This window comes from Limosilactobacillus caecicola (assembly GCF_943192935.1).
Classification (GTDB): Bacteria; Bacillota; Bacilli; order Lactobacillales; family Lactobacillaceae; genus Limosilactobacillus; species Limosilactobacillus caecicola.
Genome location: NZ_CALPCI010000001.1, coordinates 1 through 115,343, shown reverse-complemented (window position 1 = coordinate 115,343; position 115,343 = coordinate 1). Strand labels below are relative to the sequence as shown.

Here is a 115,343-nt window from a genome sequence, read left to right as displayed (position 1 = left end):
ATTCGATTGGCTACCCAGCGGTCCTCAAGCCGATTCAACGAGGCGTTGGTGAAGATGCCTTGATGATTAATAAGGAATCGGATATTGCCCGAGCTGCTGACTTTATTCAAGCCGGTACCTACCTTCTCGAATCCTGGATTGACCACACCGCTGAATATGCGATTACCATGGCCATTGATGGCGATGGTAACCACCTCTACCCGCTGAGTGAATTACAGTACGTTGGTAATCATCAATTACAAGCGGTTAAGTCGCCCGTGACGGTGCCTGATGATATGAATAAAGAAATGAAGCGGATTGCCAATTCGATTGGTGACCAATTGGGCTACCAAGGAATCATTTCGGTTAACTTTTACGTGACGAGTACCGGTAATTTGTATGTGAAGGACCTGGAACCAGGTGTTTCCACTAGCGGGAATATTTTTACGGAAAGTACCAACGTTAGCCAATCTGAGCAACAAATTCGGATCTCCGCTGGCCGGCCAGCCCACTTTATTCATGAGACCCAGCCAGCCATTTTCTTAATTGGTCGCCAGCCACAATTATCGGCATTAGAACGCCAAGTCTTGATTCGGGATAACTGGAAGTTTAGCTTCTTTGAACCCGCCCAAGATTCAGCAGACGACGTCCTCGCCTACGTTTGGGCAACTGGTGATGGTGAAACGGTCGATGAAATTCAAAGTCAGGTTGACGAAACGGGTGTCTGGGAAGATGATGCACCCGTGGAAGACAATGAATCATCATCAATTTAAATTCAATTTATCAAACAAGTCTCAAATCAAAATGAGCCACCAACGAGCAGTGCTTGCTGGGTACTTGGACGGTTTGGGGCTTTTTCGGTTCAATGAGCATTTAGCGCCAAAGTCAAACAGAAGTTTGGTATAATGGTGTCTGACTGATTTTTAGAGAGGATGGAATGCTGTGACAATGCAATCTGCACTGGATGGAATGAATGATAAGCAACGCGAGGCGGTCTTGGCCACGGAGGGACCGGTTCTGGTGATGGCTGGCGCTGGTTCCGGGAAAACGCGGGTCTTGACTCACCGGGTCGCTTACCTGATCGAAGAAAAAAATGTCTTACCATGGCACATTTTGGCGATCACTTTTACCAATAAAGCTGCTCGTGAAATGAAAGAACGGATTGGAAAATTGTTGGGTGAAAGTGCCAATGATATTTGGGTCTCCACTTTCCATGCTCTGTGTGTTCGAATTCTTCGGCGGGATATTGATAAGCTCGGGTTCAATACAGCCTTCACCATTGCCGATCCGGGAGAGCAGCGAACTTTGATGAAGCGAATTTGCGAAGAATTAAACATTGATACTAAAAAGTTTGATCCGCGACAAATTTTGAGCGCCATTTCGAATGCTAAAAATGCGATGATCATCCCACAAGAATACGAAAAACGTTACCAGGATCCATTCCGCAAAATGGTTGGCCGGGCATACCGCTTGTACCAACGCGAACTGGAAAGTAATCAGACTTTAGACTTCGATGATTTGATTATGAAAACCATCCAACTCTTCAAGGCTGATCCGGAAACTCTCCAATATTACCAAAACAAGTTCCAATACATCCACGTGGACGAATACCAGGATACTAACGATGCTCAGTATGAATTAGTTCACTTGCTAGCAGAGGGGTATCACAACCTCTGCGTCGTTGGTGATGCTGATCAGAGTATTTATGGCTGGCGTGGAGCCAACATGAATAATATTTTGAACTTTGAAAAGGATTATCCTGACGCCACCACAATTATGTTGGAACAAAATTACCGTTCAACGCAGACAATTTTGAACGCCGCCAACGAAGTCATTGCTAACAATCTGAAGCGGAAAGACAAGAACCTCTGGACGGAAAATGGCCAGGGAGAGAAAATCTCTTATTACCGGGCGCAAAGCGAACATGATGAAGCTTACTACTTAGTTAAGCAGATTCAAGCTCAAATGCGGGAACATGGTTACAAATATGGCGATTTTGCGGTCCTCTACCGAACGAATGCTCAATCACGGGTGATTGAAGAAACTTTCCTGAAGAGTTCCATTCCGTATACCATGGTTGGTGGCCATAAATTCTATGACCGTAAAGAAATTCGTGATATTTTAGCCTACCTGACGCTGATTGCCAATCCAAATGATTCCATGAGCTTTGAACGGGTTGTCAACACGCCTAAGCGAGGAATTGGCCCGACAAGTATTGAAAAATTGCGTCAATTTGCGGCCAGCACCAATTCGTCGCTCTTGGCGGCTGCGAAGAACATCATGATGGCAAATGATATTTCAACCAGTGTCAAAAATAAGCTGGATGGGTTTGCTCAACAAATTAGTGCCATTCAAGCACAAGCTGACCAGCTTTCGATCACAGAATTAACTGATTTAATTTTGGATGAGACTGGTTACCGCAAGGAACTACAAGACGAAGCCGAAAAGAGTTTGCAGGCGCAATCGCGGTTGGATAACCTTGATGAATTTAAGTCCGTTACTCAGGAATTTGACAAAAACAATTCCAATGATGCGGCAAGTGTACAAGAAAAATTAACGCAGTTCTTAACGGACCTTGCGCTGGTTTCTCCGCAGGACGACATTGAAGACCAGGAAAACACGGTCACTTTGATGACACTGCATGCCGCAAAGGGATTGGAATTTCCAGTTGTTTTCTTGATTGGGATGGAACAAAGTATTTTCCCAATGGCGCGGGCTTTGAATAACGAGGAAGAAGAGGAAGAGGAACGTCGTTTAGCTTACGTCGGCATTACCCGGGCCCAAAAGAAACTTTTCCTCACGAACGCGATGTCAAGGGTGCTTTATGGACGAATCCAACGGAACCCAGAGTCAGAATTTGTGGATGAAATTAATGACCAGCTCCTCGAATTCGATAACCAGCAAAGTATGCGGACCCCATTCGGGAGTGGTAGTCAGGGTAGCTATGCTAGTCGCGCTGCCCAAGCAACAACCTACCGTTCAGCAAACTCGCACCGTACTTACCGTTCTGCTGGTAAGCGGGTGGCGCCAAAAACGAATCCTGGAACAGGGGCAGATAAGCAGTCCTGGAATGCCGGTGATAAAGTTAAGCATAAAAAGTGGGGGATTGGTACTGTCGTTGCTGTGAATGGTTCCGGCAGTGATATGGAACTGGACATTGCCTTTCCAAAAGAAGGCGTCCGGCGTCTCTTAGCCACGTTTGCACCAATTGAAAAGGTAGATGAATAAATATGGCAAAGCAACCAGTAACGTTAGCTGACGCCCAAAAAGAGATTGGCCCCCTTCGCCAACAATTGATTCAATGGGGGAAGGAATACTATGAGCAGGATCAGCCAACGGTTGAAGATTACGTGTATGATCGTCAGTATCAACGTTTAGTTCAGTTAGAGACTGAATTTCCCGAACTCATTACCCCTGATTCACCAACCCAGCGGGTCGGTGGGCAAACCGATACGCAACTTGCTAAGGTTACCCATGAGATTCCGATGCTATCGATGGGGGATGTCTTTTCGGTTGAAGAGCTCCAGGATTTCAATGTGCGGCAGCAGGATGGGCTACCTGAAATTGATCAGTTGGCATATGATTTGGAATTAAAAATCGACGGCTTATCGCTTTCGCTTGTCTATGAAAATGGCCGATTAGTGCAGGCTTCGACGCGTGGTAATGGCGTGATTGGTGAAGATGTCACCGCGAATGCCATGACAATTAAGGACATTCCTCACCAACTTTCTGAACCGCTTTCAGTAGAATTTCGGGGCGAATGCTATATGCCGAAAGCTTCCTTTGTAAAATTGAATGAGGCACGTGAAGCAAATGGGCAGCCGGTCTTTGCGAATCCGCGGAACGCGGCTGCTGGGAGCCTGCGTCAATTGGACCCCCAAGTCACTGCACAGCGGGAATTGGCTACTTTTATGTACTACGTTCCCGAATATGAAAAGTTAGGGGTCACAACTCAGGATGAAGCGTTAAAGCGGATGGCAGAACTGGGCTTCCAAGTGAACCCGCATCACCGGACAGTTACCTCGACAGCAGAGTTGGTCCAATATATCAATGAGTACACCGCGCAGCGTGATGATTTGGCTTATGGCATTGATGGAATTGTGGAGAAGGTCAATGATCTAGCCACGCAGACCGCGTTAGGCAATACCGTTAAAGTACCACGTTGGGAAATCGCCTATAAATTCCCACCGGAAGAGCAGTCAACGGTGGTGCGTGAAATTGAATGGACAGTTGGCCGGACGGGGAATGTAACCCCCACGGCGGTGATGGATCCAGTTCAGTTAGCTGGGACCACGGTTAGTCGTGCGTCATTGCATAACCCAGATTACCTTCGTCAAAAGGATATTCGGCTTGGTGATACGGTTCTCTTGCATAAGGCTGGAGACATTATTCCAGAAATTTCCCGGGTAATATTGGCCAAACGCCCGGCTGACAGTCAGCCATACCAAATTCCAACTGAATGCCCGGTTTGTGGCTCCCGATTAGTCCACCTTGATGGTGAAGTCGCCTTACGGTGTGTGAACCCAATGTGCCCGGCACAAATTAAGGAGGGCTTAGCTCATTTTGCATCGCGAAATGCGATGAATATTGATGGGTTAGGTCCGAAGATCATTGAACAACTTTGGAATAAAAAGTACGTAAGTGATTTTGCGGATTTATACCGCCTCACTGCGGACCAATTATTAACTTTAGATAAATTTGGTGAGAAATCGACCGCTAAACTATTGACAGCGATCGATAATAGCCGTCATAATTCAGTCGAACGTTTATTATTTGGCTTAGGGATTCGTCACGTCGGTGCCAAAGTTGCCCGGTTGATTGCTGAACATTTCGGCTCACTGCCTGCAGTGATGCAAGCCTCAGCGGACGAAATTTCGGCAGTAGCAACGATTGGACCAACCATTGGTGATAGTGTTGCCACTTACTTTGCAAATGCTCAGGTTCAGCAGCTCATTCAAGAACTCCAAGCAGTCGGGGTGAATATGGATTACACTGCGTCCCCAGCTGTGGATACTACCAGCGAATGGAATGGGCAACGGGTGGTTTTAACGGGTAAATTAGCAATGTTTACCCGCAACGAAGCAAAGGAATGGTTGGAAGCACATGGTGCTACTGTGACCGGTAGTGTTTCTAAGAAAACTGACGTCTTAATTGCTGGAGAAAAAGCCGGTAGTAAATTGCAAAAGGCTCAACAGCTTGGCATTCCAATCTGGAATGAGCAACAGTTTGACCAGGCGATGAAGGAGGAACAATAGACTCGTGAAAGCGAAAAAAATCCTAGTTGTGGGAACGTTATTATTAGCAACCATCGTGTTAGCTTCTTGTGGTAAAAAGTCCAAAGGAAACTACACGACCACTGGTTCCACTAGCGGGACTTACCAAGGGGTCATTAAAAATGGTCGGTACCGGACTAGCAAGGCCCGTGGGGTGAACGTTAGTCAAAATAATAACCAATATAATTTAAAGAGTTTTGAAAGTGGCTTAACCTCCGTTTCAAAACGGGTCTTCTCTACCAAAAATTACATTTTCCAAGAAGGCCAGTATTTGAGCTCCAGTACCATTGAGAATTGGTTGGGGCGGGTTTCTAAGAGTAACCCGACAGGATTGAACCCAAAACAAGGCAAGAAGAGCAACCCGAATCCTGAATATATCCAACAAATCGAAGAACAGGACTACATGACTGAAAGTGGTAACTCCTTGAAATTAAAGGGGATGACCATCGGAATTGGGATTAACAGCGAATATAAATACCAAAAGAAGACTGATGGTCCGGAATACACCAAGAAAATTTCGGACGCGGAAGTTCAAAAGCAAGGTAAGATTGCTGCACAAAAGATTCTGAAGCGTTTGCGGAAGAAGAAAGCGCTAAAGAACATTCCAATTGTCATTGCATTATATAAGCAAGCTCCTGACGATAGTCTAGTTGGTGGGACCTTCTTTGCTTACAGCAAGAATAATGGCAGCAAGATTACTAGTTGGACTAAGTTGAACTACAAGAATACCGTCTTACCAAAGGCTTCTGCAGAAACTAGCACTAACTCTGGCAGTTCAACCGATAATGACAGTTTCTCTAACTTTAAGAGTCAAGTCCAAAACTTCTTCCCGAACCTTAGTGGTGTCACTGCCCAAGCACAGTACCACAATGGTAGTTTGTCAGGGATGCACATTACGATTACGACACAATTCTACAGTCAATCAGAAATTACCAGCTTTACTGCCTACATCGCACGAGCAGCTAAACGCTACTTACCACATGGGATCCCAATTGATATCAAGATTCAATCAGATTCTGAAATGCAGGCGGTGGTTTACCGGAATTCTGGTTCTGACAGCTTCCAATCACACGTCTTTGATTCATATTAATCATAAACTAGGTAGTTCGCTTGGTGAACTACCTTTTTTGGTGTAAAACCGTCTGTGGAGGCGGTAAAAGAGTGTTGCTTGTGATAAAATAGTTTCGTGTATAATTTTGTAGAAATGAAAAGAGGTTAAGAGAATGGCTGAAAAAATTGATCGGCAAGAAGTCAAGCACGTTGCTGACCTTGCTAAATTATCGTTTGATGATGCAGCCTTAGATAAGATTACTCCCCAACTCGAGGAAATTATCGCTTTATTTACCGACCTCCAAAAGGTCGACACGGATGGCGTTGAACCAATGTATACGCCAACTACCGAACAGAATGTCATGCGCGAGGATCATGGTGTCCGGAGCGGTCAACGGGATGAACTGCTTGCCAATGCTCCTGAAACGTACGATGGACTGATTAAGGTTCCTGCCATTATTGATGAAAGTGAGGATGGTGAATAATGAACTTTAGCGAAACGAACATTTCAGATCTTCACAATCAATTGGTTAAGGGTGAGGTAAGTGCTACTGACCTTACCAAAGAATCTTTCAAGCGTATCAAAGAAACCGACGATGATGTCAAAGCTTTCTTAACCTTGAATGAGGACGCTGCCTTAAAGCGGGCTGGTGAAATTGACAAGGCGGGAATTGCCGATGATCAATTATTAGCCGGAATTCCCCTTGCTGTGAAGGACAACATTGTTACGAAGGGTCTGCGGACCACTGCTGCTTCCAAAATCCTTGGTAACTTTAAGCCAATTTATGACGCTACCGTGATCGAAAAAATGAACGCGGCAGGTTTCATTAATGTTGGGAAGACCAACATGGATGAATTTGCCATGGGGTCTTCAACCGAAAATTCAGCTTTCCAAAAGACCAAGAATCCTTGGGATCTGACTCGGGTTCCAGGTGGCTCTTCAGGTGGTTCAGCTGCTGCTGTTGCCGCTGGAGATGTTTTGGCAGCCTTTGGGACTGATACTGGTGGTTCCATTCGGCAACCAGCTTCTTTCAACGGGATTGTCGGCATGAAGCCAACCTATGGCCGGGTTTCTCGGTGGGGAATCATTGCCTTTGGTTCTAGTTTTGACCAGGTGGGTTGGTTGAGCAAAAATGTCAAAGACAATGCCATCTTGATGCAAGCAATTAGTGGCCTTGATGCCCACGATATGACTTCTGCGGATGTGGACGTGCCAAATTGGGCTGCTCACTTAGATGAAGCCAGCGTGAAGGGCCTCAAGATTGCTGTTCCTGAAGAATATACTAGTGATGCATTGGATGATGATGTTCGTGAAGTGATCACGGCGGCTTTGAAGCACTTTGAATCACTTGGCGCTACTGTCGAAACCGTTTCTTTGCCACATACCAAATATGGGGTCTCTGCCTACTACATTTTGGCCTCTTCCGAAGCGTCCTCAAACCTGCAACGTTACGATGGTATTCGTTACGGTTTCCGGGCAGATGACGTTAAAAACTTGGAAGACGTTTACGTGCGGACCAGGACGGAAGGATTTGGTGAAGAAGTTAAGCGGCGGATCATGTTAGGGACTTTCTCCTTGTCAGCAGGTTTCTATGATGCCTACTTCAACAAGGCTGCTAAGGTCCGTCGGTTGATCGCTGATGACTTCAACAAGGTTTTCAAGGATTACGACCTCATCTTGGGAGCTACTGATGCTTCGACGGCCTTTAAGCTCGGTGACAAGGTTACAGATCCAACGAAGATGTATCTCAATGATGCCTTGACCATTCCAGTCAACATGGCTGGCCTTCCGGCAATGTCATTGCCGGCCGGTTTCTCCAAGAAGGATGGTATGCCAGTTGGTCTGCAAATTATTGGGAAGCCATTTGATGAACAAACCATCTATGACGCTGCCTACGTCTTTGAACAGACTACCGACTTCCACAAGAAAAATGCACAGTTAGGAGGTCAAGATTAACATGAACTTTCAAACAACAATTGGTCTAGAAGTTCACGTCGAATTAAAGACTAACTCCAAGATTTATAGTCCATCCCCAGTTCAATATGGGGTAGAACCAAACCTGAACACTAACGTAATTGATTGGGCTTATCCGGGCACGTTGCCAACCCTGAACAAGGGGGTCGTTCGTGACGGTATCATGGCTGGTTTAGCACTTCATGCCAACATCACGAAACACATGCACTTTGACCGGAAGAACTACTTTTATCCTGATAACCCGAAGGCTTACCAAATTACCCAATCAGAAACCCCAATTGCCACTGATGGTTGGGTAGAAATTGAAGTTAACGGTAAGAAAAAGAAAATCGGGATTGCTGAAATGCATATCGAAGAAGATGCCGGGAAAAACACGCACACCGGTGAATATTCTTATGTGGATTTGAACCGTCAGGGCACGCCATTAATCGAAATTGTGTCCAAGCCGGACATTGCTTCACCAGACGAAGCGGTTGCTTACTTGGAAGCTTTACGGCAACGGATCCAATTTACTGGGATTTCCGATGTGAAGATGGAAGAAGGGTCCATGCGGGTGGATACCAACATCTCAATTCGGCCATTTGGTTCTGATCAATTTGGGACCAAGACGGAAATGAAGAACATTAACTCCTTCAACTACGTCAAAAATGCCCTTGAATTTGAGGAAAAGCGTCACCAAAAAGTGATCCTTTCTGGTGGCACGATTGCTCAAGAAACCCGTCGTTATGACGAAGCTACTAAGGAAACGGTGGCGATGCGGAGCAAGGAAGGAAGCGAAGATTACCGTTACTTCCCAGAGCCAGATATTCCACCGTTGGACGTTTCTGATGCTTGGATTGAAGAAATTAAGCAGGAAATGCCAGAAATGCCTGGTGAACGGCGGGCACGCTACACTAAAGAGTTGGGCTTGTCCGATTACGATGCAATGGTCCTGACGCAAACCAAGGAAATGTCTGACTTCTTTGATGAAGCGGTCAAGGACGGTGCAGATGCCAAACGGGTCGCTAACTACCTGATGAACGATGTGAACAGTTACCTGAACGATGAACACCTGGATTTGCCAGATACTAAGTTGACTCCTGCCCACCTGGCGGGCATGGTGAAGTTGATCACTGACGGCACGATTTCCTCCAAGATGGCCAAGAAGGTCTTCAAGGGAATCATCGCTGGTGAAGAACCTGCTGCTTATGCTAAGGCACATGGTTTAGTCCAATTATCTGATCCAAAGGAATTGCAACCAATTATTGATGATATTTTGGCAAACAACCAACAATCAATTGAAGACTTTAAGAATGGTAAAGACCGGGCAGTTGGCTACCTAGTTGGTCAGATTATGAAACAAACGCGTGGTAAGGCTAACCCACAAGTCGTTAACCAATTATTGATGAAGTCATTGCAAGCACAATAACAGGAGGTAAGCGAATGCACAAACGAGCACGAATCATTTATAACCCGGTTGCTGGTCGCGAAGCAATGCATGATGACCTTGCTGATATTTTGGCAATCTATGAACAAGCTGGTTATGAGACAAGTGCTTTTGCGACAACTCCAGAACCTGATTCTGCCAAGAACGAGGCGACCCGCGCGGCTCAAGACGACTTTGACCTGATTGTGGCGGCTGGTGGTGACGGAACGTTGAACGAAGTGATCAACGGGATTGCAGGTTTGCCGAAACGACCGCGTCTCGCGATTATCCCAGCGGGAACGACGAACGATTATGCCCGTGCTTTACATGTTCCGCGGGAAGATCCAGTTGCGGCGGCCAAGCTGATTTTGAATCCGGCTAACCACTTCCAAATTGACCTGGGAAAAGCCGGTGAAAATTACTTTATGAATATCGCCGCTGGTGGAACGTTGACTGAATTAACTTATGATGTTTCCAGCCAAATGAAGTCCTTGTTTGGGTATATGGCATACTTCGCTAAGGGCGCTGAAATGTTACCGCAGGTTAAACCCGTCCATATGAACATCAAGTATGATGGTCACGAATTTGATGGGATGGCCTCAACAGTGTTCCTGGCTTTAACCAATTCTGTCGGTGGGTTTGAACAAATTGTCCCAGACGCTTCCTTAAATGATGGGCTTTTTTCCTTGATCATTGTCAAGGATAGTAACATGGTCGGCTTGATGCAGTTGATGGCTAAGGCCCTAAAGGGGACCCACCTTGATGATCCGCGGGTGATCTATGCCAAGGCGGCTGATGTAGACATCACACCAGTTGACCCTAACGACCGCTTGATGATTAATCTTGATGGGGAATACGGTGGCGATGCGCCAATGCATTTCCAAGCTTTGAAGCAACACTTGGATATTGTGGCGGATGTTGCCGCCATTCCAGACAACGCGATTGCATCGATTGAACCCGATATGAAGGCGGCCGAAGATAGTTTCTTGCGGGGCGTTAACGAAATCGGTAAAGAGTAAGTCAAAAGGCCGGAACCTGGTTCCGACCTTTTGTGTATTAGGAGGATCAAATGAAAGTTAAAACTCCAGTTTATAAAAAACAACGTCTGACAGCAGAGGTGGTTGATTTATCTTATCAAGGCAACGGTGTTGTGAAGGTCGATCATTACCCAATCTTTGTACCCAACACGCTTCCAGGTGAAAAGGTAGAAATTGTAGTCACGAAGGTGACCCGTAACTTTGCGTGGGGTAAGCTAACCAAGCTAATTGAGAAAAGTCCTGACCGGGTGTCACTAGATGATATGCGTTATCTCCAGACTGGGATTGCACCGTTAGGAAATCTGAAATATGAAGCCCAGTTGCGATTTAAGCAGCACCAAATTCAGGAACTATTAGAAAAAGCGCATCTGGACAATCTTCAGGTTGCGCCGACGATGGGTATGGAGAAACCCTACGGTTATCGGAATAAGGCCCAGGTCCCCGTTAAACTGGTTAAGGGCCGCTTGGAGACAGGGTTTTACAAACGAGGCAGTCATGATTTAGTACCAATTGAGAACTTTCTAATTCAGGATCCAGTGATCGACCAAACGATTACGACCGTCAGGGATATTTTGCGGAAGTATCGCATTCAGCCGTACGATGAAGAAAGTGGCCGGGGATGTTTGCGGACAATCATGGTGCGGCGTGGTTACTATAGTCATGAAGTCATGGTCGTGCTGATTTCCAAAACCAAGCAAATTCCCCACGTCGACGATATTACCCGGGAAATTGTCGCCCAGGTTCCAGAATTAAAGAGTTTAGTCCACAACGTTAATAGTAAGCGGACTAATAAACTCCTGGGGGATGTTAATCACACCTTGTGGGGCCAACCAACGATTAATGACCAGCTATTAGGCATTGATTTTACCATCTCGCCGCTTTCTTTCTATCAGGTAAATCCGCAACAGACGGAACGACTCTATCAAACGGCAATTGAAAACGCCGGGTTGGATGGTTCACAGACTGTGATTGATGCTTATTGTGGAATTGGTACAATTTCATTGGCAGTGGCCAAGCATGCGAAAAAAGTTTACGGAGTGGAAATTGTCCCGGCTGCGATCCAAGACGCCAAAAAGAATGCGCAAAAGAACGGCATTACGAATATTGAATTTGTGGTTGGCAAGGCCGAAGAACAGATGGCAAAATGGCAGGCAGCGGGATTAAAACCGGACGTTTTAATTGTGGACCCACCACGAAAGGGATTGGGTGAAGAATTAATTGAGGCAACCGGTCAGATGAAACCGGCCAAGGTCATCTACGTAAGCTGCAATCCCGCAACTTTGGTCCGTGACATTCAGCGGTTTATGGAACAGGGCTACCACGTGACCAAACCCATTCAACCTGTCGATCAATTCCCCCAGACGACGCATGTGGAGAGTGTAACAGTCCTTGAGCGTACAGGGGAATAGCCTATAAACGCCGGTGTAACAGCATTTATCAGTGATTAAAAGTGTACTTTTTCCTTTTTGAATGATTGGAATTAGTACACTTTTTCTTTTTGTGGTCGGCGAGTTGAATGTTCTAAATCCTATTTCGATAGTCGAGTATGCGAGTGTCCAGTTTGGCAGGTCGAGTTGATTAGGGGAGTGAAAGAAGGCTTGGGCATTGGTATGGTATAGAATGAAGCAAGTGCGGAAACGGATGAATATATAGCTGAAAGTTGAGTGAACAAGTGTACAGCAACATATTGTTATTCGCTTCTATACAGTTATGATTAAGTAGTGCAATGGTATACTTGACATATAATTAACTATTAAGGGAGTCCAAAGTTTATGGATTTAGAAAAATACAAGTTATTAAAAAATAAAAGAATAGTTGAGGTACTAGATGGTGACGAAACATTTGGTGATTTTAGGATACACAATATTGGCTCTTATTTTGGAGTTGCTGATTTAAAAATAGCTATGCCAAGATTGAGTGGACCAGATATTTGTGATGTGGCAAAAACATTTGGCTCGACAACGGAATATACTGATATGAAGTCTCGATGGCAATATATGTTTGATTTAATTGATTATGGTATTAGTTCAGGAAGAATACCAAGCATACTTGCTTATCTCTTTGATGAATCTAATTTTACTAGAGACATTAGTACTGAACTTAGTAAGGACGAATTTAAAAAATACCATAAGTTGTCTGTTGAAAGTGCGCTTGAAAGAATTAACACAATACTTCATTTTGGTGGAAATAAGATGATTATTGATAACCGAATAGTTCTGATGGTTTCTAATAATACATCGGATCCTAAGATATCCATTAAAAATGTAAAAAGTGTAGATCGTGATTATATAAAACTGTTATCTAAAAGAGCCATAGGTAATGTTGACATTGGAAATTATGATAGTGCATTAACACAAGCCAGAACTATATTAGAGGAAACCTTTCATTATGTGCTTGAAAAGCGGAATATTAAGCCCAGCACTAAAGGCGATATAAATAAACTTTATAAACAGGTTAAAGACGAGTATAAAATGCATGAAGATAGAAATGCTGATAAAAGGATCAACCGTTTATTATCTGGATTAGAAAATATAGTTTCAGCAGTATCAGAAATGCGCAATAAGAATAGTGATTCTCATGGTGTTGGTGAAAAACGTTTGACTATTGATAAACATCATGCACGTCTAGCAGTTAATGCCGCAACAACAATGGCAGATTTTATTTTATCGGTGGAAAAGAAAACTAACGGAGAAATAAATTATTAGGGTTAATAAAAAGATTAGGTGGCTTGAAGTGCAACAGAAAAATTGGAAAATGGAACGGTTATAGAATCCAACTTCTCCGCGACAGTGATCTTAGCTATCATTGCTAAAATTTCTGAAATCTGCGATATTACCGATCAAGTTTCTTATGCGGTGAAGTAACCATTTGGTTTGTACAATACAGGAGCGAGCATAAAGGATGACAGAGAAAGTTCAAAAGGTAAAGCCTCAAGAATTTGTTAGTGAATTTGAGAAGTTATTGTTGGATGACAACACACATAACATCCTGGTACGCGGGTATTTTGATAATGATAAATTATTGCTAGTATTTGCCTGCCTTTATGAAACGACAGGATTTGATGATGGAACTATTGTTATTGGTAATACAACGGTTCCACATGAAAGAGAGTTTTTGCAAAGAGGGATTAGGGAAAGTATTCCAAAACTTAATCTAAGTGATGCTTTTAATATAAATGGTTTAACTGTTAATTTTACTCAATGGAAAAGAAATAGAGATTTTCAGTTTGGATTTGATAAAGATTTCGTGGTCTTCCATCCAGTACAATCCGCATTGGATGACAAAGACTTCCCCAAATTTTGTTCTGTTTTAAATAATTCCAAGGCAAAAATAAATATTTTAATCACTACTAATGATTTTAGCGAATCTCCTAAAAAATTATATTCATTTGTGGATGAAATTCTTATTTTAGATACGACAGAAGTTGATGATGAACATAGTGAAATTTATAAAGTGATCCAGAGTAATCTGGAAGCCGACCATCAATCTCTGCCATATTGACAGTATGAGTTTCCCACAAACGTCCTGGGATACCACTGCTTTTCATTGTGTTTCCCCAAACCAGTAATAATTTGGAACCTGCTACTCATGTAGATAATCAGAGATAATTTGGGATTATGGCATCGAGTTAACAGACATAATGTCTTGGCCTAAACAAACCAAAACACCTAACGTAGCAGCATATCCAGAATGTGTAATTGACTACATCAGCTCACGGCATGTTGAGTCAGTCGTTGTAATGGAGCGAGCATAGCGAAGCTTCATTACTTACGAATGACTTACCTATTTGGTGAGAGTATCACAGTGCTATTGAGGAGCTGAAAGCGACGACTATCAGCGTACAAAAAAGACTTGATTGTGAAAAACTTCTGCAATCAAGTCTTTTTTTGTAGGTGTGTAAAGTTTAATGATCACTATTTTTCCTAAGTTGTTGATGATTCGTTACTTCTACAAAGCGCAAATATAATTTTTTCTCACGTCGCTGATAAATTACCAGAACATCATCGTCGTAAATATGATATTCATTATAATTTACATAAGGACTGCGTCTTAATAGATGGTCATGATATTCGTCGGGGAGCTTTCCGTTATTAGCCAACATTCGGATTGACTCTTTAAGTTCAGCAACGATTTCACTTAGTTCATCCCTTGTATATTGAGTCCTTAAATTTTTAATGCTTAACCAAAATTTGTCTGGAATATTTACTTGATACTTCATGGCTTACATTCCTAAATTTTTTTTAAAAGCATTATCTAATTCTTCTTCAGTAGAGTAAGTTTCAGATTTATCAGAAAGTAATCCTAGTGATTCGAGTTCATCAGTCCGTAAGTGATCTTTTAGTTCAGGGCTAACTGGTTTTGTATAATTTTCATAATACATGGTTGTGAATGGTGAAATTCCACTGTTGGCGATTTGGGTCGCAATCATCTTTAGTGCTTGGGGGGTTGTAGTCCCATCTTTAGCAAAGATTTCATCCAATTTATCTTTAACGGGTGCAGGAATTTTGATTTGAACTAACTTATTGTTTTTTGTTGGTGTTTGCATTTAAACCACCCACCTTTCTAGTATGCTAATTATATACTTTTACATACTTGTACGACAAGTCCAAAAATGGAGTAAGCTAATCATTATCAATTAAAAAAGGAAGTCAATAATGTTATCTTCACAACCCCATCACCATAATAATACAACGTCACTCCGGCGCCTTGCCTTGATTACGGGATTGGTGAACGTATTTGGGAATGGGCTCACAGTTGCTTCAAATGTCGGGAACCAGTCCATAGACGGCCTCCGAAGTTAACCTCGGGGCCTTATTTGGGAACACAGTTGGTTGGCCGATGTTTATTGTCGGCACTCTCACGACCGTCGCTAACCAGTTACTTATTCGTCAATGGGATAAGTGGCGTTTTTTGGGTGAGGTGGCCTTTATCGCATGCTTTAGTTACTTTGTGGCGTTGTTTACCAAACTTGGGGTTCCTAATTTACCATTTCTAGTCCGGATGATCTAATGTTTTATGGGAATTGCCACCTTATGTTGTGCGATCTCAATCTACCAATGCGCAAACATCGTGATGCACTCAAATGATGACCAGGCTTGATTGGTTATGAAGGGCGGCTCCAAAGGAAAATTATCAAAAAAATTTACCACTTACTTTTAATTAGTAAGAAATTGGTATACAATAACCATGCTTAGACAATCAATTAACACTTGAAAGGAATGATCAAGCATGGAAATTACAATTATTGGAACTGGCAATATGGGGAAGGCCATTGGTCACAACCTCGAGATGGGGAACGACGTTACTTACGTTGATTCCACGCATCCGGCCACTAGTTTTGGTAACATCGTAGTTTTGGCGGTCCCATATGGCGCTTTGGATTCCATTGTGGACCAATATGGCGATCAATTAGTTGGTAAAGTGGTAATTGATATTACCAATCCCTTGAACTTTGATACCTGGGATGAATTACAAGTCCCGGCTGATAGTTCTGCAGCGGCTGAATTGCAAGCAAAGTTGCCAAACAGTAAAGTGCTCAAAGCCTTTAACACCAACTTTGCCGGTACTTTAAGTAGTGGTAAGGTTGGCGACACGACCACCACTGTCCTGATCGCTGGTGATGACGATGCGGCTAAAAAGTCGTTGGCAACGGCTTTAGAGGCTTCACCGCTACAAACGATGGATGCCGGTAGCCTCAAGCGGGCCCGCGAAATGGAAGCAGTCGGTTTCCTACAAATGAAGCTGGCAGCAAGTAAGCAAATTAGCTGGAACGGCGGTTTCGGTATTAACAAATAATCATAAAAAACGATTCCCAGGCTGGAACATCAATTTCAACCTGGGAATTTTTTTAATCGTTGACGTTTGCTTTACGGATGACTTCTTTGACTTTATCCAGGGGATAGGGGACTTCATCACGCTTGTAGTAGTGTTTGCCCGCCACCGTGACGGTTTGTTCGTGGTCGTCATCGCCCACTGGGACCACCACCTGATCCCCAATTTCGATGGAATCATCGTCAGTTAAATATTGGTATTGATTACTGAACTCGTTGAAGGTCACCGTGAGGTAGATCACATCATCGGTCGTCCGCCGCCGGCGTTGGTAATAATCGGGGTTGAGTAATTCTCCCATTGGTGGCACGTCCATTAAATCACCAAGGACCTTCATAAGAGTGGTCCACGGCTTCGGTAGACAGTATTGTTCATAATCACCACTGAAATGAATTGGCCGAAGCTGCCGACGTTGAATGACACAGTCAAAATGGCCAAACTTATCTTCCTGATCCGGCACGACGTCTTCCGGAATTCCTGGGATGGTCTCCGCAAAATCCACTGAATTCAGGTTATCCAAAATGTGGGTTACATCCACCAGGTCTCGATAAACAGTTGTGACGGTTGGACCATCCTTGATTTTTCGATCATAGGTGATGGAATTGTCAGCTCGATTGAGTACCAGTGTTTCGTGATAATCGTCCTTTTCAGCGTAGTTAATCGTGAACCGGTCAATAAAGTCATCATGGCTATTGCCGTCAAAGACCATCAGATCGGCCTGACCAAGGGTCCGTCGAATTGCCATTGCCAATTGAGAAACGGGGCGGTTTTCACCAGCATAGTCATAAAAAGCGATGACCTTGCCAGTGTCTGTCCAAATCGTCGTTTCCTGGGTCCGAATTTGTTGATGGTCCGTATCAACTTTGCCGAAGTAATTTAAAAGTTTGAGTGTATCATCGAGCATTTCCTGGGCCTGTTCAGGCGTTACTTGGATTTCCTCGTGATCTTGACCGGCAATGGGTTGCCGAATATCATCATTAAAAACTTGCGCAGCGATTTCACACTTGCCACTTGATCGAATGGTCAATAGTTGTCCCCACTTTCCACCTGGAACTTGTGGATCACGCCATGGCATATATGGATTACCAAACCAAATTTCAGCTTTCGTCGGGGCACCGTACTGATCTTTCAGATTAGTTGGCTGGATATCTTGAAAAGGCTTTTTCATGGTAATCCCTCCCTCAAAATTTCACCATTATTATAGCAAAATATTTTGAAAAAGCAGCCCAAAACCTTGAAGAATTAAGGAAAAGATTGCCTTCTGAAATTTTTAATTTCCCGGGAAATTAACACCTTTTTATTCAATGTTCACGATTAGTTACTTATAGTGGAGAAAAGGAGTATCATGTAAGCGTGGAAATCGCTTACATTATTAACGGATTAGAAATGGGGGAGCATCATGAAATCTGCACAAACCTCTTTTGTTACTTTAGCTAATGGTGACCATATTTGGACCCGTCGTGTTGGTTATGGACCACGCAAATTGATGTTGGTACATGACTCAACGACAATGCCGTGGAATTACCTCACGGCATTTACTGAATTTGCTCGGGAAAACGATGTGGAAATTATTTTTGTTGAACTATTGGGCTCTTATCTCTCAGACCAACCAACAGACATCACTAAATTTAGAGACCAGGAACGGTTAGCAGAAATTCAACACGTGGTGGCTGCTTATGATCTGGAGCGGTTCACCATTCATGGAATTGGCGAAGCGTCATCAATTACTCGGCAGTACGTCAGTGATCATCCACACATTCGGCGTTTACTGACGAATCCTGACGATTTAGCGCTGGCCCGAGCCAGTGAATTGCTGGGCAATTACGACAACGTCGAGTACCAGGGCCTGATCCGCTCACGGATGCGTCAAACCCAGCTGGTTCGTTGAGTTCGCTTCAAAAACTAGCTATAATCATTCTCAACATAAGGGGATGATTTGATGACGATTAGATTTGCAACATCGACAGACCTGGACCGGGTCTGCCGTTTTTATGAAAGGGTCTGTGATCAACAAGCCCAGGATCAATACACCCCAAAGTGGACCTGGGGAGATTACCCATCACGTGCGAGTTTGGCTCAAGCAATTACGGATCACCAAGTGATTATCAACCTTGTCGAGGACCAGGTTGCTGGTGCGGGGGTTGTATCGGTCGGGGAAGATCCGACTTACCGTGATGTCCCTTGGCCCCATAAATTTACTGATGAGCAGATCGCAGTTTTGCACCTCTTTGCGGTTGACAAACAATTTTGGGGCCACGGAATTGCTCAGCAAACGCTTCAGGCAGTCTTTGAATGGGCCCGAGGTAATGGCCAACGGGTAGTCCACCTTGACATTATTGACCCCAATCTGCCGGCTGAAAAGGCGTATCGGAAAGCTGGCTTTCAGTTTGTCAATGACCAGCTGCTCAACTACAGCGACTTGGGTCCCACTCCTGCCAAACTATTCGAACATTTATTGTAAACAAAACCGGGCGACGCTTGAAGTCGCCCGGTTTCTTTAATATTGCGCGAGAAAATTGAGAATGATGCGTAATGCTTCGGGACGGTAGAAAGCGTCAGTTGCGTGATCGCTATTCTCAATCTGGTAGAAATAAACGGTTTTATCATGATCCCGCAAAGCTTGGTATAGTAAGCAACTTTGTTCAAACGGCACGAGCCGGTCCTTATTGCCATGCATAATTAAGAATGGTGGGATAGCATGATCATTCCGGATGTAGGCGATGGGGTTGGCCTTTTGGACCAGTTCAGGGTGATCATAAATATTCTTGGTACCGAAGAATTCACCTTCAAGACTGTGGGCGGTCACGTGGTCCTGGGTTGAGGGGACCTTATTCATTCGACTAATGTCGGTAGGACCGTAGAGGTCGATACAAGCCTTGAATGACAGTGGTCGAGTGTGGATGTCTTCGTCGCTGAAGAATGGTTGGTCCTCGGTGACGCTTGCGAGAGTAACGGTATGGCCGCCTGATGAATCACCACAGGCCACGTATTTTGTCGGATCAACATGGTATTGCTGAGCATGGTCCAGCATGAAGCGGGTTGCAGTGTTCAGATCACGGACCTGGACGGGGAAGGCGTGCTCCGGAGCGTGTCGGTATTCGACCATTGCAACTACATAACCGTGTTTGGCAATTTCCATCATTGGTGCCATTCGATCGCCCAAGTCTTGTTTGTGGAAGGCTGAACCCTGGACCCACATTAGTAGTGGAAAGGTCTGCTGGTCGTTTTGGAGCGCGGGCACAATGATCTGGAGATGAAGAATTTCACCGTCTTTCACGGCGTAGGGAACTCCTAACTTGACTTTGGGGTAGTAGTTATTCAAGTCGATTGACAGGTGTTGCATGCCCTGTGGGCTCAGTTGTGAAGCCGGAAAGTCGGCCGCACTCATCTGTAATGGTTCGACATAATCACTGGGCATGTGTGCAAGATCTTTAGCTGCCATAAAGTGTTTAGCCATCGTTAGTCCTCCTTTTGTGGATTCAGGTCAACGTCCTGGTCCTTAATTCCCGTAGTGTACTGTGGTTCGACGTAATCTTGGTCAAGGCCTTCAAGCCATTGGCGCACCAGCTTTGCTAAATCATCCATCATGGTAAAGGCGGCCTCAATTTGTTTTTTGCTGATCCCATCAACGTGGACGCCAGCGGTGACACAGAGACTGCCGGGAAGAACCTCCTTGATGTCATCAACAAAGCGCTCGGCCAGGTAAAAGTCCTTGTGAGCATGGTGGTTGTGACTGTAAAATTTGATTTCTTCAGTTTTGTCCAATTTATGGTCATAACTGACAATCACTCCCAAGTGGGGGACATTGCCGCCTGTGATGTCGACAATTAAGTCCTTGTTTTCCATGATTACCTTCGCCTGACAGGTATAGTTGGCTTGTGTTACTTGAAACAATTTTTCCATGAAAATCACCTCATTAATTTAACGCTAATGTAGCGCGTTTCGTAAAATGTCGCAAATTGGCTTCTGAAATGACACACCCTTTGAAAGCAATTGTCATGCGGCCTCCCATTTTTCTATTCCATTTTGGAATAAGAATCTCGTCAAAGAGGAATAAAAAGCGCTTTCAAAATCGGCTAAGATAGAAATATCAATTTAAGGAGATGTTTTTATGGCAGAGCAACCATGGGATTTACGTCGGGTCTTAGATGAGATCAAGGACGATCCTGCAGAATATCACGAAACAGATGTTGAAGTTGACCCTGACGCCGAACTTTGTGGTGTGTACCGCTACATTGGTGCCCGGGGGACCGTTGAACGGCCAACTAAACTTGGGCCAACGATGATGTTTAATAACGTGAAGGGCTTCCCAGACACCCGGGTCTTAATCGGGTTAATGGCCAGCCGGAAGCGGGTTGGTAAGATGTTCCATACTGATTACAAGACCCTTGGGGAATTCATGAACCATGCGGTTTCAAATCCAGTGTGGGCAAAGGTCGTTGATGAAAGCCAAGCACCAGCGCACGAAGTGGTAAAGAAGGCGACTGACCCTGACTTTGATTTGCGGAAGTTAGTGGCCGCTCCAACCAACACGCCGGAAGACGCCGGCCCATACATTACCTGTGGGGTGGTCTTGGGCTCCAGCATGGATGGCAAGGAAAGCGACGTTACTATTCACCGGATGTGTATCGAAGGCAAGGACAAACTGGGGATTTACATTATGCCTGGTGGCCGTCATATCGGTCACTTTGCCGATGAATACGAAAAGGCCAACAAGCCAATGCCAATTACCATCAACATTGGTTTGGATCCGGCCATCACGATTGGTTGTACCTTTGAACCACCGACAACTCCGCTGGGTTACAACGAACTTGGTGTTGCCGGAGCCATTCGTCAACAACCTGTTGAAATTGTAGATGGGGTCACCGTTGATGAAAAGGCCATCGCCCGTTCCGAATACACGATCGAAGGCTACATTATGCCAAACGAACGGATTCGTGAAGACATTAACACGGACACCGGTAAGGCCATGCCAGAATTCCCTGGTTATGACGGTGATGCAAACCCAGCCCTCCAAGTCATCAAGGTGACGGCCGTTACTCACCGGAAGGATAACCCAATTATGCAAAGTGTTATTGGGCCATCTGAAGAACACGTTTCAATGGCCGGTCTGCCAACTGAAGCAAGTATTTTGGCTTTAACTGACAAGGCGATCCCTGGCAAGGTTGTCAATGTTTACAACCCACCTGCAGGTGGTGGTAAGCTGATGACCATCATGCAAATCCACAAGGACAATGAAGCGGATGAAGGTATCCAACGGCAAGCCGCTTTGTTAGCCTTCTCTGCTTTCAAGGAACTGAAGACGGTCTACCTGGTAGACGAAGACGTCGACATTTTCGATATGAACGATGTCGTTTGGACGATGAACACCCGTTTCCAAGCTGACCAAGACATCATGGTCCTTCCTGGAATGCGGAACCACCCACTGGATCCTTCTGAACGTCCCCAATACGATCCGAAGTCGATTCGGTTCCGTGGGATGAGCTCAAAACTGGTTATTGACGGTACCGTACCGTTTGATATGAAAGACCAATTTGAACGTGCTCAATTTATGAAGGTTCCGGACTGGAAGAAGTATCTGGAATAATAATCGATTGAGGATGATGAATATGAAACGAATTGTGGTTGGTGTTTCGGGAGCTTCCGGAACGGTTTACGCCCTCAACTTGCTAGAAAAGCTCGCTGCGGCGCCAGATGTGGAAACCCACCTGGTGATGAGTGCTTGGGCGAAGAAAAACCTCGAACTGGAAACGACGACATCATTAAAGGACATGGAAGCTTTGGCAGACCATGTCTACAACAACCGTGACTTAGGAGCGGCCATTGCTAGTGGTTCCTTTTTAACCGATGGCATGGTGGTGATTCCCGCCAGTATGAAAACCGTCTCGAGCATTGCCAATGCCTACGATGACAATTTGATTACCCGTGCGGCTGACGTCACGATCAAGGAAATGCGGCGGTTGATTATCGTCCCGCGCGAAACCCCACTGAGTCAGATTCACTTGGAAAATCTGCTGAAGTTGTCACGGATTGGGGCGCAGATCATTCCACCAATTCCAGCGTTTTATAACCATCCCCAAACGATTTCAGATCTGGTTGACCACCATTCAATGAAAATTTTGGATGCGTTTGGGATCCAAAATGAGGTTGGTCACCGCTGGAAAGGAGATCAATAGTGAGTACTGTTCTTGATAAAAAATACGTTAATAAACGGACCCTGGGCTTCTTTGGTGGGATCATTGTCTTTTTGGCAATCTACTTAGCACCAATTAGTGGTCTGAGTTCTGCCGGGCAGATGGACCTGGCCCTTAGTTTGATGACGGTGGTTTGGTGGGCGACCCAGGTTGCCCAACCAGCCTACGTCGGGGGCCTTTTCCTGATGTTGCTAATCATTACCAACACGGCGACTCCATCTCAAGTCTTCTCGAAGCCATGGACGGGGTCAACAATGTGGCTGGTGATGGGGGCTTACTTAATCGCCGGTGCCGTGAATGAATCGGGGGTTGGCCAGCGGATTGCTTACGCCTTCATCATTCGCTTTGTCAGGAGTTGGAACGGGTTGATTGTCTCAATTTTCGCCCTGACCTTGATTTTGGCGTTACTGATTCCCCACCCATGGCCACGGGCCTTCATGATCTTATCGGTTGTCGTGGCCGTTGGTCGTGCCGCTGATATGGATAAGGATGATTTGTCGAAACTAGCCTTGGCAATTTTCGCGGCGTCCTGTCCACTATCTGGAGTGTTCCTGACTGGGGATACTTCGTTAAACCCGTTGGCAATTGCCGATTCTGGGGTCAACGTTAGTTTCGTCCGTTACTTTGAAATCATGAGTGTGCCAATGATCGTTGCCGGTTTAATCACCATGTTCATCTTTATGTTCGTTTTCCGGCCAAACAAGCCGTTGGAAATTGATATCCAACAATTAAAGGATGAACAAAGCAAGCTCGGCAAGATGAATGGCAAGGAAAAGCGGACCATTTTCTGGATTGTCGTGGCCATTATTTTATGGTTGACCAGTAGCATTACTGGCATTGATGTTGGTTGGTTAACATTGACCGTTGCCATTTTGATGAGTCTGCCGGTCATTGGTGGAATCTTGACCGCCAAGTCCTGGGAAGGGGTACCAATTAACGTTCTGATCTTCTTGACGGCTGCCATGGCCATCGGGAACGTTGGTGCTGATACTGGGATGAACAAGTGGTTAGCGAAGACCGTCATTCCAGGGAACTTACCACACAACATTTACCTGCTCGCGATCGTAATTACCATCTTTGCGATGATCATTCACATGTTCATGGGCTCGGTAATTGCTGTCATGGGGATTACGATTCCAGCCTTCATTGCGGCCACTTCTGGAATGGGGATCAGCCCATTAGCAATTTCACTGCTGGTCTTCTCCGTCACCAACCTGCACTATATCCTGCCATTCCATAACTTGGCAGTGTTAGTCGGGATGGACGGCGGTGGCTATACGCCAAAGCAAGTTTCTAAATTAGGGTTTGCTTTGACTCCGGCCATCTTTGTGATTGCCTTAGTCATCATGTTCTGGTTCCACGTGATGGGATTAGCGTAATAAAAATCTTCAGCTGGGGTCATTTTGACCCCAGCTTTTCGTATATTGTAAAATAGAAGGAACATCTGGGGGGTGTCAAAATGCGGATCACGGATTTAGAAGCGTTTATTCAGTTGTATCGTTTGCAAAGTTTTACTAAGGCGGCTCAGCGAGTTCACTTGTCACAGTCAGATTTTTCCAAACGGCTGCGTGCCCTGCAAGATGAACTGAATGTGGAACTGGTTGACACTTCCAATCGTCGCCAGATCAAAATCACGCCCAGCGGCAAGGTAGTCTATGAGCATGCCGTGGCGATGGTGCTGCAGTACCAGCAAATGATGAATGAGCTATCGCTGAACCGGGATAACTTGGATCATGTCCTACATATTGGTACGATTCCGGTGGCGGGGCAGTATGGAATTGCTTCGTGCATCAATCATTTTAACCACCAATATCCCCGGATTCGGGTTCAACTCCAGGAAAATAACGGTGATGCGATCATCGAGCAACTTCAAGCTGGACAATTAGATGCGGCGATCCTGCGGGATACGCAGACGATGGCCTTTAGCGAGGTCGAGTACCAGAAGCTGCCTTTGGTGACCGACCAATTGATGGTGTTGATGAACGTTGCAAACCCGTTACGGCGGGTTACCAACCTCACAATCGATGACTTACGTGATACGAAGATTGCGTCTTTACCAGTTGGTTCCGGAGTTTACGAGCCGATCGTGAAACTGTTTCAACAATGCGGCCTTACCCCCAACGTTGTCTTTCAAAGTTCCCATATTGAAACGCTGATTGGCATCCTCTCAAATCCAGATACGGTTTCCATCCTGTTTAAACGGTCGGCGGCGCCCTTTTTGAACGATCAGTTGGTCATGAAACCACTGGTTCCGGAAGTGCGTAGTCAACTGCAATTTGTTTATCCCGAACGGCGGGGGACCTACCAGCTCAACCACCTGCAGGCCTACTTATTAGAACATTTAGCGGGGGCCAACGTCGCTGATTCATAATCGGTGGCCAGAATTTCTCAAAAAAACTACCTGCTCGCGATCATTTTGTGGTATGTTAGCACTGTACTTAATTTTTAAGAAGGATTTAAAAAACTAATGAAATTAAAAAAAGTGATTAGCACACTGGTGGCCTTGATGGTCGCCTTTGTTGCTTGTAGCGTTAATGGGCATGCGGCGAGCACCTATTCTGGTGGGACGCCGACGGTCTTTGTGCATGGCTTGCAAGGAACCCATGGTTCTACGGACACAATGATTAGCGACTTGAGCAAGCGATACTCTGGTACGAAAAAGGTGTTGACGATTAACGTCAAGGCCAATGGAGAACTAGAGACTTCTGGCAAGTTTCAAAAGGTGAAGCACCCGTTAGTGCAGATTAATTTTCTGAATAATTCAGCTAGCACCACGACGAATGCGCACTGGTTTACCAAAGCCATGACCTACCTCTACCAAAAGGAAGGCGTTCGCAATGTCAATATTGTCGCTCACTCGGCCGGTAACGTGGCGGTTTACCAAGCTTTGGCTGCCCAGCCAAGCCACACCCCAACGACGAAAAAGTTTGTTATCCTTGCTGGACCATTTAATGGGGTCATTTCCTTGAATGATGAGGCCAACAAAGTCAAAGTGAATTCCAAAGATCATTACAAGCCGAGCGTGATGTATCCAGCGAACAGCTATTACCCAAGCTATCAACAATTAATGCAATTAAGCAGTAGCTTTCCGAAGTCAATCAAGGTCTTAAACATTTATGGTAACCTCGGTGACGGTAGTAACTCGGATGGCTTAGTTTCCAATGCTTCGGCGTTGTCGGTTAACTACCTCTTACGTCACCAAAAGACTCCGGTACAAAATAAGTGTTTCCGGGGCGCGAAAGCCACTCATTCTGGTTTACACAAGAGCCAAAAAGTTGACACTTGGATTGCCAACTTCTTGTGGAAGTAATCAGAACCAATTTGATAAGAGAAAAAGATGTAGATGAAGGTGAAATAGATGGATAAGCAAGAATTAGCAACCGCATTTCATGAACCAGCGTTTCGCGATTTGATGTTTGAAGGTCGGTTTGGCATGCGGACTGAGATGCACCGGATTTTAACCAACGGGCGGACCAGCACTTTCCCATATCCCAGGGACTTGGGGGACCGCGAATGCAACCCGTACTTGTCGAGTGGTTATGCAGATAACCTCATGGAATTTAACGCTATCATTGTCCGCAGCGCGAAAGCGGCGGTCCGTCAGCTCGAAATTTTGGAACAGATCGTGGACGGGACCCTTCATGAAACGGAACGGTTATGGCCATTGAGCTTGGCACCGACTCCCGTGTACCTGAATGATTTGGACAAACTGGCTGATAGCTGCACCAAGCAAAGTGCCAAGGCGCGCTACCAACGGATGACCGAAAAGTTTGGGGTGAAACGCGCCTTAATTGGTGGTGTCCACGTTGGTTACAGTCTTGATGAAGACCTGCTGAAAATGCTTTATGAAAAATTCGGTCAGCACGAATTCGAGAGTGAGGCAGCTTTCCGTAATTACATCTACTTTAAATTAGGCCTGGGCTACTATGCCCTCCAGTGGCTCTTCACCTACCTCTTTGGGGCCAGTCCGGTGCCACCAAAGGCCAAGGATGTCATTGCTCCTGATCTGGATCACCAGGTCCGGAGTTTCCGGAATGGCCCACAGGGTTACCATAATTTACCTGATGAACAGGTGGCTTACGATTCATTTGACAAGTACGTGGCGACCTATTCGAAGTTCCTGGAAGATGGCACCTACACTGATAGTGGTGACTTCTTTGGTCCAGTAGCTTTCCATGGCAAGACCGAGGACGTTCGCAAACTTCCTGAAGAAGGGGTTCAATTCATTAGTATGCGGATGTTTGACCTGGATCCATTCTCCCGGGCGGGGATTAGCGAAGATACGCTCAACTTTATCGAACTCGTGATGGTTTACCACCTGGTAAAGCCAGTGGGGGAATACACGCCGCAAGAGATCGCGGACGCCCGTGAACGTAACCTGGCGGTTGCCATGCAGGATCCGACCGAACAATTTGACTGGGTCAAGCAGGAAGCCACTGAATTTACTGACAAACTGGCGGCCTTTTGTGACGAATACGATGCTCCTAAGCGGTACCGTTTAGCCCTCAAGTTTGTCCAACGGCGGATTGAAGACCCGAACCTGACGATTGGTGGTCAAATGGTTGGCAAGATTGACGATGGTAAGTTCTTATCCTTTGGCCTAAAGTTGGCTAACGACCGGTTCTCACAACTCGTCCAATCCGGCAAACCACTGACCGTGATTTCCGAAGGAAGTTCCGTTTCCGTTCAGCGGTTGGTCCGGGTCGCAATTACTTTAGGAATTCACGTCTCCATTAATGATGAAGTTGAATTCGAATACGGTGACCACGTTGAAAAACTGGACCCGGAACTCGAAATTGAAATGCCGGATGGCCCCGAAGCATACCTTCGGGCACTTTTTCCAGAAGTTTAATCAATTAATTAGCGGTGTTGAACGACGCAACGCGTCGCCAACACCGCTTTTCACTAGAGAGGAGATTTTCGGATGCGCAGAATTGGTATTCTGGGGTTAGGTCAGGTGGGAAGTTCACTAGCTGCCCAATTATTAGCTACTCGTCAGGTGGATCAGTTGTTGCTGTTAGACAAGTCCGCTGATCGGGTCGTGGGCTTGCAAAATGATCTCCAGGTTGCCTGGCCAACGGCTAACATCATCGCTCAGGATTGGTCAGCGCTCACCAACCTGGATATCTTGGTAGTTGCCCTGGGCGAGCAGGAGCAGCTAAGGAACAACCGTTTTGGAGAGTTAGCAACGAACGCGTTAGCAGTTCACAAATTGGCTGACCGTATCCGGCCGCTCGACTTTAAAGGTGTCGTGGTCAACTTGGCCAACCCGAATGAAGCTTTAACGGCGTTGCTGCAGCAGGAATGGTCACTTCAACCCAAGCAGGTCATCGGTACTGGCACGGTTCTGGATACCGCGCGCTTGCGGCTGGCGATTCAATCTGCTGCGCACCAATCGGTCCGTTCAATTGATGGTTACGTCTATGGGCAACATGATGGTGCCCTGGTAACGGCTTGGTCAACAGTCCGGATCAACGGCCAGACAATCGACCAGCCAGTTTACGGCAAAAGGCTCGATGACCACGAGCTCGAAGTTCAGGCCAAAATGAATGGCTTCTACGCCCTGCGGGGATTAGGTTCTGATTGGAACGGACTCGTGGCCTGGACAAGTCGGCTCATTCAGGCAATTTTGCTTGATAGTCACGAAGCGTTCTCTGTCGCTGTTCAGCAGCCCCAATTTGGTGGCTATGTCAGCTATCCCGTCCAACTGACGCGACAAGGAGTAGGGAATTATGTTCTCTTGCCGCTTTATCCATTGGAAACGGAGCAAATAAAAGTCGCCGCCAATGCCATTCAGGGGCAATTAGCGGCGATGCAGGAACTATTTTAGTGGTATTGACGGAACGATGGGGCTTGGTAGTGGTTCATAAAATTGAGCATTTCATCAAATGAAGTGGCAAAGCAGACGGCATCTAGGTATTCCTGTTCGAGGAACCCTTCTTGGTTCATGACTTCAAATTGCTTGCGCATGTCATCGTAAAAATGGTTGTAATTAAAGAAGGCAACCGGTTTGGAATTATCACCAACACCGGTCCAAGAAGCCGCTTGAATGACTTCTTCGGCCGTGCCGAGACCGCCGGGCAGGGCCACCAGACCATCGGCCATGTTCATCATGGCCTCTTTCCGCAGGTCCATGTTGGGGGTCACCTTGAGATCAGTGAGCCGGTCCAAACTCGTCTTGCGTGAATAAAGTTCTTCGGTGATCACGCCATAGGCTTGCCCACCATTATCAAGCACGGTGTTCGCGACTGTGCCCATCAAGCCAAATTTGCCACCACCGTACACGAGGTCAATATGGTGGTCGGCCATTGCCTTGCCAAATTCGCTGGCCATCGTAATGTATTCTTGATTACAGCCAGGTCGGGCGCCACAGAAAACCGCTAATTTTTGAATCATACTGTCATCTCCATCTAATTTGAATAACTAATAATTGTATTCTAGCACAGAGATCGCACAGCGAATAACAAAAAAGCATGAGCGATTTTAGCTCATGCTTCCTTAACGATTGGTTTGATGTTGTACGCTTGATCATCGGCTTCGTCAATGACCTGGACCGGCATTTGTTCATTGGCCTTGACCGTGATGTGGTAGCCAAACTTGTCTAAATAAACGAGTTTGGCATTACTCACGAATTCGACGGTCGCCGGAATTTCCTGGTGGTCAATGCCTAATTTAAAATCCGGAGCGATCGTGATGATGTGCGACCGATTCCGTTCTTCGTCGAAGTATTCCCATGTACCCGCGTAAAATAACGGAGAAGTCGGATTTGAATGTTTGCGTCTTGAATGGCTGAAACCAAATGAACTTGAGATTCCAGCCATTAATCCCGCGCCGAACAGTAACATTCCTTTTTTTCTCATAATTTTGACTCCCCCAATTGGTTAATAATTAGAATTTTTATCTGTTGAATAACTTACACGGTAATTATACACACGTTTTTATTAGAAAAAGATTTCATTTCTGTTAAAAAGCCGCAATAATTTGTATAATGGTCTTGTAATGATTGCAAAGGAGATTGATTAAGATGTTAAAACTTGGAGTTATTGGCACCCATATTATTACTGATCAGATGTTAGATGCTGCGAAGACGACTGGTCGTTACCAATTGACGACGGTCTACTCACGGACCCTTGACCGGGCCAAACAATTTGGGAAGCCATATGGTGCGACCGAATTTTACGACAGTCTCGAAGACTTCTTTGACGAAGGTGACTTTGACGTTGTTTATATTGCTTCACCAAACAGCCTGCACTACGAACAAGTTCGGTTGGCGATTGAAAATGATAAGTTTATCATTGTTGAAAAGCCGGCGTTCGTCAATCCAGAAGAATTTAGTGGCATCGAATCCCTCTTGCATGCCCACCCCAAGGCACGGTTGGTGGAAGCCGCTCGGCACGTCCACACCGGTATTTACAAGCAGGCCAAGGATAAGATGCACGAAATGAAGACTCTGCAAGGGGCCACCTTCACGGTCATGAAGTATTCCTCACGTTATGACAAGGTCTTGGCCGGTGAAAAGCCATATCCAAATATCTTTACTCCTGAATTTGCTGGGGGCGCCCTTCAAGATCTCGGTGTCTATGGCGTTTACGCTGCTGTGGACCTCTTTGGGACACCGAATTCCGTGGTTTACTTTCCAACAATGGTTGCCAGCGGGGTTGACGGTAAGGGAGTGGCCATCCTGACCTTTGATAACTTTGAAGTGACCTTAAACGTTGGGAAGACGGCTAATTCCTACCTTGGTTCGGAAATTTATGGTCTCAAGGATACCCTCTACTTTGACAGTATCTTTGATACCACTAAGGTGACCTACTACAACGATAAGAAGCAGGCCCAACCAATCAAGGCACCGGTCTTCTACACCAACTCGATGGTTGATGAACTAAACGATTTTGCGGATGTCTTTGAAAATCCTGATGATCAAGCACAACTGAAGCGGTACAACAAGTGGTTTGAAACTGCCCGGATCGTCAACTCCGTCATGTTTGACCTTCGTCAATCTGCGGACTTGACCTTCTCATCGGACAGTAACCGCTAAAAAGGAGTTATTTTGGACGAACGATTACAAGCACATTTTGAAGAACGTGGATTTAAGAAGCAGACGGCGATCCAAGCGGCGGTGTACGATTCACTAGCCGCTGGTAAAACGGTCGTTGGGATTGCACCAACTGGCTCGGGGAAGACCTTAGCCTTTACTTGGCCACTCTTGACGCGGGTCACGCCAGGCAATGGAATCCAGATTTTGGTGCTGGAACCATCTCAAGAGTTGGCTTTACAAACGGCCCGGGTCATGCGCGAGTGGGCAAGTCTACTCAAGATTAAGGTGCAATCACTGACAGGGGGAGCGAACCTGCGGCGCCAAGTGGACCGTCTTAAAAAGGGCCACCCCGACATCGTCGTTGGGACCCCTGGCCGGGTCCTCCACCTGCTCGATAACCGTCGTTTAAAGTTGCAACATTTGAAAACGTTGGTGATCGACGAAGCGGATGACCTCCTGCGTGATGATACTCAAGCGGTCGTCGAGGATATTGAACGACGGACCCCGTTAAGTACTCAGCTGGCCTTCTTCTCAGCCACAAGTTCCAAGCAACTGAGCCAGGTGGATGTCATCTTTGGTCGTGATGTGGTGAAATACGATGTCCGTAAACAAGATGATAGTCGGGGACCAGTCAAGCATGGTCTCCTTCAATCACGGACGATGGCACAAAAGGCCCAGATGTTGGCACGGCTGAGTAAGACAAAGAATTTTCGGGCGCTGGTCTTCTTTTCTAGTATCAAAACGCTCCACTACACGGCAAGTCGCTTGAAGCACGAAGGGATTTCGTCAGCGACCCTTGGTGGGCGCCAACGGCAAACCGAACGGGAGAAGGTTATGCGCCAGTTCCGGAAGCACCAAATCAAGTTACTTCTAACGACTGATGTGGCAGCGCGGGGCATTGATATTCCAAAACTACCGGCGGTCATCAACTTTGAATTGCCCCAGTCAGTGGAAGAATATGTCCACCGCACTGGCCGGACTGGTCGCCAGGGTGAACCAGGATTAGTAATTAATCTTGGCGACGACCACGACTTCCGTGACCTGAAGAAATTATTACAGGACACGGCTTACCAACTGGAGCCTTTGACGATTGACCGCCACCTGATCAAGGATGAGCAGGCGGTTAAGGACGACCAAAAACCGGATGAGACGGTGCGCCACGAAAACTCGCGGCGGATTCAAAAAGCTCAGCATAGGCGACCAGACGCGGTTCAAAAGTCCGTTCACCGGACGCTGGACAACTTTACTAAGCCCAAGAAAAAGCACCGGCATAAGCAACGTAAAAATAAGGGAATTCGGCTGAAACACCGTCGGAAGTCCCAAGCCAACAAATAAAGAAATTATCTTTACTTCAAATCAAAAGAATGGGATAATTTCTTTTGTTTGGTCCCATAGTATAACTGGATAGTACATCCGCCTCCTAAGCGGCCGATTCCGGTTCGATTCCGGATGGGACCATCCCGAAGCATTCAGTGTCAGCTGGGTGCTTTTTTATATGTAGATCTTTTCACTCTAAAAATGAAATTAGTGGTTGTCGTGGCCGGCTTTTAATAGAACATTTTTTCTTTTTGTAATTGTGCTGTCCTAGTTTTGTAAACTAAATCGCGGTACAATAAGTATTGAGATTTTCTTAAGAAAGGAGGCGGCAACGTGGCGCGAATTCGAATTATGATCCTGTTTGGTACCCGGGCAGAAGTGATTAAAATGGCTCCCGTGATCAAGCTAATGAAGGCTGATCCAGAGACCTTCGAGCCCGTGATCGTTGTCGCTTCTAAACAGTACCAGCAGCTTCATCAAGCGATGCGTTTCTTTGGCTTTGATTCTGATTTTGACCTCAACGTCAAATCCAGTGACGAGATTGGCATGCTGGAACAATTGAGCCAGTTGCTGCATAATTTTCAAACCGTCATCAGCGCCGCTCAGCCAGACATGTTGCTGGTGGTCGGGGACACGATCACGACGTTGGCGGCGAGCTTAAGTGCCTTCTATAACCACTTGCCGGTCGGGCATGTCGAAGCCGGTTTGCGGACCTACGACAAATGCCACCCGTTTCCTGATGAAATGCAGCGGCACCTCACCGACACGCTCAGCGATGTCTTCTTTGCGCCCACTGAGCAGGCACGTGAAAACTTGCTGAATGAAAGCGTGGCGAGTGAACGGATTTTTGTGACTGGGAACACGATTATCGATACGGTCATGCAATATTATGATCCGGATTATCATAGTAAGTTACTGGATGAGATCCCGGGAAATCACGATTTTATTCTCTTAACGATGGGCCGGGTGGAATACACGGGTTTGCCGATGGAGCGGGTGTTCCGGGCCATGCGTGACGTGGTCGAAACGAACCCGGACATTGAATTAATTTGCCCAGTGGCAATGGATTCACGGGCCTTTGATATCGCTACGAAAATCCTGGCCAACCATGACCGGATCCATATGATGCCGCTGATGGACCTCGGGGATTTTTTGAACACGGCTGCCCGTAGCAAGTTCATCTTGACTGATTCGGCTGGGACCGTTGAAGAGGCCTCAGTTTTCCATAAGCCTGTTCTTCTTTTGCGGGAGAATACGGAACGACCGGAAGCCATTAAGGCCGGGACCGCCAAAATTGTGGGAACGGATCCGACTTCGATTCAACAGGCGGTCTTTGAATTACTGAATGACAAACGAATTTACCACCAGATGACTTCTGGCGGTCGGAATATCTTTGGTGATGGCCATGCCGCGGACCATATTGTCGACATTATTAAACGGGAATTCTAAAAGAGCGCCTATCTCGCGATTGCGAGATGGGCGCTAGTGTTTAAATAATGATATTAAGCAGTCACCCAGTCATATCTTTGGAGAAAGAGCGGGGACTTGGTAGAAACCTCATTTAACTGTTCTGGATTATCTTTTGCTTTTTGCAGCTTGTAGTTGGCATCCAATGACAGGAGAAGTTCACTGGAAATTCCCATCACTTTTTCGATGCTGAGAGCCAAGACTTCGTTGAGGTAACGTTTACGGTTAAGAATATCAGAGATATGTTTTTGCGTAGTACCGATTCGATCAGCGAGGTCTTGTTGAGTGATGTTATAAAAGTCCATCACCTCTTGGAGTAGGTCCGCAGCGGAACTAGTATGGTATGTTCGAATGTTATTTTCACGATGCAGCATGTTGTCAACTCCTTTAGTGATTATATATTATACCGTTTTGGTATAATTATAACATTGATCATTAATTTGATTGAGAAGTAGCTGATAATCCACTAAATTATTAGAATTGCAGATGTTAGGTTCGATCAATGTAGCCCGTAGATAGCCGTTGATTAATTGAACGTTAATTCTAATAAAATATCACTAGTTGACTCTATTTACTAATTGATTATAATTTAATATAATATAAATAATCAAAAGGACCTGCGCTGGTAACACAGATCCTTTCGAGATATTAAGTATTGCTGACAATGCCTAATTTCATAATTTCATTAGTTACATGAAGAGAAGACACCATCGATTTAGTCGTCAAACCTTAGGATGGTGTTTTTTATTTTGCGCTATTTACGTGAATGAACGTATGCCCAGACACAGATGCTAGCCAAAGCAACCACGGTCACTAAGCTTGCATACTGCACACCAGTCGGAAGTCCGTGCATTGCTTGGAGCACTTGCGCGAATCCTTTAAATGGATCTAAGAAGTCCATTTGGATAACATATCCTTTCATAAATGAACTCGAGGATACTAATTTGATCAACCTCCATTGGCAGCACCTCCAGTTAAGATTCAAACCAGAGATTAGACACCACCAACGACTCAATATCTGTCAATTATTGTATCATATTAAAGGTTAAATTAGCATTGCAATAATAAATAACCCCCGTTGCACCTTTGCGCAGCGGGGGCTTTTCTTACTTATCTTCAATCTTTTCGTTGCTCTTGAAAATCAGCCACTTCGAGAAAACGTAGTTGGCAATCACGACGACAACGTTATCCAGGAACTTGGCAATCAATTGTTGAATTGGTGCGCGCATTCCGAGAACACTGAGTGCCAGCCACATGAAGGCCATGTCCATTAGGAGGGTCAACCCCCGGTAGAAGAAGAATTCAATGATTTCGATCCAAAAGGCCTTCCAGGTGGTGTAGTGCGAACCAAATACCCACACCTTGTTGGTGAAGAAGGCCGCCAGTACGGACAAGAACCAGGCGATGACGGTCGCCACTTCGTAGTTCCAGTGGAGCCCGGTACTCAGCCATTGGTAGGAGGCAATGTTGATGATCGTGGTCACGACACCCCAGAAAAGGTAGGCGATGACCTGCTTATACTTATTCCAAAGTTGCTTGATCATGCGGCACCTCTATTGGGCTTTCTTGACGAGGTCGGCTACGAATTGGTCGAGCGTCTTGATGTTGTCTTCGTCCGGTGCCAGATTAATGTGGACGTTCTCGGCACCCTTGGTTGCGCCAGCTTCATCAAAGGCCTTGCCAAATTCGTCAACCGCGACACAAAAGTCGTCTGCGTAGGCGGTGTCACCAGAGCCGGCAACTCCGTAGACCTTGCCGGACAGGTCGGCTTCCTTTAAATCATCGTAGAAGTCGAGTCCTTCATCTGGGAGAGCACCTTCGTCGTAGGTGTAGGGACAGATCACGCAGATGTCTGCGTTCTCAAAGTCGGCAACGTCGGCCATTGTCATTTCATTTTCGTCGACCTCGACCCCTTGGGCTTCCAAAGCGTCCGTTACAATGTCAGCGACGTCTTCGTTATTTCCAGTAATGGTTGCGTAAACAACAACTGCTTTCATGTGTATTTCCTCCGTAAATAAAGTTCACAGGCTAGTATATCATAGATCCGGTTAGTGCTATACTAGACATTAGTGAATTTTATAGAAGGAGCAATGTTCAATGATTAGTCTAAAATCACCACGGGAAATCCGCGCGATGGAAGTGGCTGGGGCCGCATTATCCGGCATGCATATCGGTTTGCAAAAAATTGTTCGCCCCGGCATCTCTTCATGGGTGATTGAAGAATTCGCCCGTAAATACTTTAAGGCCGCTGGTGCCAAGGCCGAACAAATCGGATTTGAAGGCTACAAGTATGCCACTTGTGTCAGTGTCAATGACGAAATCTGCCACGGCTTCCCACGGAAAAAGCTGATCCTCAAGGAAGGCGACCTGGTCAAGATCGATACTGTTGTCAGTGTTGACGGGGCCTTTTCTGACTCTTGCTGGTCCTACGCAGTTGGCGAGGTTAAGCCAGAAATCAAGAAGCTGATGGATGTTACCAAGAAGTCCCTCTACATGGGGATTGACCAATGTGTGCCGGGCAACCGGATCGGTGACATTGGCGCGGTCATCCAGCACTATACCGAAGACGAAAATGGCTATGGTGATGTCCGTGAATTTGTCGGTCATGGAATTCAACCAACGATGCACGAAGACCCAATGGTGCCACACTATGGTGAACACGGGAAGGGGACTCGTCTGCGCAAGGGGATGACGATCACCGTCGAACCGATGATTAACACAGGGACCTGGGAAGCCGACACTAGCGATCCTGATGGCTGGCTCGCCAAGACGATGGATGGTGGCTGGTCCTGCCAGTACGAACACACGCTGGTGATCACCGATGATGGTCCCAAGATTCTGACGTCCCAGGATCCGGAAGCGGATGCCAAGTACCTTTACGATGACGAATACGCTAAGTACCTCGACCACTATTCTGAAATCGCTCTGAAAGTTGCTAAGGAATTTGAATAATTGATGAGATCTCACCTGTTAGGGTGGGATTTTTTAATAATTTTTCCGATAAATATCGTCTATTAATAATGACAGCGAAAAGATCTAAAATGCGTGAGGATTAGTTACAAAATTTTCACGTACATGAAGCTGTACATAAAAATAAGGAGATGATAAAATTGATGTACGCAATAGAGTACATAGGAGGGTCAGAAATGGATGAAATTGTAACCCCAACTGAAGCACGGAAAAACTTATTCCAGATTATTAAGGGAATTAATCGTGATAAAAAGCCAGTAGTTATCAAACCAACTAAAGCAGGAGAAAAGGGTGCGGTTATGATCAGTCAAGATGATTGGGACGCAATCCAAGAGACGCTTTACTTAGTTAATCAGGGAGTTGATAAGCAAATTCGCGATCGAGCTAATGATGCGGAAGAAGATTTCGATAAAGTTTGGAATGAATTGTAGTGTATAGTATTAAATTGAAAAAGGGTGCTAAGAAAGATCTTAAAAAGATTAAGGGAACCTATCTTGAACAAAGCTTACTTGACGTGATTGCTCAGTTGAGACAGGATCCTTATGCACCCAACCAAAGTTTTGAAAAATTGGTTCCTCCCGTAAAAGGATACTACTCTAGAAGAATTAATGTTCAGCATCGGGTTGTTTACAAAATTGATGATTCGAACAATACAGTTGTCATATATTCTGCTTGGAGTCATTACCAATGATTATCTAATTTCAATCAAATTCACAAAAAAGATGCGTCCATGCTAAAATAGACGCATCTTTTTTAATTTTGGGAGAAATGGATCCTTGCTGCACAGGTAAGAATTTTATAGTGGAGAATTTTCATGCAAACAAAGAAGTCATCACCAATCATTTTTAATCTCGCAATGGGACTGCTGGTTCTCAACCTCTGGCTTTGGAACGCCCAGCTGCCATTTGCCAACTATGCGCTGAACAACCACAAGATCATGCTGATCCAAGTGGTGCACGTTCTTTTGAACGTTGCGACTAGCTTCGTCTTCTTAAAACTTGGTCAGCAGTTCCTGCACGAACGGCCACGGCGGCTCAATCTTGTGAATACGTGGCTGGAAGTCATTGGGTTGGGACTTGCTGAAACGTTGATTTATCTACTTTGGAAGGCCCAATTCCAGTTCACGACCTTATTCAACGCCTTCTTCCCGTTGACCCGTAATGTTGTGCCAATGGTGATGGCGATCATCTTGGGACGGTATTTCATTCCGTACCTTGCTAATTTACCCAGTGGCACTCGTCACCGAATTGGTGGAGGCCTGCTCTTGGCATTAGGTGCCAGCTTCATTTTCAATAGCGATTTGTGGGGCTTCGGGACCACTTATAGCTTATTATTGACATTAGTCATCTTGACGCTTGGGGCGACCCTCAGCGATCTGGATGGTACCGCCCTTGTCAAACATCCCAAATTCATTTTAGGGGGGGTTCTCCTTCTTAACCTGGTCTTGGCAGGTGTGATGCCGAAAATTTCCATGACCTACCACAATGATTTTTCGACGGTCGCCCGGTTCGCCAGTCCTGCCAATGTCCTCACGATCCTGGTAGCGTTAGGGATTGTGCTGCTCTTTGCCCAAGTAGAGTTGCATCTACACTTTAATGCCGTTTTCTTAACGCTTCTCTTGGCTAGCTACCCAATTCTCCAAGACCAATTTATTGCTAGTGTTAACGGTCACCTCCACCGGGGCCTTTATAAGTACCCGTTCATGGTCGTGGCGGCTGCCTTATTACTGGTGGTTGCCAAGGGTTGTGCCATTGTCATGCATAAATTCACCCAGACTGCTTGGTACCAACGCTACGCCCAACGGCTCGTCGTGATTGAGGAACCACATGGCCTTCACCAGCTGTGGACTGAATTTTGGCGTGCCCATCATCAGGATTGTTGGGCCTTCCTCTTCACATATGGGCTTTCACTAGTATCCTTCTTCGCGATGGACGATGGCTTGACGATCACGCCGAATATGCAGTCATATAACACGCTGATTTACATTTTCTGCAATAAACAATCCATCATCCTGCTCACGACCGTCTTCATTTGGCTAATGTTTAAATTTTTCCAGGCTTTGACCAACCGGTTCTGGTGGGGCATTGGTATTACCACGATTGTGAACGTTGTTTGGATCGTCGCAAACCGGATCAAGATTGGGGCGCGGAACGAACCAATTATGCCGTCCGAAATGGTGATGTACCAAGCCTACGGGAGCTTACTCAAGATGGTGAGCCCGTGGCTGTTGGGCGGAGCGGTCGTGCTGATCATCCTGGCCTGTCTCCTGATCTGGCATTGGAATCGTAAGTACCCCACTGCTAAGCTTTCGGTCCCGCGGCGGATTACTTACCTCGCGATCGCTGTCCTCGCCTTTGGGAGTTCAGCCTTTTGGAATCACGAAAATTCACCAATCCAGGCCTTTATGGAAGGAATGGGTGATGAATCTTATCCATACAACCAGTTAAGTGGGGCACGGGTCAACGGACCACTGATCCAGTTTATGGATAACTTGGACGTGACGGTCATGGATAAACCCGCTGGTTACTCCAAAGCTACCATGGCTAAGATTGCCAAGAAGTACCAATTGACGGCCAAACAGATTAATAAAACTCGTCACAACCAGCTGAACAAGCAAACGATTATCCTTAACCTGAGTGAAAGTTATTCCAACCCGACCCGGGTACCAGGAGTAACTCTAAAAAATAACCCAATGCCGTTTGTCCAATCCATGGAGAAAAAGTCGACGAGTGGGGTGATGATCTCCTCCGGTTATGGTGGTGGGACCGCCAACATGGAATACATGTCCCTGACCGGGCTCGCTTTAGCCAACTTTGCGCCAACCCTGGTGACTCCGTACACCCAGCTAGTGACCTTCCAAACTAAACCGTGGTCGATTAACCAATTATTTAAGCAATCGACGGTCATCCACCCGTACGTGGGGACCTTCTATAGTCGGGAAACGGTCTACAAAAAATTTGGCTTTGATAAGTTCATGCACCTCGGTAGTAAGTACAAGATCAAGCACCAAAAGAAAATTGACCGCAGCCCGTACTTGTCCGACTACACCTCCTATGCCAACGTTCTGGACCAGCTGAAGAGTTATCAGAAGCCCCAATTTATCAGCCTGGTGACGATGCAAAACCACTTCCCATACACGGAACACTACTATAACGGCTCTGCGAAGTACCAGGCGAAAATCAAGGGCGCTTCGACCAATCCGGACACGGTTGCTCAGTACGCGACGGGCTTGCACTACACTGATTTAGCAATGAAGCAGTTCATTCGCCAAATCAATCAGTCCAAACAACCGATCACGCTGGTCTTTTATGGTGACCACCTCCCGGGGATCTATGAAAACGATATGAGTAAGGATGGCCTGAAACTCCACGAAACGGATTACTTTATCTACTCTAACCCAGCCGCGCGTCGGCAAGGGGCGAAGAAGTCCATCGGCCACAGCAGTGTTGTCGCGCCAAACGACTTCATCGCGATGATGGCTGAACAGACAAATTCCAAAGTGACCCCGTACTTAGCACTTTTGACCAAGGTCTACCAGGACTTACCGGCGGTCTCATTGAAGACCAATAATACGAGTGCCAATAGCTATCACTCCTCACCACAATTTGTGAATGCCAAGGGCAAAATTGTCTCCAGCAAGCACTTCACAAAGGCCCAGAAGCAATTGTGGCATGACTATCAATTAGTTCAGTATGATATGACGTCAGGTCATAACTATCTCAAGAAGCAACTCTTTTTCAATTTCACAAAGTAAGTAGAATTCACAAAAAAGATGCGTCCATGCTAAAATAGACGCATCTTAATTTTTGGGGAAGGCGCATGATGACGAAGCAACCTGGAAAATTTAAACAATTCATGACGGTTTTTTGGAACCATTATCAAATGGCCCGGGTTACTTCTTCGGCCGCCGAATTAGCCTACTATACGCTGTTGTCGATTTTTCCGGCGATCCTGATTGTCGGCAACCTCTTGCCGATGGTCGGTTTGGACGCCAGGACGGTCCTCAGCTATTTACAAACGGCCATGCCATCGTCCGTCTTTTCCTTTATCAAACCAATCATCTACGATTTTCTGGCCCACGGCAGTGGGGGAATGCTGACGACCGGGGCGATCATCGCCCTCTGGTCGACGAGTAATGGGATTGCGGCCTTCCAGCGCAGTGTCAATCACGCCTACGGGGTTGCGGAAAACCAAAACCCGATTATGAACCGGACGGTGTCCTTCATCTGGATGTTAGTCGTGATGTTCTTCCTGTTCCTGTTGGCTTTGACCTACGGGATTGGTGAACAGCTGCTTCAGCGGCTCCAACCAATTTTTCACTATAATGTGTCCTATATTCGGACCTTCGCCCAATTGAAGTGGCCGGTGACCTTTTTTAGCCTCTTTGTGGCCCTGACCCTACTGTACTACTTTGTCCCTAACGCCCGGGTGAAGCTGCGGTACGTCGTGGTTGGGGCAGTGGTGGTGGCACTACTCTGGATGGGCCTTTCGCGGGTCTTTTCCATGTATGCCCAACTCCTCAACCGCCGGGTCAACTCTTACAAAACGATTGGAGCCTTCATTGCGATGATGATCTGGCTCGACTTTTCTGGGATCCTCGTCATGTTTGGCGCTACCATCAACGCCACCTTGCAGGAAGCCCACGAGGGCGAAATTATCGAACGCCGGCACCTAATCCAGTGGATCCGGGACCGCCGTAATCATCAGGCATAAGAAAAGAGCCGGGTTCAAATTGAACCCGGCTCAATTGTAGGGAGGTTATGAGGTTACTTTGTAGCGAAGATCACTTCGTCAGTGGTCGTGACGTACTTGGCAGAAGCTGGGATGACGTACAAGAGGTCGTCATCTTTTTGGATCAGTTGACTAGCTGTAATTTTTTGCATGGCGGCGCGGATGGCGGCTTCATCCAGATTTTCACTCGCGTAGTTCAACTTCAGGGTGTGGGCTTTACCTAAGCTCCCTTTGAATGATAAGTTTAAAGTCTTCATAGATTAGTTCCTCCTAGTTGTTAGCGATCAATGCGGCGTTGACAAGGGTGATGGACACAACGGTTTCACCAGTTAAGGCGACGATGCCGTCGACAAAGGTCTTGATTTGTTCATCATCTGGTTGGGCACAGACGTTATTGAACGTCCGGATCATACCATCTGGATGGGTAGCACTCGTGACCTTGACTTGCAACTTGTTGGACTTAAATTGATGTTCCATGATTAAAACTCCTCGAAATGAATTAGTTTGGTAAGGGTGATCACAACTTACATTTACTAATAACGAATCGGGAGCCGAAAAGTACACGGAGAAAATAAAAAAATGAAAACCATCACGAAAATTGAAGCACAAAAGAAAAAGGGGCGCTACAACGTCTACCTGGATGGTCAGTACGCCTTCCCGGTGGCGGAGAGTGTCCTGATTAAGTATCGGTTGATGAAGGGCATGGAATTGGCTGACCAGCAGGTCGCCCAGATTACCACGGATGACGAGATCGCCAAGGCTTACGGGCGGATGCTCGATTACTTGTCGCACCAATTGCGGACGGAAAAAGAGGTTGTTCAGAAATTGCAAGACCTCGATACGCCTCCAGAGTTCATCGACCCCGTCCTCCAGAAATTACGGGGTGAGCGGCTACTCGACGACCACTACTATGCGGCCAGTTATGTCCGGACCGTGATGAATACGGAGCTCAAGGGTCCCCGCGTGATTCGCCAAAAGCTCCGTCAAAAGGGGATCGGGGAATTGGATATTGATGATGCCTTAGGACAATTTACGGATGAGTGGCAACTTGAGAACGCCACGAAACTGGCCCAGAAACTTTACAAACGCTACCGATCGCAACCAACCCGTCGTCAGGAGGAAAAAGTTCGCCAGGGCTTAATGACCAATGGCTACGCCACCGAGATTTTTAATGCCATCAAAGACGAGGTCGAGCCGCCAGTGGATACCGATCGCCAAATCGAATTGCTCGACCGGGAAGCGACCAAGCTTCAGCGTAAGTACCAGCGTTACCAGGGCTATGAGTGCCAAATGAAGATCAAGCAAGCCCTGTACCGCAAGGGTTTCAACCTCGATGATATCGACCAGTGGTTCGCCCAATTCCGATAAATTACTTTGTTTTTGGCAGCGAACGGACTATAACTAGGTTAAATGTGTGTTACGCACATTATATTGTCTTGTAACCAGACTGTAATAAGCTGGTGTTATGATATGTCAGTATTAAAGAAAAGCATAAGATTCTGAAACACGTAAAGGAGTATTATTCACTAATAATGAAGAGTCAAGGTAAGAAAAATACATCGATTAAGGTGATTTTACCAGTCATCTTTACATTTAGCGCTTCCCTCTTGATGTTCCATGGAAAGGCAAACGCGGATACCGTTACTTCTACCACCACTCAAAGTACGGTCCAAACGACCGGGACGACGGGGGCTAACGGTACCACCGGCACCAATAATAACAATAATACTAATGATGACACTCAAAATTCGTCATCCCAAACGAGTACACTAACGATTTCCAACTCCGCCATTTCGACTGAAGCGGTGGAAAGCCTGGATAGTTCCAAGGTTGCTCAATACACGAACACGGATCCGAACCAAGGGGCTGTGGATTTGAACCAATCAGCGGTTGATAGTGCGAACAGCAAAGCGGATACTAACAATACGGCTACCGCCACGACGAACACTTACACCACCTCTGCTAGTGCTTCGAACGCTTCTGGGGGGAGTTCATCGGCCACTGCCGGTTTAAACACCAGTGGGTTAACCCAATCACAAATCAATTTTCTGACCAGTATCTATGATGGTGCCATCAACGGTTGGAAAGAGTATGGGGTCTTACCATCATTGACGGCGGCCCAAGCTATTTTAGAAAGTGGCTGGGGTCAATCCACTTTGAGTACCCAGGGTCACAACCTCTTTGGGATCAAGGGAAGCTACAACGGTCAATCCATCTACATGCAGACTCGGGAAGTTTACGGTGGCCAGAGCGTTTACGTTACTGCTGCCTTCCGGAAGTACGATAATAACTCCGAAAGTGTCGAAGACCACGGTCGGTTCTTAGCCGAAAACAGTCGTTACGCCAACCTGCTTTGGCAAACCGACTACCAAACCGTCACTCGGTTGATCCGGCAAGACGGTTACGCCACGGACCCAAGCTACACGACCAGTTTAAACTCGATCATTCAACGGTATAACCTGACGGCCTGGGACAAGACCGCGATTGAAGGAGTTACCAACACCGGGAACCTGGAAGACGTATCCGTTCAAGGTAACTCACTTCACATCTCTGGTTGGCACGCTTCCAATAATTATGACTCATCAATGAAGCACTACATCATCATCATCGATGCGAATACTAAGCAAGAATTGTACCGGACTGAAGTCGCCGGCTCTTACCGTCAGGACGTTACTGATGCTTACCCAGACCTGGCCATTTCTGGTTGGGGTGGCTTTGATATCACGATTCCATATACCAGCAACTTAGCTGGCCGGACCATCCAAGTGGTTTCACGGTACACCTCCGACACCAGTGGTGAACCAACGACGGGGAAGGATATCTACTACAACCCAATTACTTTAAATGCCAATGCTGGAAGCCTTGACAACTACACCGTTAACACCAGCAACAACACCATTACCGTTTCTGGTTGGCATGCGGCGGATGCTTCCATTAACGAACCATACCACTTCATCATCGTGTACGATGCCACCAAGGGTCAAGAATTAGGCCGTTACCGGGTTGATAACACTTCCCGGGTTGACGTGGCGAATGCCTACAATATTTATGGCGCCGCTAACTCTGGCTTTAGTCTGAGCATCAATATGGCGAACTGGCCAGTTAATGACGAAATACAAATCATTTCCCGGTACAGTAACCAAACCAATGGTGAGGGGACTTACACCGACTACTGGTTTGCACCAAAGTCATTTAGCGACAACAACGGTAGCTTAGATACCTTTGAAATTACTAATAACAAGCTTCACATTTCCGGTTGGCAAGCAACTAACGCCAGTGTCAGTGAAAAGTACCACTTCATTATCATTTATGACAAGACGAAGGGGAAGGAAATTAAGCGGATCTTGGTTCCAAGTGTTAAGCGGAGTGATGTTGCAGCCGCTTATCCAAGCATCGCCAACGCCAGTCAATCTGGCTTTGACATCACAACCGATTTTGATCCAGCATACGCAGGTGATGAAATTCAAATCATCTCTCGCTACAGTGATTCCAGCAACGGTGAAGGTAATAAGACCGATATGTGGTATTCCAACACCAAATCATTTAGCGAAAATACTGGGAACTTGGATAACTTTAGTTTGAGTGGCAACACCTTAACGGTCAGTGGCTGGCATGCGGCTGACCAAAGTGCCGGTAAGGCCTATCACTTCTTGATCCTGTATGATGCTACAACTGGTAAGGAAATTTCCCGGAAGGTGGTTGTGTCAACTGATCGGGCAGATGTTGCCAAGGCTTACCCAAGCGTTTATGGTTCCGATAAATCTGGTTTTGACACTACCTTTACGGTACCAACCGAGTACCTGGGTCATAAGCTGCAAATAATTTCCCGTTACAGCGACCAACCAACCGGGGAAGGTAATTACATTGACTACTGGTTTGATCCAGTGAAATTTGATTAGAGAATTAACGGTCAGAAATGACCGTTTTTTTGTTAGAACTCCCTTACGATTTGGTTAAACCTCTTTTCGGATGGCCAGGTAGCTGGTAAAATATATAAGATATCTATTAAATAGAGCGAGAGAAGATTATGAATCAAGAAATACACATTAATGAGGAGCAGCTGAACCACCAGTATGGTTACCGGATTATTAAGCGGCTCTTCGGCATTGTGGCTTCTTCCATTGCCTTAGTGATCATTAGCCCGCTACTCTTGCTAATCGCGATTTGCATTAAAATTGATGATCCCCATGGACCAGTCTTTTATAATCAGCAGCGGGTTGGTAAGGACGGCAAAATCTTTAAGATTTACAAATTTCGTTCGATGGTCTCCAATGCCGATGAATTATTGGAAAAGCTACGTGAAAAAAATGAAATTAATGGGGCCATGTTCAAGATGAAGGATGACCCGCGAATCACGCGGGTGGGGCGAGTAATTCGGAAGTACAGTCTCGATGAGCTTCCCCAATTGCTGAATGTCATTAAGGGTGACATGAGTATTGTAGGGCCACGGCCACCACTGCCAAGTGAGGTGGCTGAATACACGGCTTATGACAAGCAACGCTTGATGGTTACTCCAGGGGCTACTGGACTTTGGCAGGTAACTGGTCGGAACGATGTTGATTTTGACACGATGGTTCAATTAGACTTGGATTACATTCAGCACCGTTCGATCTGGCTCGATTTAAAAATTATGTGTAAAACGGTCGTAATTATGATTAAACCGAACGGTGCATACTAGAGGAGAATTATGAAGGTTAAAGTATTAGTTGCAGCACATAAGAATTACCAAATGCCGACGGATAAGCTTTATCTGCCGGTTTTTGTTGGTAAGGAACTCCATCCTGACGTAAACCAGACCTTTCAGGGCGATAATACAGGAGACAATATTTCAGAAAAAAACCCGACCTATAACGAACTAACGGCAATTTACTGGGGGTGGAAGAACCTTTCTGATTTAGATGCGATGGGGTTAGTGCACTACCGGCGCTACCTGAGTTTAAATCATCACAAGAATTTGAATGATGTCTTAAGTACTGAGCAGGTAAACCAGTTATTGCAAAGCAATGACATTATCTTGCCTCCTAAGCGCCGTTACTATATTGAAAGTAACGAATCTCACTACCTCCATGCTCATCACCATGAACCATTTGAAGTGATGGAACGGGTGATCAAGGACGATTATCCTGAATACTATCCTTCTTTCAAAAAGGTTATGAAGCGGACCTGGGCCCACATGTTTAACATGTTCATTATGAAACGGCAACCACTGGACGAATACTGTACTTGGATGTTTGATGTTTTAGCGAAGGTGGAAGCTCAAACTGATATTTCTGATTATTCTGTGTATGAACAACGGGTCTATGGTTTCCTGAGTGAATTACTGCTCGATGTGTGGTTAGATCAACATCCTGAATACCAAACAGTAGAAGTTAAGTATGTGTTCATGGAACATACAAATTGGCTGGTCAAGGGCGGTAACTTTATTAAGCGGAAAATTACGGGGCATGCATAGATACTAAATAGGAGAGAGATTTTGGCTAAATTGAAAATAGCAAAATTTGATAATGCTCGAATTGATGGCGAAAAAATATATTTTTTCGCACTCACTGTTACCTTAATAGTATCATTCATTATTAACACGTCATTTATGCCATTTTTTGAAGTAAAACACTTAAACTGGTTTAATTATCTAATGGTTGGTATTTTGCTTCTTAAGATATACATATTTGATGAATATTCATTTAAAGGATACATTGGCGTTACATTAATTTTGCTACTAGGTGCAATTTCATGGAGAAAAACAGGCAATAATTCTTTAATGGTTTTGATGACCTTTATGGTTGGAGCAAAACAAATTGATTTCCACAAAATTATTGAAAGATATTATCAAACTAATTTGATAATGTTGCTTTTAGTCATGATATATTCATTATCAGGAATTATTCAAAACTTTGTTTTTTTACGTGATGATATCTATCGATATAGCTTAGGAATTGACTATCCTACGGATCTTGCCTCATATGTTTTCTTTTTGGTCTTAGCCTATTGTTATTTAAATTATCAGAAACTTAATTATAAATTTTATTTAGTAACGATTGGTTTAAGTATGATGGTGTACTTTATAACTAATTCTCGATTAGATACTATTTTAATTATGTTAGTTATTCCTTTAATGTATATAGCTAGAAAGGCACAGTTTTACCAAAAGCAAAATAAGCTTATTGATTATTCAGTGGATCATTTTTGGGCACTCAGTATTATTTTGCCTTATGTTTACATACTGTTAACGAGTTACTTTAGTCCACACAATGCATTATTAAAAAAGTTGAATGAAGTTTTGTCAGGTAGGCTTAATTATGGACACATTGCCCTATCTAGGTATAATTATTCGCTATTTGGTCAAAAAATTATTGAACATGGATGGGGAGGATTAAAAGGATTCCATTTATCTAGAAACAATGTGGCAGCTTACTTTTATATTGATTCATCATATATTCGTCTAATAGTAATTTATGGTATTATTATTGGGCTTGTGTTGATGATAGTAATGATTATTATCTCGATTCGTGAGACAATCAAAAAGCAATATGCTTTACCAACGATCATTTTGCTAGTGATGATTAGTAGCATGATTGATCAACATTTGTTAGAGATTACTTACAACATTTTTATTTTGGCATTATTTGCTAATACAGGAGAGTCGAAGAATGCAAAAAAATTATTCAATAAATGAGTTCAAAAAGATTATTACCAAAAATGTCCTTATCATTATCATTTTAATGATAGTTGGTATATTGGTAGCCGGTTTTTATGCTAAGAAAAAGCAGTTTACCACTTACACGGCTAAGAGTAGTGTTATGGTTGGCCAAAACTTAAAATCTACAGATTATAAAAATTCTGCTGTTCAAGCTGAATTGGGAATGATGAAGTCATATGAAGAAGTTTTAGAAAGCAACAAAACGATGACTTTAGCACGACAGACTCTTTCTAAACATGATCGTAAGGATATCAGTGCTAAAGATTTGGGCTCCGCTGTTTCTGTACATACTCATCCAGGCTCGTTAGTTTTGTCTATTTCTGCTACATCCTCCAGTAAAGTAAAATCCGTTAAAATGGCTAATGCCGTTGCCAAAGTTGCCCAACAAAGGGTTTCAACATACAGCCCAGTGGCGTCTAAGGTTCAAGTTGTTTCTATGGCAAGTAAAAATGACATTGATAGCACCACCAAACCGTCTGTTAAGAAATATGCAGTCCTTGGTGCAGCGCTGGGATTGTTAGTCGGAATGGTCGTCTCATTCAGCTTGACGAATTGGAAAGGGAAAAATTAACGTAATTAAAATGGTAAAGGAAAAGCAAGTTGTCATTCTGATGTCTACTTATAATGGTGAGCGTTATTTAAAAGAACAAATTGAATCAATTCGTAATCAGAATTATCCAGATTGGCAATTATATATTAGGGATGATGGTTCACAGGACCGAACTCAGGATATTATTCGTAACTACACAAAACAAGATGCACGGATTCATTTTTTTAATGAGAGTCATGTCCATAATGTGGGAGTAGTTAATTCGTTTATGGATCTTTTTGAACACACTTCCGCAGACTACTATATGTTTTCTGATCAAGACGATTATTGGCTACCAAATAAAGTCGGTGCTACGTTGCAACTGATGCAACAGAGTGAAGAGCAAGGGGCACCGGTTTGCGTCCATACCGATCTAAAAATCGTCGATGCTGATCTTAACGGCGATGAGTTAATGAATGGTGATGATGTTTGGCACCAATTTACCCATTTGATGTTTGGTAACTGCATTACTGGATGTACGATGATGGTTAATTCTGCTCTAAAAGATTACGTTGAATTTGATCGATTAGATATTAATCGTATCTACATGCATGATTGGTGGTTAGCATTAATTGCGGCGGCTTTTGGCAAGGTTGAATATCTCAACCAACCAACAATTTTGTACCGTCAACATGGGGATAATGTTGTTGGTAGCAAGCAAAAAAATACGATTCCCTATTTAATTCATCGTTTATTTAACCAAAAGATGGACGAAGATAATATGATGCATGTTTTCATGGTTAGCAACGAATTTAAAAAGATGTATGTTGATCGGTTAACTGGTAAGGATAAAAGGTACATTGAAGTGTATGGTGATGTTATTAACCATAGCTCTGTGCTTTCTAATATTGCTACGTTTATTAAATATCCACCGCTGCGAAATCATCTAAAAGGCAAAATTTTCTTTGCTTATTTAATGGTTCAAGACGCTCAAAAAATTAAAAATCTAGCAAACTAAACAAATAACGGATTTATCCTGTTCTTGGATAAATCCGTTATTTATTTAAGATTGTGTTTAATGCATTAATGAAATAATGGCCATAATTATCAATAGAAAATTTCTTACTGCTATTTATGATGGTGGATTGTAACGGCATCTTTTCAGGATGATCGATCACCGATTGCAACTGTTCAGCAAGTTGCTGGATATTTCCTGGATGATATAAAGCTCCATTAGAACTATTAATAATATCGGCAGGTCCAGTTGCCACATTGGAGCTAATACCATAGATACCATGAGAGATTGCTTCACAAAGCACCATTGGGAGGCCTTCGTATTTTGATGTTAATACTAAAGCCGATGCAGAAGGAATCTTTGACCATGGATTAGCAACAAAGCCTTCCCAATTGATCTGATCATTAATATTTAATGTTTTAGCTAGATCTTTAACATTAGTAGCTTTTGAATCATCTCCATAAACATCTAGTTCCCATTTACCGTGTAGTAAAGCAAGTGCATGCATAAGTTCCTGAACATTTTTTTGCTTATTCAAATCAACTCGCCCTAAATAAATGAAATGGGTTACATTGTCAGGACGCTTGATTGGTTGATAGTCACTTGTAACTGGATTATAGATTAAAAAGATTTTGTCTTGCTGAATGCCTCGCGCCACTAATTGATTACGGATTCCACTACTAATTGCCAAAAAATAGTCAGCAGACTTTAAGAATAACGATTTAATGGGTTTTTGCTGGAGTGAATAGTGGTACCAGGCAATTACAGGAATATCTAACTTTAGCCTTTGAACTGCTTTTTTACTGAGAAACCACATGATGGGATTAGTTGATATCACAAAATCTGGTTGTTCATTTTTAATAATTTTGTAGATCTTGGATGGTAAAAATAATAGGTAATAAAGCGTTCGTAATTTTCTACTATGACTGATTTCTGATATTTTTGCATTTACTCCGTTTGTCCAACCATACTCATCGCTACCACCGATCGAATAGACAGTGAGATTAATGTTGTTTTGGCCTTGAAGGGATTGAAAAAGATTATGAACAACTGACTCAGTTCCACCTTTGCCAGTCATAAAGGGTACAAACAAAATTCCTTTTTTCATGAAAAACTCCTAAGAGAGACTAAAGTATGCTACAAAATATTGTTAATATCACTTAAATACGATATTATAACAATAATTGACTAAAATAAACATTAATAATTAAAGTATAGGAAGTTAAAAATGAAATATGATTATCTAGTAGTTGGTGCCGGTTTATTTGGTGCCACTTTTGCTTATGAAGCAGCTAAACGTGGAAAACGCGTGAAGGTAATTGAAAAGCGCGATCACATTGCTGGAAATATTTATACCAAAGAAGTTGATGGAATCCAGGTTCACCAATATGGTGCCCATATTTTCCATACTTCTAATAAAAAAGTGTGGGATTACGTTAACCAATTTGCGGACTTTAACCGTTATACAAACTCCCCAGTAGCTAATTACAAGGGTGAGATGTATAACATGCCATTCAACATGAACACCTTTAACAAGATGTGGGGCGTGCGGACGCCTAATGAAGCCATGGCTAAAATCAATGAGCAACGGCAAGAAATGGCTGGTAAAGATCCCCAAAATCTTGAAGAACAAGCCATTTCATTAATTGGTCGCGATATTTACGAAAAGTTAATTAAGGGCTATACCGAAAAGCAGTGGGGCCGGAAAGCAACTGAGTTACCTGCCTTTATTATTCGGCGGCTGCCAGTTCGGTTAACATATGACAACAATTACTTCAATGATGACTATCAAGGGATTCCAATTGGTGGCTATACGCAAATTGTTGAAAAAATGTTAGATAATGACCTCATTGAGGTTGAAACTGGTGTTGATTTCTTTGATAATAAGGAGCAATATTTAAAGGATTATCCGAAAGTTGTCTTTACTGGAATGATTGATCAATTCTTCGATTATCAACTTGGCGAACTTGAATATCGGAGTCTGCGCTTTGAAACCGAAGAGTTGGATGAAGACAATTATCAAGGAAATGCTGTTATCAACTATACGGATGCGGAAACACCATATACGCGGGTAATTGAACACAAGCACTTTGAATTTGGCAAGGGCGACAAAGGTAAGACAGTGATTACCCGTGAATACCCAGCTGACTGGCACCGTAGTGATGAACCATACTATCCGGTTAACAATTCAAAAAACAATGGCTTGTACAAAAAGTATGCCGAATTAGCGCAAAATAATGCTGCCAACGTGATCTTTGGTGGCCGCCTTGGGCAATACCGCTACTACAATATGGATCAAGTAATTGCAGCAGCGTTAAAAACCGTTGAAAAGGAGTTTAACGACTAAAGATGAAGGTTATTAAAAACTATTTGTATAACGTGGTATATCAAGTCCTGTTATTGATTGTTCCACTAATCACGGTTCCCTACATCTCCCGTGTATTGGGGCCTGATCTGGTTGGGATTAACTCTTATACGAATAGCTGGATGACCTTCTTTTTGTTGTTTGGTCAGATGGGAATTGCTCTGTATGGTAACAGAGAAATTGCGTATCATCGGGAGAACCTTGAAGAAAGATCCAGAATATTCTGGGGGATTGAATTATTACAAGGCTTAACAATTATTTTAGCTCTTACATTATATCTTGTTGCTGTTTTGATCTTTAGCTCCACTTTTAAAGTGTATTTTCTCTTACAGTCGCTATGGATTGTTGCAGCAGGAGTCGATGTTTCCTGGTACTTTATGGGAATGGAAGATTTTCAAAGGATCGTTACAAGAAACCTAATAGTAAAGTTAATTTCGGTAGCTCTGATTTTCCTATTAGTTAAAGGTCATGCAGATTTAGGGAAATACATTTTATTGTTAGGCTTTTCAAGTTTAGCTGGGAATTTAACATTATGGCCATATTTACGTAAGGCTATAAAATGGGTCCCAATTAAATATTGGAAACCATTTTCCCATTTTTATCCATCTTTACTACTCTTTATTCCGACTATTACAACTCAAATATATCTTGTGGTGAATAGGCTGATGTTGGGGAGAATGTCTTCCCAAAATCAATTAGGTCAGTTTGAAAATACTGATAAAATTGTTAAGGTTGTTTTAGCAGTTGTAACGGCTTCAGGACAAGTTATGTTACCTCATATTGCAAACAAGTTCTCAAACGGCGATATCAAAGGAGTTCGCACAAGTCTTTATAATTCTTTTGACTTTATTACGGCTATAGCCGTCCCAATGATGTTTGGGCTAATGGCAATTGCAGTCCCGTTAGCTCCCTGGTTTTTAGGCGCTTCGTTCGCACCTGCCGGTAAATTAATGATGTTTGAGTCGCCAATCATTTTATTTATTGCTTGGAGTAACGTTACTGGGACGCAATATTTAATGCCGGTAAATAGAACTAATGAATATACGATTTCAGTTTCTATCGGTGCAATCGTGAATATTATTTCTAATGTTTTATTAATTGCAATCTGGAATGCAAAAGGTGCGGCAATTTCAACGGTAATTTCTGAATTTGCTGTCACGGCAGTACAATTAATTTATATTAGAAATACAATAAGCCGGAGAAAATTATTTGATTCTATTTGGAAATACCTTGTGAGTGGTATTATTATGTTTGTGATCGTATTCAGATTAAGCCGTATTATAAGTATGTCGGTCCCTAATCTTCTTGTTGAAGTAGCTGCGGGAGCGATTGTATACTGTGTTGGCGTTATATTACTACACGCCCCGATTGTTGACCAAGCTGTAAAATTAATTAATAAACGGAAAGAAAAAAATTAGTAAGGAATTTTATTATGGTAATGTATGTTATCACCCATAAGCATTTTAACTACACATTGTTGCCTGATGGGTATAAGCCATTGATGGTGGGAGCTAATAAAAATTCTAATCCAGATGATTTTTTGACGGATAATACTGGTGTGAACATATCTGATAAAAACCCAAGTTATTGTGAACTCACAGGTCTTTATTGGATGTGGAAGAATCCTAATCAAAACAAGAATGTTGGATTGTCGCATTATCGACGATTTTTTGCTAGCTTTAATAATCGGAAGTCTATGTATTGCAAAATGCTTGTTAGTGGGCACGTAAATCCTATTCGAACAGACGAACTTGATGCACTATTACGCGAGGGTTATCAATGGATTGTTCCCCAACCTGAAAGCGGTGGTCCGGGCACACTATGGAACCAATTTGATAGAAATCATAACATAAACGATTTACGGGTTCTTGAAAAAATAATCACACAAGATTTTCCAGACTATAAGCCTGCTTTCGATAAATACATGAAACACTCAAAAAAGGGCTCCTTTTATAATATGTTTTATACAACTAAACAGGAAATGGATAATTATTGTGAATGGCTATTTTCAGTCTTAAGCAAAGTAGAGTTAGCAACGGATATTTCAAATTATGATAAATATCAACAAAGATTGTACGGCTTTTTTGGAGAAAGATTATTGAATGTATGGTTGATTAAGCGTCAGGCCCAAATTAAGTATTTACCAGTATTCAATATGGATTCTGCGGGCCGTAAGCAAGTACTTAAGCTGATTAAGGAAAGAATTATTTACTAAAAAATGATAAAATATTTTTGATAATCTTTATAGGGAGGCTACCATGAAAGGTATTATTCTTGCGGGTGGTTCAGGGACACGTTTGTATCCGATCACTCGTGGTATTTCAAAACAATTAATTCCAGTGTATGACAAGCCAATGGTTTATTATCCATTGTCCACGTTAATGTTGGCTGGAATTCGTGACGTGTTGGTAATTTCTACCCCTGAATTTATGCCACTATTCCAAAACCTATTGGGCGATGGCTCTGATTTAGGGATGAATTTCTCATACAAAGTGCAGGAAAAGCCAAATGGCTTGGCTGAAGCCTTTATCCTTGGTGCCGACTTTATTGGTAATGACAGTGTCTGCTTAATTTTAGGTGACAATATTTTCTATGGCTCTGGCCTGTCAAAATTATTGCAATCTGCTGCGCAAAAGGATACTGGCGCCACTGTCTTTGGTTACCACGTTAACGATCCAGAACGGTTTGGGGTCGTGGAATTTGATGACCATCAACATGCTTTGTCGATTGAAGAAAAGCCGAAGGTGCCAAAGAGCAATTATGCAATTACCGGGCTCTACTTCTATGACAATCATGTCGTGGATATTGCTAAGCAAATCAAGCCTTCTGACCGTGGTGAATTAGAAATCACGGATGTTAATAACGAATACCTGAAGGCGGGCCAATTAGATGTGAAGCTCATGGGTCGGGGGTATGCTTGGTTAGATACTGGGACCCACGATGCGATGCTTGAAGCAGCCAACTTCATTTCCACAATCGAAAAGCGGGAAAGTCTGAAGGTTGCTTGCCTGGAAGAAATTGCTTACCGGATGGGATACATTGATCAGGCCCAACTGATCAAGTTGGCCCAACCACTCAAGAAGAATGATTATGGTCAGTACATGTTACGGCTGGCCCGTGAAAACTAAAGGAGATATACAATGGCTTTAAAAGTATTAGATACAAATTTACCTGATGCCAAAATCGTCGAAACCGACGTTTTTGGTGACCACCGGGGGTTCTTTACTGAGACCTACACCAAGAATAAGTTTGAAAAGGCGGGCATTGATGTTGAATTTACTCAAGATAACCAATCCCTCTCTGTTGAACCAGGTGTTTTGCGTGGTTTGCACTATCAATTAGCCCCATATTCGCAAACGAAGTTATTGCGGGCCGTTACTGGTGCCATCTACGATGTGATCGTTGACATTCGGAAGAGTTCCCCGGCTTATGGTAAGTGGCAAGGATTTATCCTCAGTGAATACAACCACCGTCAATTGTTAGTGCCAAAGGGTTTTGCCCATGGCTTTGTGACCTTAACACCTAACGTAAACGTGGCTTACAAGGTCGATGGCTACTACGCTCCTGAAGCGGATCGCGGAATTGCCTTTGATGATCCTGACCTTAACATCGATTGGCCAATGCCAAAGGAACACCTGATCCTGTCTGAAAAGGACCAACACCATCCATCATTCAAGGATGCCGAAATTAACTTTACGTATGGGGAGGACTAATTAGTATGAATATCTTAGTTACCGGTGGTGCCGGTTTTATCGGTAGTAATTTTATCCACTACATGTTAGCTGAACACCCAGATGACACCATTATTAATTTGGACCTGTTAACCTACGCGGGTAACATTCATAATCTTGACGATATCAAGGACAATCCTCGTTACCACTTCGTAAAGGGCAACATCGTTAACCGTGAACTAGTGACACATTTGGTTCACGAATTTGATATTGACCACATCGTTAACTTTGCGGCCGAATCCCACGTTGACCGTTCCATCCTGCATCCCGAGGCCTTTGTCGAAACTAATGTTCAAGGAACTCTAGCACTGCTGGACGTTGCCAAGCGGGAAGGTGTTGAAAAGTTCCTGCAGGTTTCTACGGACGAAGTTTATGGAACCCTTGGTGCTGACGGCTACTTTACCGAAGATACCCCATTAGCACCTAATTCACCATATTCAGCTTCCAAGGCGAGTGCTGACTTGATGGTGCGGGCTTACCACAATACCTACGGTTTAAACGTCAACATCACCCGTTGTTCTAATAACTACGGTCCTTACCAATTCCCTGAAAAGTTGATTCCATTGATGGTTTCTAACGCCATGGATGGGAAGAAGTTACCAATTTACGGTGATGGTAAGAACGTCCGTGACTGGTTATACGTCATGGACCACTGCCGGGCCATTGATTTGGTCTTACGCAAGGGTAAGTCTGGTGAGGTCTACAATGTTGGGGGCCACAACGAACGGAACAACAACGAAATTGTTCACCTCATCGTTAAACACCTTGGTGCCTCTGAAGACCTGATCGAATACGTTCAAGACCGGTTAGGGCACGACCGTCGTTACGGAATTGACCCAACCAAGATTGAAACGGAACTGGGTTGGAAGCCAGAATACACTTTTGATACTGGTATTATCAAAACCATTGATTGGTACACCAGTAACGAAGACTGGTGGCGTCCACTCAAGGCCAAGGCACAATTAAAATAAGATTAATCTGAGAGGGAGTTCAGCTCCCTCTTTTTTGGAGGGAAGACAATGGCAGATTATTTAATTACGGGTTGTAATGGACAATTGGGGACGGAACTTTGTCATTTGCTCGATGAACAGGGGATCGCTTATACCGCCTTTGATTCTCAAGGAATGGACATTACAGACCGTGACCAAGTAATGAAGGTAATTACGCAGGAAAAGCCGCAAGTGATATTTCACTGTGCTGCTTTTACAGCTGTGGATGCGGCTGAAGACGAGAAAAGGGATTTGAATTGGCAAGTTAACGTCGATGGAACGCAAAACGTGGCCGACGCAGCCAAAAAGGTCGGCGCTAAGCTGGTCTACATTAGTACTGATTACGTCTTCGATGGGACCAACCAAGGTGAATACCAAGTGGATGCCCCAACTAATCCCAAAAACGAATATGGAAAAGCCAAGTTAGCCGGGGAACAGGCCGTTGAAAATACTCTGACCGATTATTACATCATTCGGACTTCGTGGGTCTTTGGCCAGTACGGTCATAATTTTGTCTTTACGATGCTCAAACTGGCTGAAACATATGACAAGCTTACAGTGGTCGATGACCAAGTCGGGCGGCCAACCTGGACACGGACGCTCGCTGAGTTCATGCTGCACCTGGTACAAACGAATGCGCCATTTGGCATGTATCAGTTGTCGAATGACGGTGATTGTTCCTGGTTTAAATTTGCGAGTGAGATCCTGAAGGATCACGATGTGGATGTCCAACCGGTGACCTCAGAACAATATCCGCAAAAGGCCTATCGTCCCCGTCACTCAGTCATGAGTCTCGAAAAAGCCAAGGCAACTGGCTTCACGATTCCAACCTGGCAAGAAGCACTCCAGCAATTTTTAGCTGATGTAACTGAATAAGGATTAAGGGATGACCGACATGGTCATCTTTTTTATATTGCATTCGTGTTACAACAGTATGTCGATTATTATCAATCCAATAACAAAACCGCCGTTTTACGCACAACTGGGATTGCCTGTGATAATCTAATAATCGTTGAAATTGATAATTAAATCTTAAAAGAAATTAAACGTATTTAAAGAAAGGCTTGAGTTTTTAGTTTATGGATTCTAAGAAACATTACAAGATGTACAAAAGTGGTAAGAAATGGTGCTACGCAGCCATCGCGACCGTTTCGGTTGCCTTGGGTGCGTTTGCAGCCAACGGTGTGACTGTCCAAGCGGACACGACTGCAAATGCCAATGCCCAAAGTGCAGTTTCCACTACAACAAGCACAACCACTTCAGATTCTTTAGCTAACTCGACTAGTGCCACTACTAACGCCACTAGTGCTGCTACCAGCAACACGACTGCCCAAGCAGCCACCACTACGAGTGCTAATACGACAGCATCTACTACTACCCAAACTTGGGAACCAACAACTACTAATCTCCAAGCTCCACAATCTTCTGACACGAGCAACAATGGTTCATTAGACAGTGTCAGTGTAGCGGATGGGACCTTAACCGTTTCAGGTTGGAACGCTTCTAACCAGGATTATGGTAAGGACTACCACTACATCATTGTCTACGACCAAACCCAAGGCAAAGAATTGGCTCGTCAAGCCGTTCAAAATACCCAACGGACCGACGTTGAGAATGCCTACCCCAACATTTATAATGCTGAATATTCTGGTTTCACCGCTAGTTTTAACATTAACAGTTCAGATTACTTAAACGACACGATTCAAATCATCAGTCGTTACAGTAATCAGGCTGATGGAGAAGGCGATTACGCTGACCTGTGGTTCTCACCAGTTACTTTCAAGAACCAATCAACTAGTAGCCTTGAATCTGTTTCCAACAACGGAGATGGTTCGATCACCGTTAGTGGGACGGATGCAAACAACCAAACTTATGGTAAGGATTACCATTACGTGATCCTTTACGATGTAACTACTGGCAAGCAATTGGATTCTGTTAAGGTCAGCAACACTGCTAGTGGCACGTCAACTAACAATGTCTATAACTCTGCTAATTCCAAGTTCACCGCTTCATTAAACTACAGCGGTTTATCTTCACTTTCTGATCAAATTGCGATCGTCAGTCGTTACTCTGATTCTAGTGAAGGCAATGGTGGTGCTGGGAACTACGTTGACCACTGGTTCAACCTAAACAACACGAACCGCGCTAACCTGGATAGCTTTAACTTAAGCAACGGTTCAACTGTTGAAGTTAGTGGCTGGAACGCTACTGACAACAGTGTTTTTGCTAACGCTCAATACATTATTTTATATGACAACACCGCTCAACGCCAAGTGGCCGTCAAGAAGGTTACCTCCGTTAACCGGGCCGACGTTGCCAAGGCCTACTCAGACTACGTCAATGCCGCTCAGTCTGGCTTCAGCACCAGCTTTGACAGCAGCCTGTTGACTAAGGGACATAACTACTCCGTTGTCAGTCGGTATTCCCTATCAACCACTGGTAACGGAGATGATGGTACCGGCTCATACGTTGATAACTGGATGGGCAACATCACCTTAAATGGTTATGGCTACTCCATTGATTCCATCAAGCAAACTGCCAATGGTGTTCAAATCACTGGTTGGATGGCTGACAACGCCACCGTTGATGGTGAAACGAACCCATACATTATCATGTTGGTAAATGGCAAAGAAGTTAGCCGCCAAAAGGTTACTTTGACCAAGCGGACTGACGTTGCCAAGGCTTATTCACAAGTGAACAACAGCTTGAACAGTGGATTTAACGTGACGTTCAACATTGACTCCAGTCAAATTGACGGTAACATCCAATTTGTTATCCGGTTCTCTGACTCTGCTGATGGGGAAGGTAACCACAGTGATCAATGGACCCGGGAATACACTTCCAACGCCGGTGCGATTGATAACTTTACAATTGGTGACAGCACCATCCACGTGAGTGGTTGGCACGCCGCAATGAATGCCCAGGGAATGACCCACGAATTCATTATCATTACGGATTTGAACGGGAACGAACTTTACCGGACTGAATTAACTGGTAGCCAAAAGAACATCAGTCGTTCAGATGTTGCTGCAGCTTACCCATGGATTGCGGATGCCAACGAATCTGGTTTCAGTGTTGACATTCCACTTTCTGACTCAATGCAACATAAGCAAATCAAGGTTTACCACCGTTACTCCAATTCTGCGGATGGTAACTCCGATTACGTTGACTTTGTCACGGTTGAATCAGTTAACTCTGGTTGGCAAGGTAACAAGTACTACGACCCATATACTGGTCAAATGGCTACGGGGACGGTTACCATTGATGGTAAGACCTACACCTTTGACAGCAATGGTAACCTGATGGACAAGCAACAAACTGCCGTTGATAAGGCCTTATCTGTCTTGGGAACGGCATATGTTTGGGGTGGGAACACTCCAGCCGGTTTTGACTGTTCTGGATTAGTACAATGGGCTTACGGCTTAAGCAGCAGTTACCGGACGACATACCAACAACAAAGTTTAGGTACTCACCACTACGACGTTTACAATGCGCCACTTGGTGCCTTAGTCTTCTTCGGTAGTGATGCCGCACCATACCACGTGGGGATTTCCCTTGGTAACGGTACTTTTGTTCACGCACCAGAAACTGGCGATGTGGTTAAGATTACAAATATGGCTTACTACACTCCAAGTTTTTATGTTGTATTATAATTTCCTGTTATAATAGACATGTGGACGTTCAGAGAAAGGGGTATAGTAATGGAAATGAAAAAAATCGCAACCACGATGCTGGCGAGTGCCCTGGTCCTGTCATTGGCAGCGTGTGGGAATAAATCAACTTCAGAAACTAATCATGATAAGGCGGCAAGTAGTCAAGTGACTAAGAGTAAAAAGTCTCATTCTAGTTCTGCCAAGAGTAGCAGTGCTAAAAAGCAAAGCAGTAACAAGAACTCATCATCTGATGACGTAGAAACCACTAGCACTTCTTCGTCGACGAACACGACGATTAATGGTGTCAAGAACAGTGCCACTGCTAGTTCCGTTAGTCAACGGCAAACGCCGGTGATGACGGCTACGGATGCTCGGAACATGGTCAAGGAACACTTGGGTAACCAACGGGCCAACTCATTGGAAGCCGGTAATGGTGAACCAACGCAACCAACGGCAGATTCCATTGATAACTTCTCAGCTGTTCAAAATGGAACCAATGATTGGACGATTTCTGGTACCTACGGTGGCAAGACCTATACTTACCACGTCACTCCAAGTGCCATCACGGGTGCCTAATCAGGTTAAATAGTGTATAATTTATCGGTACGGGATTTTCTGTACCGATTTTTTTGTATCAAAAAGGGGAAACTATGGATAAGTTATCAATCGTTGTTCCTTGCTATAACGAAGAGGAATCAATCCCACTCTTTTTTCCGGCCGTGGAAAAGGTGGTTAACACTATTGAGGGACTGACAACTGAATATTGGTTTGTCAATGATGGTTCAGCTGACCACACATTAGAAGAACTTCGTCACTTGCATACAGAGAATCCTGAGAAGGTGCATTACGTTTCCTTCTCCCGTAATTTTGGCAAGGAAGCGGCCTTGTACGCTGGACTACAGGCTGCTACTGGCGACTATGTCGTGGTGATGGATGTTGATTTGCAGGACCCACCGTCTTTTTTGACCCAGATGTACGAACTGCTCAAGAGTGGTGAATACGACTGCGTCGGGACTCGGCGAGTGGACCGGACAGGAGAGGCCAAATTTAAGTCGTTCCTGAGCAGCCAGTTTTACCACGTGATTAACAAACTTTCACAAACTAACATTGTGCCGGGAGCTAGAGATTATCGGATGATGACCCGGCAGATGGTGAATGCCGTCCTGTCTCTGAAGGAATATGACCGCTTCTCCAAGGGAATCTTTAGCTGGGTTGGTTTTAAGACCAAGTACCTCGATTACCACAATGTCGAACGGGTCGCAGGAGAAACTGATTGGTCCACCTGGAAGCTCTTTAAATATGCGATGAATGGGATTGCGGACTTTTCACAGGCACCATTATCGTTAGCGGTTTGGCTCGGGTCAGGATCGTTCGTTCTTTCGATCTTAGGAATCATTTTTGTAATTATTCGTCGCCTTCTTGAACCCAGCAGTAGTGTCTTTGGCTGGGCTTCACTAGTCTGCTTGATTCTCCTGATTGGAGGCTTGCAACTCTTATGTATCGGCATTGTCGGTAAGTACATTGGGCGGATTTATATTCAAACCAAGCGGCGGCCAATTTATATCATTAAGGAAAAGCAATAATGTTAAATAAAAAAGCGGTCCTTTTCTGGACCATTGAAATCTTACTAGTCGTAACGTTAATCTGGGTCTGTACAAAGATTAAATTCGTCTTTCACCCTTTCTTAGTCTTTATTTCGGTTGTCTTTGTGCCCGTCATTATTTCACTGTTCTTGTATTATATGCTTAGGCCAGTTTTGAAATTGCTGCTGAAAGTACACATTGGTAAGCATTACATGCCCCGTGGTGTAGCCAGCATTATCATTGTGTTAGCTTTAATCCTGATTGTGGTGGGGGTCATTTCTGCAATTATTCCGCCGATGGTCAATGAATTGACCCAAATCGTCAAGGGTTTACCAACGGCGGCAAAGGAAACAGAAAAGTGGCTGATTCACTTATCTAAGCATCCAGCGTTCAAAGACGTTGACTTTAATGCCTACTATAAGCAAATGACCCACCGGCTCTCGCAGTCGTCTGAAACGATTTTACAGGGGATTACCAGTCAGGCAGGGAATGTAATTGGCATGGTGACTAGCACGGTCATCGTTGCCATTACGGTTCCGGTGATGCTCTTTTACATGCTCAAGGACAGTGACAAGTTTGTCCCGAGTATTCAGAAGTACTTTTCGAAAAAGCACGGTGAAGAAGTTGGGAAGCTCCTCCACCAAATGAATGCGACCTTGTCATCATATATTTCAGGCCAAGCGATTGAATGTATCTTTGTGGCCATTGCCACGAGTATCGGGTACTTAATCATTGGACAACCGGCCGCAATTATCCTTGGTTTGGTTGCTGGAGCCACGAACATGATTCCTTATGTTGGTCCATATATCGGGATTGCCCCAGCACTGATGGTGGCGATTGCGGTGGCCCCTCAGAAGATTATTTGGGTGATCGTCGTTGTACTAATTGTTCAACAAATTGACGGGAATATTATTTACCCGAACATCATTGGTAAGTCTCTACAGATTCATCCGCTCACGATCATTATGTTGCTGTTAGCCGCTGGGAACATTGCCGGAATCCCGGGCATGATCCTTTGTATTCCATTCTATGCGGTCGTTAAAACGATTTTTAACTATGTTTGGTCAATTTACCAGGTTGAAAAAGGCCACCAACAATAAAAGCCATTCACAATCGGGCATTCCGATGTGAATGGCTTTTGCTTTAGTATGAGTAACCGTAAGATGATTCGCTACTACCATATCCGTAACTATTACTGTATGATGAGCGACTACTTACTGAAGATGATAAGGATCCAGTGGTCGTTGAACTACTTCGTTTCGAACTGCTGCCGCTTCCAGCGACGTTGTATTCAGCATTCCCTGGGAGGACGAACGTGGTATTGGTATACCCATCGTAGTTCTTTTGTGCTTTGTACATCTTGGTTTCGTAATTTGTGACTGTCTTGGGTTTCAGGCCAAGTTGTTTCCGAATCAGTTTCGAAACCCGGTTGATTTCTTTTGGACTAGCAATTTGGAAGGACGTCCCATCAATCGTGGCATCCTGTCCCTTAAAGTGGTATGTCTTGACGTTGTTCATGGCGGAACGGTAGTTTCCGTAAAGCACGGAGATACTATCCAATGGGATGTTGGTCTTGACCCCATCTTTGACGGCCTTCAGGATCTTGTTCACGGCACTAACGGAACCGGACTTCTTGAACTTACTAATGACACTCTTCATGACTTGTTGTTGACGCTTTTGCCGACCATAGTCATTATTCGGATCTTCGTACCGCATCCGGGAGTACTTCAGCGCAAGGTTACCATTCAAGTGTTGTTTACCCTTTGGGAAGTGATGGCCTTCGTAGGTGAAGGCAAATGGGTTGTTGACGTCGACCCCACCAACGGCATTGACGACCTTTTTCAAGACGCCCATGTTGACGACGGCATAGTAGTCAATTGGAATCCCGAGCAGTTCCTTGACTTGTTTTACGGTTTGTTTAGCACCACCGATGGAGTAGGCGGCGTTGATCTTAACGTAGTCAGCGCCGTCACTCGTGTTGACCCGTACCAAGGTATCCCGTGGAATACTAGTCATGGTGATTGTTTGCTTCTTAGGGTTCACCGTAATGACTTCCAAGGTATCGGTGTTTCCACCAGTGTTCCCCCGATTCAAGGCCCCGACGTCAGTCCCCATGGCCAAGACTGACACGGGCTTTCCTTCAGCGAGTTTTTTATCAATCTTCCCATCACCAGAGGAGAAGACCCCTTTGGCAGTACTATGCAATTGGTGGTATTCATACCCACCACCGATCAAAAGGATCAATCCAACCAGACAAATGATCGTCCAGACCCACTTATGACTACCGTGGTGACGGTGAATATAGGGTGGACGGTGATCAAAGTCACCATCGACATTATGATGGATTCGTTCTTCTAGTTCATGGCGATATTCAGCGCGTGTTTCATGTTCGTCATTCATAGTTGACAACCTCGATGTAAATTTCTAAAAAGTTTGTTTCTATCCTAACTTTCTGACTATATCAAATCAAGTCAGTCGCGTCAATTCAGACTGTTTTATTTTAACACTTATGTAAGTTTTTATGGTTGATTTCCTATTATATGCGTGCTGATTGTGATAACATTATTAAGATAATGCTTGAAAGGACGATTAAATCAATGACGACAGCAAAACAGCTAGCTGAAGCAGTGAATAAGCGGCGGACCTTTGCAATTATTTCCCACCCGGACGCGGGGAAGACGACCATTACTGAGCAAATGCTGCTCTTTGGTGGAATTGTTCGTGAAGCGGGGACTGTCAAGGGACGGGGTAGTAACAATTTTGCCAAGTCGGACTGGATGGAAATCGAGCAAAAGCGGGGAATTTCTGTCACGTCTTCCGTCATGCAGTTTGATTTCGAAGGCAAACGGATTAATATCCTGGACACCCCAGGACACGAAGACTTTTCTGAAGATACCTATCGGACCTTAATGGCGGTGGATTCAGCTGTCATGGTCATCGACGGGGCCAAGGGGATTGAACCCCAAACCCGGAAACTCTTCCAAATTTGTAAGATGCGGGGAATTCCGATCTTTACCTTTATTAATAAGTTTGACCGTGATGCCCGTGACCCACTGGACTTGATGAACGAAATCGAGGAAACGTTGGGGATTGAGACGTATCCAATGGATTGGCCAATTGGCATGGGTCGCCAATTTATGGGCGTGTACGACCGCTATAACAAGCGGGTGGCTTTGACTCACCCGACAGATGAGGAAAATCCTTACTTACCACTGGATGATGATGGAAACGTTATTGGTGAAAACCCACTCGCCGATGAAGGTGAGTGGAAGGACGCTATGGATGGTATCGAACTAATTGAAATGGCTGGGAATGAATTTGATGAAGATAAAATTATCAAGGGTGATCAGACGCCCGTCTTCTTTGGTTCAGCCTTAACTAATTTTGGGGTGCGAACTTTCTTAGAAACCTACCTGAAATACGCGCCGGCACCAAGCGCCCACAAGACCGAAGATGGCGAAGAAATTCAACCACTGGATTCCGAATTCTCCGGTTTTGTCTTTAAGATTCAAGCGAACATGAACCCGAAGCACCGGGATCGGATTGCCTTTGTGCGGGTTTGCTCAGGCGAATTCGATAAGGGCATGGACGTCACTTTGGAGCGGACGCAGAAGCCAGTCCGATTATCTAACGTGACGGAATTTATGGCAAATACCCGGGAAAACGTTGAAAAGGCCGTTGCTGGAGACATTATCGGTTTGTACGACACAGGTAACTTCCAAATTGGTGACTCGATTTATACCGGTAAAAAAGATATTAAATTCGAAAAGTTGCCGCAATTTACCCCAGAGTTATTTATGCGGGTTTCTGCCAAGAACGTCATGAAGCAGAAATCCTTCCATAAAGGGATTAACCAACTGGTTCAAGAAGGGGCGATCCAGCTCTTCCAAAGTTACAATTCCAATGACTACATTTTAGGTGCAGTCGGTCAACTCCAATTTGAAGTTTTCAAGTTTCGGATGCAGAACGAATACAATTCTGAAGTGGTCATGGAACCAATGGGCAATAAGACCGCTCGGTGGATTGACCCAGAGCAATTGGATCCAAAGATGTCTTCATCACGGAATATCCTTGTGAAGGATATAAATGGAGATCCACTGTTCCTGTTTGAAAACCAATTTGCGGAAAATTGGTTTAAGCAAAAGTATCCAGATGTGAAGTTGACGGCGAAATTGTAAAAAGTGGAGAATATTTATGGATAATATTGCTGTTTTAATACCTTGTTACAATGAGGGGCAAACTATTGAAAAGGTTGTCACGGATTGTGAAAAAGCCATTTCTGGTTATCCGAATTCACATGTGTATGTGTATGACAATAATTCTTCCGATAATACTGTTGAATTAGCTACAAAGGCTGGTGCGATTGTTAGGCATGAGTACATGCAGGGGAAAGGCAACGTCATTCGGCGAATGTTTCGCGAAATTAATGCTAAGTGTTATGTGATGATTGATGGTGACGATACATATCCCGCACAAGATATTCCTAAAATGGCAGATTTTATACTCAACCAAAATTACGATATGGTTGTAGGGGATCGACTGAGCTCAAGCTATTTTTCAGAGAACAAGCGACCATTCCACGGAATTGGCAATAAATTAGTCCGTGGAATCATTAACTTTTTCTTTAAAAACGATATTAGAGACATTATGACTGGATACCGGGCCTTCAGCTTAGAGTTTGTTAAAACATATCCAGTTTTGTCACATGGCTTTGAGATTGAAACGGAAATGAGTATTTTTGCTGTAGTTAATAATCTTGCAGTTAAAAACTACGTTATCGATTACCGTGATCGACCAGCAGGGAGTGAATCGAAACTTAATACTTTTTCTGATGGGGTTAAGGTCTTACGATTAATTGGGACATTGTATCGAAATTATAAACCATTCCAATTTTATGGGCTCTTCTCGTTGTTATTGATAATTCTTGCTTTATTAATCTTTATTCCACACGTATGGATCCCGTATCGAATGACGGGGAAGGTTGCAAATATGCCGACCTTGATTGTATGTGGATTTTGTATTATTGCTGGGATTATCTCTTTCTATAGTGGCTTAATGTTAGATGCAATCCAGCGTAAAGAGCGTCGCGAATTTGAATTTAGGTTACATCAAATCAAGGAAATGTATGATGACTGGGAATAAGATGAGTTTTTTTAAATTAAAAAAAATTAATGTAAGTTTATTGCTATACTCTTTTGTTTTAACTGTTGTTTGTTTTGTATCTTTAGGCATCTCTGTTAGTGGAATCAGATATAATTTCAAACCACTTTATACTGATATCTTTGCAACGGCTAATAGTATTAAATTTGTTAACCCAGGTATAATAGGATTTTTGGGATATTTAATATTATGGGGGATTTTGTACTTTATTTTCGAAAAAACATTTAGTTTTATAAACGGTCGTACATTTATTTCCAACAATAATAACGAGTATATTCGTCGTGTATTAATTATATCCGCAGTGATATTGATAATAATTTGGCTACCATGTTTACTTACGTTTTATCCTGGTGGAATATATTCAGATACAGAGAATTCTATTGCACAAGCTTTTAAATTTGTCCCTTTAAAAAACCATCATCCTATTTTGTACACATTATCTTGGCGATTTTTAATTAAAATAGGCGCTCTTTTTCATTTTAAAATGGAAAATGTTTTATTTTTATATGCCATACTACAATTCTTAGGGATATTAATAGCATGTGAATATTCAATATATGTTCTAATGAAGCACAATATTAATAAAGTTGTTATTATTTTAACAATTATTTATTTTGCTATATTTAGTATTTTCCCCATGTATATTGTTTCTTTGTGGAAAGATACACCGTTTGCCATATTTTTCTGCCTATTTAGTACTTTTTTATATGATAACTTTGGAAACAAAAATAAATCTAACGGTATATTGCAAAAAGTATCTTATTGTGTATTATCCTTTTTAATAGTTTTCTCTCGGAATAATGCAATCTATATTTATCTTGGTTTAACAATTATGCTATTTATATATTCCTTTTTTAATAAGGAAGTTAAACCCTTTAGTAAATTATCATTACTGCTAGTAATACTCTTTTATATTATACAAGGCCCAATTTTTGGAGCACTCAATTTAAATTCCGATGAAAAAGTAGAATCACTTGGTGAGCCATTACAACAAACAGCATATATATTGAGTAGTGGTAAAGATGTTCAATTGGATAAAGCTGATTGGAAAACTATAGACAAAATTATGCCATTAGGTGTTATGAAAAAAGAATATCGACCTTTTATTGTTGATACACTTAAGTGGGCTAAGGGATCTAAGGGGTTTAATCAATCATATTTTAATCATCATGTACATCATTTTATTATGATTTATATTAAGTTAGTTGCTCAACATCCAGTTTTGGCATTGAAAGGGTATTTACTAGCTAATGAGGGATTTTGGGATCCCTTTAAACAAATGAATGTTGCATACGTTAATTATAGCGAATGGCCAGGAGTAAATATAAATCAGCATAGCCTTTTGCCTAAAAGCATTAGCGAGAAAGTGTCTAATTTATATATTCCTAAATTTATAATTAGCAATGCTGTTTATGGTTGGATCATATTAACATGTTATATTTTGGCAATATTAAAGTTTAAGTTTCGGTCTTTAAAAAATATATTTTATTATCCAAGTATATTGCTTTGGTTAACATTTTTGATAGCTACACCAGTGGCCTTTCAATTTAGATATATATTTCCACTAGCTTTGGTTCTGCCATTGTGCATAGCACGGCTATTTGATGCATCAAATAAATCATAGAATTATTAAGGTTTATTCAAGGTAATAGAATTTTATAGATGGTGGTAGATAATTTAATATTTTTAGTGGAGCTTGTATTAGTTGGGCTTATATCATTTTTAATAGTGCCAATTTATTTAATCTTCATCATGTACATTAGCATAATTGCGATTATCGAAATTATGCCTTTATGATCAAAAAGATGTTTTTAGATGGGAGCGATAATAATTTTACTGGGCTTTATGGTGTATAGCTGATCTCGATTAGTGTGATCAATGTTAGTAAAATTTTCAGGGGACAGGTATCGCTATTGATTCACTATCGAAGAGGAAATATATACCAGATAATGGATAATTATGAAATAATTGTGGAGGAAAAATTCGGTAATGAAACATAAAATTAGTAAATTAAATTTAATATATATAATAGGTATGTTAATACTTATGACTATATTTTTAGTTATTTATTCGCATAGATATAGCTATATTATGACTACTGCAACTGCGGACTCAACGCTTCAAGTTAAGCTTGCTATGAATATAAGTGCAGGAAATTGGTTAGGAAAATATAATGAGGTTACTTTAGCAAAAGGACTATCCTTTCCTTTATTGTTGGTTGTTTTTCATTTTTTAAGAATTCCATTTCAATTAGGAATTGGATTATTCAACATAATATCAGTGGTATTATTTGAGATCGTTATTGTTCCATATTTCAAACATAAGCGAGCATATTCATTAGCCATTTTATTTATTCTATTATTTAATCCTGTATTATTACAGTGTACAATGGCACTACCTTATCGAGATAGTACCGCTTATGGAAGCATAATAATATTAATGACATGGATAATAGGGGCTGTCTTAAATTTGATGGTTGATTTTTACAAACAGTCGTTTAACGTATCAGTAATTTGTGGTTGTTTTGGACTGTTTTATTGGAATAATTTAAGAGAGGATTCTAGTTGGATATATCCATTTATATTCTGCGCTTTGTTTGTTTGTTTGTTAGCTACAATCAAATATCATCGCTTTGTTACAAGAGCAGTGGCGTGTATTGTATTTCCCATCATGTCATTGGCTATATGTAATAGTATAATTGCTTACCAAAATTATACGCATTACAATCGATTTGTTGTTAACGAGTATAAATCGCGTGATTTCAAGGCTGCTATTGGCACTATGTCAGCGATTAAGAATCGTAACTGGGTTATTAACGTTCCTGTAAATTCTGCGGCTCGCACTGCTATGTACAAAAATGTGCCTGTCTCAAGAAAATTACAAAAGTATCTTGACACCAATGCTTCTGGAAATGTTCAGGGATTAAAATACGTTGGGGTAAAAGAACCAAGTTTTGGTAATGATTATCAAGGAGGATGGTTTCCTTGGGCGTACAGAGGTGCTCTTGTTCGTGCATATCATATTCATGATTCTGCAGAAATGAAGAAATATAATAATAAATTAGCTCAGGAAATTGTGCAAGCATCTAGACAGGGTAAAATTGCTGGGCCCACCTCTATTAGGCGATCATTGGTTGCTCCTTATAATTCTAAGATTGTAAGGCCAATAATGTTGGCTATAATTCCATCCTTTTCAACGTTTTTTCAAGTTAGAGATTATGTAGTTGACATCCCAAAATTAAGTGGTCAAAATATTAAGATCAGAGATAAAATGATCAAATACTTGAATGTAGTGATCCCTAGAAGTAATAATAATTCAGTTATACCCAAAAAAATATTAATCCCTTATAAAAAAATATATGTGTTTATCCAATTTATTTTAACAATGACGATAATGCTAGAATGCTTTTATGTTTTGCTACATAGTGTTTGGAAACGGGATTGGAATAGTTTATGGGTATTACTTATAGTATTAGGACTGGGTTTATCTATTATTGAGCGTATATTAATGTTAATTTATGTAAGTATTACATCATTTGCAGCAATTTTTACTCAATATCTAGTCTCAGCATATGCTTTATTATCGATAATGATAATTAGTGGCTTATTACTATTTGACCGCTATTTATGGAAAAATAAAGGAGAAAAAAATGGTTAAAAATGTTGAATTATCAATTATCATGCCTTGCCTTAACGAACATGAAACTTTAGAGGCAAGTATTCAAGAGGCTTTAAAATTCTATCGTGACCATCCTGATGTGAAGGGCGAAGTTTTGATTGCTGATAATGGTAGTACTGACGGTAGCATTGAAATTGCAGAAAAATATGCTGATCAAGGAGTACGAGTTGCACATATTAAAAATAAGGGGTATGGTAACGCGCTCATTGGCGGCACTAAAGCTGCTTACGGTAAATACTGTATTATGGGTGATCCAGACAACAGCTATGATTTTTACCATTTAATGCCATTCATTGAGCGTTTACGAAATGGTTACGACCTGGTTATGGGAAATCGGTTTAAGGGTGGTATTGAGAAAGGGGCAATGCCGTGGTCCCACCGCTATATTGGTACTCCAGTGCTTTCCTTTATTGGTAGACTTTTTTACCATAACAAGATTGGTGACTTCAATTGTGGCCTTCGTGGGTATAATCGTAAACGGATCATGGATCTACATTTGCGGACGACTGGAATGGAATATGCCAGTGAGATGATCGTCCAGGCTGCCTTGCACGGCTATAAAATTGCGGAAGTTCCTACAGTTCTTAGAGTTGATGGTCGTTCTTCAGCACCACACTTAAGCACTTGGAGTGATGGGTGGAGACACTTGCGCTTTTTGTTAATGTACAGTCCTAAGTGGTTATTCTTTTACCCTGGTGTAGTGATGATTTTGATTGGCATCTTAGGGATGCTGGGAATACTTTGGGGCTCTCGGAATTTGAGTACAGCCCGGTTTAGTGTCAACACTTCCTTATTCTGTGGTGGTTTATTGCTTGCAGGCATTCAAAACCTATTATTCACTATTTATAGTTATATTTATGCTAAAAATACAAGCTACTTCCCAGTAAAGGACAGCACTATTAGTAAATTAGAAAATTTGACTATGGATAAAGGTGTATTTGTTGGTGTTATTGTATTTATTATTGGCTTGATACTAACGATTATTTCCTTAGTTGTATGGGGACGTCATGATTTCGGTAGTTTAAATGTCATGAATACCCTAAGAATTACAATTCCGGCAGTTATTTTCATGATTACTGGTATTCAAGTTATCTTCGGATCTTTCTTTGCTGGAATTTTGAATATTAAGGTGCAAAAGTAAATATTTGTAGAAATAAATGTCAGTTAAGAAAAGAATTCAATGGATTGAAGTGCAACAGAAAAGTTAGACAAAGTTAAATAGTTAAGCTGCTAAGGCATGATTACGGTAATCTACCGGAGTCATGCCTTTAGTTTTTAAAGAGATTCGTTCGTTATTAAAGTGCTCAATATAAGTTAATGACAGTTTTGTTAGTTCAGTGATGTTGTTACAAGGCGGTAGGCCTTGTAGTAGTTCGGTTTTATAAAGGTGAAAGAAACTTTCGATTGGTGCGTTGTCATGACAATTTCCCTTACGGGACATGCTTTGAATAAAATGATGATCCTTCAGTTTTTGGGTATAGTATTCCAACTGATAATGCCAACCTTGATCAGAATGAATAATTGGTTGGGCATCGTCAGGTAAATGCTCTAAAAGCTCATTTAAGGTGTTCGTAATTAATGTTTGGTTAGGATGACTACTAATTTGAAAAGCCAACACTTCTTTACTGGCTTCATCGGTCATTGCCGAAACGTAAGCCCACTGACGATTAGCCAAGCGTACTTGAGTGACATCTGTATGGATAACTTGATATGGTTTTCGGGAATTGAAATGTTGTTGTAAAACATTATCAGCTACTCTACCAACACGGCCGTGGTAAGAAGAATATTTACCATTGCGATGGCGATTGTATAGTTCAACCTGAACACCTAATTTAGCCATTAGGCGTCTGATTGTCGTACCAGCTAAGTGGATTCCTAAGCGATCTAATCGAGCTTGAACTCTTCGATAACCATATGTTAAGCGCCCTCGTACTTTACCCTGTTCACAAATCCGAAGGATTTCTTGCTTAACTTCACGATACTTGTCATCTTGATTCGCAATTCGTTTTCGTTCGTCATGATAAGTAGCTTTCGCCAATTTCATATGGATAAGTAAATCACCAATCTTATAACGCTTATTTTTAGGTAATTCTGCTTGTTCTGCCCTGATCTGATCCACTATTTGTGTTTTCTTTCGGGCTTTGAGGGTCCGAACAGGGCCAATGATTTTTTAAGATGTCACGATCAATTTTAGTGTTGTATAACTCTTGTTTAGTACGCGCTAGTTCTTCTCTAAGTTGATCAATTTCTTTTTTCTCTACCAGTTTTTGCTTTTGCTTTTTTGTCTGCTTTTTCACCTTTGATGGCCTACCTTTTCGATGCGGTTTAAGCGCATCGTAGCCATATTTGATGAAGGCATGGCGCCAACCAGCAATCTGGCTGGGAAGCAAGTCAAATTTAGCAGCTACTTGCGCATAAGGTTCCGCATGAGTTTGATAGTAGTCTATCACATGCCATTTAAATTTAGCAGAGAAAACTCGTTTACGATGACGTTGCTTAAAGCTTTTAATTCCTTGTAATTGGTACTGTTGTATCCATTTGCGGATCAGACGGGCCGATATATTATACTTTCTTTCTAAAGAATAAGAGCTTAAGCCTTCAGTTATATATTCCACGTACAATACCCCTTAAGGTTGACACTTTAAATAATAAAAGTGTTACCTTAGGGGGTGTTTTTAGTTACTAGTTATTCAAACACTGAGAAATTACGACTACTAAGTGACGCTCAAGATTCTGATTACCAGCTAACAGTACTCTCGGATTATCTTCAGGTTCGGGACTCGAACATGCGAAAGTGGATTAAACAGTTTCTGTTATCTGGCTTGTCCGGTATTATCCGGCCTAAGCATAATCGTAAGTATCCAATCAAAATTAAACGAAAGGCCAGTGAAGACTATTTAGAAGGTATATTATCGACTCAAGAGATTCTCATAAAGTACCAAATTCGCAATGTTTCTCAACTTCACCAGTGGATTATCCAGCACAAAGTAGCAAGCTATTAAAAAACTAATGAAACTGGAAAGTATGCCAGAAAAATGGGGCGCAAAGTATCCTTAGAAGAGAAAATACCGCATTGTACAGTGAGTATTGGGTTACCAGAATGATTATCAGGCAGCGACAAGCGAATACGATATTAGTTATAAACGAGTGTATTAATGGGCTTGTAAGTATCAATACTCGCACGATTAGGCGATATTAAAGGATAACTAAAAGGCAAAGAACTAACGACAGGATTAGAATGATTGAGAAAACGTATACGTGAGCTAGAAGTGTGAGAAAAAAGAACTGGAGGTACAGATCGCTTTTGCCAAAAATAGTCGAAATACGCAATCGGGAGGCGCATCGGCCGGACGATATCAAGGAATTTGAGGAATAAACCAAGATGGTTATTTCATTATTACAATTGAGCAATTATTTTAGTTAACTGGTAGGATAATTTACGTGGTTGTAAATTAAATTTGCGATTTTAAGGAACGGGCACAGCAAAAAACAAAGATTAAGTAAGTTGTATTACGCTTCAATGTAATGGTGTGCGATTTGTATTATATCAATTCGTATAGACAAATTTAAAATAAATTGCCACAGTACACACGACGTGTACAAACACGTCAAAAAATATTTATGAAAAGTTAAGCGAATACAGCACATTGAAAACAAAAGAAATGGTGATATAATAGAAAAAAAGGAGAATAGCGATGAATTTAGATAATTTCAAACCATTGAAAGTGGTTTCTGGAGGCAATACATTAACTATATCAAAAAATGGCCTGTCATTTTCTCAAGCAGCCATATTTACTCTAGGTAAGCCAGAATATGTAAAGGTTTTGATTAGCCGTCAAGATAAAGAAATTGCAATTCAAATAACTGATGAGTCAGATGCAGACAAGACAAGATTTTACAGGAAAAGAAATAAAAATTTTTCTGTAAGGTGGAATTCAGCTAGTTTGAAAAGTATTATCTCGAATCTTATGGCGTGGGATCTTTCAAAACATACTTACAAAATTAATGGAAAGTTTATTAGTGAAGATAATCTACTATTATTTGATTTAAAGGAGGCGATTGTTAAGTGAATAAAAAAAGGTTTGAGAGTTGCCGCTCTCAAACCTAAGTAACTATTTTATATGAGTGGTATAGTTACAACTTACATGTTATCAGATTTACGCAATACATTAAAGTTCTTTAACATAGTTGTAACTTATTATTTTTTTCATATCCAAGTAGAATAATAAGGAGGAAAATAATGGTTCAAAAATTTGTTAAAGCATTGGATTTACGCACTAATAATGAATTTATTATTAATCAATTAGATCAACTAGAAAGTAGCGACGATGTTCTTCATAATCTGGGATGTCCGATATGTGGTTGCCCTCTTGTATTTCATCATACTGGCTCCAGACGAAAAGCCTATCTTTCTACCAAAAGAGGATTTAATCATACTGACGAGTGTGTTAACAAAGTACACGCAGAATTAAGACAAAGAAAATTTGAAGCTATCGGACATGACGATATTTATATTCCTTTCCAAGCACAACATGCGAGGGCATTAGATTATTATCATCAGCTAGTGAACCAGGAAAATAAAATTTTAAAGAATAGTATAAAAAAGAAAAGAGCTAATAATAGTAAATCAAAAAGAAATTATCCCGGAACAAAATTGGGACATAGGATAGTACATCGACCGTCAATAATTCCTTCTGTGGGAGTACCTTTGAATAAAGAGAGAGTGCGAATGCCGGGAGTAACCATCTATAATGTTCGAAATTATATTAATAGAACCGTAAAGTTTGGTGGGAATTTACTAAAAATAAGTCGCAGTGGGACATCAGTATCCATATTTATTGGAAATAGCCACAATAATGTTCCTATTATCTTAAATGAAGTATTTTTAAGAGATGCGCCATCTGGGTATATTAATGGAATTAAAGCATTAATAAAAAGATGTAATAAAGATGGTGGATTTACTAAAAGAATACTAATAGTAGGGATAGTTGATGTGCAAATTGGAATTAATGGGCAAGTGGAGTGCTTGGTTAGAGCAGAGAGCGCGTTGCTTTTTAATGGCAAAACTTTAGGATTGTTTATTAATGGCCTGGTTCAATGATTATGTTGGTTTTAAGTGCTAATCTCAATTGAAAACTGAATAATTCCTCAGGGTCGTAACCTCATTGCATTCAGCAATGAAGTTACGGCCTTTTTATTTTGCCTAATTATAGAAATCTAATAGACAATTTTTGGAAAACGTTTTCGCGGACTGCAACCCATTAATTTGCAAATAACTAACTTGATGGTCCTTTCATATGATTCAATATAATTGAATAATATCTTATAAAATAAATAGTCTCATCAAAATATAATTTTGATAAATCGTTGACGTAGCAGCATTGACAAAAAAAGTAATAATATAAAGATGGTTGATCAACTACTTAATCTTTAAGAGTCAAATTGGAGGCTATTTTTATGACTGAAAAATAGCATACTGATTTAAATCTTGATGCACTTTTCATTGGTGACAAGTCTGAAAATGCGGATATTTTTAAGTCAACTATGAATAAGCTTGTCAATGAACATATGGGTTGGCGTTTGAACTATATGCCACAAGACAAGCCTTTAATTACCGAAAGCGACAAGGATAGTGCGTCATTCAAGAAGACGAGCGAAAAAATGCAAAGTGTTCTGGATGAATTATCTGTTCGCCTGCGTTCTAACTCAGTTCCTTGGCATTCACCACGCTACTTTGGTCATATGAATTCAGAAACGTTAATGCCATCCATCCTCGCATACTCCTATGCAATGCTTTGGAATGGTAACAACGTTGCTTATGAATCATCACCAGGTACTTCCCAAATGGAAGAAGAAGTTGGTCAAGACTTTGCTAAGTTGAACGGCTTTAAAGAAGGTTGGGGCCACATTTCAGCCGATGGTTCATTGGCTAACATGGAAGGCCTCTGGTACGCCCGGAACATGAAGAGCCTGCCATTTGCGATGAAGGAAGTTAAGCCTGAATTAGTTTCTGGTAAGAGCGATTGGGAACTTGCCAACATGTCTGCCGAAGAAATCCTCGACATTTTGAATAAGCAAGACCCAGAAGTTGCTTCTGACATTAAGCGTCACTCTGCTCGTGCCGGTCATGACATGGACAAGCTGGGTAAGTGGATTGTTCCACAAACCAAGCACTACAGCTGGATGAAGGCTGCCGACGTGACTGGCGTTGGTCTGGACAACGTTGTTTCTTGCCCAGTTGATGAAAACTACCGTCTTGATGTCAACGAACTTGAAAAGATCATTCGTGACCTTGCCAAGGACAAGACTCCAATCTTGGGTGTTGTTGCCGTTGTTGGTTCAACTGAAGAAGGTCAAATCGACCCAGTTGACAAGGTTGTTGAACTTCGTAACAAGCTTCAAAAAGAAGGCATTTACTTCTATCTTCACATTGACGCTGCTTATGGTTCATACGCTCGTTCACTCTTCTTAGATGAAGACAACAACTTCATCCCTTACGAAGACTTGAAAGATGTTCACCAAAAGTATGGTGTCTTCCAAGAAGACAAGGAATACATCTCTAAGGATGTTTACAACGCCTTCAAGGCCTTCCCAGAAGCACAATCAATCACCGTTGACCCTCACAAGATGGGTTACGTTCCATACGCTGCTGGTGGTATCTCCATTCGTCACAAGGAAATGCGTGACATTATTGGCTACTTCCCAGTTTACGTTTACGACAAGCGTTCTGGTGCTCCTGCAACCTTGACTCCATACATTCTTGAAGGTTCCAAGGCTGGTGCTACTGCTGCTGCCGTTTGGGTTGCTCACCGGATCATGCCATTGAACGTTTCTGGCTATGGTAAGTTAATTGGTCGTTCCATCGAAGCCGCAAACCGTTACTACGAATTCTTGAAGGGCTTGAGCTTCAATATTAATGGTACTGAAGTAGAAGTTAACCCATTAACTCATCCAGATTACAACATGGTTGACTGGACATTCAATGTTAAGGGCAACACGGACCTTGCCAAGATGAATGATTTGAACTTGAAGTTCTATCAACACGCATCATTCGTTGGTGGCCCAGTTTACAACAACGACTTTATTACTTCACACACTGACTTTGCTACCGATGGCTACGGTGACAGTCCATTGAACTATGCAAAGAGTCTTGGCTTCTCTGAAGATGAATGGAAGAGGACCCAAACAGTTGGTATCCTTCGTGCTTGTGTGTTAACACCATTCCTTTACGACCGTGACAACTTTGCTAGTTATGCTGAAAAGATTAAGTCAGCTATGGAAGAAAAGTTAACTGCTATTTTAGGTTAATTTTTCAAATTAAATAATACGTTAGCTCAGAGAGTCTATCTCGCTGGGCTTTACGTAGTTTAGTGTGAAAGGAATAAAACGATGAGTGAAAATACAAAAATTAGTTTAGGTACCTTCGTCGGTATCGGGATGGCCATGATTGCCACTGTCCGGAGCGTGCCAACTTTAGCCGCTGCTAGTTGGCAAATGTTCTTCTACATGGCATTTGCGGTGATCTTCTTTGCATTACCAGTTTCCTTAATGTCCGGTGAATTCTCCGCGATGTTACAAGATGCTGGTGGCCCACAATTATGGGTCCGGACCGGTTTGAACCAAAAGTGGGGCTTTACCACCGCTTGGTTGCTTTGGGTTCAAATTTTCCCAGGAATGGTTATGGTTGCTTCAACCCTTGGCCCACTGCTGGGGAATACTGTTGGTAATGTCGCTTTAAGCCAAAATCACTGGTTTACATTAGCATGTATTATTGTCATTTATTGGATTATCACGATTTTGAACTTGAAGTTCGACATGGTTAAGTTTGCAGGTAACTTTGGTGTTTGGTTTGGGGTTTACATTCCATTTGCCGTTATGATCATCATGGGGATTGCCGCTTCTGTGAAGACTGGGATTGATGTTCACAGTGTTCTGGGAACTTTCTCCGCACACAAGTTACTTCCAGATGTAAGCACGTTCAAGTACGTTGCCGCTATTTCCTTCATCTTTACTGGGATTGAAACCTTAGGGGTTTATGTTCCACGGATGAAGGATGCTACTCACGATTTTGTTCGTGGGGTTGTCTTCGCTTTGGTAGCTATGGTTGTTTTGAATGTTTTGAACGCCATCTGTGTTGCTAACGTTGTTCCAAAAGGTTCAACTGAATTGACGAACATTACTCAACCTGTTTTGCTATTCTGCAAGATTCTTGGTTGGCCAACTTGGATTGCCAATGTCTTTAGTTTGTTAGCCGCCATTGGTGTCTTCCTTCAATTGTCTGGTTGGGTTACTGGACCATCACAATCGATGATTCAAGTTGCTCGTGAAGGTTTAATTCCTTCCAAGTGGGGCTTCTTTAAGCACAACAAAATTGGGGTTGCTCGGAACGTTATTTTGACGCAATCCACTTGTATCACCATCTTTGCCTTAATGTACGCATTACCAGACATTAATGGTGTGTTCTTACTCTTAACTAACACGACTACGCTGCTCTACTGTGTTCTGTACTTCTTAATTGCGATTGCTTTTATTCATTTACGTTACACAGAACCAGATATGCCTCGTCCATACCGGATCGGTAAGCACGGCAATGTTGCAGCGTGGATTTGGACGATCTTCTTCATTTTTGGGATTCTTGCAATTGCGATCGTAACCTTGGCAACTGCCGGGGTTGCTAGCGCAATCACAATGGCTGTAATTACCATTGTTTTGACGGTTATTCCACTAATCATCAATGCACACAAAAATGACCAATGGCTCAAAGATGCCCAAGCTTACGAAGCCAGTCAAAAATAATTTGTTGTGATTTATAAATAGTAGGAGTGACCCTTATGGCTAAAAAGAAACGAGACAAACCGCACGTTGGAATATTAGAAAGTTTAATTGTCGTCATTTGTATCCTGATCATTTTGGGGTACTTGATTATCTTCCAGTCTCAATCTCCGCAAGTCCCGCTGCTGGTATCAGTAATTGCATTGATGCTTTACGGTGGAATCCGCGGATTTGGCTGGGGGACAGTGATGGACGGCATTGAAGAAGGAATTAAACCGGGAGTAATTCCGCTAGTCATCTTTCTAATGATTGGTGTCCTAATTGCCACTTGGATATATTCCGGAACGATTCCTACCATTATGTATTTTGGCTTCAAGATCATTTCGATCAATTTCTTCTTACCAACGGTGTTTATCGTTTGTTCTTTGATCGGGTTAACTTGTGGTAGTTCCTTTACCACAGTTTCCACGATGGGAATTGCCTTTATTGGAATCGGTACCGCCCTCAGAATTAATCCCGGACTCACTGCCGGAGCGATTGTTTCCGGCGCCTTCTTCGGAGCCAACACTTCACCATTATCCGGTACAACTAATTTGGCCGCAGGTGTCGGTGAAGTAGATCTGTACACGCATATCAAGTCATTGCTTTGGACTGACATCCCGGCATGGGTGATTTCTTTAATACTCTTCTTCATCTTTGGCATTCACCATGGTAATGCTAGTTTGTCTGTCGTTACGCACATGACAACGACTTTGCAACATGGCTTCTGGATTTCTGGGTGGACGATCTTGCCAGTCATTTTGTTATTGATTATGGCTTGGTTAAAGGTTCCTGCTGTTCCTTCATTAGCCTTTGGGTCATCCTTTGCAGTCATCATTGGTTGGCTGCATGATCCAATCAAATTAAATACATTGGCAAATTACATTATGAATGGCTATGTTGCTCATACGGGAAGTAAGTCAATGAATGAGTTACTTTCCAAGGGTGGCATTAGCAGTATGTTGAGTTCACTATCCTTAATTATTTTTGCATTAGCGTTAGGTGGATTACTAATTAAATTTAACGTGATTGGCGCATTAATTGATGGAATGGAGAACTTCGTTAATAGCGTCGGCAAATTAGTGTTAGCAACTGCCATTACCTGTTTTGGTGTGAACTTCCTGGTGGGTGAACAGTACTTATCTGTGATTTTGCCAGGTGAAAGTTTTGCTGCCTCGTTTAACAAAATGAAGTTACCAAAAACTTACCTAACACGGGTGTTAAACGATGCCGGTGCAGCAGTCAACTCGATTGTTCCATGGAGTGTTAGCGGAGTATTTATTTCCGGGACGTTACAACTTAGCCCGTTTAAATACATTCCGTACTCATTCTTCCCAATTACTGTTCCAATTTTAACGATCTTAGTCGGCTTTTTATTAGGTCATAGAAAGAAAGTAAATAATCAGTGAGGTGATTATCATGGATATCTTAGAAGATTTAAAGTGGCGTGGTGCGATTAACCAATGCACAGATATTGATGGATTACGAGAATTATTGAAGAATAAGAAGATTTCACTCTACTGTGGAACGGACCCAACTGGTGATTCGCTACATATCGGACACTTGATTCCGTTCATTATGCTGAAGCGATTCCAGTTAGCGGGGCACCACCCTTATATCCTCATTGGTGGGGGAACTGGTTTTATCGGTGACCCGTCCGGTCGGAAGACAGAACGGCAACTCCAAACTTCTGATCAAGTTCAACACAACAAGGAAGCTTTGACCAAGCAAATGATTAAATTGTTTGGAACAGAAAACTTCAAAATTGTTGATAACTACGATTGGCTGAGTCAAATCAGTTTACTCGACTTTCTACGTGATTACGGTAAGTCCTTTAACGTCAATACGATGCTTTCCAAGGAAGCTGTTGCTAGTCGGTTAAAGAACGGGATTTCATTTACCGAATTTAGTTACCAAATCTTACAGTCAGTCGACTTTTTGTACCTCAATGAACATGAAAATATTCAACTCCAGATTGGTGGGGCTGATCAATGGGGGAACTTGACCAACGGGGTCGACTTGATCCATAGCAAAAAGCCAAATGAACCAGCATTTGGCTTGACAATTCCTCTGATGCTGAAAGCAGACGGAACCAAGTTCGGTAAGACCGCTGGTGGCGCTGTTTGGTTGGATCCAAAGAAGACCTCTCCATTTGAATTCTACCAATTCTGGTTGAATCAGGATGACCGCGACGTCGTGAAGTACCTGAAGTACTTTACCTTCCTTAGCCACGAAGAGATCGACGCCCTTGCTGAAAAGGTCAAAACAGAACCACAAAAGCGGGAAGCTCAACGTCGCTTAGCTGAAGAAGTAACGGAATTTGTTCATGGTAAAGAAGCCATGGAACAAGCTGAAAAGATGTCTCAAATTCTCTTTAGCGGTGACATCCAACAACTCTCCGTTGCTGAACTGGAAGAAGCCTTTGAAAAGGTGCCTTCTGTCGAAATTAGTAGCGATTCCGCGAACGTCATTGACTGGCTAGTGCAAACCGAAATTGAATCATCCAAGCGGCAAGCTCGTGAAGATGTTCAAAACGGTGCGATTACCATCAATGGTGAGAAGGTTACGGATACTGACTTTGTCATTGATCCAACGGCCCACTTTGATGGCAAGTACGTAGTTGCCCGGAAGGGTAAGCGGAACTACTTCCTTGCCAAAGTAAAATAGAATCTTTACTTCTGCGCGGGTGGGATTAGACATCATATGATGTGTAAATAATTTGAGCTTAGCTGTATCGTGACTGGAAATAATCCATCTCCTACGGATGAAACCAGGGATCCGAATAATCCATCAGAAAATTGTCATGAGCGCAAATAATAAACGATTTTCTGTTATCAAACATTTCAAATTATTGGGTGAAGTAAATATCTTAAGGTCCAGCTTTCACATTTGTGGAAGCTGGGCCTTTTTCTTGGGGATTAATTTGGTGAAACGTAATTACAATTCACGGTGATTTTGTTGGTGAATGTAATTATATTTCGGCTTAATACTTCACATTAAAAGTGATCTTTATTCACCAGATCATCAGAAGCAGTACTATTAGGATTTATCAATCTTAATTTGCTTAAATTCATATGCCGATTTAAAACTACTAATAAATGATTTGAATGCTTCTGTCTCATCACCTGGCTGAATTTTCTCTTTATTTACAAAGAAAGGTTTCATCATTGAATCTAAATCATTTAGCATTACAATTCTATTGGTAATTCCAAAGTCTTTACTTTTATAAAAAGTACTAGGTGCTGATATTATATGTTTTTTAACGTTTTTATTATTATCGATCCAAAAAAAACGAGGAATATTTCCCTAAAGGACTTTGAAGTGTTTGTAAAATAAATAGATCGTATCCTTTTTTTGCCCCATCTACGCGAACTAAGAAATTTTTAATTCTTTTATTACTAGTAGAGGTATAGTATAAATTGCATTGGGATTTAAAAATAGTTAAACCACTTCTGATTTTCTGATGTAGCCTCTCATACCTTAAGGAATTGCAAAAATCTTTTATATTGTTGACAGATTCTCCTATATCATCATTCGAGTATATTAAAGTGTCAACCTTAAGGGGTATTGTACGCATTTTTTATACTCACTTATATATCTAGATTGAGGTGAGTTTATGAGAAATGATGTTTTAAAAAGGATGAATCGCTACGTGATTGAAAATATTAAGCCAATGTAGCTTTGTGGATCTAGTATATTCAAAATTAATTCGACAGTAGATGTCCTGTAGCCAACACACTCTCAAGTTCCTTCTTAGATGAGGTTGCCATAATTCGTGTAAGCCAATTTTTATCAGAAGCGTATTTTAAAATTACTTCTAGAAATGGTACTTGCAGTTGAGAATCAACCGGTGCGAGCGTAATGACGATGTTGATTTGTTTGCCACCGACACTTTGAAATGGCTCTTTAAAGACGTTAAAACCAATTCCAAAATGATTAACACCATCATTTGGTGCTCCATGAGCTAACATAATTCCGTTTCCAATGACCATATAGTCACCATGCTTTGTAGTCTGTTCAATGATCTTTTTAGTATAAGCATGCTGAGTGGCACCACTTTGTTCTAATGGCTTAAATGAGTTCTCAATTGCATCTATCCAAGTTGTTGGCGTACTAAAAATCTGGATATAATGCGAATCAATCCCTAAAAAGTGTTCTCGATTTGGATAGGGAATTTTGATGCTTTCGGCTGACAACAGGAAGTCATTAAGTGCCGCCTTTAGTTGATGTGGTTCCTCAATTCGGGCATACTCAGCAATCACGTCGATTAAGGATTCAACATTAATTCTAGGTTCTGCTCCCTCATCAATCATGTGGATTTTTACTAAAAAGCATCTAATTGTATGCCAATCTGCTTTTGTAGGCAAAGCCTGAATTTGAATTGCGGGTACATCTTTTCTGGTATTGATCGGCAAGGTACTGATAATTCCGGCAACGTCACTCCAATTAACATTTTCCAACTCTAAGGTATTGAACGGTCGGATAAAATTAACGGCTGGATAGACATTTTTTAATTGGCGAAATAACATTCTGGAAGTTCCAATTCCACTAGAACATACGACCATGACGCCCTTTTGATGGGGCGTCTTTTTTTCGTTTCTTAAAGCACTACCAAAGTAAATTGAGATTAGAGAAATTTCGTCATCAGACAACTTAGTATGGATAAACTTTTCAAGTGGTGCAACACACAATTTGGTCATTTGAAAAGTTTCTCGATAGTTTGTAGTGATTTCTTTGAGTAGTGGATTATGATATTGGATCTTATACCGACATCTGTAATAGGTTGGCACTAGGTGAATAGTTAAATTCTCGGTGAGTTTATCAGTGTCCTCGGTAAGTTTAGAGTTTGTCGATAGTTCCCATTGGTGCACTATTGCTTTAGCAATTGGTCGGAGCTTTTCCATCATAGGATTATCATGCCCAATGTAATTAAATTGGTTGGAATTGATAATGGTGCTAAGGTAATTGATCTCAGATGTTCGACTAATACCTGTTGCCATTAGAAAGCGAGATGCCCAGACACTGGAGAGACTAGTATAAGCAGTATTTGGTTTTTGATCATTGGGTAATTGATGTTGTTCGTCGCTAACACGAAAAAGGTACCAACTAAGAAAGTGCAGTAACGAATTGAATGCATTACCAGACAAAGTACTTCCTGTAATTTGCTCAAATCCCTTTAACTGCTCAGTAATATACTTATAATTTTGCTTTAATTTTGTTAGGTCAATTAATTCATAAATGATTGAAAGATTCGAGAGTACCCATCGGCGCTTTGCCATTTCATCACCAGCGATTTCTTTTCCAAGATCGGTATTGACCATGCTTAAACCCGAAGGAAGATTCTTCTTTATATTTCTAATATCGTTTAAAATTGTGCTTTTACTAACACTGTACAGGCTTTGCATTGACGAAATAACGGGATGATGGTCACTAATCATCAAATAGATATCAATAATTTGTCGATCATAACTCGACGGTGTTTTTAATAAACGGATATTTAATTTAGTGACATGCTGAGGTTCTAAAAACTGCTTTTTTAAGACATGAATAGTTGAATCAGGGAGAAGGTAGCCAATATTTCGGACATAGGCTACTGGTTCGAGGCCGTTTTTGTCTAGCACTGAATTAACCTTCTTGATGACGTAAAAAAGGGAACGACGGGAGATCAGCAACTTATCCGCTAACGATTGTGAATCAGTAAACTTTTCAACTTTGTTACAGAGAATGGTTAGTAGTTCATTGCCATGCTTAATATTTGTGAAGTCAATCATAATTTAAGCCCCTTTTTACATGCTTAATTTTTGCACTCTCGTTAACACTATTATTGCGCTTGTGCACTTATTTGTAAATATCTATACTTTAGTCGAAAGTTAAGAGAAATGAGGTGAGGAAAGGATGTCGTTAGTTGATCCTGAGCTAATTCAACTGAATGTTGAAGCTAGTGATTGGAAAGATGCTATTCAAAAAGCTGTTAAACCATTTGTGGATCATCATAAGGTAACCAAAGAATATTCCAAAAGGATTATTGAGATCGCTGAAGAGACTGGACCATACATTGTAATTGCGCCGCATGTGGCGTTGCCACATGCAAGCTCCAAAGATGGAGTGTTGGCGGATGCAATTGGGTTAACCACCCTTAAAGAACCAGTCAAGTTTGGTAATAAAGATAATGATCCGGTGAAATATTTGTTTACGTTAAGTTCTGTTAAGCCGGAGGGCCACTTAGATCAAATGGCAGAGTTAGTGCAATTATTACAAAAAGATAATTTTTATACTCAATTAGATCAGGCCCAAAGTGTTCAGCAAGTTGATTCACTGGTTAATAATTAAGGAGGACGAATAATTATGGCTAGCGCATTAGTTACATGTCGAAATGGTATGGGAACAAGCACAATGATGACCGTGCAAGTTCGAAACGTTGCTTCAAAGAATGGTTGGGACCTAGATGTTTCTCATTCTAGTCTTGACGGGGTTGGTAGTTTCAACGGTGATGTTGTAATTGCTTTAAACGATGTTGCAGAAGATTTAAAGAACGAATATCCAGATAAAAAAGTTATTGGCATTACAAATATGATGGATGCTAATGAAATTGAAGAAAAATTAAAGCCAATCATGGAAGGCTAATCTGAGGAGGAGTTAGACATGAAATTTGTCGTTGCGTTACTTAGTAATCCAGCGATCCTCTTAGGATTAGTTGCCTGCATCGGTTTAATTGCTCAAAAAGGTAAAACTGGGACCGATGTTATCAAAGGTACGATTAAGACGATTGTTGGTTTTGTGATTTTCCAAGGTGGTGCTTCAATGATTACGGCATCACTACAAAAATTTAATAAATTATTTCAAACTGGGTTCCATATCCATGGGGTAATTGCTGCTCCTGAAGCCGCTACTGCTGCAGCTCAAACTCACTATGGTTTCGTTGTTTCTGTAGTTTTGATTTTAGGATTTGTTTTCAACTTAATTTTTGCACGGATTACACCATTTAAGAACATCTTCTTTACAGGAGGTCACAGTTTATTCTTTGCTTGTGTCTTAGGATTAATTTTGAAATCATATGGAATGAATGATTTCTGGTCATGTGTCCTTGGTGGAGCTATTCTTGGTTTTTGCTCTGGTGCTTTGCCAGAACTATGTCAGCCATTTATGCGCAAAATTACCGGAGGCGACCAACAAGCGATTGGCCACTTTAACATGATTGGATATGCACTATCCGGTTGTGTTGGGTTGCTATTTAAGAAACATGCTGATGAAACTACGGAAAATATTCACTTTCCAAAGTTTATGTCCTTATTCAAGGACTTTATCATTGGTGTTGCCATTTTAATGTTGATCCTCTTCTACGCCGCAACATTGGCTGCTGGTGAAGCATATACTACTAAAGTTTCTGGTGGAGTACAATGGTTAGTCTTCCCGATGATTCAAGCATTCAACTTCACTGCCGGAATGAGCATCCTGATGTACGGTGTTGGAATGTTCCTGGAAGAATTAACAAACGCCTTTGTTTCTATTTCAACCAAGTTTATTCCAGGTTCACGTCCTGCACTGGATGTGCCAACGATCTTCCCTTACGCGCCAACAGCTGTCTTAGTTGGATTTATTAGTTCGTACACTGCGGGGTTAGTAGCGATTGTAATTATGTTGGCTTTACACTTTTCAACTGTCATTATTCCAGCTGCCCATATTTGCTTCTTCTCTGGTGGTGCCTCAGCGATCTTTGGTAATTCAACTGGTGGTTGGCGTGGTGCTATTGCAGGTTCCTTCGTTATGGGACTTTTATTAGCATTCTTACCATTAGTATTGATGCCAACTTTCCAACATATGGGAATTAGTGGATCTACGTTCCCAAACGTTGATTACAACGTAATTGGAATCTTTTTAAAAGGTGTCTTGAACTTATTCTAAGTTTTAAAATGTGAGGTTATATAACAAATGATTCAACGAATTGATATTGCCAAAAAGATGGCTGATTATAACTTGATGTCAGTTGTTCGTGCAGATCCTGAACGGACGTTAGAAATTGCCAAGGCTTGTTATGATGGCGGCGTGAAGATGATTGAAATTAGCTTCACCGTTCCAACTGCTATTGAATCAATTGAATTAGTTAAAAAGGAATTGCCAGATGTCATCATTTGTGCAGGAACGGTACTCGATCCTACAACAGCACGGTTAGCGGTCCTTCATGGTGCTGATGCAATCTTGTCACCACAATTTGACGCGGATGTTGCTAAAATTACTAATCTTTACCAAATTCCTTATTGCCCAGGTTGTCATACAGTTACGGAAATGACTACTGCTCTTAAAGCCGGTGCGTCATACATTAAATTCTTCCCAGGCTCGGCAGTTGACGGTCCAAAGTTAATAAAGACGGCAGTTACACCAACTCCATTTATGCCAATTCTGGCATCTGGTGGGATTAACTTCGATAACTTCTATGATTTCCTAGATGCTGGAGCAGATATTACTTGTTTTGGTGGCTTACTAGCTAACGGTGATGCTAAAACAATTACGGAACATGCAAGCAAGCTGAATGAAATGCTTAAAACCTACCGTGAAACTCACTAGTGACAAGTAAATATCTTAAGGTCCAGCTTTCACATTTGTGGAGACTGGACCTTTTTCTTGGGGATTAATTTGGTGAAACGTAATTACAATTCACAGTGATTTTGCTGGTGAATGTAATTATATTTCGGCTTAATACTTCACATTAAAAGCGATCTTTGTTCACCAGATCATCATGCCTACCTATTACACTATCTGCAATTCACTTGTGTGGGTGGGGTTCAAGATTGTCTCAAAATCTTGGTGATTTGCGATCGCCCTTTATCGCTGGTAATTATCTATCTTTACATTTACCAGGAATCCATTAATCCAGCAGGAGATTGCCTGAGCGCACATTGGCAATTTTCTGTGATCCAACATCGTAAATCGTCGGGTAAAGTGAATTTCAAACAGGGTTCAGCCTCTTTGACAGGGGATGAGCCCTGTTTTTTCCTTATTATTCTACTGACTAATTATTTTTGAATCATGTTAAAACTGAAGAACCGGTAAACACCTGTAGGGGGGACATATTCATAATTTAGTTACAGTTAATTTACTCATTTGTAATGTTTTGATAATCTAGACCTTTTACAATGGACGGTGATGATTATTAAGGAGGATTTAAATTTTGCCTAAATCAGCAAAGACTTACTCATTGAAAACCTTGTACACCGTCTCGGCCACGACCCTGACAACGCTCTTAGCCGTGGGGGTCATCAGTACCCACGCCGTACACGCCGATACGACGACTGACCAGCCGACGACCGATACCGCGTCGCCATCGTCATCCGCCCAAAGTGCCACTGTAGATTCAGCGGCTACGACCAGTGCTACGACCACGAGTGCTGCAGCGTCCACGAACTCAACGACCCAAGTTCAGGCGACGATGACCAACGCCGCGACAACCACGTCTAGTCAATCGACGACGGCCGTCACGAAGACTTCGGCGGATACTCTGGACGTGGCTTCCTACCAAGGAAACATCTCGACTGCGACCTACCAGAACTACGCGAGCCAGGGGATTGAAAATGTTGTCGTTAAGTTGACCGAAGGGACCAGCTACACCAACCCTTACAGTACTTCTCAGGTAAAAAATGCGCAGGCGGCCGGCTTAAATGTTGCGGTTTATCACTACGCCCATTTCCAAACGGCCCAACAGGCGGTCAATGAGGCCAATTACTTTGCCTCAGTCGCTAATAGCCTTGGCCTTTCCAAGAACACCCTGGTGATTGCGGACATGGAGGATAGTGACGTCCAATATTCTGGCGTTGCCAGCAACCTCCAAGTATTCTTTGATACCCTAAGCTCGCTTGGGTACACCAACCACGCAGTTTACACGGGTCTTTATTACGATGAAAAGTACAACGTCAGCTCGGTCGTTGGGAAAGACCGGACCTGGATCGCCCAATATTATTACGATTACACCGCGACCGAATCCCGGGTGAATGCCAAGCGGAACGCCGGCTACGGTGCCTGGCAGTACACCAACAATTGGAACGGAACCAGTATTGACGGGACGATCGACCTGGGTCTGTTCGCCAACTACATTAATAGTGGGGTGACGAAGGCGGCCAACCTGGACGAATTCGACATCGACGCCACGACCGGGACGGTCAACGTTTCCGGCTGGTTTGCGGATAACGCCAATGAAGGGCTCGACAACCGGTACGTGATCCTGGTGGATGCGGACAATAATAATGCTGAACTGGCTCGCCAACAGGTCTCCGCGGGTACTCGGTCAGACGTCGCCAGTGCCTATCCTGACCTTTATGGTTCCAGCACCTCCGGTTTTAGTGCCCAGTTCACGATGACAACGGCTCTGCAAAACGCGATTAGTGCTGGCCACCACATTACGGTAATTTTCCGCTATACCGCCTCGAGCGATGGCAATAGTCTCTACAACGATTATAACTTTAGCGACCAGGTCTTGAATGCCAACGTAGCGAACCTGGACAACTTTACCGTTTCCGGAAACACGATCACCGTCTCCGGTTGGCACGCCGCCGACCAGGCCCTGGGGCGTAGCTACCACTATCTGATCCTCTATGACGCTACGACAGGAAAGGAACTGGCTCGGCAACTTGTGCCGACGACGAGCCGGTCAGACGTTGCCAAAGCCTACCCGGGTGTTTACAATGCGGGCCAGTCCGGTTTCTCCACGACCTTTACCATCAATTCGACGGTTCGTCAGGCCCTTGCTAATGGCGATGCCCTCCAAATCATTAGTCGCTACACTAACGACGCGGCGGGCAACGGCGATACCGTCGATTACTGGTTTGCGGCACAAAAGCAGAGCGATGCTAACGAAGGGGCCTTAGATAACTTTAACCTCAGTGACGGCACTCTCCACGTGAGCGGGTGGCACGCGGCTGACCGCTCGACTTACCTGCCATACCAGTGGATCATCATTTATGATCAAACCACGGGACAGGAAGTTGCCCGCCAAAAGGTCTCGAACGTTAGTCGTCAGGACGTCGCCAACGCTTACCCGGCGATCGCCAACGCGAGTCAATCCGGCTACAGTGCTGACTTCAAAATTAGCGATTATACAAACCTCCAAGCGGCCTTACTCCGCGGGGATTCACTAGAAGTGATTGCGCGGTATTCCGATGACGCCACGAATGGTGAGGGGACGAAGGTGGATTACTGGTACTCCAACAACGCCAAGAGTTTTAATCAATCCACGGCGGCGAGTGCCCTTGATACCTTTACGATCACTGATAACCAGGTTCAGGTGGCCGGGTGGTACGCTGACGACCGGAGTGCGGGGGGCACGAGTAAATACGTGATCCTGTATGATGCGACGACAGGGAAAGAGCTCTCCCGGCAGCTCGTGACGAGCGGTGACCGGGCGGATGTTGCCAAGGCCTACCCGAAGATTTACGGAGCCGGTCAATCCGGGTTCACCGCCTCCTTTGCGATCGATAGTAATACGGCCTTACAAACCGCTCTGAAGAACGGTGACCAGCTCCAGGTGATCATGCGGTATTCGGATCAGGCCAACGGTGAAGGGACCTACATTCAGCACTTCTTCACTGCCCAGACCTTGACGGCGAGTGCCGGCAGCTTGGACAGCCTGACCGTTAACCAGGACGGCTCGATTACGGCCACCGGTTGGCACGCGGCCGATCAATCGGCGGGACGGCAGTACCACTACGTCATCCTGTATGATGCCACGGCTGGGAAGGAATTGTCCCGGGTCCAACAGACCTCGACAATTTACCGGAATGACGTCGCAAAGGTTTACCCATATATTTATAATGCGGGTAAGTCCGGGTTTAACGTCACCTTCAACAGTTCGGCCGTCATTCGGCAGGCCCTGCAGGCTGGCCATCAGATTCAGATCATCGACCGTTACACCGATGATCCGGCCGGTAACGGGATTAACACCGTCGATTTGTGGTTTGTAGCACGGACATTAAAATAGTTTTTTTAAATTGGCGCCGGCTTTCGTAGTTCACGAAGGTCGGGGCCTTTTTGTATGCAATCAAGTTGCATTTAACGGGGATTTTTTTTATTTTACCGAAATTCACTGCAACTCGCGGGGCGTTGTAGTAAAGTAGTTATGTAATTGTGTAATTTGGGAGGATTAATTGAAGATGAAAAAACGGTTTAAACTCTACAAGAGCGGCAAACTGTGGTGTTGTGCTGCGCTTGCCTTTGCGGCAGTCACCATGGGAACGACGACGCTCGCGCATGCGGCGACCACGCCAACTACAACACCAGTGAAGACTGTGCAAACGACAAATACCACTAGTGATCAGCAAGCGGCCCCGACGCCGGCAACCCCAGTCACCAACCAGGTGCCGGTGGACCACACCACAACGAATAACGATGTCAACGCTAACCAGGGTGCACTCGACCACGTCCAGGTCACGACGGATACCAAGGGGACAACGACTTTGAACGCGTCCGGTTGGCAAGCCGTGGGCAAGAGTAACGACCAACAGTACCGTTACGCAATCCTGTATGACAACACGACTAACCGGGAAATCGGGCGTCAGCGGGTCACCCCCGTTGACCGACCAGATGTGCAAAAGGCCTATCCATACGTTGATAACAGTCTCCACGCCGGTTTCAACGTGAACTTCACCTTGCCAAGCAACTTCAATGGTCATTCACTGAGCGTGATTGCCCGTTACAGTACTGACGCAGTCAACGGCGAAGGGACGCACACCGACTACTGGTTTGCACCGATCGTGATTGACAGCCAAAATCGGGCATCTCTAGATTCAATCACCAATGATGGCAAGGATAACGTCGTGGTCAGCGGCTGGCACGCCAACAACGCCGCAGCCGGGCTGAAATACCACTACATCATTGCTTACGACCAAACGACCAATCGGGAAATCGCCCGCCAACTGGTGAAGGATGGCGAAACCCGAACTGACGTGGCTAAGGCCTTTCCGACGATTGCCAATGCCGGCAAGAGTGGGTTTAAAGTGTCCTTTAAGCTGACGTCGCAATATGCCCGGGACAACATCCAATTCGTAAGCCGGTGGACTAACGATCCAGCCGGTAATGGCAATGCAGTCGACTACTGGTTCTCCGCTGTGACGAAGCAAAACCGGGGTAACCTCGATCAGTGGAACCTCAGTGACGGGACGCTCCAAGTGAGCGGTTGGCACGCCAACGATGTTGCGATTTTCGCCCCATACCACTACCTGATCGTTTTTGATAATACGGTGCAACGCCAGGTGGCTGCAGAATTGGTCCCAACCACGGCTTCCAAGGACGTGGCTAAGGTTTATCCGGACACCCGGAGCGCGGGGAATTCCCGCTTTAGCGCTGACTTCACGAAGTTGAGCCTGACGCCGGGCCATTCCTATTCATTAGTGAGTCGTTATTCCACCTCTGCCAAGGGCAACGGTAACGACGGCGTCTATACTGACTACTGGTTTGGTGCGCAGACGTTGAACCAACATGCCTTTAGCATCGACAACTTTACGCCGGACGGCCAAAAGCTGACCGTCAGTGGTTGGATGGCGAGTGATGACGCTTTGAATTTGACAAAGCCATTCGTAATCCTGCTGGCGGACGGTAAGGAAATTGGTCGCCAAGCAGTCACTTTGACGGCTCGGCCTGACGTGGCCAAGGCTTACCAGGGATTGTACAAGAGTGGACTGAGCGGCTTTACCGCCACCTTTACCTTACCGACAAACATCAAGAATAATATCAACCTCGTCCTGCGGTTCAGTAATGCTGAGAATGGGGAAGGCCGGCACGCGGACATGTGGACGCAGGCCTACGCCGCCAACGCTGGGAATTTTGACCGGGCGGACGTCAATGGCAATACTTTGCACGTCAGTGGTTGGCATGCTTCCATGGCCAGCGCCAACCGGCCGTACGAATACATCATTGCCCTCGACGGGGCCAGTGGTAAAGAAATCCAACGCTGGAACATTTCTGACCAACACGTGAGCCGGAATGATGTGCAAAGGGCCTACCCATGGATCAACGGTAGTGGCCAATCCGGCTTTGATGTGACCCTGAATAATTTCGGGGGCAACCACGAATACTTCAAGCTGATCCACCGGATTACTGATGACGCGGCTGGTAACGGGAACTATGTTGATTACGAACAAACCATCGACCATACAAATTACCAACAACGACTGATTGATGCCTGGCGCAACATCATTAACCAGCACGGCAATGCGATCGGGATCGCGATCAAGTCGCAATTAACCGGGCAGGTTGTTTCCTATACTAATGCCCCAGGTCACCACTGGTGGATGGCTTCGACCGTCAAAGTGCCCGTGCTGTCTGAATTATTGCATCGGACTGGTGGCAACCTCGACGGGACGATGCAAAGCCTCGCGACGCGGATGATCCGTTACAGTGACAACGACGCGACGACGGCAATCGTCAATAACTACCTTGGTGGGGTCAATGGTCTGTACGGCTTATTCCACGCCGAAGGGATGAATAACACCTACACGACACCGAATGGTTGGGGAACAACCTCAACCACGCCAGAAGAAGTCGTGAAGTTATTGAACGACCTGTATCTTGACCAAAACTCCGGTTACCTCAACCAGGCATCCCGGGACTACGTTCATTACCAAATGATGAACGTGTCTGCTGGGCAAGACTGGGGGATTTCTGCCGGCACCGCTCGCGGCAGTTTCTACATTAAGAACGGGTGGATTCCAGTTGGCTACGGCATCGTCAACAGTATTGGCTTTATCCCGAGCGCTGATAACCATCACGGTTACGCGATTGCGGTCTACTCCGATGGGAACCCAAGTTTCCAATCCGGGATTAACGTGATTGAACAACTGGCCCGAGTCACGAAGCAGATTTTACAAGGTTAATCATCAAAGGAAAGCCGGTTAATTTCCGGATTTTTTGAAGTTGGGAGAAATCAATGAAAACACGATTTAAGATGTATAAAAGTGGGAAACTCTGGTGTTATGCGGCAATTGCTTTTGCGGCGGTTACCATGGGGACGACCACGGTGGTGCATGCGGACAGTAATGAGGCGAGTCCCGTTACAACGAGTGCGCTGGTATCAACAAAGGCAACGGAACCAAGTCAGCATTCAACCACATCGGTAACCCCATCCAACGAGGTGCCGGTGGACCAGACGACCATGAATAACGACGTCAACGCTAACCAAGGTTCGCTAGACCATGTGCAGGTGACGACGGATACGAAAACGGGGACGACGACCTTGAACGCCAGTGGTTGGCAAGTTGCTGGGCAAAGTAACCAGGAACGTTACCGGTACGCAATTTTGTACGATAACACTACGAACCGGGAAGTCGACCGCCAACGGGTGACCCCGGTCGACCGGACTGATGTTCAGCAGGCTTACCCACACATTGATAACAGTCTGCACGCCGGTTTCAACGTTAACTTCACGTTGCCAAGTAACTTTGCGGGACATTCGTTCAGCGTGATCTCACGTTATAGTACCGATGCACTGAATGGCGAAGGCCAACATACTGATTACTGGTTTGCGCCAGTGGTAATTGATAACCAGAACCGTGCTTCCCTGGATAGCCTGGTGAGTGACCAGGACGGTAATTTAACGGAGAGCGGCTGGCACGCGACGAATGCGGCGGCCGGAATGAAGTATCACTACATCATTGCCTATGATTCCACGACTGGTCGGGAAATTGCCCGGCAACTGGTTCAGGACGGCCAAACGCGGACTGACGTGGTGAAGGCCTTTCCAACGGTTGGTAATGCTGGCAACAGTGGTTTCAAAGTGCAATTTAAGCTGACGCCACAGTATGCCCGGGACACCATTCAATTCGTGAGCCGGTGGACCAACGATCCGGCTGGAAATGGGCAGGCGGTTGACTACTGGTTCTCGCCAGTGACGAAGCAAAACCGGGGCAACCTCGACCAATGGAAACTCAGTGATGGAACGTTGCAAGTCAGTGGGTGGCATGCGGACGATGCAGCAATTTTTGAACCATACCACTATCTGATCGTCTTTGATAACACGGCACAACGCCAAGTGGCTTCAGAACTGGTTCCAACTACGACTGCCACGGACGTGGCAAAAGCTTATCCGGATACTCGAAGCGCCGGTCACTCCCGTTTTGGCTATGCCTTCACCAACCTTGCCTTAACACCGGGTCACTCATATTCATTAGTGAGTCGTTACTCCACGTCCGCCAAGGGAAACGGTAATGACGGTGTTCATACTGATTACTGGTTTGCTAGTCAAACTTTGAATCAGCAAGCTTACAGCATTGACAGCTGGCAAACGACTGGAGAACAATTAACCGTCAATGGATGGCTGGCGAGTGATGAACATCTTGATAAACCAATTGCCTTTGTGATTTTACTGGCGGACGGTAAGGAAGTTGGTCGTCAACGAGTTGAATTAACGGTTCGAAATGATGTCGCTAGGGCATATCCAAGTCTGTACCAAAGCCAGCACAGTGGTTTTCAAGCTACCTTTACTTTACCAAAGAACGTTCGCAATAATATTCAATTAGTGCTGCGCTTTAGCAATGCTTCGAATGGTGAAGGACAACACGCAGATATTTGGACGCCCACCTATCCGGCCAACGCTGGGAACTTTGACCGAGCGGATGTCAACGACACTACCTTGCACGTCAGTGGTTGGCACGCTTCGCTGGCTAGTGCGAGCCGGCCGTACGAGTACATCATTGCCCTCGATGGGGCCAGTGGTAAGGAAATCCAGCGGTGGAACATTTCTGACCAACACGTGAGCCGGAATGATGTGCAAAGGGCTTACCCATGGATCAACGGTAGTGGCCAATCCGGCTTTGATGTGACCTTCAATAACTTTGGCGGGAACCACGAATACTTCAAGTTGATTCATCGATTTACTGACGATGCGGCAGGTAACGGTAACTACGTTGACTACGAACAAACTATCGACCACACGAATTACCAACAACGGTTAATTAGTGCTTGGCAAAATATCATTAGTCGCCACGGTGGGCACATCGGGATTGCGATTAAATCGCAATTGACCGGCCAAGTTGTTTCGTATACAAATACGCCAGGCTATCATTGGGAGACGATGAGTACAGTTAAGGTCGCCATCTTAACAGAATTGTTGCACCGAACTGGTGGCAATCTTGACGGCACAATGCAAAATCTTGCCACCCGGATGATTCGGTACAGTGACAACAGTGCAGCCACGGCGATTGTGAATAATTACTTGGGTGGAGCACAGGGCTTGCGCTCGCTTTACAACCAGTTGGGGATGACAGATACCGGGACCAACAGTACTTGGGGATCATCCTGGACCACGCCAGAAGACCAAATTAAGTTGTTGAATGACCTGTATCTCGACCAAAATTCCGGTTACCTTAACCAAACTTCACGGGACTATATTCACTACCAGATGATGAACGTATCTGCTGGTCAAGATTGGGGCATTTCTGCTGGCACCGCCCGCGGGAGTTTCTACATTAAAAATGGTTGGTATACTGATGGCGAGTGGGTCAACAGTATTGGCTTCATTCCAAGTGCTGACAATCACCATGGTTATGCGATTGCGGTTTACACTGACCAGGACCCGAGTTTTGCGGCAGGAATTAACGTGATTGAGGAACTAGCCTGGGCGACAAAGCAAATTTTACAAGGGTAATGAGAGGTTAGAATTGGGAGAAAAAATGAAAACACGGTTTAAGATGTATAAAAATGGGAAACTTTGGTGTTATGCGGCAATTGCTTTTGCGGCGGTCACTATGGGAAGCACAACGCTGGCGCATGCGGATAGTGATACAGCTAGTCCTATCACGGCAAGTATGATGTCGCAGAGGCCGACTGAACAAAGCCGGCAAACAACGTCGCCGGTCGCATCAACTAACGAAGTGCCGGTGGACCAAACAACCACCAATAACGACGTCAATGCCAACCAGGGCTCGCTGGATCACGTGCAGGTGACGACGGATACGAAAACGGGGACAACGACTTTAAACGCCACTGGTTGGCAGGTTGCTGGGCAGAGCAATCAGGAACGTTACCGGTACGCGATCTTGTACGACAATACGATGAACCGGGAAGTTGATCGGCAACGGGTTACTCCGGTCGACCGGACCGATGTTCAGCAGGCTTATCCGCACGTGGAGAACAGTCTGCACGCCGGCTTCAACGTTAACTTCACGTTGCCAAGCAATTTTGCCGGGCATTCACTCAGTGTGATTGCGCGGTATAGTACTGATGCACTAAATGGGGAAGGTCAACACACCGATTATTGGTTTGCGCCAGTGGTGATTGATAACCAGAACCGGGCTTCCCTGGACTCAATCACTAATGATGGTCAGGGGAACGTCGTAGTTAGCGGTTGGCATGCCTCTAATGTGGCATCTGGAATGAAGTATCACTACATTATTGCCTACGATTCTACCACTGGTCGAGAAGTCACTCGCCAACTCGTCAAAGCAGGCCAAACCCGTGCAGACGTTTCCAGAGCCTTTCCGATGATTGGTAATGCTAGCAACAGTGGTTTTAAAGTGCAGTTTAAACTGACGTCACAATACGCGCGGGATAACATTCAATTTGTTAGTCGGTGGACCAACGACCCGGCTGGCAATGGTCAGGCGGTCGATTATTGGTTTAATATTTCACGGCAGAACCGCGGTCACCTTGACCAATGGGATTTGAGTGATGGCTCTTTACGGGTGAGCGGTTGGCATGCGGATGATGCAGCGATTTTTGAACCTTACCACTATTTAATTGTTTTTGATAACACGACTGGGCGTCAGGTGGCAGCGATTGAGTCGCCAACGTCAGCTTCAAAAGATGTGGCGCGGGTCTATCAAGATACGTATTCAGCGGTTCAGTCCCGGTTTAGTGCGGATTTTAAGACCTTAAACTTAACACCGAATCATTCTTATTCTCTGGTGAGTCGGTATTCGACTTCTGCCAAGGGTAATGGCAACGATGGTGTGCACACTGATTACTGGTATGCAGCCCAGCAATTAAATCAGCATGCTTTCAATGTTGACCATTGGACAGCCAAAGGAAATCAGTTAACCGTTTCCGGTTGGATGATCAATGATGCGTCATTAACTGATCAACTCCCATTTGTGATTTTAGTAGCGGATGGTCATGAGATTGGTCGTCAACGGGTCACCTTAACCTTCCGTCCGGATGTCGCCAAGGTTTACCCAGGAATTTACGATAGTCAGGTCAGTGGATTCACAGCTACGTTTACGATTCCTAATAACGTCCAAAACAATCTGAATTTGGTGTTCCGGTTCAGTAACGCTTCGAATGGTGAAGGACAGCATGCGGACATGTGGAGTCCAGCCTACGCTGCTAATGTCGGAAGCATTGATAGTGTGAATACTAATGGTAATCGTCTGAATGTCTCTGGTTGGCATGCCGCGGAAGGAGCCTTAAATAAACAGTATTCATACTTGTTTGCGATGGATGCCCTTACTGGTCAGGAGATTGCTCGTTGGCAAATCTCAGATAACTTATCACGTGGCGATGTTCAAAAGGCTTATCCTTGGTTGTGGGATAGCGGTCAATCCGGTTTTCAGGTGAGTGTGGGAATTCCAGATAGCTTAACGAATCGCGAAGTTCGGTTTATGCACCGGTACACGAATGACGCTACTGGTAACGGAAATAGTGCGGATTACTGGAGTAACGACATTTATTACTTCAACCCAGACAACTATGCAATGGCTGTGAACCAATTTGTGACAATTCTTGATCCGGCCAATTCGCGAAATTCACTATACACTGTTTACTTTGGCAATGATGGACGGATGGTCCGGGGATCCCGAAACATCAATGGCCATTGGTACAACATTGATGGGAATAACGGGAAGGTTTACAGCTTTACCCAACGGGTGATTGACTGGTTCCGCAATCGTCGTCACCACCTCACTTATTCAATGTACGGTTCACGAAATGGACGTGATGGCACCGCTGACTGTTCTGGTTCAATGACCCAAGCCCTTCGTGACGCCGGTGCCTATCCATATGGCGCCCTTTACAATACGACAACGATGCACCCGTATGTTGCTGGTAATGGTTATTACCTTGCTGGCCAAGGACGTGGGCGAATGCAAGTTCAATATGGTGACATCGTGATTTGGGGTGTTCGTGGTTACAGTACTGGTGGTGCTGGTCATACAGTGATCGTTTCTACCTATGGTAATGGGGACCGAATTAACTGTATTTCTACCTGTGGCTATAATCACCACCAACCAGGTGAAGCGGTTCAAGAATTCAATTACTACAGCTACTGGGCGAGTGATGGTTATCCATACCAATACATTTACCGGCCATATGATTTGTCTCGTGCCTAGGTCACAGAATTGTGAAAAATAATTGAATTTTTTAGTATGATCGGTAACATTATTAGCTGGTAATACTCAGCAGTAGTGAACGAATGTTGATAATGAAAAATCATCAAGCTCCGAATTATGGTGCAACCCCATAGTTGGGAGCTTTTTTGGAGGAGCAATTATGAAAAAACGTTATAAGTTATACAAACGGGGTAGGCAATGGTGTGTAGCAGCCCTGACTTTTGGGACGCTGCTAGTGGCGGGATCCTTCTTGCCAAGTCAAGCCCACGCAGCAACGAACGAACCGGCTGCGACCTTGACGAGCACGACGCAAACCACAACGCCCACAACGACTAACCAAGTCACCAATGAAGTTCCGGTGGACTCGACGACGGACAACCAGACGCAAACCAACGCCGGCCACCTCGACCAAGCCACGGTGACGACTAACCAGGATGGGCAGGCGACTTTGCAGGCGAGTGGCTGGCACGCGACTGGTCAAAGCAACCAGGAACGCTACCGGTATGCAATCTTGTACGATAACACAACGAACCGGGAAGTCGCCCGTCACCTGGGCAATGCCTTGAACATGACGGGATGGAGCCTGGATTCGTTGAAGAACCAACTGATTAACCGGCACCTGGTCGTGGTTTGGCAGGGCCACATGCACGGCTTTGGGACCCACGCAATCACGCTGACCGGCTTTGACGGCAGTGGTTTCTTTTACAACGATCCATGGACGGCGGAAAAGAATGCTCATGTTGATTTTGGCACCTTTGATTACCGGTGGCGGACTGCTCCAGCGATCCGGGGAGCGCTGAGCTATTCATAAAATTGTTAATATCCGATGACATTTTGATAACAGATCTGTCTTTTTTTAACGATTGTGTTAATGTAGTTGCTGGAGTCTTGAAATTTTTATGAATTATTTGCGAATTGATAAAGGAGCGTTAATTTAAAATAATGGAGATCAAGAAGCGTTTTAAGTTATACAAGAGTGGTAAGTTATGGTGCTGTGCCGCGTTGGTCGCTGCCGGATTAGCCTTTGGTAGCCAATCAGTAGCCCACGCCGATACTGACACGACGAATGCGAACGACACGACCCAAGTGGCTGAAGCCAATACGGCAACGGTCCGCGTAGCATCGTTAGCTACGAACACCAATGTCGATGGCGTGGCCAACAGCAAAGTGCAAAGCACGAATTTTTCGTCGACTACCACGGTAGATAACAAAATGCCAACTGACACCACGACGACGAATAACCAGACGACCGCCAACCAAGGTCACTTGGATGGCACCACTCTCTCCAGTGATCCTACTACTGGCCAAGGACAGTTAACGGTGACTGGCTGGCACGCCACTGGGCAAAGCAAAAACGAACAGTACCGTTACATGATCCTCTACGACAACACGACCGGTCGGGAAATCGAACGGCAAGCCATCGCACCACAACAACGGAACGACGTGCAAGCTGCTTACCCCCACATTGCCGGAAGTGACTATGCTGGTTTTGACGTCACCTTTACGTTACCTGCTGGTTTGAGTGGCCATTCACTGAGCGTCATTGATCGTTACAGCAACGATCCGTTGCATGGGGAAGGTTCGCGGACCGATTACTGGTTTGGCCCAATTTACATCGAGCAAGATAACCGCGCTAACTTGGACAACATTAGTTCTGCTGATGGCAAGGTCACCGTTTCTGGTTGGCACGCTAGCAACCAGGCAATGGGTAAGAAGTACCACTACATCATTGCCTACGATTCCACCACTGGTCGGGAAATTGCCCGGCAGTTAGTGACGAACGGTGTGTCCCGTAAAGATGTCGCCGCTGTGTACCCGAACACCTTTAACGCTGCTAATTCCGGCTTCAACGTGACCTTCACGTTGACGAGCCAATACGCGCGTGATGACATTCAATTCGTGAGTCGGTGGACGAATGATCCAGCCGGCAACGGGGCGAACACGGTCGACTACTGGTTCAATCCAGTGACCAAGAACAACCGGGGAAGCTTGGATTCCTGGTCCATTAGCAACGGTAATTTACAAGTGAGTGGCTGGCACGCGGATGACGTTTCCGTTTACGAACCTTACCACTACCTGATCGTCAAGGACCAAACCACGGGTCAAGTGGTTGCTGCCCATCAAGTAGCTCTGCAAAGTTCTGCCGATGTGAAGAAGGTCTACCCAGACACTACAACAGCGGGACAAGCCCGGTTTAACTATAGCTTTAGTGGCTTGAACCTGACGCCAGGTCATACTTATGTCTTGATTAGTCGCTACTCACAATCTGCTACTGGGGACGGGAGTAACGGTGTCTACACTGATTACACTTACCCAACGATACAAGCGGACAGCAGTGCCTACAACATTGATTCCTTAACCCGGAACGGGAATACTCTGCAGGTCAGTGGTTGGTTTGCTAACAGCGCTTCAGCAAGTCAAAACCACCCGTACGTCATCTTGATCCTCAATGGTAAGGAAGTGGGTCGGCAAGCGGTAACCTTGACCCAACGGACGGACGTGGCCAACGCCTACCCACACTTGTACGGCAGTTTGTACAGTGGTTTCAACACGAGTTTCAATATTCCTACCGGAAGCACCGGTGACTTCCAATTAGTCCTGCGGTTTAGTAACAACGGCACGAATGGGGAAGGCAGTCATACCGACATCTGGTCATCAACTTATGCAACGAACGCCGGGAACTTTGATAGCATTAAGGTTTCCACAAATTCGGCGACAATTTCCGGGTGGCACGCCGCTTGGAACACCAGCGATAAGCCATACCAATACATCATCGCGATGGACGCTTCTACTAATACAGAATTGCAACGGTGGAACATTGCTGGGACTTCCGGTCAGACGCGGAATGACGTTGCGAAGGCCTACCCCTACATTCCAGGCAGTGACAAGTCCGGCTTTACCTTGACGATTTCTAACATTGATAACTTGAAGGGTCACACTGTGAAGTTCATTCACCGGTACACCGATGATGCTGCTGGTAATGGCAACTACGTTGATTACTACTCATCACCAGTTAATATGACGGTTTACAACGCCAACATGTATGCCAACTCGATCAATGCCTACATTGCTAATAACCACATTGGTCATGCGTCGATCCAGACTGACTACGTTATTCCGGCCGTTACTGGCGCTTACAGTGCCACCGGTAACGGGAAGCCAAACATGATCGTGGTTCACGAAACGGCCAACCCGAACGACAGCATCTGGGGCGAAATTAATTACGAAAAGAGTACGTATAATAACGCCTTTGTTCATGCCTTTGTCGATGGCAATAACATTATCGAAATCTCCAGTACTGATCGTGAATGTTGGGGTGCCGGTCCACAAGCTAACCACCGGGCGGTGCAATTCGAACAGGTGGAAGTGCACACGGCCAGTGAATTTGTCCGTGAACTCGTCAATGCCGCATATTACACGGCTTACAACCTAAAGAAGTACGGCTTGGAACCAACCTTAGGACCAAGCGGTTCAGTTTGGTCCCACCACATGGTCAGCCAAAACCTTGGTGGTACTAACCACACTGACCCAGATGGTTACTGGTCCACGAACGCTTCGATTTTCTTTGGTACCCATTACACGATGAGTGACTTTATTGAATTAGTGAAGTACGAATACAACCAACTGTAATTTTGAAAAGCGATGTTGCCTGAGGCAGGATCGCCTTTTTTATCCAGTGTGATTGGTCAAGGGTTTACCGAAAAAGCTAACTTAGATCAAATCAGTATCCAAAATAACCAGTTAACGGTGAGTGGCTGGTTGGCCTCATATTAATAACCGCGGCAAGGATACCAACCACTACGTCATCTTGCTGGAGCAAAACGGTCATGAGATTGCCCGGCAAAATGTTGCCGTGGGTTCTCGTCCGGATTTGAAGAATGCCTATTATTATTTATATGGTGCTGACCAATCTGGGTACAGCGCACAATTTAGTCATTGATAATGAAAGTCTGAAAAACGCAATTGCTAATAACGAACCCATTACGGTCATCTTCCGGAGTACGGCCTTGACGGACGGTAACAGCGACTACAATGATTACTGGTTTGATGGTCAAAAATTAAGCTAAATGAAAAGAAATGCCGCTCAGGAGTTTGGTTCCTGAACGGCATTTTAAGTTTTAATTGTCACTGGCGGCATCAATCGCGTCTATCAGCGCGTAGCGCACCCGATGTTTTTCAAGTGCTAGAACACCACGAATAGTAGTGCCACCTGGTGAGGTGACCTGGTCACGCAAAGTGGCGGGGCTAAGGCCCGTTTGTAATGCTAATTTTCCGGATCCAGCGACCATACTAGCAGCTAATTGGTAAGCATGTTCACGATCCAGACCGTGTTTGACGGCGGCGTCACCGAGGGCGTCCATCACCACATCAATAAAGGCCGGGCCACAACCACCCACGGTGCCGACAATATTGAGTTGATCTTCCCGGACCTCGATTAAGTTACCAAGAACTTCGAAAGTTTTAGTAATCAGCTCATGGTGTTGTTTAGTATTTTGTCCCATGGTGATACCAATTGTCCCAGCATTAACGGTCACCGGGATATTTGGAATAATACGAATCCAGGGATGATTAGGCAAGCTTGCTTCCAGGTCCGTAAGCTTCACCCCAGCCGCAGCAGATACCATGATGACTTTAGCTGAAATCAGTTTAAATTGTTTAATGACACTTAAGGTGACCGGAGCAGGAGTAGTGAAGACAAGTAACTCCGGTTGCCAGCCAATTAACTCGTGAGCTTCATGAAAAAGTGGTAACTGATGGGCTGCACAAAATTGTTCTACCCGTGGGTTTTCCGGGTTCAGCACGGCTAATTTTTGGTGATCATCATTGAGCCACCCTTTAATCATTGCGGTCCCCATGTTTCCCGCGCCAATGACACCAATTTTCATCTTACTCATCCTCATTACTCATCCTCAACTTCGTTTGCTAAGCGGACGTACGCACCATTGATGAAACCACGGCTTTCGTCTTGGTACCAAGTGACACCATTTTCGTCTTCCATGCGACCGACCAGTATAAGGTCTTGACCATTGGCAACGGTATCGGTGGACTTACCATATGGGTAATCGTAGGTATAGAGGTGGCCTCCCTTGAGGTAGTCGACCGTGGCTGGCACTTTATTGAGTGGCAGCACCCGCAGGTCGGCAACGGGGCCATCCTTGACCGGTGGTTCCTTGGCAAAGGGGTCCTGGTGAACGATCTTCATCGTGTTGACGTCGAATTTGATCCAGCGGTCAGCATTGACTTCGTACCAAAATTCAGCCTTGGTTGTGGCAACCCGTTGGAAGGAGCGGACGTACATTTGACCAGGGAGCGGGTTATCAATAGCCATTCCTTCGACCCGATCATATTGGACAGTTGGTTGTTCCAGGTAGAGGTACATATCAATGTCCTCGATTTCACCCCAGCCCTTTTTCCGGTAGTAGAAATGGACGTCCTCCTGACTGCCGTCGAAGGTGCCGGAAGTTTTCCCGGTGGTTTTGACTAATTTGTATTGTGGAAAATCTTTTTTGACAACGGTATAGCCATCATTTTCGAAGCCCCGGACTAATTGGGGCACAATGATGTTGCTGCCCGAGTCGATATCCAGGTAGTAGACCCAAATTGGGCGACCAGTTTTTAAAGTATTCATGAGTTTCAGCTCCATTAATTTTTGATTGATTATCCTTAGTATACCGCGATTGCGGTGGGGAAGAGAGTAATCTTAATAATCTTAATTGAAAGCTAGAAATCTGAAAATGGGGTAGAATCTAATTTAAATATAGGTTTTGAAAATTGGAGATGATTTCCACGGTGTAATTGATGAGTACTTAGCAGATTGTAAAGCCGAAGGAGGAACCCCGCAGATATCTTATAAAGGCACGTTTAAGGTTCAAGTTACCCTAGAACTACATCGTGATCTAGCCTTAGCAGCCGAAGAAAAAGGTGAAAGCCTCAACAAGGTGGTCGGGGAAGCGTTGAGGGAATACCTGCATTCTTAGTAAAAAGCTCGTCTCAATTTGAGACGAACTTTTGTTGTTGAGCTAGAAATGGTATAATGCTCCCATTAAAAATTGAGGAGAGAATTATGAATCGTCAACGTCAACAAATTCACAACATGACGCGGCGGACGTTATTAATTGTCTTGATTGTTATTCAGGACTTCCTACCATTTTTGGGGAATATTCCGTTGGGGCCGCTATCCATTACTACTTTGCCGATTACTGTGGCGGTGATTGCCGTCGTCTGCGGACCGCTTGATGGAGCCATCGTCGGCGGTGCCTGGGGAATCCTGACCTGGGTCCGCGCCTTCGTCTATCCAAGTAGTGCCTTAGCACCACTGGTGTTTACGAATCCGGTGATTGCTGTGCTTCCGCGGATCCTCGTTGGCGTGGTTGCCGGTTACGTCTTTCTTGCCTTTCGTGGTCACAAACCACGGTTAGCGGCCGGGGTTGCCGGTGCCTTAGCTTCGCTAACTAATTCACTGTTAGTCTTGGGTGGGATTTTCCTGTTTGCTAATACGCCGGCCGTGGCGGCAGGTTACCACGTCCAGCAATCCGGCTTAGCAGTTGCTCTAGCAACGATTTTAGGCACTAACGGAATGGCAGAATTAATCGTCACCGCCATTGTCGTGCCATTAATCGCGGTCCCATTGTTAAAACATTTGAATAAATAAGAAAAAGCTTCGCCATTACCGACTGGGTAATAAGCGAAGCTTTTAGTATTTACGAGTTATTTGCTAACTTGATCTGTGGTTTGATCTTCAGCCGGTGCTGAGTTTTTAGCGACCACCTTGATCTTGTCACCATTTAATTCAGCTGCCAAATCGTGAGCATCGCTGTTATCAAGCACCACATCAGCGATTTGGTCTTCGATTTGTTCTTGGATGACCCGACGGAGTGGCCGTGCTCCCATCTTCGGGTTGTAACCCAATTCGACGAGTTTTTCATCGACGTTTTCTGGAACGTCAATGTGGAGCTTGCGGTCAGCCAACATGTTGTTGACATCGGCGATCATCAAATCGACGATCTTCATCAGGTCGTCCTTGGTGAGGGCATTGAATTCAACAATGTCATCGAACCGGTTCAAGAATTCTGGCTTGAAGTAGTTGGTTAGCTTGTCCATGACGGAGGAAGCATTCCCAGAAGCTTCAGCACCAAAACCAACGCTAGTAACCGCATCGCCGGATCCGGCATTGGAAGTCATGATGATGATCGTGTCCTTGAAGGAAACGGTCCGTCCTTGGGAATCAGTCAACCGACCATCGTCCAGGATTTGCAGGAACATGTGCATGACATCTGGGTGCGCCTTTTCAACTTCGTCCAGTAGGATGAGGCTGTAAGGGTGGCGCCGGACTTGTTCAGTCAGTTGACCAGCTTCTTCGTAACCAACGTAACCAGGAGCAGCCCCGATTAACTTGGAAGTCGATGTCTTGTCCATGTATTCGGACATGTCAAAGCGGATCATCGCATCTTTAGAACCAAAGAGTTGTTGAGCTAATTGCTTAGCGGTTTCCGTCTTTCCAACCCCGGTTGGGCCAACGAAGAGGAAGGAGCCAATTGGCCGACCAGACTTGTTCAGACCAATCCGGTTCCGCCGGATGGCCCGGGCAATCTTATCAACGGCTTCACTTTGGCCAATGATATGTTCGTCAAGCTTCTTGTCGAGGTCCTTCAATTGGTTTTCTTCCTGTTGTTGAAGGTCACCAACTGGGATGTTGGTCTTTTCTTCGACGATGTCTTGCATATCCTTAACGGTCACCGTGGCTTCATCTTCAACCTTGTTTTCTTCAGCTTCCTTCTTGGCCTTCGTCAGGCGGGTAACTTGGTCACGGTAGAAGGCAGCCTTTTCGTAATCTTGGTTATCCACCGCTTGTTGCTTGTGAGCTTCAGCCGTATGGATTTCATTTTCAATCGCTTCAGGGTCGACATTCTTGAGGGTCAAGTTCTTCCGGGAACCAGCTTCATCCAAAAGGTCGATAGCCTTGTCAGGCAGGAACCGGTCTTGGATGTACCGGTCAGATAACTTAGCCGCGGCGACGATCGCGTCGTCAGTGTACTTAACGTGGTGATAATCTTGGTAGCGGCCCTTGATGCCATTCAAGATTTGAATGGTTTCTTCGACAGATGGTTCATCCACTTGGACTGGTTGGAACCGCCGGGCCATCGCGCCGTCCTTTTCAATCTTGCGGTATTCGTTAAGAGTGGTGGCCCCAATTAATTGGAAGTCTCCACGGGCCAAAGCTGGTTTCAAAACGTTCCCAGCATCCATGCCGCCTTCGGCATTGCCGGCGCCCATGATTTCGTGAATTTCATCAATAAAGAGGATGATGTTCGGGTTCTTGGAAACTTCTTTAATTAATTGTTGCATCCGCTTTTCAAATTGGCCCCGGATCCCCGTTCCTTGAACGAGGGAGACTACATCGAGCCGGATGATTTCCTTGTTTTGGAGCTTTTCAGGCACGTCACCGGAAACAATTGCAGTGGCTAATCCTTCCACGACCGCGGTCTTCCCAACCCCGGCTTCACCAATCAGAACCGGGTTGTTCTTTGTCCGCCGGTTGAGGATTTCGACAACCCGCTTAATCTCGTTGTCTCGGCCAATGACGGGGTCGATCTTACCTTGCCGGGCCAGGTCGGTCATGTTAATTCCAAATTGAGCGAGCATACCGCCCTTACCATTCCGGCCGCCACCTTGACGTTGGCCTTGGGCCGCCCCAGCGTTGCCAGCGGCTTGGCTTTGCATGCCGTTTAAAGCGTTCATGAAGTCTTCCATATTTCCAAAGGCAAATCCACCGTTGTTCATATCATTTCCTCCATTCATCAGATTCATTTGCATATTACTAAATTTTTCATAACAGTTTTGACAGAGGTCGACCTGCATCTTTTGTCCATTAACCATCATTTGCAGGTGAATGGTAGCAGGATTTTCATGACAGTTTTGACATAGCATTGTCGGATTAATACCTCCTCACACGTTTCCTAAAAAAGTTTGACCTTTCTTGACTATTGATTATCATTATACTTACTTTTTTTCAGAAAGCAAGGAAAAATCGCAATTGGTGTTAACGGCGAAAAACCTTGCCATGATTAGGTTGAACGCGATTTTGACGTCGAACCACCTAAATAAATTTTAGCACTCTTTATCAATGTTTGCTAAAAAGCGACTAGTTTGATCAAAAAAGACTATGATATTATAGGTAAAGAGTGTAGGGAGATGATCAAATGGCGGATAATGATTTTACAGCGCAACTTGACCAATTACATAATGGTGAGATCGCAGAATTAGTGATTCACCCAGCTGAGTTCTTGGAATTCCAGAAGGTCTTTCAAGGTTACCAGTACCGGTCCCAAATTGAAGGGGACGCCAAACATGGTGGTGAAATTCACTATCATCTTATCAATGATTAAGTCAGTAATAATTTTTCGCTTGTATTTACCGCTTACAATCGCTATAATAAGACAAAGTAAGGGGCTGTTAACGCTGCCTCGCTATACATTGTTCTAAGGAGAATGATTATAATGGAAAAACGTGATTTTACTGTTACTGCTGAAACTGGGATTCATGCACGCCCTGCTACTATTTTAGTTCAAACTGCTTCCAAGTTTACTTCAGACATCACTTTAACTTACAACGGTAAGAGTGTTAACTTGAAGTCCATCATGGGTGTAATGTCCCTTGGTGTTGGCCAAAACGCCGAAGTAACGATTTCTGCTGAAGGTGACGACGAAAAAGAAGCCATTGCAGCAATCGAAGAAACGATGAAGAAGGAAGGACTGGCTGACTAATGTCCCACGTACTCAACGGCATTGCAGCTGGGGGTGGCATTACCATCGCGCCAGTTTATGTCATGGGGGCATCCAGTCTAACCGCACCTGCAAAGGTGGCAAGTGATGAGGATCACGAGGCTAAACGGCTTCGTGATTCTTTTTCTTTCACGCGTCAAGAGCTGGTCAAAATTGGTCGAGAGGCCACGGATGAATTTGGTCATCCGATTATGACGATTCAGACCTTATTGACCATTCTCGATGATCCAGAAATCCGCCAATTGGCGCTCGACATGTTAGCGGAGAACCGGTGGACCGCTGAATGGACGGTCGAGCAATTAGTCGACCAACTCAAACGGTTGTCCACGGTTGCTGCTAGTAGCCCGTTTTGGGGTAGTGCAGTAACGGACCTCGGGCAACGGATGCTGAGTCACTTGCTTGGTGAACCGATTCCTGACGTTGCCAAGTTGGATCACCGCGCTGTGATTGTGGCTCACGAAATTAGCCCGACGCAAGTGGTGCGGTTTGACCGCCACCTGGTGGCCGCAATTGTGACCGATCTAGGTGGTGCGACGTCCCATTTTTCATTATTATCAGAAGAATTCGCGATTCCGAGCGTGGTGGCGACCCACGAGGTGACCAAGTACGCCCACGATGACATGGTCGCGATCGTTGACGGCGTCCACGGCAAAGTCATTCTCCAACCATCTCCGCAAGAAATTGATGAATATCAACAACTGGCGGGGGAACACGCGCGTGAAAATCGTGATTTAGGCAAACTGAAGCACCAAGAAACGCGGAGTACGGATGGCCAGCGCATTCGGGTAGCGGCCAACATTTCGTTACCAGATGAAATTGATGAGGTCGTCCAGAGCGGTGCCGAGGGTGTGGGGCTCTTTCGGACCGAATTTATGGCCTTAGAAAACGGCCAAGTGGCCTCAGAGGATGAACAGTTCCGCGCCTATAAGCGGGTGGTCACCACCATGCCGGAACAACTAGTTGTCGTCCGAACCCTCGACTTGGGCAACGATAAGGTCATCAATAACGATGCCACGGACCAAGAAGCCAATCCGGCTTTGGGAGTGCGTGGCCTGCGACTAGGCCTTCAGCAAACCACCTTGTTGCGGACACAAATTCGGGCCCTGCTAAAGGCCTCGGCTTACGGTAAAATCGCAATTATGTTTCCAATGGTGACGACGGTGCATGAATTTCTTCAAGCCCGCCAACTGGTTGACGAAGAACGCCAACACCTGCTCCAACAGGGGCGGGTGGTTGCCGAAAATATTCCTGTCGGCATGATGGTGGAGACCCCGGCGGCCGTGACGATGGCGGACCAGTTTGCCTTGTATGCTGATTTCTTTAGCATCGGCTCTAACGACCTTGCCCAATATATTTTTGCCACGGACCGGTCGAATCCAGACGTGGTCGACCTTACTAACGGCTTGCATCCCGCAATGTTACGGTCAGTATTGCACGTCATTCGACAGGCGCATACCGAGGGTAAGTGGGTAAGCTTATGTGGAAACCTGGCGGCCCGCCATGTGGCAGAACCATTACTTCTGGCAATGGGGCTCGATGAATTTTCGGTCCCAAGTGACCATGTGTTGCCACTCCGCCACCTGGTGAGTGGCCTGTCGGTTCGGCAACTCCAACCGCTTTTGCACCAGGCGTTGAACTTAGAAAATGCGGAGCAGGTTGAACAATTAGTCCGCAAAAATTTACCTGATTTATACCAAAATGAAGCTTAACCATTATAGGGACCCCCTTCACGGATTTTCCGTGAGGGGGGCTTTGACTTGCGAGGAGCCACGAGAAAGTTTAAAATGATTAGAATGTATAACGATGAAATACGCTGAAAAAGGAGAATTTCGTTTGAATATCGGACTGTTTACAGATACATATTTTCCACAAGTAAGCGGCGTGGCGACTTCCATTAAAACCCTCCGGGATGAATTAATTGCCCAGGGCCACCACGTTTACATTTTTACTTCCTCTGACCCCCGGGCGACGGATAGTCCGGCGGATGGTATCTATCGCTTTCCGAGTGTGCCTTTCGTTTCGTTCAAGGATCGGCGGATTGCTTTTACTGGTTGGTTTAAGGTCCTGCGGATTGCCAGAAAGCTCCAGTTAGACATTGTGCATAACCAGACTGAATTTTCTCTGGGGGTGATGGGCAAGTTCGTTGCCAAGGAAATGGGGATTCCTTGTTTACATACCTACCACACGATGTATCAGGATTACCTGCATTATATTGCCAATGGCCGGATTCTTAAACCAAAAGATGTGGCTCGTTTGGCCCACTTTTACCTAAAAAACATGTCAGGAATTGTGGCACCGAGCGAACGAGTCTTGGATGTGCTGGAAAGCTATCACGTTGAGTCTCCGATCCGCATTATCCCGACCGGGGTGAACTTGCGGGTTTATGAGCTACGTGATACCACGGCCCAGAAACAGGCGCTTCGGAGTCAGTATGGGTACCAACCGGACACCCCAGTGATGTTATCGCTGAGTCGGTTGGCCTTTGAGAAAAATATTGGTGGGCTCATCGCCGCCATGCCCGATATTATTGCTCAAGAACCACGGGTTCAGTTATTGATCGTTGGTGACGGTCCGGCCCGGGCGTCACTAGAGCGTCAGGTTCGGGAAATGAATTTACGTGACCACGTGACCTTTGCTGGCCAAATTGATAACGATCAAGTACCGCATTATTACCAGATGGCGGACGTTTTTGTTTCAGCCTCTGATTCAGAATCGCAGGGTTTGACCTATGACGAGGCGTTGGCTTCGGATCTCCCAATTGTCGTCCGGCGAAGTGAGTATACCGACCAGTTAATTGATGATCCGGGGATTGGGCTCAGCTTTCAAAAGCGGTCAGAGCTTGTGCAAGGGGTGATCAATTATTTGCATAATCCGCCATCGCCTGAAGCGACGATCAAGCGTCAGCAAAAGCTGCACGATATTTCGGCAGCCGTCTTTGGGCGCCGGGTGATTGAATTCTATGAGGACTGTCAAGCACAATTAAAGAAAGAGCAGGCGTTGACGCCACGTCATCACCATGCCTTTCATCGTTCAAGGAGATTCTAATGTTAAAAATCACGATGTATTCTTCTGCGGACAAGGTTAAGGGGCAGGGGGTCGGTAGTGCCTACCTCGAACTCGTGAAGATGTTACGGCACCGGTTTGCTGACCAATTTGACATTGCCATTAACCAGTGGCGAACGAGTGATATCAGTCACTACCACACCATTGACCTGCCATTTTATTTCTCCACCTTTTCAAAAAAGCGGGGGCGCAAAATTGGTTACGTCCATTTTCTCCCGGAAACGATGGAGGGGAGCTTAAAAATTCCCCAACCATTCAGGGGGATTTTCTATCGTTACATTATCGCTTTTTATAAGCGGATGGATCACATTGTGGTCGTTAATCCGTCCTTTATTCCCAAATTGGCAGCTTATGGCATCCCGGAAGAAAAGGTGACCTACATTCCTAACTTTGTGGATAGTGATAATTTTTATCCAGTGAATGCTGACCGGCGACGGCAGTTACGGCAAAAGTACCATGTGCCACAGGATAAGTTTGTGGTGTTTGGTAGTGGTCAGGTGCAAGAACGGAAGGGGGTCCCTGATTTTATTCGGCTGGCCCGGCAGAATCCTGAGATCCAATTTATTTGGGCAGGGGGTTTCTCGTTTGGTGCGATGACGGATGGCTATAAGGAACTTAAAAAAGTAGTTGAGAACCCACCGGCTAACTTATGGTTCCCTGGGATCGTTTCTCGGCAAGAGATTGCGGAATTGAATAACGTGGCGGATTTATTTTTGCTGCCTTCGTATAATGAATTGTTTCCGATGTCAGTTTTGGAAGCTTTCTCTTGTGGAACCCCAGTCATGTTACGGGACCTTGATTTATACCATTCCATCATTGATGGATATTATGCACCGGCTGCGGATGTTGATGAGATGCAGCGAACGCTGACGGAGTTAGTACATTCGCCAGCGGAGTTGCAGACGCTAAAATCTAAGGCGGAACAAGCCGCCCACCGTTATTCGAAAGATCACTTGGCACAAATTTGGTTCCAGTTCTATACTGAGCAGGCAAAGGAGAAATAAGATGTCAAGAAAGAATTGGTTAGTTTTGATTCTCATGCTCTTGCTTGGCGGGGGGATTTTTGCTTATTCGCTTCGTGATACCAACCTTCACGAGATTAGTCATGATATTGCCACCATGAACTGGGGCTGGTTTTTAGTGGCGGTTTTGTGTATTTGCCTGTATTTGGGGCTCGAAGGGGTCACAGTTAAAATCTTTATGGCTAATCGCTACCCGAGTTTTACCTGGAAAGATGCACTCCGGTTGCCACTGATTGAACAATTATTTAATGGCATTACTCCCTTTTCGACTGGTGGACAACCGGCCCAATTGGTGGCAATGCTTCAGTCGGGGGTTGATGGCGGCATTGCCAGTTCCGTTTTGTTAATGAAGTTTGTTGTCTTTCAGTCCATGATTGTGGTGAACTTTATCATTAGCATTTTGATCGGCTTCCACTACATTGCGGAAAAACTGCATGTGTTATCGTTGCTGGTGATATTTGGCTTTGTGATTCACTTGAGTGTGATTGTCGCCTTGCTAATGGTTATGTACTGGTATCGATTTACAAAGCATTTGATGAACCTGGTGATTAAACCGGTTAATTGGTTTGTGCCGACTGAACGTTATGAAAGCATTAAAGCTTCCTTAAATGAGAAGGTTGACTCTTTCTACCAGGAGAGTCTTAAAATGAAAACTGAATATAGAAAGTTAGCTAAGGTGGCGGGAGTAACATTACTGCAACTCTTGGCATACTATATTATTCCGTATTTCATTCTGTTATCATTAAACATTTATGGGGTCAACCTCGTGATGGCGATGAGCTTGCACACACTGATTTTTATGATTATTTCTTTATTTCCAATCCCAGGGGGGACTGGAGGTGCGGAATACAGTTTTGCAGTTCTTTTTACGACCTTTACCAGTTCACATAGTAAGTTGGTTTTGGCCATGTTATTATGGCGGATTTTGACTTATTACTTCGGCATGTTTGCTGGAATGTTCGCATTAATTGTTAAACCAGATAAAGTTAAAAATAGTATGGGAGTTTAGTCGCACTAAGCTCCTTTTATTTAGGAGAAGTGTATGATCCATTCAAATTTACAAAAAATTATTCAGCGCCTCGATGCCATGGCGATGGATCAAAGTAGTGACCAGCAGGTCCGGGAGTTTGCCCAATATGGGGTTCCAGTTTGTAAGGTTACTTACCGGCAAAGTACTGGTGAATTTTTAGTTGAGCGGTATGATCCGGAGCAAAAGCTGACTTTTGATAATTTAGATTTAGCAGCGATTGAGATTTATGAATGTCTGTACGATTTCCACTTCTCATTTTAAACCGGATAAAGCTGTTTAGTTATTCAGAGATGTGACGGTAATTTCGAACTTCTAATGGTCTCCAAAGTTGATTGTCCAGCTTTAGAAAAAAGTTCAAAAAGATTGCGAAAGTTTGTTGACAACTGTTAGTAATCACTGGTATATTATTTATCGTTGTCACGGCGGTTATCAGTAATCGCTGCTGATCAATCAAAGTTATCAAAAATAATGGTTGACAAGTTCTTCATGTTTTGGTAATATCTATAATCGCTGATATGATTTGTTCATCAGCATGGTAGACCTTTGAAAACTGAATAAAGTTTCGACGAATCAAATGTGTAGGGTCTTTGATCGTAAGATCAAAGCAAAACATTTGCGAAGTCAATTTCGCTTTAATTTATTTTGAGAGCTATCTCAAATTCTTATTTTA

The 115,343-nt window shown here is 44.1% G+C and carries 99 protein-coding genes, 1 tRNA gene and 1 pseudogene (1 of these 101 running past the window's edge); 80 read left to right on the top strand and 21 right to left on the bottom strand.

Annotated elements, in window-relative coordinates; all coding sequences use genetic code 11:
• From NFR43_RS00500 to NFR43_RS00450, 11 genes are all read left to right on the top strand, one after another.
• A protein-coding gene (locus tag NFR43_RS00500; protein ID WP_251545437.1) for an ATP-grasp domain-containing protein crosses the window boundary here: on the top strand, positions 1-752 show its 3' portion. The gene continues 415 nt to the left of window position 1, outside the view; 752 of the gene's 1,167 nt are visible here — the last part of the coding sequence; the start codon falls outside the window, past its left edge; the stop codon is at positions 750-752.
• Positions 753-927: 175 nt separating this feature from the next.
• Positions 928-3,207: a DNA helicase PcrA gene (pcrA, locus tag NFR43_RS00495; RefSeq protein WP_251546168.1), complete on the top strand. Its 2,280-nt coding sequence runs from the start codon at positions 928-930 to the stop codon at positions 3,205-3,207.
• A gap of 2 nt (positions 3,208-3,209) precedes the next feature.
• Complete coding sequence (gene ligA / locus NFR43_RS00490; protein WP_251545436.1) at positions 3,210-5,234, top strand: NAD-dependent DNA ligase LigA; 2,025 nt, start codon at positions 3,210-3,212, stop codon at positions 5,232-5,234.
• A 4-nt stretch (positions 5,235-5,238) separates the two neighbouring features.
• On the top strand, positions 5,239-6,342 hold the full coding sequence (locus NFR43_RS00485) for a CamS family sex pheromone protein (protein WP_251545435.1): 1,104 nt from the start codon (positions 5,239-5,241) through the stop codon (positions 6,340-6,342).
• 133 nt (positions 6,343-6,475) lie between these two features.
• A complete protein-coding gene (gene gatC / locus NFR43_RS00480; protein WP_251545434.1) occupies positions 6,476-6,787 on the top strand; it encodes an Asp-tRNA(Asn)/Glu-tRNA(Gln) amidotransferase subunit GatC in 312 nt (103 codons plus the stop codon).
• On the top strand, positions 6,787-8,259 hold the full coding sequence (gene gatA / locus NFR43_RS00475; protein ID WP_251545433.1) for an Asp-tRNA(Asn)/Glu-tRNA(Gln) amidotransferase subunit GatA: 1,473 nt from the start codon (positions 6,787-6,789) through the stop codon (positions 8,257-8,259). The genes gatC and gatA overlap by 1 nt, the downstream gene beginning before the upstream one ends.
• 1 nt (position 8,260) lies before the next feature.
• Positions 8,261-9,685: an Asp-tRNA(Asn)/Glu-tRNA(Gln) amidotransferase subunit GatB gene (gene gatB / locus NFR43_RS00470; protein ID WP_251545432.1), complete on the top strand. Its 1,425-nt coding sequence runs from the start codon at positions 8,261-8,263 to the stop codon at positions 9,683-9,685.
• Between the two features lie 14 nt (positions 9,686-9,699).
• Positions 9,700-10,701, top strand: a complete 1,002-nt coding sequence (locus NFR43_RS00465) for a diacylglycerol kinase (RefSeq protein WP_251545431.1) — start codon at positions 9,700-9,702, stop codon at positions 10,699-10,701.
• A 50-nt stretch (positions 10,702-10,751) separates the two neighbouring features.
• Positions 10,752-12,128 carry a 23S rRNA (uracil(1939)-C(5))-methyltransferase RlmD gene (gene rlmD, locus NFR43_RS00460; RefSeq protein ID WP_251545429.1) on the top strand — a complete coding sequence of 459 codons (1,377 nt, stop codon included), beginning with the start codon at positions 10,752-10,754 and terminating at the stop codon, positions 12,126-12,128.
• A 363-nt stretch (positions 12,129-12,491) separates the two neighbouring features.
• Positions 12,492-13,424 carry an abortive infection family protein gene (locus NFR43_RS00455; RefSeq protein ID WP_251545426.1) on the top strand — a complete coding sequence of 311 codons (933 nt, stop codon included), beginning with the start codon at positions 12,492-12,494 and terminating at the stop codon, positions 13,422-13,424.
• Between the two features lie 196 nt (positions 13,425-13,620).
• Positions 13,621-14,220 carry a hypothetical protein gene (locus NFR43_RS00450; protein ID WP_251545424.1) on the top strand — a complete coding sequence of 200 codons (600 nt, stop codon included), beginning with the start codon at positions 13,621-13,623 and terminating at the stop codon, positions 14,218-14,220.
• 403 nt (positions 14,221-14,623) lie between these two features.
• Here NFR43_RS00450 and NFR43_RS00445 read toward each other — a convergent pair whose 3' ends face one another.
• Positions 14,624-14,938: a type II toxin-antitoxin system mRNA interferase toxin, RelE/StbE family gene (locus NFR43_RS00445; protein ID WP_251545422.1), complete on the bottom strand. Its 315-nt coding sequence runs from the start codon at positions 14,936-14,938 to the stop codon at positions 14,624-14,626.
• A gap of 3 nt (positions 14,939-14,941) precedes the next feature.
• The gene (locus tag NFR43_RS00440; protein ID WP_251545420.1) at positions 14,942-15,265 is read right to left on the bottom strand and encodes a type II toxin-antitoxin system RelB/DinJ family antitoxin; all 324 of its coding nucleotides are present in this window, start codon (positions 15,263-15,265) and stop codon (positions 14,942-14,944) included.
• A gap of 293 nt (positions 15,266-15,558) precedes the next feature.
• Between NFR43_RS00440 and NFR43_RS00435 the strand changes: the two genes are divergently transcribed.
• Complete coding sequence (locus tag NFR43_RS00435) at positions 15,559-15,729, top strand: hypothetical protein (RefSeq protein ID WP_251545418.1); 171 nt, start codon at positions 15,559-15,561, stop codon at positions 15,727-15,729.
• Between the two features lie 219 nt (positions 15,730-15,948).
• Positions 15,949-16,515 (top strand): NADPH-dependent F420 reductase, encoded by a 567-nt coding sequence (locus tag NFR43_RS00430; protein WP_251545416.1) that lies wholly within the window; start codon positions 15,949-15,951, stop codon positions 16,513-16,515.
• Positions 16,516-16,567: 52 nt separating this feature from the next.
• Here the strand turns inward: NFR43_RS00430 and NFR43_RS00425 are convergent, their stop codons facing one another.
• Complete coding sequence (locus NFR43_RS00425) at positions 16,568-17,716, bottom strand: hypothetical protein (protein WP_251545414.1); 1,149 nt, start codon at positions 17,714-17,716, stop codon at positions 16,568-16,570.
• 231 nt (positions 17,717-17,947) lie between these two features.
• Here NFR43_RS00425 and NFR43_RS00420 point away from each other — a divergent pair, with 231 nt between their 5' ends.
• Both NFR43_RS00420 and NFR43_RS00415 read left to right on the top strand, forming a co-directional pair.
• Positions 17,948-18,436, top strand: a complete 489-nt coding sequence (locus NFR43_RS00420) for an alpha/beta fold hydrolase (protein WP_251545412.1) — start codon at positions 17,948-17,950, stop codon at positions 18,434-18,436.
• A 51-nt stretch (positions 18,437-18,487) separates the two neighbouring features.
• Entirely contained in the window at positions 18,488-19,009 is a 522-nt protein-coding gene (locus NFR43_RS00415; RefSeq protein ID WP_251545410.1) for a GNAT family N-acetyltransferase, read from the top strand.
• A gap of 36 nt (positions 19,010-19,045) precedes the next feature.
• Here NFR43_RS00415 and NFR43_RS00410 read toward each other — a convergent pair whose 3' ends face one another.
• On the bottom strand, positions 19,046-20,005 hold the full coding sequence (locus NFR43_RS00410; protein ID WP_251545408.1) for an alpha/beta hydrolase: 960 nt from the start codon (positions 20,003-20,005) through the stop codon (positions 19,046-19,048).
• Between the two features lie 2 nt (positions 20,006-20,007).
• Positions 20,008-20,451 (bottom strand): prenylated flavin chaperone LpdD, encoded by a 444-nt coding sequence (gene lpdD, locus NFR43_RS00405; protein ID WP_251545406.1) that lies wholly within the window; start codon positions 20,449-20,451, stop codon positions 20,008-20,010.
• 208 nt (positions 20,452-20,659) lie between these two features.
• Between lpdD and NFR43_RS00400 the strand changes: the two genes are divergently transcribed.
• The 7 genes from NFR43_RS00400 to NFR43_RS00370 all read left to right on the top strand — a co-directional run bounded on the left by NFR43_RS00400 (position 20,660) and on the right by NFR43_RS00370 (position 28,572).
• Positions 20,660-22,135 (top strand): UbiD family decarboxylase, encoded by a 1,476-nt coding sequence (locus NFR43_RS00400; protein ID WP_251545404.1) that lies wholly within the window; start codon positions 20,660-20,662, stop codon positions 22,133-22,135.
• 22 nt (positions 22,136-22,157) lie between these two features.
• The gene (locus NFR43_RS00395; RefSeq protein WP_251545402.1) at positions 22,158-22,724 is read left to right on the top strand and encodes a UbiX family flavin prenyltransferase; all 567 of its coding nucleotides are present in this window, start codon (positions 22,158-22,160) and stop codon (positions 22,722-22,724) included.
• The gene (locus tag NFR43_RS00390; protein WP_251545400.1) at positions 22,724-24,121 is read left to right on the top strand and encodes an SLC13 family permease; all 1,398 of its coding nucleotides are present in this window, start codon (positions 22,724-22,726) and stop codon (positions 24,119-24,121) included. Before NFR43_RS00395 ends, NFR43_RS00390 begins: the two co-directional genes overlap by 1 nt.
• Positions 24,122-24,201: 80 nt before the next feature.
• Positions 24,202-25,113, top strand: a complete 912-nt coding sequence (locus NFR43_RS00385; RefSeq protein ID WP_251545398.1) for a LysR family transcriptional regulator — start codon at positions 24,202-24,204, stop codon at positions 25,111-25,113.
• Between the two features lie 96 nt (positions 25,114-25,209).
• On the top strand, positions 25,210-26,052 hold the full coding sequence (locus NFR43_RS00380; RefSeq protein ID WP_251545396.1) for an alpha/beta hydrolase: 843 nt from the start codon (positions 25,210-25,212) through the stop codon (positions 26,050-26,052).
• A gap of 48 nt (positions 26,053-26,100) precedes the next feature.
• The gene (locus NFR43_RS00375) at positions 26,101-27,594 is read left to right on the top strand and encodes a glutamate--cysteine ligase (RefSeq protein WP_251545394.1); all 1,494 of its coding nucleotides are present in this window, start codon (positions 26,101-26,103) and stop codon (positions 27,592-27,594) included.
• A 72-nt stretch (positions 27,595-27,666) separates the two neighbouring features.
• Entirely contained in the window at positions 27,667-28,572 is a 906-nt protein-coding gene (locus NFR43_RS00370; protein ID WP_251545392.1) for a lactate/malate family dehydrogenase, read from the top strand.
• Here NFR43_RS00370 and NFR43_RS00365 read toward each other — a convergent pair.
• The gene (locus tag NFR43_RS00365) at positions 28,569-29,138 is read right to left on the bottom strand and encodes an LOG family protein (RefSeq protein WP_251545390.1); all 570 of its coding nucleotides are present in this window, start codon (positions 29,136-29,138) and stop codon (positions 28,569-28,571) included. The genes NFR43_RS00370 and NFR43_RS00365 overlap by 4 nt on opposite strands.
• Positions 29,139-29,230: 92 nt before the next feature.
• Positions 29,231-29,602: a DUF4828 domain-containing protein gene (locus NFR43_RS00360; protein ID WP_251545388.1), complete on the bottom strand. Its 372-nt coding sequence runs from the start codon at positions 29,600-29,602 to the stop codon at positions 29,231-29,233.
• Between the two features lie 164 nt (positions 29,603-29,766).
• On the opposite strand from NFR43_RS00360, the gene NFR43_RS00355 reads away from it, so the two are divergent.
• The 4 genes from NFR43_RS00355 to wecB all read left to right on the top strand — a co-directional run bounded on the left by NFR43_RS00355 (position 29,767) and on the right by wecB (position 33,546).
• Complete coding sequence (locus NFR43_RS00355) at positions 29,767-30,780, top strand: Gfo/Idh/MocA family protein (RefSeq protein WP_251545386.1); 1,014 nt, start codon at positions 29,767-29,769, stop codon at positions 30,778-30,780.
• Positions 30,781-30,792: 12 nt separating this feature from the next.
• Complete coding sequence (locus NFR43_RS00350; RefSeq protein ID WP_251545384.1) at positions 30,793-32,115, top strand: DEAD/DEAH box helicase; 1,323 nt, start codon at positions 30,793-30,795, stop codon at positions 32,113-32,115.
• Positions 32,116-32,165: 50 nt separating this feature from the next.
• Positions 32,166-32,238: transfer RNA gene (locus tag NFR43_RS00345), tRNA-Arg, on the top strand.
• 192 nt (positions 32,239-32,430) lie between these two features.
• The gene (wecB, locus tag NFR43_RS00340; protein WP_251545382.1) at positions 32,431-33,546 is read left to right on the top strand and encodes a non-hydrolyzing UDP-N-acetylglucosamine 2-epimerase; all 1,116 of its coding nucleotides are present in this window, start codon (positions 32,431-32,433) and stop codon (positions 33,544-33,546) included.
• A 53-nt stretch (positions 33,547-33,599) separates the two neighbouring features.
• On the opposite strand, the gene NFR43_RS00335 is transcribed toward wecB, so the two are convergent.
• From NFR43_RS00335 to NFR43_RS00320, 4 genes are all read right to left on the bottom strand, one after another.
• Positions 33,600-33,938, bottom strand: a complete 339-nt coding sequence (locus NFR43_RS00335) for a helix-turn-helix transcriptional regulator (protein WP_251545379.1) — start codon at positions 33,936-33,938, stop codon at positions 33,600-33,602.
• A 380-nt stretch (positions 33,939-34,318) separates the two neighbouring features.
• A complete protein-coding gene (locus NFR43_RS00330; protein ID WP_251545377.1) occupies positions 34,319-34,465 on the bottom strand; it encodes a hypothetical protein in 147 nt (48 codons plus the stop codon).
• A 205-nt stretch (positions 34,466-34,670) separates the two neighbouring features.
• Positions 34,671-35,108, bottom strand: coding sequence for a GtrA family protein (locus NFR43_RS00325; protein WP_251545375.1), 438 nt, complete (start codon positions 35,106-35,108; stop codon positions 34,671-34,673).
• Positions 35,109-35,117: 9 nt separating this feature from the next.
• On the bottom strand, positions 35,118-35,561 hold the full coding sequence (locus NFR43_RS00320) for a flavodoxin (protein ID WP_251545372.1): 444 nt from the start codon (positions 35,559-35,561) through the stop codon (positions 35,118-35,120).
• 100 nt (positions 35,562-35,661) lie between these two features.
• Between NFR43_RS00320 and map the strand changes: the two genes are divergently transcribed.
• From map to NFR43_RS00295, 5 genes are all read left to right on the top strand, one after another.
• A complete protein-coding gene (gene map, locus NFR43_RS00315) occupies positions 35,662-36,516 on the top strand; it encodes a type I methionyl aminopeptidase (protein ID WP_251545370.1) in 855 nt (284 codons plus the stop codon).
• A 194-nt stretch (positions 36,517-36,710) separates the two neighbouring features.
• On the top strand, positions 36,711-36,965 hold the full coding sequence (locus NFR43_RS00310) for a type II toxin-antitoxin system Phd/YefM family antitoxin (RefSeq protein WP_251545369.1): 255 nt from the start codon (positions 36,711-36,713) through the stop codon (positions 36,963-36,965).
• Positions 36,959-37,225, top strand: coding sequence for a Txe/YoeB family addiction module toxin (locus NFR43_RS00305; RefSeq protein ID WP_251546159.1), 267 nt, complete (start codon positions 36,959-36,961; stop codon positions 37,223-37,225). The genes NFR43_RS00310 and NFR43_RS00305 overlap by 7 nt, the downstream gene beginning before the upstream one ends.
• Before the next feature lie 123 nt (positions 37,226-37,348).
• Complete coding sequence (locus tag NFR43_RS00300) at positions 37,349-40,288, top strand: LTA synthase family protein (RefSeq protein WP_251545367.1); 2,940 nt, start codon at positions 37,349-37,351, stop codon at positions 40,286-40,288.
• Between the two features lie 68 nt (positions 40,289-40,356).
• Positions 40,357-41,247 (top strand): YihY/virulence factor BrkB family protein, encoded by an 891-nt coding sequence (locus NFR43_RS00295; protein WP_251545364.1) that lies wholly within the window; start codon positions 40,357-40,359, stop codon positions 41,245-41,247.
• Between the two features lie 53 nt (positions 41,248-41,300).
• On the opposite strand, the gene NFR43_RS00290 is transcribed toward NFR43_RS00295, so the two are convergent.
• On the bottom strand, positions 41,301-41,522 hold the full coding sequence (locus NFR43_RS00290) for a DUF2922 domain-containing protein (protein ID WP_251545362.1): 222 nt from the start codon (positions 41,520-41,522) through the stop codon (positions 41,301-41,303).
• Between the two features lie 13 nt (positions 41,523-41,535).
• Positions 41,536-41,742, bottom strand: coding sequence for a DUF1659 domain-containing protein (locus NFR43_RS00285; protein WP_251545361.1), 207 nt, complete (start codon positions 41,740-41,742; stop codon positions 41,536-41,538).
• A gap of 102 nt (positions 41,743-41,844) precedes the next feature.
• Here NFR43_RS00285 and recX point away from each other — a divergent pair, with 102 nt between their 5' ends.
• From recX to NFR43_RS00250, 7 genes are all read left to right on the top strand, one after another.
• Positions 41,845-42,633, top strand: coding sequence for a recombination regulator RecX (gene recX / locus NFR43_RS00280; protein ID WP_251545359.1), 789 nt, complete (start codon positions 41,845-41,847; stop codon positions 42,631-42,633).
• A 164-nt stretch (positions 42,634-42,797) separates the two neighbouring features.
• On the top strand, positions 42,798-45,164 hold the full coding sequence (locus NFR43_RS00275) for a glycoside hydrolase family 73 protein (RefSeq protein WP_251545358.1): 2,367 nt from the start codon (positions 42,798-42,800) through the stop codon (positions 45,162-45,164).
• Between the two features lie 128 nt (positions 45,165-45,292).
• Positions 45,293-45,943 carry a sugar transferase gene (locus NFR43_RS00270; RefSeq protein ID WP_251545357.1) on the top strand — a complete coding sequence of 217 codons (651 nt, stop codon included), beginning with the start codon at positions 45,293-45,295 and terminating at the stop codon, positions 45,941-45,943.
• 9 nt (positions 45,944-45,952) lie between these two features.
• On the top strand, positions 45,953-46,717 hold the full coding sequence (locus NFR43_RS00265) for a DUF4422 domain-containing protein (RefSeq protein ID WP_251545356.1): 765 nt from the start codon (positions 45,953-45,955) through the stop codon (positions 46,715-46,717).
• A 21-nt stretch (positions 46,718-46,738) separates the two neighbouring features.
• Positions 46,739-47,938 carry a polymerase gene (locus NFR43_RS00260; protein WP_251545355.1) on the top strand — a complete coding sequence of 400 codons (1,200 nt, stop codon included), beginning with the start codon at positions 46,739-46,741 and terminating at the stop codon, positions 47,936-47,938.
• Complete coding sequence (locus tag NFR43_RS00255) at positions 47,913-48,533, top strand: YveK family protein (RefSeq protein WP_251545354.1); 621 nt, start codon at positions 47,913-47,915, stop codon at positions 48,531-48,533. Before NFR43_RS00260 ends, NFR43_RS00255 begins: the two co-directional genes overlap by 26 nt.
• Positions 48,534-48,543: 10 nt before the next feature.
• Positions 48,544-49,509, top strand: a complete 966-nt coding sequence (locus NFR43_RS00250) for a glycosyltransferase family 2 protein (protein ID WP_251545352.1) — start codon at positions 48,544-48,546, stop codon at positions 49,507-49,509.
• A gap of 37 nt (positions 49,510-49,546) precedes the next feature.
• Here NFR43_RS00250 and NFR43_RS00245 read toward each other — a convergent pair whose 3' ends face one another.
• Positions 49,547-50,614, bottom strand: coding sequence for a glycosyltransferase (locus NFR43_RS00245; RefSeq protein WP_251545350.1), 1,068 nt, complete (start codon positions 50,612-50,614; stop codon positions 49,547-49,549).
• Between the two features lie 120 nt (positions 50,615-50,734).
• Between NFR43_RS00245 and glf the strand changes: the two genes are divergently transcribed.
• From glf to NFR43_RS00190, 11 genes are all read left to right on the top strand, one after another.
• A complete protein-coding gene (glf, locus tag NFR43_RS00240) occupies positions 50,735-51,853 on the top strand; it encodes a UDP-galactopyranose mutase (RefSeq protein WP_251545349.1) in 1,119 nt (372 codons plus the stop codon).
• Between the two features lie 2 nt (positions 51,854-51,855).
• The gene (locus NFR43_RS00235; protein WP_251545348.1) at positions 51,856-53,289 is read left to right on the top strand and encodes an oligosaccharide flippase family protein; all 1,434 of its coding nucleotides are present in this window, start codon (positions 51,856-51,858) and stop codon (positions 53,287-53,289) included.
• Between the two features lie 14 nt (positions 53,290-53,303).
• Entirely contained in the window at positions 53,304-54,086 is a 783-nt protein-coding gene (locus NFR43_RS00230; RefSeq protein WP_251545347.1) for a DUF4422 domain-containing protein, read from the top strand.
• A gap of 43 nt (positions 54,087-54,129) precedes the next feature.
• Positions 54,130-54,999: a glucose-1-phosphate thymidylyltransferase RfbA gene (gene rfbA / locus NFR43_RS00225; RefSeq protein WP_251545346.1), complete on the top strand. Its 870-nt coding sequence runs from the start codon at positions 54,130-54,132 to the stop codon at positions 54,997-54,999.
• 12 nt (positions 55,000-55,011) lie between these two features.
• A complete protein-coding gene (rfbC, locus tag NFR43_RS00220; protein ID WP_251545345.1) occupies positions 55,012-55,584 on the top strand; it encodes a dTDP-4-dehydrorhamnose 3,5-epimerase in 573 nt (190 codons plus the stop codon).
• Between the two features lie 5 nt (positions 55,585-55,589).
• Positions 55,590-56,573, top strand: a complete 984-nt coding sequence (gene rfbB, locus NFR43_RS00215; RefSeq protein ID WP_251545344.1) for a dTDP-glucose 4,6-dehydratase — start codon at positions 55,590-55,592, stop codon at positions 56,571-56,573.
• Between the two features lie 48 nt (positions 56,574-56,621).
• Positions 56,622-57,467, top strand: a complete 846-nt coding sequence (gene rfbD, locus NFR43_RS00210; RefSeq protein ID WP_251545343.1) for a dTDP-4-dehydrorhamnose reductase — start codon at positions 56,622-56,624, stop codon at positions 57,465-57,467.
• 203 nt (positions 57,468-57,670) lie between these two features.
• Positions 57,671-60,244, top strand: a complete 2,574-nt coding sequence (locus NFR43_RS00205; protein WP_251545341.1) for an NlpC/P60 family protein — start codon at positions 57,671-57,673, stop codon at positions 60,242-60,244.
• Positions 60,245-60,292: 48 nt separating this feature from the next.
• Positions 60,293-60,820 carry a hypothetical protein gene (locus tag NFR43_RS00200; RefSeq protein WP_251545339.1) on the top strand — a complete coding sequence of 176 codons (528 nt, stop codon included), beginning with the start codon at positions 60,293-60,295 and terminating at the stop codon, positions 60,818-60,820.
• Between the two features lie 74 nt (positions 60,821-60,894).
• Entirely contained in the window at positions 60,895-61,827 is a 933-nt protein-coding gene (locus NFR43_RS00195) for a glycosyltransferase family 2 protein (RefSeq protein WP_251545337.1), read from the top strand.
• Complete coding sequence (locus NFR43_RS00190; RefSeq protein WP_251545335.1) at positions 61,827-62,927, top strand: AI-2E family transporter; 1,101 nt, start codon at positions 61,827-61,829, stop codon at positions 62,925-62,927. The genes NFR43_RS00195 and NFR43_RS00190 overlap by 1 nt, the downstream gene beginning before the upstream one ends.
• A 43-nt stretch (positions 62,928-62,970) precedes the next feature.
• On the opposite strand, the gene NFR43_RS00185 is transcribed toward NFR43_RS00190, so the two are convergent.
• Positions 62,971-64,227: an LCP family protein gene (locus tag NFR43_RS00185; protein WP_251545333.1), complete on the bottom strand. Its 1,257-nt coding sequence runs from the start codon at positions 64,225-64,227 to the stop codon at positions 62,971-62,973.
• Between the two features lie 197 nt (positions 64,228-64,424).
• Between NFR43_RS00185 and NFR43_RS00180 the strand changes: the two genes are divergently transcribed.
• From NFR43_RS00180 to NFR43_RS00160, 5 genes are all read left to right on the top strand, one after another.
• Positions 64,425-66,005 (top strand): peptide chain release factor 3, encoded by a 1,581-nt coding sequence (locus NFR43_RS00180; protein ID WP_251545331.1) that lies wholly within the window; start codon positions 64,425-64,427, stop codon positions 66,003-66,005.
• Positions 66,006-66,021: 16 nt separating this feature from the next.
• On the top strand, positions 66,022-66,969 hold the full coding sequence (locus tag NFR43_RS00175; protein WP_251545329.1) for a glycosyltransferase family 2 protein: 948 nt from the start codon (positions 66,022-66,024) through the stop codon (positions 66,967-66,969).
• Entirely contained in the window at positions 66,956-68,611 is a 1,656-nt protein-coding gene (locus NFR43_RS00170; protein WP_251545327.1) for a DUF6020 family protein, read from the top strand. The genes NFR43_RS00175 and NFR43_RS00170 overlap by 14 nt, the downstream gene beginning before the upstream one ends.
• A 365-nt stretch (positions 68,612-68,976) precedes the next feature.
• Positions 68,977-70,644, top strand: a complete 1,668-nt coding sequence (locus tag NFR43_RS00165) for a hypothetical protein (RefSeq protein WP_251545326.1) — start codon at positions 68,977-68,979, stop codon at positions 70,642-70,644.
• Positions 70,637-71,806: a glycosyltransferase family 2 protein gene (locus NFR43_RS00160; protein ID WP_251545324.1), complete on the top strand. Its 1,170-nt coding sequence runs from the start codon at positions 70,637-70,639 to the stop codon at positions 71,804-71,806. The genes NFR43_RS00165 and NFR43_RS00160 overlap by 8 nt, the downstream gene beginning before the upstream one ends.
• Before the next feature lie 81 nt (positions 71,807-71,887).
• On the opposite strand, the gene NFR43_RS00155 is transcribed toward NFR43_RS00160, so the two are convergent.
• Both NFR43_RS00155 and NFR43_RS00150 read right to left on the bottom strand, forming a co-directional pair.
• Complete coding sequence (locus NFR43_RS00155; protein WP_251545322.1) at positions 71,888-72,784, bottom strand: IS3 family transposase; 897 nt, start codon at positions 72,782-72,784, stop codon at positions 71,888-71,890.
• Positions 72,747-73,280: a helix-turn-helix domain-containing protein gene (locus tag NFR43_RS00150; protein WP_251545320.1), complete on the bottom strand. Its 534-nt coding sequence runs from the start codon at positions 73,278-73,280 to the stop codon at positions 72,747-72,749. The genes NFR43_RS00155 and NFR43_RS00150 overlap by 38 nt, the downstream gene beginning before the upstream one ends.
• A gap of 1,080 nt (positions 73,281-74,360) precedes the next feature.
• Between NFR43_RS00150 and NFR43_RS00145 the strand changes: the two genes are divergently transcribed.
• The 6 genes and pseudogenes from NFR43_RS00145 (at position 74,361) to tyrS (ending at position 82,143) form a co-directional block, all read left to right on the top strand.
• A complete protein-coding gene (locus tag NFR43_RS00145) occupies positions 74,361-74,735 on the top strand; it encodes a hypothetical protein (RefSeq protein WP_251545319.1) in 375 nt (124 codons plus the stop codon).
• Positions 74,736-74,905: 170 nt separating this feature from the next.
• Positions 74,906-75,766: a hypothetical protein gene (locus tag NFR43_RS00140; protein WP_251545318.1), complete on the top strand. Its 861-nt coding sequence runs from the start codon at positions 74,906-74,908 to the stop codon at positions 75,764-75,766.
• A gap of 356 nt (positions 75,767-76,122) precedes the next feature.
• A pseudogene (gene tdc, locus NFR43_RS00135) lies at positions 76,123-77,973 on the top strand (tyrosine decarboxylase).
• Between the two features lie 81 nt (positions 77,974-78,054).
• Positions 78,055-79,461 carry a tyrosine-tyramine antiporter gene (gene tyrP / locus NFR43_RS00130; RefSeq protein ID WP_251545317.1) on the top strand — a complete coding sequence of 469 codons (1,407 nt, stop codon included), beginning with the start codon at positions 78,055-78,057 and terminating at the stop codon, positions 79,459-79,461.
• Between the two features lie 35 nt (positions 79,462-79,496).
• The gene (gene nhaC, locus NFR43_RS00125; RefSeq protein WP_251545316.1) at positions 79,497-80,885 is read left to right on the top strand and encodes a Na+/H+ antiporter NhaC; all 1,389 of its coding nucleotides are present in this window, start codon (positions 79,497-79,499) and stop codon (positions 80,883-80,885) included.
• A 10-nt stretch (positions 80,886-80,895) separates the two neighbouring features.
• Positions 80,896-82,143, top strand: coding sequence for a tyrosine--tRNA ligase (gene tyrS, locus NFR43_RS00120; protein WP_251545315.1), 1,248 nt, complete (start codon positions 80,896-80,898; stop codon positions 82,141-82,143).
• Between the two features lie 1,037 nt (positions 82,144-83,180).
• On the opposite strand, the gene NFR43_RS00115 is transcribed toward tyrS, so the two are convergent.
• Positions 83,181-85,247 (bottom strand): PRD domain-containing protein, encoded by a 2,067-nt coding sequence (locus NFR43_RS00115; RefSeq protein ID WP_251545313.1) that lies wholly within the window; start codon positions 85,245-85,247, stop codon positions 83,181-83,183.
• 124 nt (positions 85,248-85,371) lie between these two features.
• On the opposite strand from NFR43_RS00115, the gene NFR43_RS00110 reads away from it, so the two are divergent.
• From NFR43_RS00110 to NFR43_RS00060, 11 genes are all read left to right on the top strand, one after another.
• Positions 85,372-85,806: a PTS sugar transporter subunit IIA gene (locus tag NFR43_RS00110; protein ID WP_251545311.1), complete on the top strand. Its 435-nt coding sequence runs from the start codon at positions 85,372-85,374 to the stop codon at positions 85,804-85,806.
• 15 nt (positions 85,807-85,821) lie between these two features.
• Positions 85,822-86,100, top strand: a complete 279-nt coding sequence (locus tag NFR43_RS00105; RefSeq protein WP_251545309.1) for a PTS sugar transporter subunit IIB — start codon at positions 85,822-85,824, stop codon at positions 86,098-86,100.
• 18 nt (positions 86,101-86,118) lie between these two features.
• Positions 86,119-87,378, top strand: coding sequence for a PTS ascorbate transporter subunit IIC (locus NFR43_RS00100; RefSeq protein WP_251545307.1), 1,260 nt, complete (start codon positions 86,119-86,121; stop codon positions 87,376-87,378).
• A 27-nt stretch (positions 87,379-87,405) separates the two neighbouring features.
• A complete protein-coding gene (locus NFR43_RS00095; RefSeq protein WP_251545305.1) occupies positions 87,406-88,038 on the top strand; it encodes a beta/alpha barrel domain-containing protein in 633 nt (210 codons plus the stop codon).
• A 604-nt stretch (positions 88,039-88,642) separates the two neighbouring features.
• Complete coding sequence (locus NFR43_RS00090; RefSeq protein ID WP_251545303.1) at positions 88,643-91,441, top strand: GH25 family lysozyme; 2,799 nt, start codon at positions 88,643-88,645, stop codon at positions 91,439-91,441.
• A 172-nt stretch (positions 91,442-91,613) separates the two neighbouring features.
• Positions 91,614-94,331: a serine hydrolase gene (locus NFR43_RS00085; protein ID WP_251545301.1), complete on the top strand. Its 2,718-nt coding sequence runs from the start codon at positions 91,614-91,616 to the stop codon at positions 94,329-94,331.
• Positions 94,332-94,384: 53 nt separating this feature from the next.
• Positions 94,385-97,099 (top strand): serine hydrolase, encoded by a 2,715-nt coding sequence (locus NFR43_RS00080; RefSeq protein WP_251545299.1) that lies wholly within the window; start codon positions 94,385-94,387, stop codon positions 97,097-97,099.
• 25 nt (positions 97,100-97,124) lie between these two features.
• On the top strand, positions 97,125-99,776 hold the full coding sequence (locus NFR43_RS00075) for a peptidoglycan amidohydrolase family protein (RefSeq protein WP_251545297.1): 2,652 nt from the start codon (positions 97,125-97,127) through the stop codon (positions 99,774-99,776).
• Between the two features lie 160 nt (positions 99,777-99,936).
• On the top strand, positions 99,937-100,587 hold the full coding sequence (locus NFR43_RS00070; protein WP_251545295.1) for a KxYKxGKxW signal peptide domain-containing protein: 651 nt from the start codon (positions 99,937-99,939) through the stop codon (positions 100,585-100,587).
• 131 nt (positions 100,588-100,718) lie between these two features.
• The gene (locus tag NFR43_RS00065; RefSeq protein ID WP_251545293.1) at positions 100,719-103,406 is read left to right on the top strand and encodes an N-acetylmuramoyl-L-alanine amidase; all 2,688 of its coding nucleotides are present in this window, start codon (positions 100,719-100,721) and stop codon (positions 103,404-103,406) included.
• Between the two features lie 248 nt (positions 103,407-103,654).
• Complete coding sequence (locus tag NFR43_RS00060; RefSeq protein WP_251545291.1) at positions 103,655-103,843, top strand: hypothetical protein; 189 nt, start codon at positions 103,655-103,657, stop codon at positions 103,841-103,843.
• Between the two features lie 51 nt (positions 103,844-103,894).
• Here the strand turns inward: NFR43_RS00060 and proC are convergent, their stop codons facing one another.
• Together proC and NFR43_RS00050 are read right to left on the bottom strand one after the other, a co-directional pair.
• A complete protein-coding gene (proC, locus tag NFR43_RS00055) occupies positions 103,895-104,671 on the bottom strand; it encodes a pyrroline-5-carboxylate reductase (RefSeq protein ID WP_251545289.1) in 777 nt (258 codons plus the stop codon).
• A 5-nt stretch (positions 104,672-104,676) separates the two neighbouring features.
• Complete coding sequence (locus NFR43_RS00050) at positions 104,677-105,405, bottom strand: MucBP domain-containing protein (protein WP_251545288.1); 729 nt, start codon at positions 105,403-105,405, stop codon at positions 104,677-104,679.
• Between the two features lie 136 nt (positions 105,406-105,541).
• On the opposite strand from NFR43_RS00050, the gene NFR43_RS08540 reads away from it, so the two are divergent.
• Positions 105,542-105,754, top strand: a complete 213-nt coding sequence (locus NFR43_RS08540) for a toxin-antitoxin system HicB family antitoxin (RefSeq protein WP_407658112.1) — start codon at positions 105,542-105,544, stop codon at positions 105,752-105,754.
• Between the two features lie 86 nt (positions 105,755-105,840).
• Positions 105,841-106,428, top strand: a complete 588-nt coding sequence (locus NFR43_RS00045) for an ECF transporter S component (RefSeq protein WP_251545287.1) — start codon at positions 105,841-105,843, stop codon at positions 106,426-106,428.
• A 56-nt stretch (positions 106,429-106,484) separates the two neighbouring features.
• Here the strand turns inward: NFR43_RS00045 and NFR43_RS00040 are convergent, their stop codons facing one another.
• On the bottom strand, positions 106,485-108,704 hold the full coding sequence (locus NFR43_RS00040) for an ATP-dependent Clp protease ATP-binding subunit (RefSeq protein WP_251545286.1): 2,220 nt from the start codon (positions 108,702-108,704) through the stop codon (positions 106,485-106,487).
• Positions 108,705-108,976: 272 nt separating this feature from the next.
• On the opposite strand from NFR43_RS00040, the gene NFR43_RS00035 reads away from it, so the two are divergent.
• The 7 genes from NFR43_RS00035 (at position 108,977) to NFR43_RS00005 (ending at position 114,934) form a co-directional block, all read left to right on the top strand.
• Complete coding sequence (locus tag NFR43_RS00035) at positions 108,977-109,162, top strand: hypothetical protein (protein WP_251545285.1); 186 nt, start codon at positions 108,977-108,979, stop codon at positions 109,160-109,162.
• 111 nt (positions 109,163-109,273) lie between these two features.
• On the top strand, positions 109,274-109,540 hold the full coding sequence (locus tag NFR43_RS00030; protein WP_251545284.1) for a phosphocarrier protein HPr: 267 nt from the start codon (positions 109,274-109,276) through the stop codon (positions 109,538-109,540).
• A complete protein-coding gene (gene ptsP / locus NFR43_RS00025) occupies positions 109,540-111,267 on the top strand; it encodes a phosphoenolpyruvate--protein phosphotransferase (RefSeq protein WP_251545283.1) in 1,728 nt (575 codons plus the stop codon). The genes NFR43_RS00030 and ptsP overlap by 1 nt, the downstream gene beginning before the upstream one ends.
• Before the next feature lie 124 nt (positions 111,268-111,391).
• Complete coding sequence (locus NFR43_RS00020) at positions 111,392-112,603, top strand: glycosyltransferase family 4 protein (RefSeq protein ID WP_251546156.1); 1,212 nt, start codon at positions 111,392-111,394, stop codon at positions 112,601-112,603.
• Positions 112,603-113,625: a glycosyltransferase family 4 protein gene (locus tag NFR43_RS00015; protein ID WP_251545282.1), complete on the top strand. Its 1,023-nt coding sequence runs from the start codon at positions 112,603-112,605 to the stop codon at positions 113,623-113,625. Before NFR43_RS00020 ends, NFR43_RS00015 begins: the two co-directional genes overlap by 1 nt.
• 1 nt (position 113,626) lies before the next feature.
• Positions 113,627-114,652, top strand: a complete 1,026-nt coding sequence (locus tag NFR43_RS00010; RefSeq protein WP_251545280.1) for a lysylphosphatidylglycerol synthase transmembrane domain-containing protein — start codon at positions 113,627-113,629, stop codon at positions 114,650-114,652.
• 33 nt (positions 114,653-114,685) lie between these two features.
• The gene (locus tag NFR43_RS00005; protein ID WP_251545278.1) at positions 114,686-114,934 is read left to right on the top strand and encodes a YkuJ family protein; all 249 of its coding nucleotides are present in this window, start codon (positions 114,686-114,688) and stop codon (positions 114,932-114,934) included.
• Positions 114,935-115,343 lie beyond the last annotated feature (409 nt).

Excerpts from the sequence above, each read along its gene's own strand:
- pcrA (WP_251546168.1), top strand. The coding sequence starts at position 928 with ATGCAATCTGCACTGGATGGAATGAATGATAAGCAACGCGAGGCGGTC.
- ligA (WP_251545436.1), top strand. The coding sequence starts at position 3,210 with ATGGCAAAGCAACCAGTAACGTTAGCTGACGCCCAAAAAGAGATTGGC.
- gatC (WP_251545434.1), top strand. The coding sequence starts at position 6,476 with ATGGCTGAAAAAATTGATCGGCAAGAAGTCAAGCACGTTGCTGACCTT.
- gatA (WP_251545433.1), top strand. The coding sequence starts at position 6,787 with ATGAACTTTAGCGAAACGAACATTTCAGATCTTCACAATCAATTGGTT.
- gatB (WP_251545432.1), top strand. The coding sequence starts at position 8,261 with ATGAACTTTCAAACAACAATTGGTCTAGAAGTTCACGTCGAATTAAAG.
- NFR43_RS00465 (WP_251545431.1), top strand. The coding sequence starts at position 9,700 with ATGCACAAACGAGCACGAATCATTTATAACCCGGTTGCTGGTCGCGAA.
- rlmD (WP_251545429.1), top strand. The coding sequence starts at position 10,752 with ATGAAAGTTAAAACTCCAGTTTATAAAAAACAACGTCTGACAGCAGAG.
- NFR43_RS00455 (WP_251545426.1), top strand. The coding sequence starts at position 12,492 with ATGGATTTAGAAAAATACAAGTTATTAAAAAATAAAAGAATAGTTGAG.
- NFR43_RS00450 (WP_251545424.1), top strand. The coding sequence starts at position 13,621 with ATGACAGAGAAAGTTCAAAAGGTAAAGCCTCAAGAATTTGTTAGTGAA.
- NFR43_RS00445 (WP_251545422.1), bottom strand. The coding sequence starts at position 14,938 with ATGAAGTATCAAGTAAATATTCCAGACAAATTTTGGTTAAGCATTAAA.
- NFR43_RS00440 (WP_251545420.1), bottom strand. The coding sequence starts at position 15,265 with ATGCAAACACCAACAAAAAACAATAAGTTAGTTCAAATCAAAATTCCT.
- NFR43_RS00435 (WP_251545418.1), top strand. The coding sequence starts at position 15,559 with ATGTTTATTGTCGGCACTCTCACGACCGTCGCTAACCAGTTACTTATT.
- NFR43_RS00430 (WP_251545416.1), top strand. The coding sequence starts at position 15,949 with ATGGAAATTACAATTATTGGAACTGGCAATATGGGGAAGGCCATTGGT.
- NFR43_RS00425 (WP_251545414.1), bottom strand. The coding sequence starts at position 17,716 with ATGAAAAAGCCTTTTCAAGATATCCAGCCAACTAATCTGAAAGATCAG.
- NFR43_RS00420 (WP_251545412.1), top strand. The coding sequence starts at position 17,948 with ATGAAATCTGCACAAACCTCTTTTGTTACTTTAGCTAATGGTGACCAT.
- NFR43_RS00415 (WP_251545410.1), top strand. The coding sequence starts at position 18,488 with ATGACGATTAGATTTGCAACATCGACAGACCTGGACCGGGTCTGCCGT.
- NFR43_RS00410 (WP_251545408.1), bottom strand. The coding sequence starts at position 20,005 with ATGGCTAAACACTTTATGGCAGCTAAAGATCTTGCACACATGCCCAGT.
- lpdD (WP_251545406.1), bottom strand. The coding sequence starts at position 20,451 with ATGGAAAAATTGTTTCAAGTAACACAAGCCAACTATACCTGTCAGGCG.
- NFR43_RS00400 (WP_251545404.1), top strand. The coding sequence starts at position 20,660 with ATGGCAGAGCAACCATGGGATTTACGTCGGGTCTTAGATGAGATCAAG.
- NFR43_RS00395 (WP_251545402.1), top strand. The coding sequence starts at position 22,158 with ATGAAACGAATTGTGGTTGGTGTTTCGGGAGCTTCCGGAACGGTTTAC.
- NFR43_RS00385 (WP_251545398.1), top strand. The coding sequence starts at position 24,202 with ATGCGGATCACGGATTTAGAAGCGTTTATTCAGTTGTATCGTTTGCAA.
- NFR43_RS00380 (WP_251545396.1), top strand. The coding sequence starts at position 25,210 with ATGAAATTAAAAAAAGTGATTAGCACACTGGTGGCCTTGATGGTCGCC.
- NFR43_RS00375 (WP_251545394.1), top strand. The coding sequence starts at position 26,101 with ATGGATAAGCAAGAATTAGCAACCGCATTTCATGAACCAGCGTTTCGC.
- NFR43_RS00370 (WP_251545392.1), top strand. The coding sequence starts at position 27,667 with ATGCGCAGAATTGGTATTCTGGGGTTAGGTCAGGTGGGAAGTTCACTA.
- NFR43_RS00365 (WP_251545390.1), bottom strand. The coding sequence starts at position 29,138 with ATGATTCAAAAATTAGCGGTTTTCTGTGGCGCCCGACCTGGCTGTAAT.
- NFR43_RS00360 (WP_251545388.1), bottom strand. The coding sequence starts at position 29,602 with ATGAGAAAAAAAGGAATGTTACTGTTCGGCGCGGGATTAATGGCTGGA.
- NFR43_RS00355 (WP_251545386.1), top strand. The coding sequence starts at position 29,767 with ATGTTAAAACTTGGAGTTATTGGCACCCATATTATTACTGATCAGATG.
- NFR43_RS00335 (WP_251545379.1), bottom strand. The coding sequence starts at position 33,938 with ATGCTGCATCGTGAAAATAACATTCGAACATACCATACTAGTTCCGCT.
- NFR43_RS00330 (WP_251545377.1), bottom strand. The coding sequence starts at position 34,465 with ATGGACTTCTTAGATCCATTTAAAGGATTCGCGCAAGTGCTCCAAGCA.
- NFR43_RS00325 (WP_251545375.1), bottom strand. The coding sequence starts at position 35,108 with ATGATCAAGCAACTTTGGAATAAGTATAAGCAGGTCATCGCCTACCTT.
- NFR43_RS00320 (WP_251545372.1), bottom strand. The coding sequence starts at position 35,561 with ATGAAAGCAGTTGTTGTTTACGCAACCATTACTGGAAATAACGAAGAC.
- map (WP_251545370.1), top strand. The coding sequence starts at position 35,662 with ATGATTAGTCTAAAATCACCACGGGAAATCCGCGCGATGGAAGTGGCT.
- NFR43_RS00310 (WP_251545369.1), top strand. The coding sequence starts at position 36,711 with ATGGATGAAATTGTAACCCCAACTGAAGCACGGAAAAACTTATTCCAG.
- NFR43_RS00300 (WP_251545367.1), top strand. The coding sequence starts at position 37,349 with ATGCAAACAAAGAAGTCATCACCAATCATTTTTAATCTCGCAATGGGA.
- NFR43_RS00295 (WP_251545364.1), top strand. The coding sequence starts at position 40,357 with ATGACGAAGCAACCTGGAAAATTTAAACAATTCATGACGGTTTTTTGG.
- NFR43_RS00290 (WP_251545362.1), bottom strand. The coding sequence starts at position 41,522 with ATGAAGACTTTAAACTTATCATTCAAAGGGAGCTTAGGTAAAGCCCAC.
- NFR43_RS00285 (WP_251545361.1), bottom strand. The coding sequence starts at position 41,742 with ATGGAACATCAATTTAAGTCCAACAAGTTGCAAGTCAAGGTCACGAGT.
- recX (WP_251545359.1), top strand. The coding sequence starts at position 41,845 with ATGAAAACCATCACGAAAATTGAAGCACAAAAGAAAAAGGGGCGCTAC.
- NFR43_RS00275 (WP_251545358.1), top strand. The coding sequence starts at position 42,798 with ATGAAGAGTCAAGGTAAGAAAAATACATCGATTAAGGTGATTTTACCA.
- NFR43_RS00270 (WP_251545357.1), top strand. The coding sequence starts at position 45,293 with ATGAATCAAGAAATACACATTAATGAGGAGCAGCTGAACCACCAGTAT.
- NFR43_RS00265 (WP_251545356.1), top strand. The coding sequence starts at position 45,953 with ATGAAGGTTAAAGTATTAGTTGCAGCACATAAGAATTACCAAATGCCG.
- NFR43_RS00255 (WP_251545354.1), top strand. The coding sequence starts at position 47,913 with ATGCAAAAAAATTATTCAATAAATGAGTTCAAAAAGATTATTACCAAA.
- NFR43_RS00250 (WP_251545352.1), top strand. The coding sequence starts at position 48,544 with ATGGTAAAGGAAAAGCAAGTTGTCATTCTGATGTCTACTTATAATGGT.
- NFR43_RS00245 (WP_251545350.1), bottom strand. The coding sequence starts at position 50,614 with ATGAAAAAAGGAATTTTGTTTGTACCCTTTATGACTGGCAAAGGTGGA.
- glf (WP_251545349.1), top strand. The coding sequence starts at position 50,735 with ATGAAATATGATTATCTAGTAGTTGGTGCCGGTTTATTTGGTGCCACT.
- NFR43_RS00235 (WP_251545348.1), top strand. The coding sequence starts at position 51,856 with ATGAAGGTTATTAAAAACTATTTGTATAACGTGGTATATCAAGTCCTG.
- NFR43_RS00230 (WP_251545347.1), top strand. The coding sequence starts at position 53,304 with ATGGTAATGTATGTTATCACCCATAAGCATTTTAACTACACATTGTTG.
- rfbA (WP_251545346.1), top strand. The coding sequence starts at position 54,130 with ATGAAAGGTATTATTCTTGCGGGTGGTTCAGGGACACGTTTGTATCCG.
- rfbC (WP_251545345.1), top strand. The coding sequence starts at position 55,012 with ATGGCTTTAAAAGTATTAGATACAAATTTACCTGATGCCAAAATCGTC.
- rfbB (WP_251545344.1), top strand. The coding sequence starts at position 55,590 with ATGAATATCTTAGTTACCGGTGGTGCCGGTTTTATCGGTAGTAATTTT.
- rfbD (WP_251545343.1), top strand. The coding sequence starts at position 56,622 with ATGGCAGATTATTTAATTACGGGTTGTAATGGACAATTGGGGACGGAA.
- NFR43_RS00205 (WP_251545341.1), top strand. The coding sequence starts at position 57,671 with ATGGATTCTAAGAAACATTACAAGATGTACAAAAGTGGTAAGAAATGG.
- NFR43_RS00200 (WP_251545339.1), top strand. The coding sequence starts at position 60,293 with ATGGAAATGAAAAAAATCGCAACCACGATGCTGGCGAGTGCCCTGGTC.
- NFR43_RS00195 (WP_251545337.1), top strand. The coding sequence starts at position 60,895 with ATGGATAAGTTATCAATCGTTGTTCCTTGCTATAACGAAGAGGAATCA.
- NFR43_RS00190 (WP_251545335.1), top strand. The coding sequence starts at position 61,827 with ATGTTAAATAAAAAAGCGGTCCTTTTCTGGACCATTGAAATCTTACTA.
- NFR43_RS00185 (WP_251545333.1), bottom strand. The coding sequence starts at position 64,227 with ATGAATGACGAACATGAAACACGCGCTGAATATCGCCATGAACTAGAA.
- NFR43_RS00180 (WP_251545331.1), top strand. The coding sequence starts at position 64,425 with ATGACGACAGCAAAACAGCTAGCTGAAGCAGTGAATAAGCGGCGGACC.
- NFR43_RS00175 (WP_251545329.1), top strand. The coding sequence starts at position 66,022 with ATGGATAATATTGCTGTTTTAATACCTTGTTACAATGAGGGGCAAACT.
- NFR43_RS00170 (WP_251545327.1), top strand. The coding sequence starts at position 66,956 with ATGACTGGGAATAAGATGAGTTTTTTTAAATTAAAAAAAATTAATGTA.
- NFR43_RS00165 (WP_251545326.1), top strand. The coding sequence starts at position 68,977 with ATGAAACATAAAATTAGTAAATTAAATTTAATATATATAATAGGTATG.
- NFR43_RS00160 (WP_251545324.1), top strand. The coding sequence starts at position 70,637 with ATGGTTAAAAATGTTGAATTATCAATTATCATGCCTTGCCTTAACGAA.
- NFR43_RS00145 (WP_251545319.1), top strand. The coding sequence starts at position 74,361 with ATGAATTTAGATAATTTCAAACCATTGAAAGTGGTTTCTGGAGGCAAT.
- NFR43_RS00140 (WP_251545318.1), top strand. The coding sequence starts at position 74,906 with ATGGTTCAAAAATTTGTTAAAGCATTGGATTTACGCACTAATAATGAA.
- tyrP (WP_251545317.1), top strand. The coding sequence starts at position 78,055 with ATGAGTGAAAATACAAAAATTAGTTTAGGTACCTTCGTCGGTATCGGG.
- nhaC (WP_251545316.1), top strand. The coding sequence starts at position 79,497 with ATGGCTAAAAAGAAACGAGACAAACCGCACGTTGGAATATTAGAAAGT.
- tyrS (WP_251545315.1), top strand. The coding sequence starts at position 80,896 with ATGGATATCTTAGAAGATTTAAAGTGGCGTGGTGCGATTAACCAATGC.
- NFR43_RS00115 (WP_251545313.1), bottom strand. The coding sequence starts at position 85,247 with ATGATTGACTTCACAAATATTAAGCATGGCAATGAACTACTAACCATT.
- NFR43_RS00110 (WP_251545311.1), top strand. The coding sequence starts at position 85,372 with ATGTCGTTAGTTGATCCTGAGCTAATTCAACTGAATGTTGAAGCTAGT.
- NFR43_RS00105 (WP_251545309.1), top strand. The coding sequence starts at position 85,822 with ATGGCTAGCGCATTAGTTACATGTCGAAATGGTATGGGAACAAGCACA.
- NFR43_RS00100 (WP_251545307.1), top strand. The coding sequence starts at position 86,119 with ATGAAATTTGTCGTTGCGTTACTTAGTAATCCAGCGATCCTCTTAGGA.
- NFR43_RS00095 (WP_251545305.1), top strand. The coding sequence starts at position 87,406 with ATGATTCAACGAATTGATATTGCCAAAAAGATGGCTGATTATAACTTG.
- NFR43_RS00085 (WP_251545301.1), top strand. The coding sequence starts at position 91,614 with ATGAAAAAACGGTTTAAACTCTACAAGAGCGGCAAACTGTGGTGTTGT.
- NFR43_RS00080 (WP_251545299.1), top strand. The coding sequence starts at position 94,385 with ATGAAAACACGATTTAAGATGTATAAAAGTGGGAAACTCTGGTGTTAT.
- NFR43_RS00075 (WP_251545297.1), top strand. The coding sequence starts at position 97,125 with ATGAAAACACGGTTTAAGATGTATAAAAATGGGAAACTTTGGTGTTAT.
- NFR43_RS00070 (WP_251545295.1), top strand. The coding sequence starts at position 99,937 with ATGAAAAAACGTTATAAGTTATACAAACGGGGTAGGCAATGGTGTGTA.
- NFR43_RS00065 (WP_251545293.1), top strand. The coding sequence starts at position 100,719 with ATGGAGATCAAGAAGCGTTTTAAGTTATACAAGAGTGGTAAGTTATGG.
- NFR43_RS00060 (WP_251545291.1), top strand. The coding sequence starts at position 103,655 with ATGCCTATTATTATTTATATGGTGCTGACCAATCTGGGTACAGCGCAC.
- proC (WP_251545289.1), bottom strand. The coding sequence starts at position 104,671 with ATGAGTAAGATGAAAATTGGTGTCATTGGCGCGGGAAACATGGGGACC.
- NFR43_RS00050 (WP_251545288.1), bottom strand. The coding sequence starts at position 105,405 with ATGAATACTTTAAAAACTGGTCGCCCAATTTGGGTCTACTACCTGGAT.
- NFR43_RS00045 (WP_251545287.1), top strand. The coding sequence starts at position 105,841 with ATGAATCGTCAACGTCAACAAATTCACAACATGACGCGGCGGACGTTA.
- NFR43_RS00040 (WP_251545286.1), bottom strand. The coding sequence starts at position 108,704 with ATGCTATGTCAAAACTGTCATGAAAATCCTGCTACCATTCACCTGCAA.
- NFR43_RS00035 (WP_251545285.1), top strand. The coding sequence starts at position 108,977 with ATGGCGGATAATGATTTTACAGCGCAACTTGACCAATTACATAATGGT.
- NFR43_RS00030 (WP_251545284.1), top strand. The coding sequence starts at position 109,274 with ATGGAAAAACGTGATTTTACTGTTACTGCTGAAACTGGGATTCATGCA.
- ptsP (WP_251545283.1), top strand. The coding sequence starts at position 109,540 with ATGTCCCACGTACTCAACGGCATTGCAGCTGGGGGTGGCATTACCATC.
- NFR43_RS00015 (WP_251545282.1), top strand. The coding sequence starts at position 112,603 with ATGTTAAAAATCACGATGTATTCTTCTGCGGACAAGGTTAAGGGGCAG.
- NFR43_RS00010 (WP_251545280.1), top strand. The coding sequence starts at position 113,627 with ATGTCAAGAAAGAATTGGTTAGTTTTGATTCTCATGCTCTTGCTTGGC.
- NFR43_RS00005 (WP_251545278.1), top strand. The coding sequence starts at position 114,686 with ATGATCCATTCAAATTTACAAAAAATTATTCAGCGCCTCGATGCCATG.